A 111,126-nucleotide genomic window follows, 5' to 3' on the forward strand; every position below is an offset into this window, starting at 1 on the left:
GGTTCCGGCTGGAGCACAGTGATTGGCCGGGCGCTCTCCGCAGCTGTTGGCGGCAGCTCCTGGGATGCGGCCCGCGTCTATATCTATGGCGGCGACCGCGGCAGCCTGGGGCTTTTGGCCCGTGCCGTAAGCGCTGCCGATGAGGCCGGGGATCCCGAAGCGAGACGGATTTTTGTGGGGGCAGGACGGGAACTCGCCCGCCTCGCTCTGGCACTGCGTGGGCGTGTCGGCCTCAAGCCGGTGGCCCTGGCCGGCCGTGCGATCACGCTCTCGCCAGCCATTGCCGAAAGCTTCGCAGCCTCCGTCGCGCCACCCGTGCTTTTGGCCGATGCCAGCCCCGATGTGCCGGCAGTCGCGGCGCGACTGGCCGTCGAGCTTGCTGCGAATCCAGGTGAGGGAGAGCCGGGCACAGGGCGTTGAAACCGCGCTATGTGCCCGGTCATCGACAAGAGCCCGGTCGGATCCTCAGCGGGGACGAACCGGCGCAGAAGACGCTTCGAGTTGCTCGAAGACGAAGGCCGCAAGGTAGCCATAGATCGCGTGGCCAATCAGGCTCATGAGGGAGAGGCGCGGCACGTCGGTGAGAAGGAAGGCCTGACCGGCCAGGGGCGCGAAGAAGCCGAGCGCGATGAAGTAGGTGATCACCCCCCAGATCCAACCATCGGCGGGCATGCCGAAACTCTTCACGAAACGCGTCAGCGCGTAATAGCCGAGCGGGTAGAACAGGAAGCCTGTGAGGAAATGCAGCAGCTTCGCGACCGGCGTCGAAAGCGTCAGGCCGAGCTGGTGGGAAAACAGCGACTTCACCAACTCGGGCGGCTCCAGGGGGAATTCCGCGAACCACGCGGTCGGGACGGCCGAGAACAGTTCCCAGAAGCCAAGCCCGGCAAAGCCGCCAAGGGCCAGGTTCGCGATGGTGCGTGCTGATAGAAGGGGGGTGGTCCAGGGCAGGGTGGTGGTGATCATGGCTGTTATTCCTGTGGTGGCGTTTAGTGGGCGAGCGCGAGCGGGGTCGCCGCGACGGCCAACGCGGCGGTGTGTGCGGCCGGCCGGTTGCGCAGCAACGCCAGCCGGCGCGCGGCGAAGAGGTTGGAGCCGCCGCGTTTCGTGATGCGTTCGCTAAGAAGCGGGGCCGCGCGCTCATGGTTGCCCGAGCGGATCAGGCTTTCGATATAGGCCTGCTCGAAGAGGTCGCGTTGAGCGTGGCTGCCACCGATCGCGACCAGTCCGTCGCGCGCGGCGCCCAGCAGCCTCGCCGCCTCGCTGTAGTCGCCTTCATGGAAGGCGAGCAGGCCGAAGGCCGCGAGCGCACCATGATGGGCCGCCTGCCTGCGCTCGCTGCTGCGATGCGCCCGGCTATCCCCAACGAGCGTGCGGGCGATCGCCTCCGCGCCGCTTGAATGCCCGGCGCCGAGCAATGAGAGAGCATAGTGCAGGTCGGCAAAGACCAGGCGGCCATCATCGATCCGGCCCTCGGCGAGTGCGGCCAGTTCCTCCCAGCGCGTCCCGACATCGACGCCGGCATATTCGAGCCGGGCAAGCAGCGAGGCGCCATTGGCTATGTCGCGATAATCGTCGGTGGGCTCGCCCCGGATATCGTTGTCATAGAGGCGCAGCACCTCCGCGGTCTCTCCGTGCTCGAGCCGGAACAGGGCGAGGTGCCAGACGATGTGGAAGCGCAGGTTATTGGCATGGGACCAGTTCCGGGCATTCCCGAGCCAGGTGATCCCCTCGTCGGCGCGGCCGGTCATTTCCAGCACATGCGCGACGGCGTGGCGGCCCCAGGCATCGCGTGGCGCAAGGACGACGGCGCGGCGGCCCGCTCGCTCGGCCTCGGCATAGAAACCCTGTTCTTCGAGCGCGAAAGCGTGGCAGCCATGGACATATCCGGCAAGCGGATGGCTTTCGCCGAAAGCCGGCGCGGTGCGGCGCAGGCAGGCCAGCATCTCGTCCTGATCACCGAGCATGAAGCGCAGGCCGTGAGAGAGTTTTAGCGCCAGCACGTCGAGGGGGTGGGCCTCCAGAATCGCTTCCAGGCGCCCGGCGGCCAGTCGCGGTGCATCGGCCAGCCAGAACGCCAATGCCTCGACCAGCATGCGCTCACGCTGTGTGACGGGACGCAACGCGATGGCCGCCTTGGCCTTGACGAGGCAGTCGCGCGCCGCTCCGAGCAATTCTGACCTGGCAAGCGAAAGAAGCATCAGGCCTTTGGCCGCATGAACCAGTGCGAAATCCGGATCCGCTGCCAGCACGCGGGCGAGATGCTCAGGTGTCGCGGCAGCATGGGCCAGCACGGCTTCGAGCGTGTCGTTCCAGGCGAGGCGTGCAGCGTCGTTCGCGACAGTGACGCGCTCGCCTGAGAGATCGTGATACATGAGGCTACTCCGTTCGAGCCCTTGAAGGGGCGTCTCTCGGGGAGTTCGCTGGCGGCCGATCAAGCGGCGATCAACTCGCTTCACGGACCCGTGTTGACAGGCCGTGCTTGGGCGCTTCCGTCTCATCCATGCGTTGCGGTTCAGCCTTCGCTGGCGCGGCATGACCAGCCCAGGGTGCGCTCTTGAACCAGCCGACCACGACCGCGACGCCGAGGATCGCTGCAAAGCCGACGAGATTGAGCAGCGCCATGCTCAACTCGGTCCGGCCCAGCATATCGGCTGCGGTGGTGGCGAGCCGTGCCAGCACGACGCTGGCAAGAAATGCGGCGAGCGATTGCCGTCCGATCAAGATGAGCAAGTGGCCAACGCCCTGATCCAGATTCCGGCGCCAGGGCTCGACCAGGCTGAGAACGAGATAGGCCAATGCCAGGAAATGCAGCACGCGCAGGATGTGCAGATTGCTCTTCTCGCTGGCGGGCAGGATCAGGTCGCGTAGCGCCTGCGCCGCCGGCCAGTGCTCCAGGAAACCCCAGAAGGAGAACGGTACGGAAAGGAGCAGGAAGACGCCGGCAGCAAGCATCAGCCTGTGCTCGCCAAGCCGCGGTACCGGCAACCATTTCATACCGATGAAGAACCCGATGAAGAAGATGAGCTGCCAGGCGAAGGGGTTCAGGAACCAGCCGGCGCCGTTCCAGGGATTTCCGGGGAGATTGAGGTCGACAGCCCAGGCAAGCCCATAGAGCAGCGCCACCATCAGGAAGGGCAACCCAGCATTGATCCGGTGCAGCGCCATGGCCACCGGAACCAGGGCCAGGATCACCAGATACATCGGCAGGATATCGAGATAATCCGGCTGCCAGGTCAGCGTCGCGAGGCCGAGCAGTGCGGTGTCCGGGGAGCTCAGGAGCGGCGCGAACTGGGACGCGAGCATGCCAAGGCCGAAACTGTGATCGAGCAGCGCGGCGAGCGCGATCAGCGCCAGAACGAGTCCGAGTTGCGCCCAATAGACCTGCCAGATGCGCAGCATGATGCGCGCGGTTCCAAGCCACAGGCCGCGGCGAACAAAGACGCTGCCGAAGGCGAGTGCGCTGGCAATGCCGGAACAAAAGACGAAGAGTTCGGCGCCTGACGAGAAGCCGAAGCGAGCAGGGATGAAGGCGTTCCAGCTGTTCTGCGGCCAATGCGCGACGAAGATGATCAGCATCGTCAGGCCGCGGAAGAAGTCGAGCCGTTCATCGCGCGGGCGCTTGCCTGCCTTCTGTTGAAGCGTGCGCATCAGAAGGCTCCTTCGTAGCTGCCTGCATCGATCCTGCAGGCGAGCACCGTGAAACCACTGCGTTGGAATGCGGCGCGTGCCTCGCGCCTGAGGCTGTCCGGGTTTGAGATCGTGCTGCCGTGGCCGCCCATCGCGCCGGCAATCGCCGCGAAATCGGTGCCGCCAAAATCGACTGCTGCGCGGGCTAGGCCAAGCTGGCGCTGCTTCAGTGCGATCAGGCCAAGGCTCTCATCGACAAATACGACGAGGACAACCGGCAGCGCCAGATCGCGCAGGGTCGCGAGCTCGCCCAGGACCATTTCGAGGCCGGCATCGCCGACGAAGCAGAGTGTGGGCTGCCCCGTGCCGAGCGCCGCGCCAGTCGCCAGTGGGAGTGCGCAACCCATCGTGCAGAGCCCGGTCGACTGCAGCAGGCGGCGCGGCCCGTCGCTCCTCCACATCTGGCTGAGCAGAATCCGGTGCGCTCCGGAATCGGCCGTGACGATGGTTTTCACCGGCGCGACCTCGCGCAGGATGTCGATGACGGCATGGGGACCCCAGTCCGATGGCGGAGCGAAGGCCTCGCTGAGCGCCGCGCGAATGGCGGCGGGGCGCCCGTCCGGCCAGGTGCCGTCCAGCATTGCTTCTTCGCCGAGCCGCGACAGGATGGTGCCGACATGACCTTCGAGAAGCAGCGTCGCGCTATGCATGCCGTGGTGGACATCCTCGGCGACGATGTCGATTACGCGTTTGCCCGTCGGCCAGGGATTGCGCCAGCCCTGGCGCATCTCGATCGGGTCGTAGCCGGCGAGCACGACGAGGTCGGCCTCGTCCAGCAGCGGCCGTACCAGCGCATCGGCCCTCGGCGACAATCCGACTCCGCCGATCACGCGCGGATCGCTTTCCGGCACCAGGCCCTTGGCCTTGTAGGTGGTGAGCAGCGGGGCACCGGTCCGGGTGAGGAATAGGTCGAGTGCGGCGGCGGAGCCCTCATTCACCAGGTCGAGCCCGGCAATGACCAGCGGCCGCTTCGCAGTCGCGATCATCTCGCGTGCGAAACTGAGATCGGTGGGGGCGCTGTTGTCGGGAGGCTTCACGATCTGGACCGCGCGCTGGACAGTCTTCGCCTCGGCGACCGCGATCGGCAGATCGATATGGACCGGGCCGGGCCGGCCACTCCCGGCAATGGCGAGAGCCTTCTGCACCACCAGATCCTCGGTGCCCTGCGCGGCGCGAAAACTTGCCTTCACCAGCGGCCGCAGCACGGCCTGATGGTCGAAGATCTGATGCGTGTAGCTTTCAGCCAGGGCCTGATCGACGCAGCCGGTGATGAAGATCAGAGGGACGCGATCCTGCCGGGCATTGGCAACGACATTGACCGCATTGGCGACGCCGGGCCCGAGTGTCGCGACCAGAACCGGCAAGCCGCCTGTCGCATGCCACAGCCCTTCGGCCATGAAACCCGCCGCATTCTCGTGCTTGGCGAGGAGGAAGCGGATGCCGGCACGTTCAAGCGCATCGACCAGCGCCAGGACCTCGCCGCCGGGAATGCCAAAGGCATGTGTCGCGCCGGCGGCAGCCAGCTGCTGCGCCATCAGATCGGCGCCTCGGACGCATGCTGCTTCTGCCGCTTTCGGCGTCATCTCGGTTAGGCTTGTATCCTGGCGCATGGTGTCTCCCTCGGTATCGGCAGGAGAGATCGCGCGAGGCGAGCTGCTGGTTACGGCCTCACGGAAAAGTGAGCCTGGCGCCCGCCGCGGCTGTCGGCATCTTGGGAGGCATCGCAAGTTGCCAGGCCCGCTCGACCCAGGCCGGGTCGGCCATATGACCGCCGCCATGGAGGCACAGTTCCAGCCGCGCAGGCCCGGGACAGTCTGTTCCCAGCCGACAGGTCAGGGCCTCCGGCTGCGGCGCCTTCCGGACCTCATCCGCCCAGGATGAGGTGCAGCCGGGTGCCAGGACGGCGAGGCTCCTGAAGAGATCACCCTGCCTGTACCCGGACCGGAGTGGGCGCCCCGCCATCGGCACGGTTGTGTCGCTCGTGCCATGGACATGGATCAGATTGGGCCGGGGGGCGACGCAGTCCTGCGGAAATGGCTCCCAGAACGCACCGGCGATTGGCGCAAAGGCGGCAAAGCGCGATGGCATTCGGCAGGCCAGATTCCAGACCATGGACGCGCCTTGCGAGAAACCGCTGGCCAGAATCCTGCGGGGATCGACGGGGAAGCGTTGCGCGACGTCGTCGAGAACATGGCCGATGAAGGCGAATTCGTCGCGATGGTGTCCGGGAGAACCGGGATAGGACCAGGTCCGCCCCATCCCGTCAGGGGCGATCAGCGCAACGCCGAGGCGTTGCGCAACCGCGACGAGACCCTGATCGGCCATGATCTCCTCGGCCGAGCCTTGCCAGCCGTGAAAGTACATGATCGCGCCGCGCAGATGCCCGATCGCGGCCTGCGCAGGCAGCAGGATGCGATAGAATCCGCCCTCGACCGGGCAGCCTCCCTCGGCCGGGCAAGGCGTGAGGCGCGCTTCCGTCCTGGCATGTTCCTGTGCGATGGCGGCGGATGTCAGCGTCGTGGTCAGCGCCATTGCGAGCGCTATGATCGCCAGGCCGAAGCGCGCTTCTGTCGCCATGTTCGTCGCTTTCCCGCGAAAGGCCCGGAAGGCCGCGCTCTGCGCGTATGCGAGCGTATCGGGGCGGGGCGAGGTCAGCATCTGCCAGTCACGGGCTTGTGAGCCCTGCATCATCATGCGACGGATTGGACACCCGCCTGCACGGCCCCGGAGAATCGCCGCTTCCCGTGTCTCTCGCCGATCTTGAAACGCAGCTGCGTCCCGTCTTTCTCTCCGCACTTGCCGGCGATGCGTCGGCCTATCGCACGTTCCTCGAGGCGATCAGCGTGCGCCTGCGCGGCTATTTGCGTCACCATCTGGCGCGAGCGGGGCGCAGCGAGCCGAGCGAGACGGAGGATGTCTTGCAGGAGACCTTGCTCGCCCTGCATCTCTCCCGGCACAGCTATGATCCGGCGAGCCCCGTAACCGCCTGGGCCCATGCGATCGCGCGCTATAAACTCGTTGATCATTTGCGCCGCTCCGGGCGGCACGCGTCCAACCTGCCGATCGATGACGAGGCCTATCAATTGGCGGCGCCAGACACGCCTGCCTCCGATGCCCGGTTGGACTTGACGCGAGCCCTGCAATCCTTGCCTGAACGGACGCGAACGCTGATCGACCAGGTCAAGGTCCAGGGCTGTTCGGTCGCTGAAGCCGCAAGCGCTGCCGGCATGACCGAGACGGCAGCGAAGGTCGCAATCCATCGCGGCCTGCGGGCCATGGCGCGCCTCCTGACCATGCGCAGGGCACCGTGACCGCGATGCGCGTGCTGCGGCAGCGTGAGCGCACCCGACGCTGTAACCTTTCGCCTGTTTGCTGCGAAATCCCGTCCATCACAGTACAATGACCGATCCGACATGCAGACAGACGAGCTGATTTCCCTCATGGCCACGAGCAGCCAGCCGGTTGATACCGGGTGGCTGCGCCGTATCACCTGGCTTGCTGCGTTCCTCGCCATGATCGGGGCGACGCTTGCCGTGCTCCTGACGCTCGGCGCGCGCCGGGACCTGGCGGGGGCCTGGGCCAGCGCGCCGGTGCTGGGCAAGGTCCTGCTCGGAGCGAGTGTGGCCGGGATCGCCGTGGCGGTTTTCCAGCGCAGCCTGCGGCCCGGTCTCAGTCCGCGAGGACATCTGTCCTTCATCCTGCTCCCGATCACCGCCGTGATGCTGTGGGCTCTCGTCGTTCTGGCTCGGGCGCCTGCCGGAGAATGGGCCAATTTGACCTTTGGCAGGAGCTGGCAGGCCTGCCTGATCTCCGTTGTGCTCTACGGGCTGATCCCGTTCGCTGCCATGATCGCGGTCGCCCGGCGCGGCGCGCCGGTCGATTTGCGCCTCACTGGCGCTGCCGCCGGAGTTGCATCCGCGGCCTTGGCGACCATCGCCTACAGCGTGCATTGCCCTGAGGATACGATCCCCTTCATCGCAAGCTGGTATCCGCTGGCGATGGGCCTGATGGCTGTCGTCGGAGCCCTCGCTTTTCCGCGATTCGTGCGCTGGTAGTGGAGCCTGAGGCAGTCAGCGGCTGTCATCAGGCCGGCAGCCTGGCGAGGTCCGGCTTGCCTGCCCGCCCTCTGAGCCAACCAAGGTTCGGCGCGATCAGGCGAATGAAGTCGTCGATGATCTGCTCATAATCCTCCGCTTCGAAATTATAGGGCAACTCAAGACGCAACTCGTCGACCGCGCGCAGCACTGGGTCTTGCAACAATGCGATCAGGATCTGCTCCGATGTGCCGATGAGATCCGGAGCGAACTGGGTTCGGCGTTCGCCCTGCGGTTTCAGGGTGCGCTCATGCCGGCTGGCGGCGTAATCGCGATAGCGACTGCGGGTCTTTGCATCGGCCCCGTCGAGCGGGACGATAACACGGCCAACGGCAATGCGTGGCTGATGCTGGGCCTGCCAGCTGCTGCGATAGAGAGCGAGCTGACGCAGTTGGGCCTCGAAGAAATTGTCGGTCTCCTCGCCGATATTGATGTTGCCGACGAGAAGGTTGAAGCCGTTCTCCCCGGCCCAACGGGCTGAACGCAGCGATCCTCCGCCATACCAAAGCCGTTCACGCAGCCCCGGTGCGTGCGGTTGGATACGCGGCCGCAACCGCCCTGCCGCCGATGTGATGAAAGTCTCGTCGTCGCCGAGATAGGCGCCGTCGAGATTGGCTGCGAGGCGGGCGACACGCTGATGCGAATAGTCTGAATCTGTCCGGTCTCCGTCGAGGAAGCGCTGACCCAACAGCTCGGCATACGACGGTGGCCCGGCGCTGAGGCCGACATTGAGGCGCCCATGTGCGAGTACGTCGACAAGCGACAGGTCCTCGGCCAGCCGGAACGGGTTCTCGTAACCGATCTGGATCACGGCGGAGCCGATCTCGATGCGTCGAGTCCGCTGGCTTGCAGCGGCCAGAAAGACACTGGCCGAGGAGACGCCGGGTTCGAGATGGCGTTGGCGCACCCAGGCGCTGTCGAAGCCGAGCCGTTCGCCGAATTCGAAGAGCTGGAGGGTGTCCTCCAATCCAACCAGTGGAGCGTCGTCGCGGTAATTGCCGGGCGTCAGGAAGCCGATCCGGCTAATCGTGAGCGGAGTGGCGGGCATGATGAACTCACAAGGCATTGGGGGCGTCGGCTTCAGGACTTGGGCAAGCCTGGCGGATTGGTCTCGGAGCGCTCCAGAGCCTCTTCCTCAAGTCCCCAGCGCGCGAGCGCCTGGCGGTACTTGTCGGTGGCGATCAGGCCATTGGTGGCGGCAGTCAGCGCGTCGACGAGACCGCTGCCTTTGCGCGTCGTAATCGCGACATCCGATTTGAGAGGCCAGCCGGCGCTGAGAGTGCCGGCTCGCCGGATGTTGCGGTCGCGTGCGGCGATGAAGACCAGTTGAGCATGCGGCTGGACGATGACGTCGGCGCGGCCGGCGAGCAGTGCGATCAGTTTGGTCGGCTCGTCGTCGTAATAGTGCAGGTCGAGTGGCTTGAGCCCGGCTGCGACATTCAACTTGCTCCATGCGAGCAGGATGCGCTCCTGGTTAGTGCCGGCGCCGACGATGATGCGCAGGCCTGCCGCGTCCTTGGGTTCCCTAATGGACGTCACCGGGCTCTCGGCCTTCACATAGAAGCCGTGCAGGCCTTGCCGATAGGTGGAGAAGTCGAATTTCTCCTTGCGCTGCTCGGTGACGCCGACATTCGAGATCACCGCATCGTATTTGCCCGAGGCCAGGCCGAGCGGCCAGTCGGCCCAGGCGATCGGCAGAAGATTGAGCTTCAGGCCGAGGCTGTCGGCGATGAGCTGGGCAAAGTCTGGATCGGCACCGACGACGGTCCTGGCGTCGGTCGCATAGGTGGCGAGCGGCGGGCCGCTCGGGCTTATCGCGACGGTGAGCGAGCCCGGCTCGACGAAGACAAAGCCCTTGGGGATGGCCTTGATTGCCTCGGGGTTCCGTTCGGCGCGAAGCCTGCCCGGCTGCTCCGGGCCGAGATCGAAGGGCTGCGCGAGGGCGGGGGCAGAATTCCAGTAGGTGGTCGCCGCCCCAAGCAGCAGCGAGAGAATGGCTCGTCGCCCGATCATGATCGTCCTTCCAGTTCCAGAATTGGCCGCTTCGCTAAAGGACGTCAGCGCCGCCGCTGTCGCGCGGCGGCGCAAGGGCCTCAGCTCTTGGGCAGGCCGGGCGGGTTGGTGGTGGATTTCTCGACCGCCTCTGGGCCGAGATTCCAGCGGGTCAGCGCCTTGCCGTAATTGCCGTTTGCGATCTGGGTGTTGAGGGCATGGGTGATCGCTTCCGCCAGCCCGTTCCCCTTGCGGGTCGTCACCGCGATCTCGGCCAGCAGCGGCCAGCCGCCGCTGAAATTGCCCGCGAGTCTGGTCTTGCCTTCGCGGGCGGCCTTGAAGCTGAGCAGGGCGTTGGGGCCGAGATAGACGTCGGCCCGGCCTGTCTCGAGTGCGAGATAGAGCACGACGTCGTCGTCGTAATACTGCACCTCGACCGGTTTCAGGCCTTGTTTGAGGTTCTGCTCGTTCCAGCGCAGCAGGATTTGCTCCTGGTTGGTGCCGGAACCGACGATGACCTTGAGTCCGGCAACATCCTTGGGCTCCGTGATGGTGATCGGGTTGCTGGCTTTGACGTAGAAGCCGAGCAGGTCCTTGCGATAGGTGGAGAAGTCGAACTTCTCCTTGCGCTGTTCGGTGACGGTCACATTGCTGATTGCGGCGTCGTATTTGCCGGAGGCGACACCAAGCGGCCAGTCGGCCCAGGCGACGCTGACGATCTCGAGCTTCCGGCCAAGACTGTCGGCGACGAGCTGGGCGATGTCGGGCTCGGAGCCGACCAGCGTCCTTGTGTCGGTGCCATAGGCGCCGAAGGGAAGGCGCTGCGAGGCGATGGCGACGGTGAAGACGCCATCCCTGGCGAATTTGGCGTCCTTGGCGACCAGCTTGAGTGCCTCCTCGTTCCTCTCCGCACGGGGGCGGCCGGGTTGTTCCGGGCTGAGATCGAAGACCTGCTGGGCTATGGCAGGGACGGTGAGGAAGGCGGCTGCTGCGGCGAGCGCGCCGAAGCCGAGCGAAAGGGATCTGGTCCTTGCGGCCATGCTGAAAACTCCATGCGAGGGATCGGGACAGGCTCGGATCATCGGGGGAAGCGCAGGTCCCGCTGCGCTCGCCGGTTCTGGCCAGGCGCTAGAGAACCTTGGCGAGGAACTCGCGGGTCCGCGGGTGGTCGGGAGCCCCAAAAACCTTCTCGGGCGAGCCGGTTTCGAGAATGCGGCCCTGCTCCATGAAGACGACCCGGTCGGCGACCTCCCGGGCGAAGCCGATCTCATGCGTGACCACGATCAGCGTGGTGCCGGAGCTGGCGAGTTCCTTGATGACGTCGAGCACCTCGCCGACCAGTTCTGGATCGAGCGCCGAGGTCGGCTCGTCGAAGAGCAGGACCTTCGGCCGAAGTGCGAGGGCGCGGGCAATAGCCACGCGCTGCTGCTGACCGCCGGAAAGCTGGCGCGGATAGGCTTCGGCCTTCTCGGAGAGGCCGACGCGGGCCAGCAGTTCGCGCGCCTGGGCGACAGCCTCGTCACGGCCGATGTTCCGCACCGTGATCGGTGCCTCGATGACGTTCTCGAGCGCGGTCAGATGCGGGAAGAGGTTGAAATTCTGGAACACCATGCCGACATCGACGCGGCGCTTCAGGATATCCTTTTCCTTGAGCTCATAGAGCGTGTCGCCATCCTGGCGGTAACCGATCAGCTCGCCGTCGATCGAGATGAAGCCATCATCGACGCGCTCGAGATGGTTGATCGCACGCAGGAGGGTCGACTTGCCCGAGCCGGACTGGCCGAGGATGACGGTGACGCTGCCGCGCGGGATGGTCAGGCTGACATCGTCCAGCACCTTGAGCGGGCCAAAACTCTTGCTGACGGCCTGGATGCGAACCTCGCCGCCGCTGCGGGCGAATGAGGCCCAACTCACCGGCGTGCCCGCTTCTCGCAGAAGGAGCGGGGCCGATGTCGCGACCGGCACCTGCGCCACGGCCGGGCTTGCCGAGCGACGCAGTTTTGCAAGGGCATTGCCGATCAGGGAGGGCGGCGGATTGCGCAGCGCGCCCTTCGAGTAATAGCGCTCGATATGATGCTGGATGAAGGACAGGACGCTGAGGATAACCAGATACCAGACGGTCGCGACCATCAGCAGCGGGATCACCTCCAGATTGCGGCGATAGATGATCTGGATCGTGTAGAACAGCTCCGGCAGCGCCAGGATGTAGACCATCGAGGTGCCCTTGGCCAAACCGATGATCTCGTTGAAGCCGGTCGGCAGGATGGTGCGCATCGCCTGCGGCAGGATGATGCGCGAGGCCTGGCGTGAGCGCGGCAGGCCGAGTGCGGCTGCGGCTTCCAACTGACCCTGATCGACGGAGAGAATTCCGCCGCGAATGATCTCGGAGCAGAAGGCCGCCTGGTTGAGCGCCAGCCCGAGCACCGCTGCCGCGAATGGCGTAAGCAACTGGGTGGTCTGGTAGCTGAAGAAGGAAATCTCGGTGAACGGTACGCCGAGCGTGATCGTCTCGTAGAGATAGCCCAGATTGTTCAGCACCAGCAGCAGCACGATGAGCGGGATCGAGCGGAAGAGCCAGACATAACCCCAGGAGAGCGAGCCCAGCAGGGGCGAACCGGAGACCCGCGCCAGCGCCAGCGCCGTGCCGAGCAGGAAGCCAAAAGTGGCGCCGAGCAAGGTCAGCAGCAGGGTGCGTCCGAGGCCGGCCAGGACCGGCTCGGCAAAGAACCATTCGGCGAAAACGTCCCAGCCCCAACGTGGGTTCGAGAGGACCGAGTTCAGGATCGCGAAGATCACGATCACCGAGAAGACGGTTCCGACGGTCCGCGCCGGGTATTTCGCCGGCACGATACGATAATGCGCGTTGTCGCTCTTTCGCGCGGGTTGCGGCGGCGGCGCATCAAGCGCGCGAAAATCAGTGGTCAGGGTCATGTCAGGTCTCGTCGGGAGTCTGGGGGCGGTCTGACCCGCGCTCTGTCGGATTGGAGGCGCTCAGGCCGCGCTGGCGGCACCCGGCCGTTCGCTGGCCGACGCATGCGGCAGATGCCCGGCGAGCGGGCCGAGCTCCTTTTCAAAGGGGAGCTTAAGATGGACCTCGGGATCGACCGTGATGTCGAAGAGTGGGCGATAGCCGGTCTGCAGGTAGAGTTCCTTGGCTTCGGGCTGCCGGAAGCCGGTCGTCAGGTAGATCCTGCTGTAGCCCTGGCGCTGGGCCTGCGCTTCAAGTTCCTCGACCACCTTGCGGGCCAAGCCCTGGCGACGGAAATCGGCGTGGGTCCAGATCCGCTTCAGCTCGGCCGTGTGCCGGTCGTGGCGCATGAAGGCCCCGCCGCCGATCGTGCGCCCATCGCGAACGAGCAGGACGAAATTGCCATCCGGCGGCGCAAACAGCTCGGCCGGATAGCGGCTCATCTCGGCACCAGGCGGCTCTCCGAAAATGCTGCCATAACGGGTCGCGTATTCCCAGGTCAGCGCTTCGATCAGGGGCTGCGAGCGCGCGTCGAGCGGCGTGGTGTAAATGAAGCTGTCGGCCATGATGGGCTGCCTTTCCGGCGGGTTCAGGAGAGGTAGGCCTGCGCCAGCGCGACCCAGTAGGTCGCCGCGGGCGCCAGGGTGGCGTCGTTGAAGTCGTAGTGAGGGCTGTGCAGGGGTGCGCTGTCGCCGTTGCCGACGAAGAGGTAGCTGCCGGGGCGAGCCTCCGAGATGAAGGCGAAATCCTCGCTGGCAGTGCGTGGCCTGAAATTCCGTTCGATCCGTTCTTCGCCGAAGGCCGCCACCGCAACCTCGCGTGCGAAGGCGGTTTCCGCATCGTGGTTGACCAGCGCGGGGAAGCCGAGCCGGTAGCGGACCTCGGCCCTTGCACCAAAACTCTCGGCCTGGGCACGCACCAGCGCCGGAATGCGCTGCTGCAACTGCTCGCGGACCGTGCTGCTGAAGGAGCGGATCGTCAGCCTGAGCTCGACGCTGTCGGGGATGACATTCGAGGCGGTGCCGCCATGGATCGAGCCGACTGTGACGACGGCGGCCTCCAGCGGGTCGATGTTGCGGGAGACCACGCTCTGCAGCGTCGTGATCACCGCGGCGGCGGCAACGACCGGGTCGACCGTCTCATGGGGAGCGGCTCCGTGTCCCCCCTTGCCGAGCACAGTGATATGGGCCTGATCGACCGAGGCCATCGCCGGACCGGCAATGAAGCCGAATTGTCCGGCCGGAACGCCCGGCCAATTGTGCAGGCCGAAGACGGCGTCGCAGGGGAAACGCTCGAACAGCCCCTCCTCGATGAGCTTGCGGGCGCCGGCGCCGATCTCCTCGGCGGGCTGGAAGATCAGGGTCAGTGTGCCTGAGAAGCGCCCGCTTTCTGCGAGATAGCGCGCTGCCGCAAGCAGGATCGCCGTATGCCCGTCATGGCCGCAGGCATGCATCGCGCCGGCATGGATGCTGGCATGGGCCAGGCCCGTTGCTTCCTGGATCGGCAGAGCATCCATATCGGCACGGATGCCCAGTCGACGCTCGCCGTTGCCGCGCCGGAGCGTCGCCACGATGCCGGTGCCGGCGAGCCCTGTCGTGACCTCGTAGCCCCATCCGGCGAGGTGCTCCGCGACGAGTGCGCTGGTCCGCTTTTCCGCGAAGGCGAGCTCGGGGTGGCGATGAAGATCGCGGCGCAATGCGATGAACGCGTCGGCGAAGGCTGCGACGCCTCGGGCCGCGTCTTCGCGCTCTTGCTGGCCGATGCCGGGTGTGTGAAAGGTCATGTCCTTGCCCCGGCTCAGCCGGCCGAGCGCGCCAGCGCGGCCTGCTGTGGCGCAGGTTCGCCAACTTGGCGGCTTTCCCGGCGCGGCAGACCGAGATGGTCGCGTAGCGTGGTGCCGGGCAGGCTGCGGTCATAGACGCCGCGCTCTTCGAGCACCGGGATGACGAGTCGGGCGAAGTCGTCGAAACCCTCGGCAATCACGGGAAAGCCCAGGATGAAGCCATCTGCCGCCTGCTGTTCGACGCGGTCGATGATCCGTTCGGCGACGGCCCCGGCGGTGCCGATGAAATCGGTCCGCGGTGTGGTGGCTTCGAGAGCGACCTCGCGCAGGCTCAGGCCCTTCAGGGCCGCATTGCGCTTGATGCGGTCCGTGGTCGAGCGGAAGCTGTTCTTGCCGATCTCGCCCAGCTCGGGGAATGGCTGATCGAGCGGGTAGGTGCTGAAATCGTGTTGGTCGAAGAAGCGGCCAAGATAGAGCAGGGCCTCGTCGATCGAGACGAGGTCGCGGATGGCGCGGTATTTCTCCTCGGCTTCCCGCTCGGTCGCTCCCACGATCGGGCCGATGCCCGGGAAGACCTTGATGTCGCTCGCGCTGCGGCCATGGGCGATGGCGCTGTTCTTGATGCTGCGATAGAAGCCCTGGGCCTCCTCGAGTGCGACATTGTTGCTGAAGACGGCATCCGCGTGCTTGCCGGCAAGCCCGATCCCAGCGTCGGAGGCGCCTGCCTGGAAGACGACCGGCTGCCCTTGCGCGGAGCGGGAAATGTTCAGCGGCCCCTCGACCTGGAAGAAGCGGCCCTTGTGCCCCAGCGTGTGGAGCTTGGCCTTGTCGAAGAAGACGCCGTTCTCGCGGTCCCGCGGGAAGGCATCGTCGTCYCAGGAATCCCAAAGGCCCTTGATGACATCGAGATATTCGGTGGCGATCTCATAGCGGAGGGCATGCTCCGGATGCGGCCGGCTATAGTTGCGGCCCGAGCCTTCGAGCGGCGAGGTCACCGCATTCCAGCCGGCGCGCCCGCCCGAGATCAGATCAAGCGAGGCGAACTGGCGCGCGATGGTGAAGGGATCGCTGTAGGAGGTCGAGACGGTGCCGACGAGGCCGAGCTTGCTGGTCGAAGCAGCCAGCGCCGACAGGATCGTCAGCGGCTCGAAGCGGTTCAGGAAATGCGGGATCGACTTGTCGTTGATGTAGAGCCCGTCGGCGACAAAGGCGAAGGCGATGCCGGCACTCTCCGCCTTGCGCGCGGTGCGGACGAAGAAGTCGAAATTGACGCTGGCATCGGCAGGGCTGCTGGGATGGCGCCAGGAGTTCATATGGCTGCCCGGGCCCTGCAGCATGATGCCGAAAGTGATGGGTTTCTTGCTCATGGAACGTGCTCCGGTGGAGAAAGTGGTCAGGCCGCGGCCGTCAGGACTTCGTCGGCGAGCAGCGCGATCGACGCGAGCCGCTGCTGCCGGGCGGCTGCCGGCGTATCGAGGATGAATTCAGCGATGCCGAAGCGCCGGTGCAGCGCATCGAGCTCGCGCCGGACCCGGCCCGGCGTGCCGGCGACGATGCTCGGGCGGCGCAACTCCGTGCGGTAGGAGGTCACGCCCGCTTGCCGGGCGTATTCCGCGGCCTGCGCTTCGCTGCCGACATTGAGAGCCTGACCATCGTTGAGGTAGAGACGCACGATCTGCAGCCCGTCCGCGATCCGTTCGGCTTCCACGTTGCTCTCGGCGGCCAGCGCGGTCACCGCGAGGAGCGGCGTGCCAGGGCCTCCTGCATTGGCGAAGGCCTCGATGCTTGCCTCGATCGCTGCGTGATCGCCATTGAGCTGACCGGCAAAGACGAACTGCCAGCCCTGTTCGGCGGCAAGTCGCGCGCTTTCCGGGCTGCCGCCGAGCAGGAAGCGCTGCGGCACCTCGGGCGGGATTGGCGCTACAAGGGGCCGGTCGAGGGCCTGGCCAGCGTCCGTTCCGTGATCGAGATAGGCGCCGAGTTGGCGCAACTGCGTGCCGAACTCGCGCCGGACGGCGGGATCATGTCCCCATTGCAGCGCGCGCGTGGCCAGTGGCAGTCCGCCCGGCGCCTTGCCGATGCCGAGATCGACCCGGCCCGGTGCGAGTGAGGCGAGGACGTGGAAGTTCTCCGCCACCTTGTAGGGGCTGTAATGCTGGAGAAGGACGCCGCCCGACCCGACCCGAATGCGCGAGGTGCTGGCCAGGATATAGGCCGCCAGCACTTCCGGAGAGGAACTGGCGACGCCCGCCATGCCATGATGCTCGGCGAGCCAGAAACGGTGATAGCCCCAGCGCTCCGCATTCTGAGCAAGTGCGACCGAGCGGGCGAGGGCGATGCTGCCGGTCTCGTCGTCGAAGACGGGGCTCTTTTCGAGCAGGCTGAGGCGATAGGTCATTGGAGCGGCCTTCGTGAATGCAGGTCTGCGTGCGGGTTTGGGGCGGGTGGAATCAGAGCGCCCGCAGGCCGAGCGCCGCCGCGGCCTCGTCCGCCATCCAGCCGAGGCGCTCGTAGTCGCCCCGCCAGTAGACGAGGGCCGCTTCGTCGGCGCCGAATCTGACGGCCCGCACGCGGCCGATGACGATGCTGTGGGAATGGCGCTCGATCAGTTCCTCGACTTCGCAGTCGAGGGAGGCGAGCGTGCCCACCAGGAGTGGGGCGCCGGTTGCGGCGGTGGTCCATTCGGCGTGCCGGAAGCGCTCGACGCCCTTCTCGCCGTTCCGTCCGGCGAAGCGATCCGCGATCTGCTTCTGCGCCGCATTCAGGAAGTTGATGCCGAAGGTGCGATACCGCTGCAGGGTCGGATAGCTCGACGATGTGCGGTTGAGTCCGAACATGACGGTCGGAGGCTCGGCCGAGAGCGAGGCGACCGAGGTCGCCGTGAGGCCGGTCCGATCCTCGCCTGCGCCGGTCGTGATGACACTGACCCCGCCAGCGAGGTGGCGGAAAGCGGCACGGAATGCTGCTGCTTCGTCGCGAATCGTGGGCGAAGCTGTTGGCAAGCGCGTGACGATGCTCATGGGGAATCCTTCAAGCCATGCGGGCGGGTTTGGACGCAGCGATCTCGCAACGGCTGTCGATCAAGCCGTGCGTTCGCCGACCGAGCCGGCCAGCGGCCGAGCCGAAAAGAGGGGTGGTGGGACGTTCCGAGCGGGCCAGAACACTGTCTGACCCAAATCCGAGGCGTCGACGGTGTTCGGCATGGCTCCGCCCCGGCCGAGCTGAGCGGCGTTACCCACGCGGGATCAGGAGGAGCGGGGCGCGGTGCCGTTCAGGCCCGGCACGCAGGAGCGTTCAACATCGATGCGCCCGATCAGACGCAGTTTTATGAATATAAAGTGGAATTCTCTTCGATGTTGATTCAGTCATGAACGTGTCTCCAGCAATCGGGAGCCCACGAATGCATTCGTGGTGCTTTTAGCTTTGGTGACGCGGTGCAAGCTGCTCCAGCAAATCCCGCGATCGACACCGTCGATACTATGATCATTCTGCATCAGGTTGCTTCGGTCAATGAAACGTCTTTTCAAAGATCGCTCTCGAACCGGGATAAACGCCTCTGGACGGCGAGGTGCTCGAAAGGCTTTGCCTCATGCGCTGGACGTACGTGACCTGCGGGGCATCCCGCCTTCGTCAGCGCGCAACTCCGACATTGCTGGCGCACCGGCAGCGCGCTGGGCAGAGACGCAAGGTCACCATTCCAGCTTGGCGAACACTCGCAAGATGGCTGCCCTGGCTTTCATCCAACAGTCATCCCGGCGTCATCCAGGCGACCTAGGCAGGCGGCCTCACAGCTGGATTGCCGAGAATGAAACGCCAGAATGTTCTCCTGATCGTCGTCGACCAATGGCGCGCCGATTTCATACCGCATCTGATGCGGGCCGAGGGGCGCGATCCCTTCCTGAAGACGCCGAATCTCGATCGCCTTTGCGCGGAGGGCGTGACCTTCCGCAACCATGTCACGGCCTGCGTGCCTTGCGGTCCGGCCCGGGCCAGCCTGCTCACCGGCCTCTACCTGATGAACCACCGCGCCGTGCAGAACACGGTGCCGCTCGACCAGCGCCATTTCAATCTCGGCAAGGCGCTGCGCGCCATCGGCTATGATCCTGCGCTGATCGGCTACACCACGACGACGCCCGACCCGCGTGCGACCTCGAAGAACGACCCGCGCTTCCTCGTGCTCGGCGACCTGATGGACGGTTTCCGTTCGGTCGGCGCCTTCGAGCCCAATATGGACGGCTATTTCGGCTGGGTGGCGCAGAACGGCTTCGAACTGCCGGAAAAGCGCGAGGATATCTGGCTGCCGGAGGGCGAGGACTCGGTGCCGGGCGCGACCGACAAGCCGTCGCGCATCCCCAAGGAATTCTCCGACTCGACCTTCTTCACCGAACGCGCGCTGACCTATCTGAAGGGGCGCGCCGGCCGGCCGTTCTTCCTGCATCTCGGCTATTATCGTCCGCATCCGCCCTTCGTTGCGCCGGCGCCCTATCACGCGATGTACCGCCCGGAGGATATGCCCGGGTTGGTGCGGGCGGAATCACCGGAAGCCGAGGCGGCTCAGCATCCGCTGACCAAGTTCTACATCGACTCGATCAAGCGCGGCTCCTTCTTCCACGGCGCAGAAGGCTCGGGCGCGACCTTGGACGAGGCTGAAATCCGCCAGATGCGGGCGACCTATTGCGGCCTGATCACCGAGATCGACGACTGCCTCGGCCGGGTTTTCGCCTATCTCGACGAGACCGGGCAGTGGGACGACACGTTCATCGTCTTCACCAGCGATCATGGCGAGCAGCTCGGCGACCACCACCTGCTCGGCAAGATCGGCTTCAACGACGAGAGCTTCCGCATTCCGTTGGTGGTGAAGGACCCGCGCGGAGCGGATGAGCGTCGCGGTGCGATCGAGGCCTCCTTCACCGAGAGTGTCGACGTGATGCCGACCATTCTCGACTGGCTCGGCGGCGAGGCGCCGCGCGCCTGCGACGGGCGCTCGGTGATGCCGTTCCTCAGCGAGGGACGGCCGGCGGATTGGCGCAGCGAGCTGCACTACGAATACGATTTCCGCGACGTGCACTACTCCCAGCCGGAGCAGGTGCTGGGCCTCCACATGGATCAGTCCAGCCTCTGCGTGATCCAGGACGAGCACTACAAATACGTCCATTTCGCCGCGCTGCCGCCGCTCTTCTTCGACCTCGCCAAGGATCCGCACCAGTTCGTCAATCTGGCCGAGGACCCGGCCTATGACGCCCTGGTGCGCGACTATGCCCAGAAGGCGCTGTCCTGGCGGCTGATCCATGCCGACCGGACCCTGACCCATTTCCGCTCCGGCCCGCGCGGGCTCGAGGAGCGCGCTCCCAACGCCACCCCCTCAGGAGATGAACAATGGTCGGTTCCTTCACGCGTCGCGGCGCAATAGCGCTCGGCGGCTCGGCCCTCATTCTGCCGCGCTTTGCGATCGCGCAGGCCGATAACCGGCCCTCGATCACCATCGCAGTGCAGAAGATCGCCAATTCCAACACGCTCGACGTGCTGCGCGAGCAGTCCAATGTCGGTGAGCGTGTCTTCTTCTCGTCGATCTGGGAGGGGCTGATCGGCCGCAACTGGCTCGGCAATCTCGAGACGGTTCCCGGTCTTGCCACCGAGTGGAAGCGCATCGACGACAAGACCGTCGAGCTCAAGCTGCGCCGCGGCGTGAAGTTCCATAACGGCGATGAGCTGACGGCGGAGGACGTCGCGTTCTCCTTCAGCAAACAGCGCATGTTCGGCGACACGCAGCCGTCGCAAGGCAAGACGATCTCGGTCGACTTCGTCGTGGGTGGTGGCCGCGCCAACAAGGAACTGCCGGCGGAAGTGCCGGCGGTGGCGCGCCGCTCCTGGCCGGCTCTGCTCGGCATCGAGATCGTCGACAAATACACGGTGCGCTTCGTCAACGGCACGCCCGACGTGACGATGGAGGGCCGCATCTCGCGCTATGGCAGCGAGATCATGAATCGTCGCGCCTTCGAAGAGGCGAAGACCTATAGCGACTGGGCGACCAGGCCGGTCACGACAGGCCCCTACCGGATCGCCGAGTATCGCCCGGACGTCTCGCTGTTGCTCGAGGCCCATGACGAGTACTGGGGTGGCCGCCCGCCGCTGAAGTCGATCCGTTTTGTCGAGGTGCCGGAGACGGCGTCCCGCATCAACGGGCTGCTCTCCGGCCAGTACCAGTTCGCCTGCGACATCCCGCCGGACCAGATCTCGCAGATCGAGAAGAATCCCGCCTTCGAGGTACAGGGCGGGACCATCCTCAATCACCGCCTGACGGTGTTCGACAAGAACCATGCGCAGCTGCAAAATCCGCTGGTTCGCCGCGCCATGACACATTCGATCGACCGGCAGGCGATCGTCGAATCGCTTTGGGCCGGCCGTACCGTCGTGCCGAAGGGGCTGCAATGGCCCTATTATGGCGAGATGTACCACGCCGATTGGGCGGTGCCGGCCTTCGATCTGAAGCTGGCGCGCGAGCTGGTCAAGCAGTCCGGCTACAAGGGCGATCCGATCCCCTATCGGCTGCTCAACAACTACTACACCAACCAGACTGCCACGGCGCAGGTCCTGGTCGAGATGTGGAAAGAGGCGGGGCTCAACGTCGAAATCCAGGTCAAGGAGAACTGGCAGCAGATTCTCGAGCGCACGCCGACCCGGGCGGTACGCGACTGGTCGAATTCGGCGCCCTTCAACGATCCCGTCTCCTCGATCGTCGCCCAGCACGGTCCAAACGGCCAGCAGCAGCAGGCCGGCGAATGGCGCAATGACGAGATGAACACGCTCTCGGTCGAACTCGAAACCTCGACCGACCGCGCCCGCCGCAAGGCTGCGTTCCGCCGCATGCTGGAAATCGCGGAGCGCGAGGACCCGGCCTATACGGTGCTGCACCAGAACGCGACCTTCACGGCCAAGCCCAAGGCACTGGCCTGGAAGGCCTCGCCGGCCTTCGCCATGGATTTCCGCGCCGAGAACTGGGGCGGCCGGAGCTGAACGCAGTCTTATCGCGGCGCGCCCCGAAAGGGCGCGCCGTTTTCTGTTTCCGATGACTTCTGGAGGGTTCCTTGACCCATCTGACACGCCGCCATGCGCTTGGCCTCGGCGCGGCCTCGACTGGTGCCCTGATCCTGCCGCGCTTCGCGATCGCGCAGGCCGATAACCGGCCCTCGATCACCATCGCGGTCCAGAAGATCGCCAATTCCAACACGTTGGAAACGCTGCGCGAGCAGTCCAATGTCGGCACTCGCACCTTCTACAGCTATGCCGAGAGCCTGATCGATACCGACTGGGCCGGCGACCTGTCGCTCCGGCCGGGCCTCGCCACGGCCTGGCGCCGCATCGACGACCGCACCGTCGAGCTGACGCTACGCCAGGGCGTGACGTTTCATAATGGCGAGACCATGACTGCCGAGGACGTCGCCTTCTCCTTCGGCTCCGAACGGATGTGGGGCGGAGCGGGGCAGGCGGGCTCGGCCGGGCTATTCGGTTCGGTGACTGCCGGCGCCGCCGGCAAGCAGCCGCCCGCCGAGGTGGTGGCGGTGGCGAGGCGAGCCTTCCCGGGCTTCGAGAAAATCGAGATCGTCGATCCGCAGACCGTTCGCTTCGTCAACAAGACACCCGACGTGACGCTCGAAGGCCGTATCTCGCGCAATGTCGGCATCATCGTCTCGCGCAAGGCCTTTGCCGAGGCTGGAAGCTGGCTCGACTGGGCGCGCAAGCCCGTCGGCACAGGGCCCTATGGGATCGCCGAGTTCAAGCCGGACCAGTCGCTGACGCTCGTCGCGCATGACGCCTACTGGGGCGGCCGGCCGCCGCTTAGGCAGATCCGGTTTGTCGAGGTGCCGGAAACGGCGTCCCGCATCAACGGTCTGCGTTCGGGCGAGTATGACTTTGCCTGCGATATCCCGCCTGACCAGATCAGCGAGATCGAGAAGAACCCGCGTCATGAGGTGCTCGGCGGCCTGATCGCCAATCACCGCCTGACGACCTTCGACAAGACGCACCCGCAGCTCGAGAACCCGCTGGTGCGTCGGGCCATGACCCATGCCATCGACCGCCAGACCATCGTCGATGCGCTCTGGGGCGGGCGCACCCGCGTGCCCAAGGGCCTGCAATGGGAGTTCTACGGCGACATGTTCATCGCCGATTGGGCGGTCCCGGCCTTCGATCCCAAACTCGCCCGCGAACTGGTGAAGCAGTCGGGCTACAAGGGCGACACGATTCCTTACCGGCTGCTCAACAATTACTATACCGGCCAGGTTTCAACGGCGCAGGTGCTGATCGAGAGCTGGCGCGAGATCGGCCTGAACGTCGAAATCGAAAGCAAGGAGAACTTCCCGCAGGTTCTGGCAAAGGGGCCGACGCGGGCGGTACGCGACTGGTCGAACAGCGCCGCCTTCAACGATCCTGTCGCCTCGATCACCGCCCAGCACGGCCCGACCGGCCAGCAATGGCAGATTGGCGAATGGCGCAACGACGAGATGGGCAAGCTGTCCGACGAGCTTGAAACTTCGACCGACCGTGCCAGGCGCAAGGCGATGTTCCGCCGCATCCTGGAAATCTGCGAGCGTGAGGACCCCGCCTATACCGTGCTGCACCAGACAGCGAATTTCACGGCGAAGCGCCGGGATATCCAGTGGAAGGCGGCACAGGCCTTCGTCATGGATTTCAGGGCGCGCAATTGGGGCGGGATCCGCTCGTGAGCACGATGTTGGACAGGTTCGGCAGCGTCGCTGACCCGCTGGTCGAGATCAATGGACTGACGGTCGCCTTCGACGGCGTGAAGGTGTTGCACGGCATCGATCTCTCGGTCGCACGCGGCGAGGCGGTCGGCCTGGTCGGCGAGTCCGGCTGCGGCAAATCGGTGACCTGGCTGGCAGCCCTCGGCCTGCTGCCGAAGAAGGCGAGCGTCTCCGGCAATGTCAGGCTGGGCAGCACGGAACTGATCGACGCCGAACCGGACGTGCTGGACACGGTGCGTGGTGGGCGCATTGCCATGATCTTCCAGGATCCGGCGAGCGCGCTCAACCCGGTCCTTCGCCTCGGCAAGCAGGTGGGCGAGGCCCTGGCGCTGCATGGCGGCCTCTCGGGTGCGGCGATCAGGGCGGAGGCGAAACGCCTGTTCGATCTCGTCGGGATTCCAGACGCGGCGCGCCGCCTCGACGCGTTCCCGCATGAGCTCTCGGGTGGCCAGAACCAGCGCGTAATGATCGCCATGGCGCTCGCCGGCAAACCCGACCTGCTCGTGGCCGACGAACCGACCACGGCGCTCGATGCCACCATCCAGGCGCAGATCCTCGAGCTGTTGACCAAGATCCGGCGCGAGACCGACATGGCGCTCGTGCTGATCAGCCATGATCTCGGCGTGATATCGCAGACCTGCGACCGGGTCTGCGTGATGTATGCCGGGCGGATCATCGAGACCGCCGAGGCTCAGTCGCTGTTCGACGAGCCGCTGCATCCCTACACGCAGGGCTTGATCGCGGCGCTGCCGCCGCTGGAAGGCGTGCGCCGCAGGCTCGACCCGATCGAGGGCAATGTGCCCGAGCCTTGGAACCTGCCACCCGGCTGCGCCTTCGCGCCACGTTGCCCACGGCGGGGCGAGGCCTGCGACGCAGGCGTGCCACCGCTGGCCTGGAAGGCGCCGGGACGCTTTGCGGCCTGCATCAAGGCGCTTCAAGCGGAACCTGTCCGTCCGCGGAAGCCGGTCTACGCATGAGCGCTCCCTTGCTTCAGACGAGAAATGTCGCGCGCTGCTACGGCATGCGCAAAGGCCTGCTGGGCCGATCTATCGAGGTGCGCGCCGTCGACGGCGTCTCGCTGACGGTCGAGCGTGGCCGGACGCTTGGCCTCGTCGGTGAATCCGGCTCCGGCAAATCGACCACGGGCCGGCTCGCGCTCGGGCTCGAGAAGCCCGACGCGGGGGATGTTCTGTTCAACGGCGCTCCGATGCCGGCCACGGACACCTTGGCCTGGCGCCAGATGCGCGCGCGCATGCAGATGATCTACCAGGACCCGCTGGGCGCGCTCGACCGGCGTCTCCAGATCGTCGAACAGGTGCGCGAGCCCTTCGACGTGCATGGGCTCGGCGAGCCGAAGGAGCGTGAGGCGCTGGCCTTCGCGTTGCTGCAATCGGTCGGCCTGCGCGCCGACCAGGGCCGGCGCTACCCGCATGAACTCTCCGGAGGGCAGCGCCAGCGCGCTGTCATCGCCCGCGCGCTTGCCACCAAGCCGGACCTCCTGGTCTGCGACGAGCCGGTCTCGGCGCTCGACGTCTCCATCCAGGCCCAGGTGATCAATCTCCTGGTCGATATCCAGCAGGAACTCGGCCTCGGTCTGCTCTTCATCAGTCACGATCTCAAAGTGGTCAGGCAGGTCAGCCATCGCGTCGCGGTGATGTATCTCGGCCGGATCGTCGAAGAGGGCGAGGCCGATCTGCTGCTCTCCAATCCGGCACATCCCTATACCGAGGCCCTGGTCTCGGCCGCGCCGGTGCCCGGCCGCCGCACGCGCCCCCGAATCGTGCTGCAGGGCGACCCGCCGAATCCTGCGGCGCGCCCCTCGGGATGCGCCTTCCACCCACGCTGCCATGCGGCGCGCGAGCGCTGCAAGGTCGAGAGCCCGTTGCTGAAGCCGATGCCGGACGGCCGGCTTGCTGCCTGCCATGTCGCGCATGACCAGGCCAACTTCCTGAAGGCGGCGAGCTGATGCTGCGTTTCTTCTTTCTGCGTCTCGGGCGCGCGGCGCTGACCGTTGCCCTCGTCGTTACTTTCGCCTTTGTCGTGCTCAGGCTTTCGGGCGATCCGGCGCTGATCATCATGAGCGTGGATGCGCCGCCCGAGGCCATTGCCGCCTTCCGCAAGGCCTGGGGCCTCGATGATCCGATCTGGCTGCAATATCTGCGCTATTTCTCGGCGATTGGGCAGGGTGAGCTTGGCCAGTCGATGCGCGACGGCCGGCCGGCTCTCGAACTCGTCGCCGAGCGCATTCCGGCCACGCTGGCGCTGACCCTGCCGGCGCTTGCGCTCAAGCTCGGCATCGGCATCCCCGCCGGCATCTATGCCTCCCTGCATCGCGACAGCCTGATCGACCGCATCGTCATGGTCACGGCGGTCGCGGGCTTCACGGTGCCGAGCTTCGTGCTCGGCCTGGTTCTGGTGCTGATCTTCTCGGTCCAGCTCGGATGGCTGCCCTCCGGCGGCCAGGAGAGCTGGCGCCACGCCATCCTGCCGGTGTTGACGCTCGGCATTGGCGGCGCCGCAGTGCTTGCCCGCTTCACCCGCAGCGCCATGCTCGAGGTGCTCGGCCAGTCCTATATCCGCACGGCCAGCGCCAAGGGCGTGCCGTGGCCTGCCGTAGTGCGCGGCCACGCGCTGCCCAACGCCGCAGTCCCGACCGTCACCATCGTCGGCTTCATGGTCGGCAGCCTGATCGCCGGCGCAGTGGTGGTCGAGAGCGTGTTCTCATGGCCGGGCGTCGGGCGGCTGCTGGTGGTGTCGGTCGCCAACCGCGATCTTGCCATCGTGCAGTGCATCCTCCTGCTGGTCGCGATCACCATGGTCAGCGCCAATCTGATCGTCGATCTGCTCTACGGTGTGCTCGATCCACGCCTGCGCAGCGGCGCCAAGGCGGGAGGGCATTGAGATGGCCGATATCACAGCCACCGGCGCCACCCCTACCTCCGTCGACAAGACTGCCCCGCAACCGAAGAACCGCATCCCGCTGCTGGTCTGGTTCGGGCTGATCTGGATCGGCTTCATCCTGATCGTGGCGCTGACGGCGGACTGGATCACGCCCTATCGTTTCACGGCCTACGATCTGCGCAATCGGCTTTCGCCGCCCGGCCATGTGCTGCACTGGCTCGGCACGGACGAACTCGGCCGCGACGTGCTCTCGCGCCTGATCATTTCGATCCGCATCTCGCTGCTGGTCGCCTTCGGGGCGACCGTGATCTCGGCGGTGTTCGGCACGGTGATGGGCTTTCTCGCCGCGCATTTCCGCGGCTGGGTCGAGCAGTTCGTGCTGATGCTGGCCGATTTCCAGGCGGCGATGCCCTTCCTGATCCTTGCGTTGTCGGTGCTTGCCTTTTTCGGCAATGCGCTGCCGCTCTTCATCGGGCTGATGGGGCTCTACGGCTGGGAGCGCTATGCCCGCATCTCGCGCGGCCTGGCGATCTCGGCAGGGGCGCAGGGCTATGCCGGGGCTGTGCGCCAGATCGGGGCAAGCCCGGCACGCGTCTACCTGCGCCATATCCTGCCGAATATCGCCTCGACGCTGATCGTCTCGATGACGCTGACCTTTCCTGAAGTCATCCTGCTCGAGAGCGGGCTCTCCTTCCTAGGGCTCGGCGTGCAGCCTCCGATGACCAGCCTCGGCAATATGGTCGGCTATGGTCGCGAATATCTGACCCGTGCCCCCTGGATCATGCTCGCGCCAGCCTGCACCATCGTGCTGACGACGCTGGCGGTGAGTCTCGTCGGCGACTGGCTGCGCGACCGGCTCGATCCGACCCTGCGCTGATCCTGGAGAGACAACATGCATCCCAATGGCGTCCGCGGTTTCGGCATCACGGCTCCGCGCCCCAAGAGCGACCTCTCCGATTTCGCGGCGATCCTCGACAAGGTCGAGACGCTCGGGGTCGAGTCCACGGAATTGCCGATCTTCGACATGGACCTGATCATCGGGGGGCGCATCCGCCGTCCGCATCTCGATCTGCTCAAGCGAGCCTGTGCCGGGCGCAAGCTCGCCTATTCCGCGCATGGTCCGCTGGCGATCAATTTCTTCGATGATCCGGCCCGCCTGCCGCGCCATTTCGAGGTGCTGAAAGCCTCGCTGGAGATCGCGGCCGAGGTCGGCGCCGTGCATTACGTCATGCATTCCGGGGTCATGCCGGCCCAGCCCGGCGAGGTGGTCGAGGCTGCCTATGACCGCCAGCGCGAATGGCTGTCGAGGGCCGGGGATGTGGCGCGCGAGCTCGAGCTCCTGCTTTGCGTCGAGACCATGTTCGGTGGCCACCACGGCAGGATGCACGCCTCGATGCCGTCGCGGCTCGCCGAGGAACTCGTCGAGATCGGCCACTCCCATGTCTGGGCGACGCTCGATTTCAGCCATTCCTACCTGCGCACAGGCTATTTCGGCGGCGACTATCTCAGCGAGATCAAGGCGCTTGCCCCTCTCGCCAAGCATCTGCATGTGCACGATTCCTTCGGCCGGGCTGATGCGATCGAGACCTACAGCCTGAGCGAGAAGCTTGCCTTCGGACACGGCGACCTGCATCTGCYGGTCGGCTGGGGCGACATTCCCTGGCAGGAGCTCATGGAGGCCTGTGTCTTCCCGGACGGTGTCCTCTTCAACATCGAGCTCAATCCGCGTTTCTGGTACGCCGCCGATGAGTGCGTGGCTGCAACACGGGCGCTTGCGATGCAGGCGCTGACCAGCGGCCTGAGGAAGAGCGCATGAGCAAACCCGCCAAGGCTGCAGCCGCCCGCGTCGTCATCGGCGTCTTCGATGGCCTGCGCCCGGACTTCATCACGCCCGAGCTGATGCCGAACCTGGCGCGTTTCACAGGGCAGGGCACCTGGTTCCGCGAGGCGCGCAGCGTCTTTCCGTCGATGACGCGCGTGGCCACCACGTCGATCGCAACGGGTGCGCCGCCAAAGGTGCACGGCGTCGTCGGCAACGCCTTCCTGTTCCCTGAGGTGACCCGCGAGCACGCGCTCGACATGAGCCGCGCCGACGATATCGCACTGGCGGAGGCTGCGACCGGTGGAGGCCTGGTCGAGGCCGAGAGCTTCGGCGATGTGCTGGCGAAGGCCGGCAAACGGCTCGCCGTGGTCCATACCGGTTCGGCCGGCTCTGCCTATCTGATCAATCCGCGTGCCAGGGCCAACGGCCACTGGACCTTCTCGATCCTCGGGCGCGAGCACAGCCAGACGCCGGACGCGGTGGACGAAGTCGTCGCGCGCTTCGGGGCGCTGCCGCCGCGCAGCCTGCCCCGCTTCGAGGAAATCGATTACGCGGAACGGGTGCTGCGCGAGCATGTGCTGGCCGAGATGAAACCCGACGTCGCGCTGATCTGGTTCAATGAGCCCGACACCTCCTTCCATTACCGCTTTCTCGGCTCGCCCGAGACGCTTGCGGTACTCAGACATGTCGATGCCGCCTTCGGCAGGCTGCTTGAATGGATCGAGGGGCAGCCCGATGCCGAGCGCTATGCCGTCGTCGCGGCCTCGGATCACGGCCAGATCTCGACCAAGGGCGAGCTCGCTCTCTCCGAGTTGCTGCGTGGGCAAGGCCATGCCGGTCGCCGTGCCGCCGAGCGCACGCTGGCCGGCGCCTGCTTCTCGATGACGGGCGGCAATATGGGGGAAATCCGCATCCTCGAGGGAGGAGCGGCCCGGCGCGACGCGATTGCCGCCTGGCTCCGGGAGCAGGACTTCCTGGGCATGCTCTTCGCGAAGGCCCGCAACGAGGTCGAGGGCGAGGTCGAGGGAAGTTTTGCGCTCTCGCTGGTCGATCTCGATCACGCGCGCCAGCCCGATCTCATCTATGTCCTGCGCTCCGGCGACGAGCCCGACAGCTATGGCAATCCCGGGCTCGGGCTCCTGACCAAGTTCGATGTGCCGGTTGGCGGCGGCATGCATGGCGGGCTCAACCGGCACGAACTCAACACCGTCCTGGCCGTCCGCGGTGGCGGCTTTGAGTCCGGGACGAAGGATGACCGCGCCTGCGGCATCATCGATATCGGCCCCACCGTGCTCGGCCTGCTCGGCCTTTCACCGGCTCAGACGATGCTGGGCCGGAATCTGGCGCAGCCGGCGACGGAGCAGCGGACCCGTTCGTTCGAGACCGGCACCGGCGGGTTCCGTCAGCGCCTCGAACGCGTCGACCGCGAGGGATCGCGCATCATCCTCTCCGGCGCGCGAGGCTGACCTCGGGGGCGGGAGCACGTTCCGCTCCTGTCCGAAGCGCATCGAAGCGAGGCGCCCGGCCCCTTCGACATGCTTGCCGTCGTGCCGGTCATCCCAGCCACCGGGATGAGCGGGCAGCTAGAGTTCGCGCTCCGTCTCACTCTCCTCCCGCACCGGAGCGACCAGGAGATTGGGGCCGAGGGGGCGCCCGGCTGAGGGATGCTTCGGCCCCTCAGTTCGCATGGCCTTAGGCATCGGCGGCGTCGTCCGCGCCAGGATCATCCGCCCCAGCATCATCCACACGCCGCTCATCATGAGCGGAGATCCAGGCGGAGAGCCCGGGCAGGCGCTCGCCGGACGCCGCGAGTTGGCGCAATGTCGCCCGCACGGCGTGACGCGCAAACCGATCCTGTGGGGCGGGAACGGTGGAGGGGGCGGCTCCTGCGGCAATGGCCGCGAGCACGCTCTCCTTCAACCGGACCAGTTCGACATCGCCATAGCGCATCAGCAGGTCCTGGAACTGCTTCTGGGCCGTCGCATAGAACGGTGTCGGCCGGCCCATCGCATCCTTGACCGGATGCGCCGGCACGAGATGAGCACAGGGCACGAGGCCTGCCGGTACGAGCTCGGTGGCGGCATGCGTCCGGCCGGAGCGCATCAGCTTGGGCAGGACATGGGTATGCGGCCCCTCGGGGCTCTTGCCGTCTGCCGGGGGGATTGGCTGGTAGACTTCACAACGGCCGAAACGGGTGATGAAGACGCGATGCGGCCCGGCTGCGACGATGGCGGCCATGGTGGTGTTGCCGGCCTCGAAAAGCGGGCGGCCGCATGCGGCGCGCAAGGCTGCGATCAGCCCCGGGGTGCTGGTTCGGATGCAGATGTCGACCTGCAGGGTATCGAGGCCCATGTCGAAGAGAAGGCCCTCGCGATCCTGCTCGCGCAGCGCGTCGCCGTCGGGGCCGAGCTCGGTCAGAACCGTGCGCCGGCTCATCGCGCAGGCGGTCTCGGGCAGGCAGAGCGCGAGGCGGTGGCTCCAGCCCTGGCCGGTCGCGGATTCCGATGCGAAGGGCGTCACGCCGGTCAGATTGCGAAAGCCAATGCCGCCGCGCGCAGTCGTGGCCGCAAGGAGATGAGTCTTATCAGTCAGCTGAACGGGTTCGTTCGAATCGCGCATGAACTCGGCGATGGCGCCAAAGGTGCCGAGATTCCATTGCGAGGCTGGATCGGCGAGATGAGCGCGCAGGAGCGCACGAATGTCGTCAGGGGCTGTCATGTCACGACTGTTCCGATGTAAGGCGCCGCCAAGGCAGCAGGTAGGGTGCGCCGGCTTCCGAACCGCGGGCCGCGGTAATGCCGAAGACGGCAGCAAGGTTGGCGTCGTTGAGGACGATTCCGGGCGAGCCATCGGCAATGAGCCTGCCGCGATCGAGCAGGATCAGGCGATCGCAGAAACGCGCGRCCAGCGTCAGATCATGCAGGATGACCGCTACCCCGGTGCCGCCGGCAGCCGTCCGGTGCAGAAGCTCCATGACCTCGAGCTGGTGTAGCGGGTCGAGCGCCGCGAGAGGTTCGTCGGCGAGCAGGATCGGCGCCTCGACGGCGAGCGCACGCGCCAGCAGCACGCGCATGCGCTCGCCGCCCGAGAGCGTCTCGACTGTCCTGTCGGCGAACGCCGTGGCGTCGGCCGCTGCGATGGCGCGCGTGATTGCGGCGCGATCGGCCTCGTTCTCGCCGGCAAAGGGCTGGCGATGCGGCAGCCGCCCAAGCCCAACGAGGGCCTCCGCGCGCATCGACCAGTGTACCGCGCCGCCCTGCGCAAGGAAGGCGATGCGCCGCGCCAATTCCTTGCGCCCGAGCGACTTGGCGGTCAGCCCGTCGTAGCGCACCTGGCCGGAATCGGGCGTGACCAGGTCGGAGAGCACGCGCAGCAAGGTCGTCTTGCCAGCACCGTTGGGGCCGATCAGCCCGACCATTTCGCCTGCCGAAAGCGCGATATCGATGTCGCGCAGGATCGGCTTCCCGCCGAGCGTGAGCGAAACTCCCGAGGCTTCGATCTTCATCAGACCTCCCGCCGCAGGCGATGGATCAGGTGGAACAGGAAGGGGGCTCCGATCAGCGCCGTGACCACACCGAGCTTCAGCTCGGGCCGGATCGGGGCGAGGCGCAGAGCGGTATCGGCTGCGAGCGTCAGGATCGCTCCGCCAAAACCGCTGACGAGCAGCAGCCGGCCCGGTCGGTTGCCGACCAGCGGGCGCAACAGATGCGGCACGACGAGGCCGACGAAGCCGATCGCGCCGGTGACCGCGACCGCGCTGCCGACGGCGAGTGCAGCTCCGCCGATTAGTCGGGCGCGCAGCCAGGTCAGGTCGAAGCCGAGACTCTTGGCCGTGTCCTCGCCCAGGGTGAGAGCGTCGAGGGCAGGTGCGGTCGAAAGCAGCAGCAGCCAGCCGAGGAGCATCGGCGGCAGCACGAGCCAGACATGGAGCAGGCTGCGATCCGCGAGCGAACCCATCAGCCAGAATACGATTTCCAGCGCGGCGTAGGGATTTGGCGCGAGGCTGAGCGCAAGCGCGGTCATCGCACCGGCGAAGCTGTTGATCGCAACGCCCGCGAGGATCAACGTCATCGTTCCGGCGCCGCGCCCCATGAAGGCGTAGAGCAGAAGCGTTGCCAGTGCGGCGCCGGCCATGCCGCCCAAGGGGAGGGCGAGCGCCATCGTCGCCGACAAGCCGCTGTAGAAGACCACGACCGCGCCGAAGGCGGCGGCGCTTGAAATTCCGAGGATTCCGGGTTCGGCAAGCGGATTGCGCAGCAGGCCCTGCATGGCGGCGCCGGCAAGCCCGAGACTGAAACCGACGAGCGCGCCCAGCAGCGCGCGCGGCAAGCGCAGCTCGACAAGGACGAGCGCCGGCAGGGTCTTCCGTCCGGCGAGGGCGTCGGCGAGGGCCGCCTTGATGTCGAGTGGGGCATACCCCACCGCCATGGAAACGAGCATCATGGCCAGCATCAATAGGGCCAGCATGACAATGAGCCGCGCCAGCTTCGGCGTCGTCGCTCGTACCGTTTCCTGAACCGCCAATGTCATGAGCGCGATCCTTGCGTACGGGAGGCGGCAAGCAGCTCGATCGCATCGAGCACGGCCGGTCCGGCGCAGGTCCAGAGTTTCGAGGGGAGGGCGACGAGCCTGACCCGCTCGCCGAGCTTCGTCAGGAGCGGATGATGAAGGATCTCATGGGCGAGCGAGGGCGGCCCGCCCGGCGTGGTGTTGAGGATCAGCATGTCGGCCTGTCCGAGCGCGACGGTCTCCAGCGCGATCTGGCCGTAATTGTCGATGCCGAGTTCGGCGGCGAGATTGGTCAGGCCGGCGCGGGTCAGGATCTCGTCCACCAGCGAGCCGCGCCCGACCGTGAACCCGTTCGGCCGCAGGACCAGCGCCCTGGGATGGCCCGCGCTTTGGTTGGCGGCGAGCGTGTCGAGGCGCCGGTCGATCGCTGCGATCAGGGCCGCGCCGCGTTCTGGCTCGCCGAGCAGGGCCGCCATCTCGGCGATCTGGGCACGCATTTCAGCGAGATTGCGCGGCACCCCGAATTCGCGGACGGGAACACCGGCCTTCTTCAGCAGCGCGACCGTGCTGCGCGTCGTGTAGGCGCCAGCGATGATCAGATCGGGCTTGTAACTCAGCACCTCCTCCACCAGACCGTGATTGGCCGGGATGGTCTTGGCAATCTCGGCCATGTTGGCGTTGCGCGGGTCCTGCGAGAGCCAGGTGACCGAGGCGATGCGCTCGCGCTCGGCGAGCCGCAGCACCAGTTCGTCCGAGCACATGTTGAGCGAGACGATGCGGGATGGCTTGGCCGGCGTTTCGGCGGCCGTCAGGCCGCCGAAACCGAGCAAGAGGCCAAGCGCCAGAACGGCGCCGCGAGTCATCGCGCGGGCCGCCCAAGGCTTCACAGCGTTACCTTCAGGCCGCCATAGGCGCTCAGACCCGGCACCAGGAAGCCGACGGGGTTCTCGTAGCGCTTGTCCAGCAGGTTATCGATGCGGCCGAAGACACTGAGCCTGTCCGTCGCCTTGTACTCGGCGGCGAGATTGACGATGGCCGCACCCGGCGCCCGCATGCGCGAGATCGAGAAGTCACGGTTTCCGTCGACGCGCTCACCCACATAGATCAGCGTCGCCGAAAGGGTGAGCTTGTCAACCGGGGTCCAGCTCGCCGTCACGCTGGCCTTGTGACGGGGACGGCGCAGCAGTTCCTGCCGGGCGATGTCGTCCTTGGCGATGGTGAAGGTGTAGTCGGCCCGCACCTTGAACTGCGGCGAGATTTCGAGCGCGGTAAAGGCCTCCACCCCCTTGGTCGTGGCCTTGCCGATATTGGCATAGGAGTTCCGCGCCACGTTGGTGACGATCAGGTTCTCGATGTCGTTGTGGAAATAGGTGGCGCCGAACCGGACCTTGTCATCGAGGAGAGGCTGCTCGAAGCCAAGATCCCAGCCGCGGCTTTCTTCCGGCTTCAGGTTGGGATTGCCGAAGAAGTTGAAGGCCGGGCGAGAATCGCTGAAACGCTCGCTCAGGGTCGGGGCCTTGAACCCCGTGCCATAGCTCCCCTTCAGCTTGGTTTCGATTTCCGGCACGATATAGGCTGGCGCGAAGCGGTAGGTCGTGTGGCCGCCAAAGGTCTCGTCATCGTCGTAGCGGATGTTCGAGACCATGAAGAGCCGGTCGCCGAAATTCGACTGGAGTTCGGCAAAGGCGCCCGTATTGCCGTTGGATGCCGTGAGCGCGCGGGTTTCCAGCCGTTCGCGCTCGTATTGCAGACCCATCACCAGGGTCTGCCCCTTCATCAGCTCAAGGTCGCCGCGCCAGTCGACCTTGGTGCGCTCGCCGAGATTCTCCGTCGGCAGGCCGAGGATACCAATCGCATTCGGCGTGCGGCCGGTGCGGTCCTGATTGCTGTAGGACAGGCCGAAGCGATTGACGAAGCGCCCACCAAGCGGATCCCAGACGACCTCTCCGCGGGTGAAGGCCTGCTTGTAGTCCTGGCTGCTGCGGAAGCTGCTGGGCGTGCTCGGAAAGCCGGAATCGCCGGTGAAGAGCAGGTAGCCGTCAGTGTGGCGGCCGACCCAGTTCAGCGACAGCGTATCGGACAGCGCGACGCCGAACCGGGCCGAATAGGTCCAATTGTCGTAGGAATTCGGGTTGACGCGGCGCCCCGACGGCACGAGCCCGGGAGGCGTCACCGGGGTCGAATCCGATTTGAAATGGGCGATGCTGAGGGCGTAGTTGAAGCGGTCATCGCCGCCGCTGAGGCCGACCGACTGGTTGAAGGTGCCGTATGAGCCGGCCTCGGCTCGGGCCGTGAGCTTCGGCGGACCCTCGCCACGCTTGGTGGTGATCGAGATGACGCCGCCCAGCGCGTTGGCGCCGTAGAGGCCGCTTTGCGGTCCGCGTAGCACTTCGATGCGCTCGATGTCGTCGGTCAGCATCGAGCCGAAATCGAAGGAGCGGTTCGGGGTCGACGGGTCGTTGGCCTCGATGCCGTCGATCAATACCTTGACGTGGTTGGAGTTGGTGCCGCGGATGAAGACCGAGGTCAGCCCGCCCGGCCCGCCGGTCTGCACGATATTGAGGCCGGGAACGGCGGCGAGCGCCTGCGGCAGGGTCCGGCGCTGCTCGCGCTCGATATCACCGGCAGTGATGACGGTCACGGAATTGGCGATCTCGCGCGCTGGCGTGGGTCGCGTCGTCGCGCTGACGACGATTTCGTCGAGGGCAATCGATTCGGTGGCTGACTGGGCGGATGCCTGGTTGGCGGGGAGGGAGCCGGCGGAGACAAGGAGCGACAGGGTGATGAGCAGCCGGCTGCGCCGGGCAACCTTGGGAGGACGGATCACGATGGAACCTCGGGCGTTGACGTCTGTGGCACGTCACCGCGAACGCGAGGCCCCGTCCGCTGCCCTTAGCCAGCGTGCAGTTCAACAAGCGATCGAAACACCCCGTCCGAACGTGTTCGCGTGTGACCACGGCTGACGGCAGGTCTCCTGGCTCGCGGGTCGGTGCCTTGTCGCCGCCTTCCCAGGTCCGAGGGCCCCAGTGGCGTGTGGCGAAAGGCTCGCCGCTTACAGTTGCGGGGGCAGCCACGGCATTGAATGGCGAACCATCCGCACCGCATTCCCTTTTGATCCCCTAAGGGAACCGTCGCTGGCGAGGTAAGGCCGGAACGGCCGCTGCGTCAATGATCGTTGGTGCGGGTGTCCCCAGGCGAACGCAGGTCGTCATCCCTCAAAATGCGCCAGCTCGGTCCCTCGAGATCGCTGAACTGGCCGGTGCGCATGCACCAGAAGAAGGCCGCCAACCCCAGCAGTCCGAGACCGAGTGCCAGGGGGAACAGGATCACCAGGATATTCATGACGCCACTCCCGTATTCTGCCGCGGCAGGCCGCGTCCCGCGCGCAGCGCGTTGAGCGTGACCACCAGTGACGAGCCCGACATCGCGACGGCTGCGACGAGCGGCGTCGCGAAGCCCGCGACGGCAATCGGCACCGCGACGGCATTGTACAGCACCGCAAACCAGAGGTTTTCCAGCATGAGGTTGCGCGCCCTGCGGGCGATGCGCAGGCTGTCGGCGACCGGCATCAAGCTGTCGCCGATGAAGACAATGTCGGCCGAGGCCTGCGCCAGGTCGGTCGCGCTGATCGGCGAGATCGAAACATGGGCCTTGGCAAGGGCCGGAGCGTCGTTGAGCCCGTCGCCGATCATCAGCACCTTGCGCCCCTTGGCGCTGAGCCGGTCGAGCGCCTTGAGCTTCTCGTCGGGACGCAGGCCGGCTTCGGCCTCCGTGATACCGAGGGCCGAGGCGACCGGCGCGACAGCTTCGCTTCGGTCGCCGGAGAGAATGCGGATCTCGAGGCCGAGACCGCGTAGCGCGGCGATACAGTCGCGCGCCTCCGGCCGGATCTTCTGATCGACCGCGAAGATGGCGCATTCAGTGCCATGGCGCCAGGCGATCAGGGAGGCTGAGGGATGGCGCGCGGCGACGATGGCGGCTTCCGCCCCGGCCTCGCAATAAGCGACGCTGCCGAGACGGGTCTCGATCCCATCCACAATCGCGCTCAGGCCTGCGCCGTGATTTTCGCTGACATCGCTCGCAGGAGCAGGATGGCCGGCGGCACGGGCGATGGCGCGGGCGAGAGGGTGGCGGCTCGCGGCTGCCAGCCTGCCCGCCGCCTGCAAGGTTGCGGTATCGATCTCAGCGCCATTGACCAGATCGGGGTCCGGCAGGGTGAGGGTGCCGGTCTTGTCGAAGACAGCGACATCGGCTTCGGCCAGGCGCTCCAGCGCATCGCCCTGTTTCAGCATGACCTTGCGCTTGAACAGGGCAGACGCAGCAACGACCTGCACGGCCGGAATCGCCAGCCCCAGCGCGCAGGGGCAGGTGATGATCAGGACGGTGATGGCGATGATCAGTGCTTCGGGCCAGGGCAGGCCGAAGGCCATCCAGCCCAGCAGGGTCGCGAGCGCCGTGGCGTGGACGAGAGGGGCGTAGACCCTTGCCGCCCGATCGGAAAGCTTGACATAGCGGGAGCGGCTTTCGACCGCGCGCGCCATCAGGGCATCGATCTCGTCGAGCAGGGTGCCGCTGGCTGCGGCTTCGACCTTGACGGTCAGGGCCCCGGAGAGGTTCACGGTGCCGGCATAGACCTGCGCGCCGGCCATGACGGCATGCGGCAGGGTTTCACCGGTGACGAGGCTCTGGTCGATTTCGGAGGAGCCGGTCTCGATGATGCCATCGACACTGACGCGCTCGCCCGGCTGGATCAGGACGCGGTCGCCGGGCACGATGGCCGCGATCGGCGTCACCATCGCCTCGCCATTCGGCATCAGCCGGGTCGCGGTTTCGGCCTTCAACGCGGCAAGATTGCCAGCGAGGTCGCGCGTGCGGCGGCGCATCAGCTGGTCGAGATAGCGCCCGATCAGCAGGAAGAAGATCAGCATCACCGCGCCGTCGAAATAGGCATGCTCGGCGTGGTTCCAGGTCACCACCACCGACATGCCGAGCGCGAGCACGATGCCGAGCGTGATCGGCACGTCCATGTTGACGGCGCGGGCGCGCAGAGCCCGGAGCGCACTCTCGAAGAAGGGGCGGCCGGCATAGGCGGCGGTTGGCAGGGCAATCAGCGCCGAGAGCCAGTGAAAGAAGTCGCGCGTGACCGGATTGATGTCGCTGCTATTGCCCGACCAGACCGAGACGGAGAGCAGCATGATGTTCATCGAGGCGAAGCCGGCGACGCCGAGATAGCGCAGCAGCCGCCTTTCCTCGCTTGTGTCGTCCTCACGGCCGGAGGCGGGCAGGAAAGGGTAGGCCTTGAAGCCGAGCCGGGAGAGGCGCTCGATCACGGCCTCTGGGCGCAGTACGCCTTCCGTCCATTCCACCGTGACGCGCTTCAGCGCGAGATTGACCCGGGCGCTGAGGATACCGGTCTCATGGGCAAGGCCGTTCTCGATCGCGTGCATGCAGCCGGCGCAGCGGATGTTCTCCACCGCGAGTTCCATGCCCGCGACGCCGCTTTCGCGATGGCGGATGAAGACGGAGAGATCCTGCTGCGCGGCCATGAGCCTCACTCCTTCAGCATCATGCGGCTGCGGGAGGAGAAGGCCGGGTCCCGATCGCGCTTTGCCTCGACCACCAGGGTCCAGGCGCCGGCATGCAGCCCCGGCACCGTCGCGGAATAGTGGCCCGGGGCAGTTTCGGTCAGCGTCACCTCGCGGTCCTGCTGCCGCGTCGCCGGGTGCTGGAGCTTCGCCTCGACTGCGAGCCCTGTGACAGCTGCGCCCGCCTTGTCCTTCAGCAAGAGCGAAACGACCGCGTCGGCGCCGGCACGCACGACCTCGCTCTGGGCCAGCCAGCCGCGTGCGGCCTGGGCCTGCATGCGCGCGATCTCGCCGTTGAAGCGCTGGCTGGTCTCGTAGGCGCTCTTCACATCGGCGCCGGGCATCGTCCGGATGGCCGAGACCATCATCACGCCATTGACGCCCGCGACCACGATGAAGAAGCCGATCATGCCGAAGAGCACGGCACGCCCGCTGAGCTCGAAGGGCCGGCGCCGAGTTGGCGCCGGTGGGGCTGGAAAATCGATCGGCATGATGAAGCCTCCGCAACAGTTCATGATGCGTTCTCTAGGGAGCGATGAAATGATCCCCGGCGGTCACGACCTCTCCGGCGAACAGGTCGGATGCGGTGAAGGTGATCGTCTGGGATTTGTCGAGAGGAATGCCGGCCGGCACTGTCACCAGCGCGCGGATCTCGCGCGAGGAATCGGGGTCGACCGTGATGATCGGGCGAAGATCGGCCGTCGCCTGGGTTCCGACGGTCTCGACCCGGATACCGGGCAGGCCGGAGACGGTGAGCGCGAAGGGACGGGAATCCGGGCGTTTGTTCAGCAGGCGGATGGTGTAGGCGTTGCGGATCGAGCCGTCGCTGAGCGTCACGAAGAGCGGGGTGCGCTCGTGCAGCACGGAGATTCCCGCCGTGCTGCGGGTTGCGAGCTGGTAGATCATGGCTCCGCCGACGAGCCCGATCAGCGCGGTGTAGATCAGGGTGCGGGCGCGGATCAGGCGATAGACCGGCTTCTGGCCAGCGATACGCCGCTTGACGTTGTCGTCGGTGTCATAGGCGATCAACCCGGCCGGGCGGTTGATCTTGAGCATGACCGTATCGCAGGCATCGATGCACAGGCCGCACTGGATGCAGTCCATCTGCGAGCCATCGCGGATGTCGATACCCGTCGGGCAGACCGCGACGCACTGGTAGCAGTCGATGCAATCGCCAGCCGGCTCGTTGGCGGCACGCAGGCGCGTGGCCTGCTTGACCGAGACGCGCGGATCGCCGCGATCGTAGCGATAGGTGACGTTGAGGGCGTCGTCGTCGGTCAGCGCTGCCTGGATGCGCGGCCAGGGACACATGAAGGTGCAGACCTGCTCGCGCATGATCCCGGCGAGCGCATAGGTGGTGAAGGTCAGGATGCCGATCCAGACATAGGCCGAGAGCGGAGCCGTGAAGGTCGCGAGTTCCCGCACCAGGGTTGGCGCATCCGCGAAATAGAGCACCCAGGCGCCGCCGGTCCACCAGGCGATCACGAGCCAGACCAGGTGCTTGCCGGTCTTCCGGGCGAGTTTGTCGGCGGTCCAGGGCCCCTCGTCGCGCTTCATCCGCTCGCGCCGGTCGCCCTCGAAGGCGCGCTCGACGGCGAGGAAGAGGTCGGTCCAGACGGTCTGCGGGCAGAGATAGCCGCACCAGACCCGGCCAGCGACGGCATTCATCAGGAACAGCATGAAGGCGGCCAGGATCAGCAGGCCGGTGAAGTAGTAGACCTCCTGCGGCCAGATCTCGATGAAGAAGAAATAGAAGCGGTTATTGGCGATGTCGGCGAGCACTGCCTGGTTCGGCAGGTTGGGGCCGCGGTCCCAACGCAGGAAGGGCAGGAGATAGTAGATGCCGAGGCAGAGGACGAGGATGAGCCACTTGGCGCGCCGGAACGGGCCCGACACGCTCTGTGGGTAAACTTTCTTCGACGGCGCGAAGAGCGGAGCGTCTTCGCTTTCCGCGAGTGCCATGTCATTGGCCTCCGCCGAGCGAGTGGACATAGACGGTCAGCGCCTTGATCGTGGTCGGGTCGAGACGCTGGCCCCAGGCGGGCATGACGCCGTTGCGGCTGTTGGTGATGGTCTCGGTCAGGGACGCGAGATCCATGCCGTAGAGCGAGATGGCGTCGGTCAGGTTCGGCGCGCCGAGCTCTTGATTGCCCTTGCCGGCAGGCCCATGGCAGGCCGCGCAATTATCGGCGAAGAGCTTGCGGCCGAGTGCGAGGTCAGCCTTGGGGGCAGTCGACAGTCCGGCCAGTTCGCGCACATGGTTGGCGACCGCGCTGATCTCGTCCCTCTTCAGCATGCCGTCGCGCCCGAAGGCCGGCATCTGGCTGACGCGGGTGTCGTTGTTGCCGGCGACGCGGATGCCGTGCTGCAGCGTGGTCTGAATCGCGGCAAGCGAGCCGCCCCAGAGCCACTCGTCGTCATTCAGGTTGGGATAGCCCTTGGCGCCGCTGCCGCCGACGCCGTGGCAGGCGGCGCAATTGTCGCCGAAGGCGGCCTTGCCCTGTGCCATGGCGACGCGAAACAGGGCGGGGTCGGCCTTGATCTGCTCGAGCGAGGCGTCGGCGAGGCCGCTGGCCAGCGCGGCGCGATCCTTGCGCATGACCGCGAGATCGTCCTCGATCTCCTGTCGCGAGGCGTAGCCGATGACGCCCCTGGTCGCGTCGGTCAGCAGCGGCCAGGCCGGGTAGATGACCCAGTAGCCGACCGACCAGATGATCGTGGCGTAGAAGATGCCGAGCCACCAGCGTGGCAGCGGGGTGTTGAGCTCGCGGATGCCGTCCCACTCGTGACCGGTGGTCGACTGGCCGGTGGCGGCATCGAATTCCGAGGCAGGGTCGTGATGCTTGTTCATGGCTCAGTCCTCCCGCAGGGGAGTGCGGGCGGCCTCGTCGAAGCGCGCGCGGTTGCTCGGCCAGAGCGCGTAGAGGCAAATGGCCAGAAAGGTGCCGACGAAGTAGAGTAGGCCGGCGGATTGGGCGAAGCCCGCGAGCCAATGGTAGGTCGAATCCATGGTGCCCTCGCTCAACGGATGTTGGCCTTGGTGTCGTAGAGCTTGAAGTCGACGAGCGTGCCGAGGACCTGCAGGTAGGCAATCAGCGCATCGGCTTCGGTGACCCGCTTGGGATCGCCGTCGAAATCGCGAATCTGGACCTTGGGGTAGCGCGCTTCGAGTTCGGCCGCCTTGGGGTGGTCGGGCGTGGCCTGGGCCTCGAGGTCGCTCGCGGCTTGCGCGATCATCTCGTCGGTATAGGGCACGCCGCCGCCGCGATTGGCGCGCAGGTGATCGGCGATGTCACCGAAACGAAGCTCGGTTTTCGCCAGGAAGGGGTAGCCCGGCATGATCGACTGCGGCACCAGCGCGCGCGGCTGGTTGAGGTGGCCGAGATGCCATTCGTCGGAATACTTGCCGCCGACGCGGGCGAGATCCGGACCGGTCCGCTTCGAGCCCCACTGGAAGGGCTTGTCGTACATGCTCTCGGCTGCCAGCGAGTAGGGTCCATAGCGCTCGATCTCGTCGCGCAGCGGCCGGATCATCTGGCTATGGCAGTTGTAGCAGCCCTCGCGGACATAGATGTCGCGGCCGGCGAGCTCCAGCGGCGTATAGGGCCGCATGCCTTCGACCTTCTCGATCGTGTTGCGGAGGTAGAAGAGCGGCGCGATCTCGACGAGACCGCCGACCGAGATGACCAGCAGCACGCCGATCACCAGGATGATCGAGTTGGTCTCGAAGATCTTATGCTTGAGCCAGAGCGACTTGCGCGGAGCCGGGTTTTCAATGCTCGACATCTGAGCGTTCCTTACTGCGCGGGGACGAGCTGCGGCTGCAGTGCATGGTCATCGCTCGGGGCGTCGACCGTGCCGTGCCTGACCGTCATCCAGAGATTGAAGGCCATGATCAGCGCCCCGGTCAGGAAGAGCCCGCCACCGAGCGCCCTGATGACGTAGTAGGGCTTCATCGCAGCCACGGTTTCGATGAAGGAGTATTCGAGGAAGCCGAGCGAGGTGTAGGCGCGCCACATCAGGCCCTGCATGATCCCGGAGACCCACATCGCCGAGATGTAGAAGACGATCCCTAGCGTCGAGATCCAGAAGTGCCAGTTGACGAGCTTCAGCGAATACAGCTCACGCCGGTTCCAGAGCCACGGCACGAGGCAGTAGATCGCGCCGAAGGAAATATAGGCGACCCAGCCAAGCGCGCCGGAGTGGACATGCCCGATCGTCCAGTCGGTGTAGTGCGAGAGCGAGTTCACTGCCTTGATCGACATCAGCGGACCTTCGAAGGTCGACATGCCGTAGAAGGCGAGCGAGACCACCATCATGCGCAGCACGGGGTCGGTGCGCAGCTTGTCCCAGGCGCCTGACAGCGTCATCAGCCCGTTGATCATGCCGCCCCAGGAGGGCATCCAGAGCATGATCGAGAAGGTCATGCCGAGGGTCTGCGCCCAGTCGGGCAGGGCGGTGTAGTGCAGGTGGTGCGGCCCGGCCCAGATGTAGAGGAAGATCAGCGCCCAGAAATGGATGATCGAGAGACGGTAGCTGTAGACCGGGCGACCGGCACGCTTCGGCACGAAATAGTACATGATCGCGAGGAAGCCGGCGGTGAGGAAGAAGCCGACCGCGTTATGGCCGTACCACCACTGGAACATCGCATCCTGGACGCCGGACCAGACGACATAGGATTTCGGTGAGAGGATCGAGACCGGCAGCGCCAGATTATTGCCGATATGCAGGACGGCGATGGTCAGGATGAAGCCAAGATAGAACCAGTTCGCCACGTAGATGTGCGGCTCTTTGCGTTTGGCCAAGGTCGCGAGGAATACCAGCAGATAGACCACCCAGACGATGGTCAGCCAGAGATCGGCATACCATTCGGGCTCGGCGTATTCCTTGCCCTGAGTGATGCCGAGCAGATAGCCGGTGCCGGCGAGCACAATGAAGAAGTTGTAGCCGAGGACGACGAACCACGGCGCGATGTCACCGGCCAGACGCGCACGCGAGGTGCGCTGCACGACATAGAAGGACGTGCCGATCAGCACATTGCCGCCGAAGGCGAAGATCACCGCCGAGGTGTGAAGCGGGCGCATCCGGCCGAAATTCGTCCATGGCAGGTCGAAATTCAGGTCGGGGAAGGCGAGCTGAAGCGCGATGATCAGGCCGACTGTGAACCCGGCGATGCCCCAGACCATCGCGGCCACGGTCGCGAACTTGACCGGGTCCATATTGTAGTTCGGCTTGCCGTCGATCTCCTGTGGCGCGGGGCTCGGCGCCGGACTGAAGCAGCGATTGCCGATCAGGAACACCGCGACGAGCGAGGCGACCGCCGCAAGGCTGATATGGAAGGCATAGGCCGGATCGGGCGTCAGGGCGGCGATGATGAGCAGCGGCAACACGCAGCCCGCCGCCAATACGAGGCCTCCCATTTCTCCCGTCGTCGCGCGCCTGATCGGATACCCTGTCGCCGCCATGGCCAGCCCTCGTTTGCTGCAGCGCATCAATGCTGCCAATCGAGAGCGTTAGCGAAGCGGAGCGGGACGGGCCTTGATGCAGATCAACGCAACCTGAGGAGGGTTCCTTTGTTGCGCTGCGGAATCAGCAAGGGCGCCGTCCAACCGGCGCCCTTCAAGCTGCGGGAACTGCGATCAGGCCGCTGCGACCAGTTCCATATGGTCGGTGTTGAGCAGGCGCACGCCATCCGGCACGATCAGGATCGTCTTGTCCTTGGCGAGCTTGGTGAAGGTGCGGCTCACCGTTTCGATCGTCAGGCCGAGGAAATCAGCGATGTCCTGGCGGCTCATCGGCAGCGGCACGGTCACGGACGGCTTGCCGAGCTTGGCCCAGCGGTCGCGCATGGTGAGCAGGAAGCAGATCACCCGCTCTTCTGCGCTGCGGCGGCCGAGCAGCATCATCTGCTCCTGGGCCAGCGTGAGTTCATGGGTGGCGAACTCATGCAGGCGACGCAGCAGATGCGGCTTGGCATTGACCAGCGAGGCATAGGCCGAACGCGAGAAGGCGCAGGCCGAGACCGAGTCGACCGCATCGGCGGAAAAGCCGAAGGCATCGCGCATCGCCAATCCAAGGAAATCGCCCGGCAGCGCAAAGCYGATGATCTGTCGGCGTCCGTCCGGCAGCAGCTTGTAGAGCCGCACCATGCCTTCGACGATGTTGTAGACCGAATGCGCGGGATGGTCCTGAACGAAGACCGTTTCCTTGGCATCGAACGAGGTGTGATGGGAGAGAGCGTTGAGCTCTTCGAGCTCCTCGACGGATAGCGACGCGCACACGCTCGCGAGGCGGACCTTGCAGGCAAGGCATCCGCTGTCCCGTCTTGAATCGTTGCCGCAAGCGGCCTGCTGGCAGTCCACGCGTTCGTACCTCCGTGAACAAGGGAGCATCACACCTTGTTCCCAGTCATTCAAACCCTAGCCGGGACGGCGAGGGCGCTCCTTGATCTGCATCAATGCAGACGATTGGGTGTTCAACTCTGCTGACATATCTCCGCTCAGCAGTTCGGCAATCGTAATGGAAGATATTTTCGAGGCGGTACGCGTCACATCGCAGCAGGCACAGGCAGCCTATGCATTGATGGCGATGGCGAATCCGGGCCTCAGTATCAGTGACTGGGCGGCTTACTTACGCCGCTACGACAAGGAGACAGGCCAGGAGCGCGGCCTGATTGCTCTGTATGACCGGCGTCGCTGCATCCACGGGATCTTCGCTTATGAGATCGCCCAGCCGCTTTCCCGGGAGGCGACGCTCAATGTCTCCGAACTGGCCTCGGTGCGCCTGCCCGGGACCGTCCTGATCGATGCCCTGATGCGTTTCGCCAATACTCTCGCCGGAGAGCTCAATCTTCCGGCCATCGCGCTCGAACTCGAGCCCTCTGCCGTCTGGGCGCAGGACCAGGTGGCCATGGAGCAGCGGGGCTTTGCACTCGAACGGGTCAGGATGCGGGGACGGACCTGGTAACAGCTCACGAAATCGTCGCAGTGACACCAGGGGAATCTGGGTAGGGTCGCGCAGTGCCGCGGGAATCCGTTCACCGGGCGCCTGATTCGAGCCTATGGAGCCCCGGATGTCCGATCTTTCTGCCTTCCCGATAACCCAGCGCTGGCCGGCCCAGCATCCCGACCGCATCCAGCTCTATTCGTTGCCGACGCCGAATGGCGTGAAGGTGTCGATCATGCTGGAGGAGACCGGGCTGCCCTATGAGCCGCATACGATCAATATCGGGCAGAACGAGACCTGGACTGCGGAATTCCTGTCCCTCAATCCGAATGGCAAGATCCCCGCGATCATCGATCCCAATGGCCCGGGCGGCAAGCCGATCGGCCTGTTCGAGTCAGGGGCGATCCTGATCTATCTCGCGGAGAAAGCAGGCAAGTTCCTGCCGTCCGATCTGGCGGAGCGCTACGAGACCATCCAGTGGGTGTTCTTCCAGATGGCTGCGGTCGGGCCGATGTTCGGTCAACTCGGATTCTTCCATAAGTTCGCCGGGCGCGAATACGAGGACAAGCGTCCGCGTGACCGCTACGCGGCCGAGAGCAAGCGTTTGCTCGGCGTGATCGAGACGCGTCTCGCCGGTCGCGACTGGATCATGGGYGATGMCTACACCATCGCCGACATCTCSCTGCTSGGSTGGGTSCGCAACCTCGTTGGATTCTATGGTGCGGGCGAACTCGTCGACTATTCCAGCCTGAAGCATGTGCCGGCCTGGCTGGAGCGTGGGCTCGCACGCCCTGCCGTTCAGCGCGGACTCGAGATCCCGAAACGGCCCTGAGGGCTTCGATGCAGCCGCAATCGCTGCGGCTTCATCCTGCTCTGATTCGTCAGATTTCCCTGAATCTTACGCCGGCTCCCTCATGTCGACTTGGAGCACTCGCCTGGTGATGTGGAGATGGGCGCGGACCAGGAAACGCTCAGCCAAGACGGAGAGCGCCAGCGGAGAAGCCACGGGAGCTCGCTCGATTATTGTCGACAGTATTTCATTATTTGGCGGCTGAAGCTTGCCTTCCAGTCGACTGCATGAAACATATGTCGACAATAATTCTCCGGCGGCGCTAGGCGACCAGCCGGATCGGCGTGAGGAAATGCCCGTCCATGGCTCGATTCAACAACAATGAACGCCCCGCTCCGGATGGCGTGCTCGTCGATATCGCCGATTACGTCCTGAACTATCGTGTCGACAGTTCGCTGGCATACGAGACCGCCCGCAACTGCCTGCTCGACACGCTCGGCTGCGGGCTCGAGGCCTTGGAATACCCTGCCTGCACCAAGCTGCTCGGCCCGGTCGTGCCGGGGACCGTGGTCCCGAACGGCGCGCGCGTGCCCGGCACGCCCTATCAGCTCGATCCGGTCCAGGCCGCGTTCAATATCGGCACGATGATCCGCTGGCTCGATTTCAATGATTGCTGGCTCGCGGCGGAATGGGGCCATCCGTCGGATAATCTCGGCGGCATCCTGGCTGTGGCCGACTGGCTGTCACGGACCGCGGTTGCCTCCGGACGGCCGCCGCTGACCATGCGCGACGTGCTGACCGCGATGATCAAGGCCCATGAGATCCAGGGCTGTCTCGCGCTGGAAAATGCGTTCAACAAGGTGGGGATCGACCATGTCATTCTGGTCAAGGTCGCTTCGACGGCAGTGGTCGCAGGGCTGCTCCGCCTGAACCGCGACGAGATCGTCAATGCGCTGTCGCTTGCCTTCGTCGATGGACAGGCCCTGCGAACTTATCGCCACGCACCGAATGCCGGCTCGCGCAAGAGCTGGGCGGCCGGTGATGCGACGAGCCGGGCAGTGAGGCTCGCCCTGATCGCCCGGACCGGCGAGATGGGCTATCCCTCGGTCCTGACGGCGAAGACCTGGGGCTTCTACGACGCCTCGTTCCGCGGCCAGGAATTCAAGTTCCAGCGGCCTTACGGCTCCTATGTCATGGAGCATGTGCTGTTCAAGATTTCCTATCCGGCCGAGTTTCATGCGCAGACGGCAGTCGAAGCGGCGATGACGCTGCAGGCTCATCTCCAAAAGATCGGGCGCAGCAGCGACGACATCGCTTCGATCCGCGTCCGCACGCACGAGGCCTGCATCCGGATCATCGACAAACGCGGGCCGCTGCATAACCCGGCCGACCGCGACCACACTCTCCAATACATGGTCGCCGTGCCGCTGATCTTCGGGCGTCTCACCGCAGGCGATTACGAAGACGATATTGCCGCCGATCCGCGCATCGACGCGCTCCGGGACAAGATCGAATGCGTCGAGGATCCTGCTTTCACCCGCGATTATCATGATCCGGAAAAGCGCTCGATCGCCAACGCGATGACCATCACGCTGAAGGACGGCACGGTGTTGCCCGAACTGGTGGTGGAATACCCGATCGGCCACAAGCGCCGCCGCTCCGACGGCATCCCGCTGCTCGAGGCCAAGTTCCGCACCAATCTCGCACGCCGCTTTGTCGAGAAACGCCAGCGCCAGATTCTCGATGTCTCGCTCGATCAGGCGCGGCTCGAAGCCATGCCGGTTCACGACTACGTCGACCTCTACGCGAACTGAGGCCCCATGCCCTATCTCGTTGCCTCCGATTGTCCTTCGCAGCCGGCCGGCGAGCGCTTTCGCGCGCTGGTCGGGCAGGGTGGCATCCTCCGGTTGCCGGGCAGCCATAACGGCATGGCGGCCCTGCAGGCGAAGGCCGCCGGTTTCGAGGCGCTCTATCTCTCGGGCGCGGCAATGACGGCTTCGATGGGGCTGCCCGATCTCGGCATCATCACCGTCGACGAGGTTGCCTTCTTCATCCGGCAGGTGGCGCGAGCCAGCGGTTTGCCGGTGCTGGTCGACGGCGACACCGGCTATGGCGAGGCCCTCAACGTCATGAACATGGTTCGCGCCTTCGAGGACGCGGGCGCGGGCGCGGTCCATATCGAAGACCAGTTACTGCCGAAGAAATGCGGCCATCTCAACGACAAGAAGCTCGCCGACGCCCATGACATGGCGGCAAAGGTCGCGGCTGCGGTGAAGGCCCGCCGGCATCTTTACGTCATCGCCCGCACCGATGCCGCGGCGAGCGAGGGCATGGAGGGCGCGGTCGCACGCGCAAAGCTCTATCTCGAGGCCGGTGCCGACGCGATTTTCCCGGAGGCGCTGACCACCGCCGAGATGTTCAGGGAGTTCGCGCGCCGTGTGCCGGGCGTGCCGCTGCTCGCCAACATGACCGAGTTCGGACGCACGCCGTTCTTCACCGCCTCCGAGTTCGAGGCGATGGGCTACCGCATGGTGATCTGGCCCGTCTCCTCGCTGCGGGTCGCCAACAAGGCGCAGGAGCGGCTCTACGCCGCGCTGGCTCGCGATGGCGGCACTCATGGCATGGTCGAGCAGATGCAGACCCGCGCCGAACTCTACGCGACCATCGGGCTCCATGACTACGAGGCGCTGGATGCCTCGATCGTGGCGACCATCACGCCGGAAGCCATGCCGCAGCACGAGCGGAGCGCCTGACGACCAGCATGCGAGCCGGCGCGGGGCCGGCGACCAAGTTCCGCGCGTCGCGCGGCAAGACACGACCAGCCAGACAAGGCGGCGGCAACCCACGGGAGGAAACGAGATGTTGAGGCGTCTGATGACGACTGGCGCGCTGGCGCTGGTCCTGAGCACGGGCATGGCCACTGCCGAGCCGGCCAAGGTGATGATCCCGGCCAATCCGGGTGGAGGCTGGGATGGTGCCGGCCGCCACACGATGGCAGCTTTCGCGCAGTCGAAGATCTTCACCGATGGCGCGTCCTTCACCAACAAGGGCGGCGCTGCCGGCACGATCGGGCTTGCCGAATTCGTCCGCACCTCAAAGGGCGACGACAACGCGCTCCTGGTGACGGGCGTCATCATGGTCGGCGGCGTCATCACCAATCAGACGCCTGTGTCCCTGAAGGACACCACTCCACTGCTGCGCCTGACCAATGAGTACAACGCGATCGCCGTCCCCGCGAATTCGCCGATCAAGACGCCTCAGGATTTCATCGCCGCGATGAAGGCTGATCCCGGCGCGCTCTCGGTCGGCGGCGGTTCGGCCGGTGGCGCGGACCATGTCATGCTGGCGCTGCTCGCCAAGCATGCCGGGGCTCCCGTTGCGAAGATCAATTTCGTATCCTTCTCGGGCGGAGAGATCCTGGCGGCTCTCGGTGGCGGCAAGATCAAGGCAGCGATTTCCGGCGCCTCGGAATTCCGTCAGTTTGCGGAGACCGGTCGTATCCGCATCATCGCGGTCTCGGGCCCGACGCGGGTCGACGGGCTCAATGCGCCGACGCTGAAGGAATCCGGCATTCCGGTCGAGATCGGCAACTGGCGTGGTTTCGTCGGCGCGCCGGGCATGAGCGAGGCAGCCAAGAAGACCTGGCTCGAGCGCTTCGCCAAGCTGCACCAGACCCCGGTCTGGAAGGAAACCCTGAAGACCCAGGGCTGGGAAGACGCCTATCTCCCGGGTGACCAGTTCGCTGCCTTCCTCAAGGCAGAGGATGCGAGCTGGTCGAGCGCGCTCAAGGAAGTCGGCATCCTGAAATGACGGCCTGCCGGACCGGCGCGTGACCGATGGTTGCGCGCCGGTCCCGACGCGTGTTCTCGAGGAGCCCGAACGATGTCGGTCAATCCAAGCAGACAGGATGCGCCCCGCAAGCCGCGGCCATGGTGGCTGGGGCTCTGCGTGCTCGCGATGGGGGCACTGTGGCTCAACGGTGCACGCGGCATTGCCTCGACCACGAACTATATCGGAGTCGGGCCGGCGGCCATCATCCTGGCGGTCGGAATCGGGCTGACCGTCCTTGGCGTGGTCCTGATCGCCCAGGCGAGACGTGGGGATCTCGTCGCGTCGCCAGACGGGGAGGAGGAGGCGCCCCCTTCGCGTTCGGCCTTCCTGCTCGCGCTGGCAGGGGTGAGCATCCCGCTCCTGACGATCCGCTGGCTCGGCTTCCCGTTGACCGCGATGCTTGCCTTCACCCTGGTGACCCATGCCTTCGGCTCGCGCCGGACCGGGCTCGACCTCGCGGTCGGAGCGACGCTCGGCAGCGTCGCGTGGTTCGGCTTCTCCCGCCTCGGCATCAGCCTTGGCCCCTTCCTGCCATTGCTTGGGTGAAGTCATGGAAATCCTGAGCCAGCTGATCGGCGGATTTGCCGTCGCGCTGCAGCCGATGAACCTGTTCTGGGCGCTGATCGGTTGCGCGCTCGGTACCGCCGTCGGCGTGCTTCCCGGGATCGGGCCGGCGCTGACCATCGCGCTGCTGATGCCGGTCACGACGCAGGTCGCGCCCGCCTCGGCCTTCATCATGTTCGCCGGCATCCTCTACGGCGCCCTCTATGGTGGTTCGACGACCTCGATCCTGCTCAACACGCCCGGCGAGAGTGGGGCGGTGATGACTGCGCTCGAAGGCAACCGCATGGCTCGCAATGGGCGCGGCGCAGCTGCGCTCGCGACGGCGGCGATCGGCTCCTTCGTCGCGGGTACGATCGGCACGCTGGCCTTGACCTTTCTTGCGCCGGCAATCGCGGAACTCGCCTTCGTCTTCGGGCCGGAGGACTATTTCGCCCTGATGGTCTTGTCCTTCACCTCGGTGGCCGTGGTGATGGGCCGGTCGATGGTGCGTGGCTTCACCGCTCTGTTCTTCGGCCTGGCGCTGGGCACGATCGGCATCGACACCCAGACCGGGCAGACACGCATGGTCTTCGGAACGCTCGAACTGCTCGATGGCGTCTCCTTCACCGTCGTGCTCGTGTCGCTTTTTGCGATCGGCGAGGCGCTCTATGTGGCTAGCCGCAGCGGCTCCGTGCCGGAGGCGATCAACCCGCTATCGGGCGGGAGCTGGATGACCCGGCAGGACTGGGCACGTTCCTGGAAACCGTGGCTGCGGGGCAGCGTCATCGGCTTTCCGATCGGCGCATTGCCGGCAGGCGGCACGGAGATCCCGACCTTCCTGTCCTATGCACTGGAGCGCCGCCTGAGCAAGCATCCGAAGGAGTTCGGACATGGTGCGATCGAGGGTGTCGCCGGCCCGGAAGCCGCCAATAATGCGGCCGCAGCCGGCATTCTCGTGCCGTTGCTGACGCTCGGCCTGCCTTCGACGGCGACGGCCGCGGTGCTGCTCGCCGCCTTCCAGAACTACGGGCTGCAGCCCGGACCGATGCTGTTTGCGACCAATCCCGATCTGCTCTGGGGCCTGATTGCGTCTCTCTATATCGGCAATCTGATCCTGCTCGTGCTCAACCTGCCGCTGGTCGGCATCTGGGTGCGCCTACTGCTGATCCCACGGCACTATATCTATGGCGGCATCGTCGTCTTCGCGCTGGTCGGCGTCTGGGGGCTGTCGACCTCCTGGATGGACCTGCTGCTGATGTGCGGCCTCGGACTCATCGGTTATGTGGCGCGGGTCTATGATTTCCCGATCGCGCCCGTGCTGATCGGTCTGATCCTCGGGCCGCAGGCCGAAATCCAGCTGCGGCGTGCGCTTGCGGTCAGCCAAGGTGACTGGGGCGTGCTGGTCAGCACGCCAATCGCCACGACGCTGCTCTCCATCGCGCTTCTCGTGCTGGTCGTACCGCCGATCCTGGTCCGGCTTCGGTCGCGGCCGAAGACCGAGCCCGCGATTTCCACCGGCTGAGCGCTAGTCGCTGGCTCCGGCGCGGCGCTTTGCCGGCCGGATCGCCTCGGCCGCGGACAGCGCCGCCTGCAGGGCAGTCCTGGCGGCGCGGATGTGTCGCCGCATCAGGATCTCGGCCAGCTCGCCGTCGCGATGGCTGATAGCTTCGGTGATGCGCACATGTTCGCGCCAGGCCTCGCGCCCACGCCCCCGAACGGTCGAATGCAGACGCCGGCACAGGCGCAGCCGCGGATAGAACTGCTCGCACAGCAATTCGGCGAGGATCGGATTGCCGCTGCCGTTGGCTATGCGCCGATGGAAATCCGCCTCGGGCTCGTCCTGCAGATAGGCGCCGAGCGGATTGCGCTCGATCTCGTCGCGATGGCCGGCCACGAGTTCTTCGAGTGCCCTGATCTCCGCATCGCTCATATTCTCGGCGGCGAGGCGGGCGGCCATACCCTCGGTGGCCTCGCGCACATCGAGCAGCGCGAGGAACTCCGCGGCGCTGGGCTCGGCGACGCGCACGCCTTGATTGGCGACATAGGTGACGAGCCCGCGCTCCTGGAGGCGGCGGATCGCTTCGCGCACAGGCGCCCGGCTGGCGCCGTAGCGCCGCGCGATGACGGGTTCGCTCAGCTTCTCGCCGGGCGCAAGTTCACCGGCGACGATGGCCTGTGAAAGCGCATCGTAAAGCCGGACGGTCAGGCCCGTCGTAATGACGCTGTCCTGGCTGTCGCTGTCTGACATGGTCGCTGGCGCTTTCCCGGAATCGGAACGATGGCAGCATAGCGCAAGGGGCCGGGATTTTCCTTGATGATCCGGCTCTTGACCACGCGCCTTCCGCGCATGGATTAGCCGAGGACCCGCCTGATCTTGGCGAGCGAGGTGGCTTCGTCCTCATGATAGTCGATCATGGTCTTGAACCGGCCTTGCGTGTCCATCAGGTAGACTGACGCGGTGTGGTCCATGGTGTAGCTGCTCTCGGTCGGGATGCGCTTGGCATAGGCCTTGTAAGCGCCGATCGCGGCATCGACCTGCTCGCGACTGCCGGAGAGGCCGACGATCCGGGGATCGAAGGACTGCAGGTAGAGCGCCATCTGCTCCGGTGTGTCGCGTTCCGGATCGACCGTGATGAACAGGATCTGCAGCTTGTCCGCGTCGGGGCCGAGCCTGGAAAGCCAGTTGGTCATATCGAGCAGCGTCGTCGGGCAGACCTCCGGGCAGTGGGTGAAGCCGAAGAACACCGCCATGGGCTTGCCGCGGAAATCGGCGTCGGTGACGGATTTTCCCCTGTGGTCGATCAGCGAGAAGGAGCCACCGACCTGAGGGACACCCTGGCCCGTCGCCAACTCCGTTGATGGGCGCCCTGGACCGTCAACCTGCCACCACCCCAACAGAATTGCGGCGCTGACGAAGGTGATGACGCCGACCAGGAGCCAGGCGCCATAGCGAATGAACTTGAGAGCTTGCATGCTTGATGTCGGGTCTGTGGGCGTTCGCCGGATTATCGCTTGGCAAGAGAGGCCGTGGTCTCGACCTCGGCGGCTTGGTCGCCGCCGTACGGGTCGGCCAGCGCAGCTTCCGGCCGGCTGATCTCGATCTTGCCGGCGACCATGGTCTGCATCCGTTCCGGCCCGAGTTTCTGCAGGAGGCTGCGAAAGCTCTTGTGCATGCCGCCATCGAGATAGGCGTAGCTCATCGCTGGGACGCCATGGCCGACCAGTTCGGCAAAGCGCTGCTCGTCGCGGGCCTGGCGCTGCGCCACGACCGCGGCGATGGTCGGCTCGACCTCATAGGCAGGGCAGGGCGCATCGGGGCTGAAGGGCCGAGATCCCGCGCCGGGATTGAAGACATAGCGGCGGCCACAGGCGGCGAGCGCCGGCGGCTGCCGTGTCGCCTCGAAATGGTCGGAGCCTTCCTTGAGATTGCGCCAGAAGGCGATGTTCGGGTTGCTGCGATGCCGGGCCATGTTCTGCGGCGTCATGCGGAAGGGCAGTGCCTGGACCTGGAAGCTGCGCTGTCCGCCTGCAAAGGCCTCGCGCGCCAGGCCGTAGATTTCGGTGACGCCCTCATCCGTCATCGCGTAGCAGCCGGCCGAGGTGCAGGCGCCATGCACCATCAGGGCCGAGCCGGTATAGCCCTGCGCCTGCTCGAGAGCGTTGGGGTAGCCGAGATTGAAGGACAGGTAGAACTGCGAACGCGGATTCATCAGGTCCGGGGTGACGGTGTAGAACCCTTCCGGAGCCTGCCGGTCGCCTTCGCGCTTCTTGGGGCCGAGCTGCCCTGACCAGCGGCACATCGGATAGGTCTTGAGCAACGCGTACTGGCCGCTGCGATCCCGCTTCCAGACTTCGAGTTCGCTTTCCTGCTTGAAGAGGCGCACCAGGATCGGGTCGGTCTGCGTCATGCCCTTGCCCGACATCTCGGCCACGAGACGGGCCGGCAGAGGCTGGAGATGGCGTGTGTCGCCTTCGCCGCTGACACAGCCGCTCAGCGCAACGGCACCGAGCGCCAATGCGAGGGCGAGACCGAGGAGCGGGCGAGGTTGACGTGCGGACATGCGGGGAAGCGTGGATGATCAAGGCTGACAGGAGGTGAAGAAGCGAGGTTAACGCTTTCCTACAGGCTGACCCCGGAGCAGGATCAAGCCCCGATCACGCTTACGTGCGCGGCTTCGGCGCCGGCTGAGCGCTCGGAAGGGCGGCGAGCAGCATCAGTCCGACCCCTGCCGAAATGGCGATATCGGCTCCGTTGAAGGTCGGCCAGTGCCAGCCCTGGTAATGCAGGTCGATGAAATCCGTGACGGCGCCCTGCCGCCAGCGATCGAGTGCATTGCCGAGTGCGCCTCCGGCCAGCAAATCCGGCCAGGCCTCGAGCGTGTCGCGGAAACAGCCCGAAGCTGACGCCGTAATTGAAGCCAAGGCGCAGATTCAGGAACGGGGCGATCTCGATCGGGCGTGGGGGCACCATGACGAAATCGAGGATCAGCCATTTCGTGACCTGATCGAGAGCGAAGGCCAGCGCTGCCCAAAGCAGGGCTCGTCCGAGATGACGATGCATCACGGCTGTCCGAGCGTGACGACGCGGATTCGTTTGAATGAGACCATCTCTGCCTCCGGCTGGTTATTTCAGAGGCAAGGCTTGTAGGACCTGGAGTGGCTGCAGGTTCAAGCGGATAATGTCGATCTGCCTGCTATCTCGCGATCAGGACATTCATGCAGGGCCTGAATCGGGTCGGCCCATCCGAGAAGAAGCGAGCCCGGCTCAGGATGCAACCTGAACCGGGCTCGCATGTACTCTCGAAGCTAGGCGCCGAAACGGCGCCTAACGGCTCTCCGCCCCCTCGACGAGGGGCGCCTTGCCGCGCTCGCGCCACATCCGCCAGGCCGGAGTCAGCAGGATGGCGGCGCTCAGCAGGGCGAGCGTCACGGCGATCGGGGTCGAGAGCAGCGCCGTCGTCTTGCCGCCGGAGATGGTCAAGGCGAGCCGGAGCTGGCTCTCGATCATCGGGCCGAGCAGCAGGCCGAGCACGATCGGGGCGCTCGGATAGTCCAGCCGCTCCAGCACATAGCCGATCAGCCCGACGCCGAGCAGCACCCAGAGGTCGAACAGCGAGTTGTTGACCGAATAGACGCCGACGGTGACGAAGAGCAGGATCACCGGCGCGAGCACGATGCGCGGCAGCCGCAGCACCTGGCCGAAGATCCGCGTTGCAGCCAGGCCGCCGACGATGGCGAGCAGGAACGACGTCACCAGGAATTGCAGCATGAAGCCGTAGACGATGTCCGGATGCTCGCGGAAGAGCTGCGGGCCGGGCCTGAGGCCGTGCACGAGCAGGCCGCCGAGGATGACGGCGGCGACGCCGGAGCCCGGAATGCCGAGCGCCAGCGCCGGGATCAGCGAGGCGGCGTTGTCGGCACCATTGCCGCATTCGGAGGCTGCGACGCCTTCCGGATTGCCATGGCCAAAGGTTTCCGGATTGCGGGCGACACGCTTGGCCTCGTTATAGGCGAGGAAGGACGACATGCTGCCGCCCGCGCCCGGCAGGATGCCGATGATGATGCCGATGATCGAGCTGCGGATCCAGACCGGCGTGAAGAAGCGCCATTGGCTGAGGGCCGAACCCTGGCGATGCAGCTTGAGCTTGTCGCCGCTCATGCCGGTCTTCACCGCCTCCTCGATGATCTGCAGCACGGGCGGCACCGCAAATAGCCCGGTGAGCAGCACGATGGCGCTGAAGCCGTCGAGCAGGTCGAGCTGGCCGAAGGTGAAACGTTCGGTGCCGTTCGAGATATCCTGGCCGACGGCGCCGATCAGCAGGCCGATGCCGCAGGCGATCAGCCCCTTTGGCAGATCGTCGCCGAGCAGCGACGAGACTGTCGCAAGACCAAGAATGCCGAGCCAGAAATACTCGATCGGCCCGAACATGAGGCTGAAGGAAACCAGCGGCGGCGAGAGCAGGATGAGCGAGATCGAGGACAGGACGCTGCCGATGACGCCGGACAGGAGCGCCACCTGAAGCGCGTAGGCTGCCTGACCCTTCTGGGTCATCTTGTAGCCGTCCAGTACGGTCGCAACCGAAGCCGGGGTGCCCGGCACCCGCATCAGGATGGCCGGAATGGCGCCGCCATAGGAACCGCCATTGTACATACCGGCCATCATGCCGAGTGCAAACATCGGATCGAGCCCGAAGGTGAGCGGGATCAGCACGGCAAGGCCGGTCACCACGGTCAGGCCCGGCAGGCAGCCGACGATCAGACCGGCGATCAGGCCGATGAACATCGCAAGGATGTTCATCGGGGCGAAGACAAGCGGAAGGGCGTGGAGGAGCGCGTCGATCATCTCAGCCGTCCCAGAAATGGGGAAAGGACATCCGGCGGGATCGGACGTTCAAGCGCATAGACGAAGATCGCCAGGATCGAGACCACGCAGACCACGGCGACGATGGCCGAGAGGCGCCAGCGCTGGAAACCGACGGCGGCTGGCAGCAGCACGCAGAGCGCGAGGCTCGGCAGGATGAAGCCGATGAGGCTGACCGCCGCGAAATAGGCGACAAGCGCCGCGATACCGACGGCGAGGCGAGGGGCGTGCTCGGCGAAACTGCCTTGCATCGGATTGCCCCGCTGCCGCCGGAGGAGTTCGCGCAGGGCGATCCAGCAGCCGATCACGGCCATGCCGATGCCGATCGCAACCGGATAGGCCGCGCTCTCGGCAGGATAGGTCGAGGCCGTGGCGATCACCGTGACGGAGGTCGCCACCAGAATGGTGGCGAATCCGATTTCTGCGAGGCTTCGCGACCGGCCCTGCGGGGCAGATGCCTCGGGCGTCACTTCCATGGGGTTGCCTTCCAGGTGGCCTCGAGATCGGTCGAGGCGCGGTCGAGGAAAGCTTTGAAGTCTGACGAGGCGAGATATTGCAGCGGAATCTCGGCCTTCTTGGCGGCATCGAGATATTCGGGGTCCTTCAGCGCCTGGTCGATCGCCTTTTCCAGCTTGGCGATGACATCGGCCGGGATGCCCTTCGGGGCCGCGATGCCGCGCGAGGCGCCGACGACGACGTCATAGCCGCCTTCGCGGAAAGTCGGTGCATCAGGCAAATACGACGAGCGCTCGGCGCTCATCACGCCGATGACCTTGATGGTGCCTTCGCGCGCGATCTGCAGGGCCTCGCTGAGATTCATCGTCGCGGCCGGGACATGGCCGCCGAGCACGGCCTGGCGCACCGGTGCCGTGCCGCCGAAGAAGGCGGGGGTGAATTTGGTATCGGCGAGGCGCTGGAAGTTCAGGAGCGCGATATGCTCCGAGGAGCCGCTGGCGCCTGAGGTGCCGATGACGACGGCGCCCGAGGCCTTCTTGGCTGCGTCGACCAGGTCCTTCAATGAGGAATAGGGGCTGTTCTTCGGAACGACCAGGACACCGGGATCGTAGACGAGATTGGCGACGGGCTGGAAGTCGCTCATCTTGAACTTCGACTTGCCCTCGACCACCAGCGCGTTGATCGCCGGCGCGTTGATGAAGCCGATCGTGTAGCCATCCGCCTTGCCCTGGGCGACCGAAGTCCAGCCGATCTCACCGCCGGCACCGGGCTTGTTGACGACGCCGATACGGGCGCCCGGACCGAGATATTTCTCCATGTAGCGGGCGATCGAGCGGGCGGCGACGTCTGTCCCGCCGCCTGGCGCGAAGGCAACGATCATCTCGATCGGTTTGTCCGGATAGTCGGCACGGGCCGGAGCGCCCGCTGCGGTGAAGAGGAGCGCGGTTCCTAGTGCGGCAACGATCGACAACGACTTCATGGTCGACTCCTTCAAGGGGCTGGGGCAGGCGTTGGAGAGGTGGTCAGCAATGCGCGTTCGACGAACCCGAGCCTGTCCTGGCCCCAGAACAGTTCCCCGTTCACGGCGTAGGTGGGAGTGCCGAAGATGCCGAGACGCTCGGCTTCAGCGAGATTGTCGTTCCAGGCCGCGATAATCGTCGGCTGCTGGGGATTGGCGACGAGCGGTACCGCGACTTCGCCAAGCGTTTCGCGGGCGATCGCCTTCAGCGTATCGAGATCGGCAATATCCTGGTCTTCCGCCCAGAGCGCGCGCTGGATGGCAAAGGAGAAGCTGCGCGCATCGAGGCCGGCGCGGTCGATGGTGATCACGGCCTGTGCCGCCAGTTCGATCGTCCGGCACGGGTAAAAGCGCGGCTTCAGGTTGAGTTTCATGCCGAGATGGCGGCGCCAGCGGTCGAGTTCGACCGCATGATAGGCCTGACGTGGATCGGGGCGGGTCCTGAGCGGAATGCCACCATTCGCTTCGATGATCCGGATCGGCCGTAGCCGGAGACGCGCGCCTGTGCGTTCGACGATGTCGTAGAGCCTGGGCGCGCCGAAATAGGCCCAGGGCGAGGAGATGCCGTAGAAGGCCTCGACCAGCGGGCGCTCACCTGCCGGCATGGCTGGCCTCCAGCTCGGTGTCCGCATCCTGCCATTCGTCGCCGAGCAGTTCGGGCGTGTCGTAGGCCATCAAGGCCCGGTAATGCGTCTCGCGATCGGCGACGAAGAGTGCGCGGGCGATGCCGCGGGCCAGCCGCTCGGCGCCGTCGCTGACCGCCGGAATGTCGCCCGAGAGCTTTCCGTGGCTCAGCATCGCGGGATAGTTGAAGCAGTGTATGCGCGAGAGGGCCGGGCAGGTGCCCGGCACTTTCTCCTGAAATTCGAAGGCGGGGCCGAGATCGGGCGCGTGCAGCAACTCGGCGCTGTCGCTCCCTGGCGGCGGCGTATAGCGATCCTTCCAGAAGCGGATGAAGGGCGCGACCGCTGAGAGTTCCGGCCGCTGCGCGGGATCGACCGAGAAGCCGGTCGCGAAGATCAGGAAGTCGAGATGATGCACGCCCTTCGACGTGGTCAGCACGATATGGCCATCCTGCTCCGCGAGATCGAGCAGCGGGCTGCCGAGATGGAAGCGGGAATTGGCATGGCGCGAGACCCGCAAGGTGCTGTCGCGCGGCGGCGGGGTCTGCGCCTTCAGCGCGTAGTCGAGGAAGCGCCATTTCCAGTCGTCCGGCAGCCCCGCGAAGCCATGCACCACGCCCTGGCTGCCGATGCCGGTGAACTTGTTGATCCGCGGCAGATCCTTGCGACGCACGATAAGATCGAGACTGGCAACGCCATGCTCCAGCGCGGTCGCCGCATTGTCCATGGCCGAGGCGCCGGCGCCGATCACGCCGACCCGCAGGCCTTTCAATGCCGCAAAGTCGATATCGTCCGCGCTATGGGCCCAGAATTTGCGGTCGATGCCATGTGCGATCGGTGGCACCCAGGGGCCGCCCAGCCCATCGCGTCCGGTGGCAAGCACCAGATGCCGCGTGAAGATGGTGCGTGTTCCCTCAGCATCCGAGATGTCGAGGGCCAGGATGTCGTCGGCCAGCGGCGTCACCGCGTCGAGCGAGGTCGCGTTCGCGATCGGGAGGCTCAGCACGCGCCGGTACCAGACGAGGTAGTCCATCCACAGGCCGCGCGGGATCTTGCCGAGGGCGTCCCACGTCGTGCGGCCGAACTGCGCCTCATACCAGGCGCGGAAGGTCAGTGCGGGCAGGCCGAGTGCGGGGCCGGTGAGCTGCTTGGGCGAACGCAGCGTTTCCATACGTGCATAGGTCACCCAGGGGCCTTCCTGGCCGGCGGGGGCGCGGTCGATAACGGTCACGTTGGAGAGGCCGAGCCCCTTGAGCGCGGCCGAGGCTGCCAAGCCGCACATGCCGGCTCCGATCACGACGACGTCGCGAACACGCTGGCCGTTGAACGCGCGCTGCGGCACCCAGTCCTTCGCCGGCCATTCCAGCCATTCAAGGTCCTGACGGAGGCGTTGCTCCAATGCGGGGAGGCCCATCGGGGCCGGCAATGCGGCATTCATGCCGTTCTTCCGATTGCTCTGGCTGCGACTGGGGCCGGGCCGAAGATATCGGCCAGGAGTCGGTCACGTGCCGTGGGAGGGTGTTTGACGAAGCCGGGCAGCGTCTCGCGGGCGAGGGCCTCCAGCGCGCCGACGAGACCTTCGACGAGGGGCGTCAACGGACGGCCATAGGGCGTGACCACGCCCCAGAAGAAGGAGATGGGCACGTCGAGCTTGCGGATCGCGACGCCCTCGAGCGGCATGCCATAGGCGATCACCGGTTCGAGGATCGCGATGCCGAGGCCGGCGCGCGCGGCCATCAGCGCCGTGTTGGAGGTATTGGCATCGAGGACCGAGGCCGGCCTGACGCCAACCTGCTCGAGGGCGACGTCGACACGTCTGCGCCAGCGGAATGGGTTGGCCATCGTGATCAGGCGCCGCCCCTCGATCGAGGCGAGCGGAATCGTGCCGGACGCGGCAAGAGGGTCGTCGGCGCGGATAGCGGCCACGCAAGGTGCTTCGCCGATCCAGTGGATTTCGAGGGCGGGGTGATCGACCGGCAGGCTGGTCACGCCGATCTCGGCGACATGGGTCGCGACCGACTGGACGACCTGCTCGGCCAGCGCCGCACGAATATGGACCTGTTCCGGCAAGGCATCCTGGCCGAGCCGCGCCAGGGCTGCGGGCAGCATGCCGGCGGCGAAGGAGGCGATCGCCGCGATCTCGAGCGAGCGCGGCTTGTCGGCGGCGATGGCCTCCGCACGCTCGCGCAGCTGCCGAAGCCAGGTGATGACGGGCTCGACTTCCTGGTGAAAGCGCAGTCCGCGCTCGGTGGGGGTGACGCGCGGGCCGCTGCGGTGAAGCACGCTGAAACCCAGCGTCTCCTCGAGCTCCTGGATCAGCCGGGTCAGGGCTGGCTGCGAGCGGCCGAGCAGCCGCGCCGCGCCGGTGATGCTCCCGGCGGATATGACGGCGGCGAACGCTTCAAGCTGGCGCAGATCCATTGGATGGTACCATTCCCATTTTGAATGCTAACTATGTCATGATGCGCGTCAAGCATGAAAGCGTGCATGAGAATGCGATCCCCAGCTTGAGTGAGCCGTAGGCTCCGTCCGGTGGATCTTCAGAAATGGATGCCGTCGAAGACCCGTTCCTGGGCATTGCGGATATGGGCCTGCATCGCCTCGCGCGCCCTGACGCCGTCGCCGTCGCGGATGGCCTCGAAGACGGCCGCATGCTCGCGCTGAACCATGGCGAGATGCTCGGCCGATTGCAGAACGGAGAAGCTGCGGGCGAGGTCGATGACGAAATCGACCTGAGACCTCACAGCGGCCAGAGCGGCCTCGAAATAGGGGTTCTGGGTTGCCCGTGCGATCGCTGCGTGAAAATCGCTGTCCTGCTGGACGCCGATCCGGCCCGTCTTGATCGCGAGGTGGATCGCGTCGAGTTCCTTCTGGATCGCGGCGATATCGGCCTCGCTGCGATGCAGCGCGGCCGCATAGGCAACCTCGCCTTCGAGTGCGATCCGGAACTGATAGACGCGTCTGACATTCGAGATCGTGCGAATGCCTTCGTCCTTGCTCAGGGGAGCGCGGGGCGGCGGCGCAGTCAGCTGCGGTTGCACTGCCGCGATGAAGCTGCCGGCGCCTTGCCGGGAATGGATCAGGCCGTCATCGCGCAGGCGCCGCAATGCCTCGCGCACCGTCGGCCGCGAGACGCCAAACTCCTGGCTCAGTTCGTTCTCCGAGGGCAGCTTTCCATCGGCGAAGACTTCGCCGCGCCGGAGGCGCTCAAGCATGTCTGCATAGAGTACGTCGCTCAGTTTCGGGCGGTGAGACACGGGCGCCTTCTGTTCCAGGTCATCACGAACTTGGCAAGTTCACTTGTAAACAGATTTACATACTTTGCTGCACCTGCAAAGCGACCTGGCTCTACGACTATCGAATCGCGCTATTTTTGAGCGTGCAGGGGCGCATAATCACGCAAGGCGTGCGTTGACAGACAAGTTTTCAACTCGCTACTTGTAAAGGGACCGGCGACCTTCGAGGCCCGGTGCGGGGAGATCGTTTCATGACCACGACGCGTCGTGCCATCCTCCAGGCCGGGCTTGCCCTGCCGTTCATGTCGATGCCGGGGCGCGCGCAGCGTGCGAGCGGTATCCTGCGCTACGGGCTTTCCGCCTTTCCGCCCAATCTTCAGCCCTGGGTCAGCACCGGGGCGTCGGCCGGCACGGTGAAGATGCTCACGCATCGCAGCCTCGTGTCCTATGACAGCAAGGGCGAGTTGCGAGGCGAGTTGGCCGAGTCCTGGTCGCGCGACAGCGATGGCGCCTGGGTCTTCAAGCTGCGGCAGGGCTGCGTCTTTCATAATGGCGAACCGGTCACGGCCGAGGACGTGAAGTGGTCGATCGAGCAGATCGCCGGCGAGAAGTCGACCGCCTATATGCGCACCCAGTTTCAGGGGATCGAGCGCATCGAGATTCCCGACCCGAAGACCATCCGGCTTGTCACCACGCTGCCGCAGGCGACGTTGCCGAGCTGGTTCGGCAACTACAACACTTTCGTGATCTGGCGGAAATCGGCGCCGAACGAGCCGGTCGGAGCAGGCCCCTTCAAACTGGCCGGACAGGAGCGCGGGACCTCGCTCGATCTCGTCGCCTTCGACAAGTTCTACAAGCCGGGTTTTCCGAAGGTGAAGGGCATCAAGTTCGTCGTCTATGCCGACGAGAACCTGCGCTTCGCCGCGCTGCAGTCCGGCGATGTCGACATGATCGAGTATGTGCCGTGGCAGTCGATGTCCGCGGTCGAGGCCGACTCCAGGCTGAAGCTCGATTCGGTCGAGGGGCCGTTCATGGACATCCTCTTCAACGGCACCAAGCCGCCCTTCAACGATCCCCGCGTGCGCCGGGCCATCGCCCATGCCGTGAAGCGCGACGATATCGTCAAGGCCGCCTTCTTCGGGCGCGGCAAGCCGCTCGAGGGCCTGCCGATCGTCGAAGGCACGCCCTGGTATGACAAGGAACTGGCGCATGGCTGGAATTATGATCCGGCCCGGGCAAAGGCGCTGCTCGCCGAGGCCGGGTTCGCCAACGGCTTCCAGTCGACGCTGCTCGCCACCTCGCAGTTCGGCATGCACAAGGATACGGCCGAGGTRGTGCAGCAGCATCTGGCCGCCGTCGGCATCCAGTGCGAGCTGCAGCTGCCGGATTGGTCGACCCGGGTGAGCCGCGGCACGCGCGGCCAGTACGACATGGCGATCCACGGCGTCTCGTCGGACAACAACGACCCTGATGGCCTTACCGTGGTCCTCGACACTTCGTTGTCGCCGACCCATGGCCGCTCTTTCAAGGTCGATGCTCCGCGCACGATTGCGGCACTCGCCAAGGGGCGTTCCGAGTTCGATCAGGCCAAGCGGGTCGAGATCTACAAGGAGATGCAGCGCGCGGCGCTCGAGGAGGTACCCCTGGTCGGCCTCGCCTGGCGCTCGCAAGGCTATGGCATGGACAAGAGCGTGATGGGCTTCACCAACCTGCCCGGCGCGCTCACCACCTCATCGGGCGCGACGCTCGAAGAGACCTATTTCGGATGAGCGTGACCTGGTTCGCGCGCCGCCTTGCGGTTTCGCTCGGCCTCGCCTGGGTCGTTGCAACGATCGTCTTTCTCGCCCTGCACATGGTGCCGGGCGACCCCGCCGAATTGCTGCTTTCGACGGGAGGGATCTCACCCGATCCAGCGGCTGTCGCGGAGTTGCGTGAAAAGCTTGGGCTCGAGCGGCCGCTGCTTGCGCAGTATGGCGCGTTCCTCGCCGGCCTCATGCAAGGCAATCTCGGGCATTCCCTGGTCGATGATTATCCGGTGCTGAGCGAGATCGCGCTGCGCCTGCCGCGCACGCTGGAGCTCATTCTTGCCGGCACCTTGATCGGTATCGCGGTCGGCGTGCCCTCCGGCGTCTATGCGGCCCTTCATCGGGGCGGGCGCTTCGATCGCATCGCTTCTGGCGTCACAGCGCTCCTGCTGGCCGTGCCGGTTTTCGTGGTGGGCACATTGCTCGTGCTGCTGATGGCGCAGACCCTGCGGCTGATGCCGGCCGGCGGGTTCGTGCCCTTCACACAGGACCCGGTCCAGCATCTCAAACTGCTTACGCTTCCGGCCATCGCAGTCGGCAAGGGGCTGGCCGCCATCCTGTTCCGGATGACGCGCGCCTCGATGCTGGATGCACTCGCCAATGACTATGTCCGCACCGCTCGCGCAAAGGGCCTCTCGCAGGCGCGCATCCTGGTCGTCCATGTGCTGCGCAATGCGCTCAACCCGGTGCTGACCGTACTCGGCCTGCAAATGGGAACCCTGCTGGGCGGCACCGTGCTCGTCGAATACGTCTTCAACTGGCCGGGCCTGTCGACGCCGCTGCTGCGGGCCGTCGAGGCGCGCGACTATCCGATGGTGGTCGGTATCATTCTTACCATCTCGGTTCTGTTCCTGTTGATCAACCTTGTGGTCGAGATTCTTCACGCGATCGTTGATCCGAGGGTGCAGGCGGGATGAAACGGCTCTGGCTTCCCGGCGCCTTTGTCGCGCTGATTATCTTCATCGCTCTCGCCGCTCCGTTTCTCGGCCTGCCGGATCCGGTCAGGCAGGACATTGCCCGGCGGCTCGCTGCGCCGAGCGCAGGCTCCTGGCTCGGCCGTGACGAATTCGGCCGCGATGTGCTGTCGCGCTTAATCTGGGGCGCGCGCACAAGTCTGGGCGTCGCCTTCGTCGCTGCCTTGGTTGCGGGAACAGTCGGCACCGCGATCGGCCTGATCGGGGGCTGGGGCAAGGGGCTTGGCGCGTTCCTGACGGTGCGCAGCGTCGAGATCATCATGTGCTTTCCGCCGGTGCTGCTCGCCCTGCTGGTCGTCACCTTGCTCGGGCCGGGCGCGGCGACGCTGGTCCTGGTCCTGTCGGTTCTCTATCTGCCGGGCTTCGCACGCGTGGCCTATGCCGAAGTGCTCGCGGTGCGGTCGCGCGAATATGTCGAGGCGGCGCGGGCGTTCGGCGCCACGCCCCGACGTATCCTGCTCCGCACCGTGCTTCCCAATATTGCCGGCCCGCTCCTGGTGCAGCTGTCCCTGACAGTGGCGGCCGCTGTCGTCATCGAAAGCGGCCTGTCGTTTCTCGGACTTGGCGTCGTTCCGCCGGCGCCCTCCTGGGGACTGATGATCAGGGGCGCGCGCGCTACGATGGAGCAGGCGCCGCTGCTGCTGCTCTGGCCCTGCGCGGCGCTGACGCTGACCATCCTCGCCATCAACCTGCTCTGCGATGCCCTGCGCGACGCGGTCGATCCCCGAACCGCCGACCGCTGAGAGGCAGAGCCTTCCCATGACGATCCTCACCGCGAACTCCCTCGCATATCCAGGATGAAGCCAATGGCCACCAAGACTACTCCCCTCGTTCACATGGGCACGATCACCGGCGGAGAGGCACGGGAGATCCTCGAAGAGAACCCCGTCATCCTGCTGCCGATGGGCAGCCATGAGGATCAGGGCCCGCACGCACCGATGGGCGACTATCTTCTCGCCGAGAAGATCGCCGAGCTCGCGGCCATCCGCGCCTCGGAGCGCGGCGTGCGCACGCTGGTTGCTCCCGTCCTGCCCTTCGGCGGCGCCGACTGGTTCGGTCCGATGGTCGGTGGCATTGCCATTTCGCAATCGACCTTGACGGCGGTGATCGCCGAGATGGTGGATTCACTGCATCGCAATGGCCTGACGCGCATCATCGTGATCAACGGCCATGGCGGCAATGTCGGCCCGATCTCCGACGTGGCGCGCGAGCTTTACCAGCGCGAGCAGATCGTCCTGCCGAGCCTTTATCTCTGGCGCATCGCCTACGGGCTGCTGCCGGGCATTCTCGGCGCGGAGAAGGCGGCTGCGGTCGCTGGACATGGTGCCGATCCGCTGACCAGCCTCGGGCTGCACCTGTTCCCGGAGCTGATGCGCAAGGACCTGATCCCGGCTGGCCAGCCGCTGAAGCGCGATCCCGTGCTCGACCTGCAGTTCACCGGGCTTGGCACGGCGAGCTTCGAGGGCGCCGAGGTGGCGATGCCCAATGAGTATGACGAGGTCTACAATCTTGGCGTCGCCAAGGGGGATCCGAAGCTGTGCTCGGCTGAAACGGGGGCTGCGCTCTCCGAGAAGCTCACCGAGATCTGCGCCCGTTTCGTGGCCCATTTCGCCAGCAAGGTCGACGGCTGAGCCTGCCCCGCTGATATCCCTACGGCGGCGCATGGGTCTCCAGCGCCGCCGCGCCATGACAAGCCGGTGGGCGCTGGCTACGACATTGCGGCTGCCTCGCATGCGGCCATGACAAGAGGGGAAGCTTCCATGCCGACACGTCGTCTTGTTCTTCAGACCGGGCTTGCGACCATCGCCGCTCCGGCTCTCGTCAGGGCCCAGGGGCTCAGCGGCTCGATCACGCTGATGTCCTATTCCGGGATCTTCCAGGACAACTACGTGAAGGCGGTGGTCGAGCCGTTCCAGCAGGCCTTTCCCGGCGTGAAGGTGAACTATGTGCCGGGCGGCACCTCGGCCCAGATGGTCGGCAGCGTCCGAGCCCAGAAGGCTGATCCGCAGGTCGATGTGGCAATCATGGATGTCACCACCTCCAGCATCGGCAATATCGAGGGACTGTTCGAGAAGCTGACGCCCTCCGAAGTTCCGTCGCTGAACGAACTCCATCCGGAGGCCCGCGCGGCCGGAGGCGATTACGGCCCGGCCGTGACCTTCGACCATCTCGTGCTCGTCTATGACACGCAGAATCTGAAGCCGCCGATCGAGAAGCTCGCCGATCTCTGGCGGCCGGACCTCAAGGGGCAGGTCGCGCTTGCGGCGCCGCCGAACATCCAGGGGCTCGCGCTCACCGCAATGGTCGAGAAGATGGAGGGCGGCGACTACCGCAAGTCGATCGATGCGGCGATCAAGAAGCTGCGCGCTCTCGCCCCTTCGGTGAATACGTTCGAGCCCAATCCCGATGGCTATTCGCTGATCCTGAACGGAGTGGTGAAAGTCGCGACCGGCTGGAACGCCCGTGCGCAGCTCTATGGCGACCAGACCGGCGGCAAGATCGCCGCGTTGCTGCCGCCTGAAGGATCGGTCTTCCAGATCAACACCATCAACCTCACTGCCGGCTCGAAGAACAGGGCCGCCGCGGTTGCCTTCGTCAATTTTGCGCTGGCGCAAGCTGCGCAGAAGGCTTTCACCGAGCGGATGTTCTATGCGCCGACAAACGCCAAGGCAGCGATCGACGCCAAGGCGCTGGCGCGCACCGCTGCCGCCCCGGAAAGCCGGGGCCGGATGATCGGCGTCGACTGGAACGAGGTTCTGAAGATGCGCGACCAGTGGAACAATCGCTGGCGGCGCGAAGTCATCGCTGCGGCAGGTCGCTGAGCCGGGATCGCAGCCTGCCATGAGCTATCTCGAACTCGCCGGCCTGCAGAAGCGCTACCGCGATTCCGTCGCCGTCGATGACGTCGCGCTTTCGGTCGAGAAGGGCGAGGCCGTCGCTCTCCTCGGCCCCTCCGGCTGCGGCAAAACCACGACGCTGCGCATGCTTGCCGGCCTGATCGATCCCGACGCGGGCTCGATCCGCCTCGACGGTGCCGAGATCACGCGCCAGCCGGCTCATAAGCGCAACATGGGCTATGTCTTCCAGTCCTATGCGCTGTTTCCGCATCTGAGCGTTGCCCGCAATGTGGGCTTCGGTCTCGAGGAAAGGCGCGTGCCGCGCCCTGAGACGTCGCGGCGCGTCGAAGAGGCGCTCGGCATGGTGCGCCTTGCCGGCCTCGAGGGCAGGCGCCCCCGCGAATTGTCAGGCGGTCAACAGCAGCGCGTGGCGCTGGCGCGGGCGCTCGTCATTCGCCCGTCCGTGCTGCTGCTCGACGAATCCCTGTCCAATCTCGACGCCAAGCTGCGTGACGCGATGCGCCACGAGATTCGCGACATCCAGCGTTCGCTCGGCATCACCACGCTCTTCGTCACGCACGATCAGGTCGAGGCGCTGACGATGTGCGATCGGATCGCGGTGATGAAGCGCGGGCGGATCGAACAGATCGGCACGCCGGAGGATATCTACGAGCGGCCCGCGACCCGCTTCGTCGCCGACTTCGTCGGGCGCGCCAATGTGCTGCCGGCCTTGCGAAATGAGGCGGGCGCCATCAGCGTCTGGGGAGTGACCTTGCCGGCCACCGCTCCGGCCGGCGGCGAGATCGACGTCTTCGTGCGGCCGCAGCGCATCCGGCTCGCCTCAACCGGTGAACCGTCCGGCGAGGGCATGGTTCGGCTGACCGGCCGGGTTCTGCGCAGCGTCTTCGTCGGAGATCATGTCGAGGTCATCGTCGAGGGGGCAGGGGGGCAGCTCAGCGTCGAGATGCAATCCGGCACGAAGCCGCCAGCGGCCGGGACCGAGGTCGCCGTGCTCTGGCAGGCCGGAGACACGCTGCTCTTCCCGCGCGAGGCAACATGACCGCCGGCTCGCGCCTGCCTTGGCTGGTCGTCCCGGCGGCGCTCCTTCTTCTCGCCGTCTATGTCTGGCCGACCATTGGCCTGTTTCGCACCGCCTTCAACGAGGTCGGGCCGACGGGGGCGATGATCGAGGCCTGGTCGCTCAAGACGACCAGCGAAGTCCTCGCTGATTCCTTCACGATCGAGCTGACGCTCAACTCGCTCTGGCTCTCTCTGAGCGCGACACTGATCGCGCTGTGCATGGCCTATCCGGTCTCGCTGTTCCTGTTCCGGACGCAGTCGCGCTTTCGTGGCCTGCTGGCCGTGATCGCGATCATGCCGATGCTGGTCTCCGGCGTGGTGCGTGTTTTCGGCTGGCTCGCCATCCTGGGCGATCGTGGGCTCGTCAATTCCCTTGCTCAGTGGCTTGGGCTGATCTCGACGCCGATGCGCCTCGTCTTCAACTGGACGGGCGTCACCATCGGCCTCGCCGAGAGCATCATGCCCTACATGATCCTCGCGCTGCTCGCCGGTTTCGGCCGGCTTGACCGCACGCTGGAGGAGGCGGCGCGCAGCCTGGGCTGCACGCCGCTGCGCACGTTCCTGCGGGTGACCTTGCCGCTGAGCCTGCCGGCGCTCGCGCTCGCGGCGGGCCTGGGCTTCGTGCTCTCGATGTCGGCCTATATCACGCCAAAACTGCTCGGCGGCGGTCGGGTCTTCGTGCTGGCGACGGAGATCTTCGAGCAAGCGACGACGAACACCAATTGGCCGGTCGCCGCCGTACTGGCGATCTATACGCTCGTGCTGCTGCTGGCGCTGCTGGTGCTCTCCAATGTCGCGGCGCGGAGGCTGCAACGATGAATGGCGCCGGACCCGTCCTCTCGACGCTCGCAGGTATCGTCTACGCCCTGATCCTGGCGCCCATCGTTGTCGTCGTGGCACTCGCCTTCTCGGCGGACAATTTCATCCTGTTCCCTCCGTCCGGCTATTCGCTGCGCTGGTTCCAGCAACTCGCCGGCAACACACCGCTGCTGAATGCCGTCGTCCTCAGCGCTCAGATCGCCTGCGTGGTCACGGCGCTGTCGCTGCTGCTTGGCGTGCCGGCGGCGCTGGCGCTCGACAAGGGGCGGTTTCGCGGCCAGGAGGCGCTGAAGAACTTCTTTCTCGCACCGTTGCTGCTGCCCACCTTGATTGTCGGCCTCGCGCTTCTGCTGTTCTTCACCCCGCTCAGGCTGACTGCGACCTTGCCCGGGCTTGTGCTCGGCCACATGACCGTGACCCTGCCTTTCGTGATCCGGATGATGACGACGGCGTTCTCGACGCTGCCGGATGATATCGAAGCGGCTGCCGCGACGCTGGGCGCGAAGCCCTGGCGGGTGATCTGGCGCGTGACGCTGCCGCTTGCCACGCCCGGCCTGATTGCCTGCGGTGCCCTGTCCTTCCTGCTGTCCTTCGACGAGACCGTGATCTCGCTCTTCCTCTCCGGTCCGCGCGCTTCGACGCTGCCGGTCGAGATGGTGCGCTATGTCGAAGGACGCACCGATCCGCTCGTCGCGGCCCTGTCGGTGATCCTGATCGTCGCGACCCTCATCATCGTCGTTCTGGTCGAACGTCTCGTCGGCGTCGCGCGCGCCGTCGGCCAATAGGAGAGAACCATGCCCGACTACCGCATCGAACCCATGCCGCAGCAGATCTCGCCGGCCCTTGCCGAGAAGCTCAGCCGCGTCGAAACCGCCACCATCGGCCATTCCCAGCACTGGGGATTCATGGACCGCGGCATCCAGCCCTTGCTGCGCAACAAGCGTATCGCCGGCGCAGCCGTGACGCTTGCCATTCCCGGGCAGGATTCGACGCTGCTGCACCACGCGCTCGGGCTTCTGCGCCCCGGCGACATCCTCGTGGTCGATCGACTCGGCGATGACAAGCATGCCTGCTGGGGCGGCGGCGTCACCGTGGCGGCCAAGGCGGCCGGCGCGATGGGCGGCATCGTCGATGGCCCCTGCACGGATCTGACCGAGATCGAAGACAGCGATTTCCCGATGTGGTGCCGCGGCATGTCGCCGATCACGACCCGGCTCTACAATCTCGGCGGCACGCTGAACCTGCCGATCTCCTGCGGCAATGTCGCGGTAAGGGCCGGGGACATCATCCTCGCGGACGAGTCCGGCGTGCTGGTGCTGCCGGCAGGAGAGGCCGAGGCGATTGCCGACGCGGCGCTGGCCCGGCAGGAGCGTGGCGAGCGCACTCAGGCGCGCGTCAAGGCCGGCGAGAAGCTTGGCGACATCTCCGGCGCCACCAAGATGGTGCTCGAGGCGCTGAAGCAGAACGGCTGAGGACAGACACGATGAACGCCCAGCTGCGCGGCCCGCGCGTCGCCAATTTCACCTGCGAGAAGCTGTCGGCCACCGGCTCGCGCGGCATGGTCGTCACCAATCATCCGCTCGCCTCGGCCGCGGGATCGCACATGCTGCTCGCGGGCGGCAATGCCATCGATGCGGCCATCGCCTCGCTGTTCGCGCTCACCGTCGTCGAACCGATGATGGTCGGCGTGCTCGGCGGCGGCGTTGCCCATATCCGGCTGGCTGACGGTCGTCATCTCGTGCTTGACGGTTTGTCGACCGCGCCGGGCAAGGCCAGTGCCGACATGTATGAGGCGCTGTCGCACGAGGTCGGCAAGGCGCGAGATACGCGTGACCGCGAGAACCTCGTCGGCCCCAAGGCCGTCGCGGTTCCCGGTGCGCTCGTCGGCTGGTGCGAGGCATTGGCGCGCTTCGGCACGCTGCCGCTCGCCGATGTGCTCCAACCTGCGATCCGGCTGGCCGAACGCGGGTTCGTGGTCAGCCCCTATCTCTCCGATTGCATCGCGGATTGCGCGCCGGATCTCGCACGCGATCCGGGCCTTGCAAAACTGTTCCTGCCCGGCGGAAAGGCGCTGCCGGCGGGGGAGCGGCTGGTTCAGGGCGATTATGCCGCGAGCCTGCGGCTGATCGCCGAAACCGGCCCCTCGGCGCTCTATGATGGCCCGCTCGGCGCGGCGCTAACCTCCTTCATGGCGGCCAATGGCGGGCTGATCGACCAGGCCGACCTCGCCGCCTTCAAGGTAATCGAGCGCGAGCCGGTTCGGGGTCGCTATCGCGGCTTCGAGATCCTCGGTCCGCCGCCGCCATCCTCGTCCGGCGTCCATATCGTGCAGATGCTGAACATCCTCGAGGGCTACGATATCGGTGCGCTCGGCTTCGGCTCGAGCGATGCCGTGCATCTCGTTGCCGAGGCCCTGAAGATCGCCTTCGCCGACCGGGCGGTGGCGACTGCGGACCCGGCCTTCGTCAAGGTGCCGATCGAGCGTCTGACGGCCAAGTCCTACGCCGATGAGCGCCGCGCCGATATCGACATGGCCCATACCAAGGCCTGGGCGGCCGGTCTCAGCGCCGGGGAATCCGCGAACACCACTCATGTCACCGTAGCGGATGCGGCTGGCAATGTGGTTGCGACCACCCAGACGATCAACGGCCTGTTCGGCGCCTGCACCCAGATCCCCGGCACCGGGATGCTGACCAACAACTATATGTATAATTTCGATCCACATCCCGGCCGCGCGCTCTCGATCGCGCCAGGCAAGCGGGTCTTCACTTCGATGGCGCCGATGATGGTCCTGCGCGATGGCAAGCTTGCCTTCGCGCTCGGCCTGCCCGGCGGCCTGCGCATCTTCCCCTCGGCACTGCAGGCGATCGTCAACCTGATCGACCACGGCATGAGCCTGCAGGAGGCCGTCGAGGCGCCGCGTGTCTGGACGGAGGGTGGAGCCCTCGAACTCGAGAGCGCGATCCCGGATTCGGTCGCCAGCGAACTGACTGCGCGCGGCCATCAGATCGCACGCGTGCAGCGTGTCGCCGGCGGCATGAATGCCATCGGCTTCAATTCCGACGGAACGCTCACCGGCGCCGCCTGCTGGCGCGCCGATGGCACGCCCGTCGCGATCTCCGGCGGGCTGGCGCGCGCCGGCGTCCGCTTCACCATTGCCTGATTTCGTTCAAGCCAATCGGACCATCATCATGTCAGAAACCATCGTCGTCCTCGATCCCATGGCGCCTGAACGCGCCGACAAGCTCAGGGCGCTCCTGCCGCCGGGTTTCGTCCTCACGCATGGCACGGCGCGCGGCGACGACCACATGAAGGAAATCATCGCGGAGGCCGAATACGCGATCGCGGGACAGGTCGGCGTCAATGCCGAGGTGCTGAAGGCGGCGAAGAAGCTCAAGCTGCTCCACAAATGGGGCGTCGGGGTCGATAATCTCGACACCCAGACCGCCAAGCAGCTTGGCATCAAGGTTGCCCGCACCACGGGCAGCAATGCCGTGCCGGTCGCCGAGTTCACGCTCGGGCTGATGCTTTCGGCCCTGCGTCATATTTCCTTCGGCCATGCCGAGTTGAAGAAGGGGGACTGGCGTGGCGGGCGCTTGCCGGGCGACACCTTCACCCTGTCCGGCAAGACGGTTGGCATCGTCGGCTTTGGCGCCATCGGCCAGAATGTCGCGAAGCTGCTGAAGGGCTTTGGCTGTACGATCCTGTATTCGAAGCGCCAGCCGCTCTCCGCCGCAGAGGAAGTCGAGCTTGGCGCGAAGCACGCTTCGCTGGCAGAACTGCTGGCGAAGTCCGACGTCGTCTCGCTGCATTGCCCCCTGACGCCGGAGACGGCGAACATGATCGACAAGTCTGCCTTCGCTGCGATGAAGAAGACGGCGGTGCTTATCAACGTGGCGCGCGGCGGCGTCGTCGCCGAGAACGACCTGATCGAGGCCTTGCGCGCGAAGGAGATTGCCGGCGCCGCGATGGACGTCTTCGAGATCGAGCCGCTGCCGGCTGACAGCCCCCTGCTCGGGCTCGACAATCTGGTGGTGACGCCGCATCTGGCGGCGATCGCATCCGACAATTTCGCCCCGACGGTGAAGCGGATGTTCGACAACATCGCCCGTGTCTCGCGCGGCGAGCCCGTGCCCGAGCGCGACAGCGTCGTCTGAGCCCGCGCGGGGCTGGAACAGGGAAGGCGGACATGACGAAACGCCTCGGCATCGGCTTGATCGCCCATGACCGCAAGAAGCCCGATCTTGCGGCCTGGGTGACGCGAAACATCCAGGTTCTGAGCGCGCATCGGCTTGTGGCCACGGCGACGACGGGTTCTGTGCTGAAGCAGAGCCACCCCGATGTCAGTGTCGAGACAGTGAAGAGTGGCCCGCTCGGCGGCGATCAGCAGATCGGAGCGATGATCGCCGAGGGGAAGATCGACGTGCTGATCTTCTTCCCCGATCCGCTTGCCGCCATGCCCCATGACGTGGACGTCAAGGCGCTGCTTCGCCTCGTTCTGGTCTACGATATCCCGGCCGCGTTCAGCCCAAGCACGGCCGACGCATTGATCATGTCGGACGTGTTCTCTCCCGCACGGCGGCGGTAGTCGGCTTCGGGTTCGCCCATCTCGCGATGGTCAGCGCCTTCGACACGCGCTCCATGTAGAGAAACAGCACCGGCGTGATGAAGAGCGTCAGCACCTGCGAGATCAGCAGTCCGCCGACCACCGCGATGCCGAGAGGTTGACGCAGCTCGGCGCTGGCGCCGGCGCCGAGTGCGATCGGCAAGGTGCCCATCAGCGCCGCCAGCGTCGTCATCAGGATCGGGCGGAAGCGCATCAGACAGGCGCGGTGGATCGCATCCTGAGAGGGCACGCCCTCGCGTTGCAGCACGAGCGCGACATCGATCATCATGATCGCGTTCTTCTTGACGATGCCGATCAGCATCAGCATGCCGATGATCGCGATCACCGACAGGTCGAGGCCGAAGAGACGCAGCGCGGCCAGGGCGCCGATGGCCGCCGATGGCAGGCCGGTCAGGATCGTCAGCGGATGGATGAAGCTCTCATAGAGGATGCCGAGCACGATATAGATCGTCAGGATCGCGCCGGCGATCAGCAGGCCCTGGTTGGCGAGCGAATCCTGGAAGGTCTTGGCGGTGCCGGCAAGCGTCGTCGAGAGCGTCGTCGGTAACCCAAGCTCCGTCTTGATGGTGTTGATCCTGGTCACGCTGTCGCCGAGCGCGACGCCCGCAGGGAGGTTGTAGGAAATGGTCACCGCCGGAAGCTGGCCGAGCTGGTTCACCGTCAGCTGCCCCGCCGTGCGCTCGACGCGGGTGAAGGAGCCGAGCGGGACAAGCAGGCCATTGCTGGCGCGCACGCGGATCGCGTCGAGCTTGTCGGCCGTCCAGCCAAGAGCGGGGTCGAACTCGACAACCACCTCATAGCTGTCTCCGGTGGTGAAGATGGTCGAGACCTGACGAACGCCAAAGCCGGAATACAGCGTCGAGCGCAGGGTGTCGGCGCCGATCTGCAGTGAGTTTGCCTTGTCGCGGTCGATGACCAGGGTCGCTTGCAGGGCGTTGTTCTGGAGATCGGTGGTGACGTCGGTGAAGGTCGCGCGATCCTGGCTCATCGCATCGGCGAGCTTCAGCGCCCAATCGTTCATCTGCGTCTGGTCGAGGCCTTGCACCACGAGCTGATATTGGCTCTTGGAGGCGCGCGCGCCGATATTGAGGTTCTGAACCGGTGTCATGAAGGCGTTGATGCCGGCGACCTGTGCGAGCGGCCTGCGCAGGTCGGAGAGCACGGTCTGCAGCGCAGGACGTTCGGTTCTCGGCTTCAACTCGACGAAGAGGCGCCCGGCATTGAGCGCGCCGCTGCCGCCACCGCCGCCTCCGCCTCCGACTGAGGACGCGACATGGCTGACATAGGGCGAGTTGCGGAAGACGTCGGCAACCTCCTTCTGCAGCCTTTGCATCGCGGGGAATGAGATATCCTGCCTCGCTTCCGTCGCGACCTGGAGCTGACCTATATCCTCTTGCGGGAAGAAACCTTTGGGCGCGGTCTGGAAGAGCCAGACCGTGCCGATCACTGTTGCGAAGAAGGCAGCAAGCATCAGCGGCTGCACACGCAGACAGAGAGTCAGCGCGCGGTCATAGCCGCGGAGCACGCTCTCAAAGCCGCGTTCGAGCACATGGCCAAGGCCGTGCTCGGGAGCGTGCTGGTCGGCGTTGGTCAACAGCCGCGAGCAGAGCATCGGCGTCAGTGTCAGGGACACGAAGGCCGAGGCGAGGATCGCGACGGTGACGACCACCGCGAACTCGTTGAAGATCCGGCCAATGACACCACCCATCAACAGCACGGGGATGAAGACCGCGACAAGCGAGAGCGAGATCGAGATGATGGTGAAGCCGATTTCGCGCGAGCCCTTGAGAGCTGCGTCAAAGGCTGAGAGCCCATCCTCTTCCATGTGCCGCACGATGTTCTCGAGCATGACGATGGCGTCGTCGACGACGAGGCCGACCGAGAGCGTCAGGCCAAGCAGCGAGATGTTGTCGATGGAGAAGCCGAGCACATACATCGCCGCGAGCGTTGATATGATCGAGATCGGCACGGCAACTGCCGGGATCAGGGTCGCGGTGAGCCTTCTCAGGAAGACGAAGATCACCATGATGACCAGAACGATGGTCAGCCCCAGCGTGAACTGAACATCCTCGACCGCGGCGCGGATCGAGGTCGAGCGGTCATTGAGCTGCGCCAGTTGCGCTGCCGCCGGCAACTGCTCGCGGAACGCCGGCAGCATGGCCTTGACCCTGTCGACGACGTCGACGGTGTTGGCATCGGGCTGGCGCTGCACTGCGAGCACGACGGCCGGCATGCCGTCATAGGTGCTGGCTGTCTGCGTATTCTCGACCGAGTCGATCACCTTCGCGACATCGCCGAGGCGCACGGGCTTGCCGTTGCGCGTGGCGATGATGACATCGGCGAACTGGGCTGCATTTGCGAGCTGTGTGCTGGCCTGGATCGTCAGCTGCTGCCGGTCGTTCTGCACCGTGCCGACCGGAGAATTGTCGTTGGCGGAGGTGATCGCATTCTGCAAGGTGTCGACGCCGATGCCGCGAGCCGCCAGCGCGGTCGGGTCGATGCGGATGCGCACCGCATATTTCTGGCTGCCGAAGATCAGGACCTGCGCAACGCCGTCGACAGTCGACAGGGCAGGCGAGATCACCTGCTGTGCGAAAGCATCGAGTTGCGAGAGCGGGATGATATCGCTCTTCAGCGCGAGCAGGATGATCGGCGCGTCGGCCGGGTTCACCTTGCGATAGCTCGGCGGCGCGGTCATCTCGATCGGCAGCTGCTTCTGGGCGCGCGCAATCGCGGCCTGCACATCGGCGGCGGCGGCATCGATGTTGCGATTGAGTACGAACTGGATGGCAATCGAGGTTGCGCCCTGGGAATTTGTCGTCGCAATGCTGTCGATGCCGGCGATCGTGGCGAACTGTTTGATCAAGGGCGTCGCGACCGAGGTCGCCATGGTGTCGGGAGAGGCGCCGGGCAGTTGCGCCGAGACGTTCACCACCGGGAATTCGGCGCGGGGCAGGGCCGCGACCGGCAGGAAGCGATAGGCGAAGAGCCCTGCGAGGACCAGCGAGACCGACATCAGGATGGTCGCCACGGGGTGGCGGATGCAGAAGCCAGAGATGCTCATGACCGACCTCCGTCGGCGATGGTCTCCTTGCCTGCCGCGGGCTTGGTATCCGCTCCGGGGGGAGCGCGCTCGCGGACGCGGGTTCCGGGCTTGAGCCGCATCTGGCCGTCGACGACCACGCGCTCGCCTGCCGCAACACCGTCCGTGATCACCGTCCTGTCGCCATCGACGAGGGCGATGCTGACCTGCCTCAGGTCGGTCGTGTCGTCCGGCTTGATGACATAGACATAGGAGCCCTTCTGCCCCACCTGCACGGCGACCGTCGGAATGATCGTGGCATTGTCGAGCCTGTCGGCCTCGACTGCGACATCGACATACTGGCCTGGCCAGAGCGAGAGGTCGGCATTGGCGAAAGCAGCCTTGGCCGCGATGGTGCCGGAAGCGATGTCCACACTGGAATCGACGAAGGTGAGGGTTCCTTCTGCCGGCGGGCGCGGCGAGTCGGCGGGTTTCGCGGTGACCTTGAGAACCTTGCCGGCCGTGAGCGCCGCTTGCAGCATGGGTACCTCGCGTTCGGGCAAGGTGAAGGCGACGCGGATCGGCTTGACCTGCGTGATCGTGACGAGGCCCGGGCCCGCGCTGTTGGCGCTGACGAGATTGCCCGGCGTGACCAGCACGGCGCCCGCTCGTCCATCGATCGGTGAGGTGATCTTGCTATAGCTCAGCTTGAGCATGTCTGACTCAAGCGCTGCCTTGTCCGCCAGGATCGTCGCGGCTGCCGTCTTCTCATCGGCAATACCCTGGTCCACGGATTGCTGCGTGCCGGCGTTCTTCGCCAGCAATTGCTGGAAGCGGGCAAGGTCGGCCTGGGCACGGTCATGGGTCGCCTGGTCGCGGGCGAGAGCAGCCTGATCCCTGGCAATCTGAGTGCGCAGATCGCGGTCGTCGAGTGTGAAGAGCAGGTCGCCGGCCCTAACGAATTGCCCGTCCTTGACGTGCTGCTCCATGATCTGGCTGTCGAGCCGCGATTTGACGGTGACGATCGCAGGGGATTCGACGAAGCCGATAGCCCGCTTATGTACGGGGACGTCGTCCGTTGTCGCCTTGGCGGTCACGACCGAAACGGGTGCTTCGCTGCGCGTCGTGGTGGCGCGGGAGCCGCCGTCCTTGCCCTGGTTTGCGCTTGGGAGCTTCAGCCACAGGCCGGCGCCGACGGCGCCCACGGCGAGAATGGCGATCACCCAGAGTGATTTTGAGCCTTTCATCGAGCCTACTCCGCGCAACTCAAAGGGCGCTGCCAGCAGGCACGCGACGCGCGGCTGGCTTCGTCTCGGCGCGCTCCGGGGCTCCGTGCCTCAGCCTGTCCCGGACAGATGCGAGTGTCGCGAGGGTCGTCGAGAGAGAAGGTTCGTCGATACTGTCGAGTACCTCGCCGGCGATCTCTGCGCGCAGCGCATCGAGATCGTCAACGAGCTTTCGACCCGCAGAGGTCAGGTGCAGGAGCCGTGCGCGTCGGTCCTGGGGATCAAGGCGGCGCTCGACGAGTTCCTGGCCTTCCAGCCGGTCAAGCAGGCGCGTCAACGAGATCGGTTGCAGCTCGAGCATCTCGGCGAGCGTGGCCTGATTGAGACCTTCCGCGCGGCGCAGACGAGCCAGCACGCTCCATTGCGCGCGGGTCGTGCCATTTTCCCGTGCGCGCTGGTCGACATAGCTGCGCAGTTGTCGGGAGGTCTCGAGAAGCTGGAAAACGAGTTCGCGCTTGAGTGGGCGCCGCATGCTCAGGCCTCCATATCATAAGCTAGCTCATGGTATGGAGGCGATTGCGGCATTTCGGCGTTGCGGTGGTGGAGATTTGAAGTCGAAGCCGATGTCAGGATGCAGGGTGAGGAGGCTGCGGCACCCGGGCCGGCTTCGACTGCCCGACATGACACGCCAGTTCCGAGAAGGAGAGCGGGGAGTCCCCGGTATTCCTCAAGGCGGCGCTCAGAAAGCGCACGGGGAATGTGACGGCGTCGGCATTGCTCTCCCGGAGTTGGCCCATGCGTCTGTGGTCGGAGCGGAGGCTCGTTTCCGCACGGTCCAGCGCCCACTCGACCTCGGCTTCCTCGACAAGTCCCTTGCGAACCAGCAGGCGCGTGAGTTCGGCTACGGCGACAAGCAGGCCTTCTAGCTGCAGGTTGGCTGTATTCATCGCGAACTCCCATCTGGACCGTGGGCTGCGAGGCCGGCGGCGGCCGCCACCTCAAGTCTGGTCAAAACCCGCCTATGCCTGGTGGCAAGGCTCGGACAGCGCAGACGATCCTACGCTCAACTCTGGCCGGGGCGAAGCAGCAAGCAGGATGCAGCGCGAGCCTTCGTAACGAAGGGCGCCTTTCACACCAAAGAGCAGACAAGAATTCAGCTCGAGGCTTCGATGCCTGCGATGGTGATCAGCCCAGCCAAGGCTAGCCCTGACCAGACAAACTCAGCGAAAAATCCGTGGGTGGGAATACTCCCGGTGAGGACCGAAACGATGCCTCCGCAAAGGACGACTGCCGAGGCGAACACCACGCCATTCATGACCGCAACCTCCCGCATTTCGCCGCAAACGCCGCAGCGACGCAAAGGTTCCGCCTGCTGTCGGAATTTTTCTCGCGGCGGCCGGAGAAGAACCCGGGCGGAGCGTCAGAGGAAGGAAGGGCAAGTTCACGTTCGTTCGGCATGACGGATTCTTGTGCGGTGATCGTGCGGCAGATTTGGGTTTTTGGKCTGCATTCCCCAACGGCAAACGGCAATGGAGAATTGGTTGCTCGTATCTAGAGGCTGTTCGTAAAGAATCTTCCAAATCGATCGTTCGTTTAAACAGACAATTCTATTGACCGGGGCCGGTCCAAGCTCGATGCTTTCTGCACGATATCAGGCGGTCTTCGTAAGCGGCGAAGGCTCGCTCGGCCAGTCGTGAGAGCGTTATCGCGGACGTTCCCTGCCCGAACGTTCGCAATTCTGCGGCGAACCTGCCTCAGTGCTTTGGTGTCATACTTCTCAATACTGCCTCACGGACATCCGGATCATGCCGACGACTGCCAATGACCGCGCCGCTGACCATGCGATCGATCCACTCTTTCTCGAACGCTGGTCGCCTCGTGCATTCAGTGACGATGAGATCAGCGAAGCCGAGTTGCTCTCTCTGTTCGAAGCCGCGCGCTGGGCGCCATCCTCGTACAATTCCCAGCCCTGGCGTTTCATCTATGCCCGGCGTGCCTCCGCCCATTGGCATCGGCTGCTAGGCCTGCTGAATGCGTTCAATGCGTCATGGGCCAAGGACTCGGCGGCACTCGTCGTGATCGTCTCGAAGTCGACGCTTGCCGTTCCGGGCAAGGTCGAGGAAATCGCCTCCCACACTCATTCCTTCGATGCCGGTGCGGCCTGGGCCCATCTCGCATTGCAGGCGACCCGCTCGGGTTGGCAGGCGCATGGCATGGCGGGGCTCGATCTTGAGCGGGCTGCGGTGGAGTTGAATGTTCCCGGCGGCTATCGGGTCGAGGCGGCCGTCGCCATCGGCAAGGTGGGCGACAAGGCGCAATTGCCCGAGGCACTGCAGGCCCGCGAGGTTCCGAGCCAGCGCAATCCGCTTTCGGCCAGTGTCTTCGAAGGCGCCTTCCCGGCTGGCTGAGGGGACGAGATGAGCGGTCTTCATTCGCCTGGCCGCCTTCGCGTCGGGGTCCATGCCAACAACCTGCATCTGCGCCTTGCGCGGCTGCTCGCGGAGAGGGAGGGCGATCAGCGCTGGGCGTTCGTCGACTATGCCGATGGCCGCGCGACCGGAGAACTGCTCGCCGGCGGCGAGATCGAACTCGGCGGCACCGGCTCGACGCCCCCGCTGACCGCGCAGGATCTGGGGCTCGAGGTGGTCTATCTCGCGGCCTCTCAACCGCGCCCGGCCAATGGTGCCATCCTGAGGCGGAAGGACGAGGCTGAGGTCGCATTGGCAGGCCTCAAAGGCTGCCGGATCGCCCTCGTCGAGGGCTCGTTCCATACCTATCTGCTGGCGCATCTCGCCGAACGGGCTGGCCTGGGCCTTGCGGATTTCAACCGCATCGATCTTTCGCCAGTGGCTTCGGCAAGGGCTCTGCGGCAGGGCGAGGTCGCGGCCTGGATCGCGATGGATCCTCACCTGCCTGTGGAGCTGGATCGAGGCGGGCTTGTCGCCATGGCGGATACGCGAGGCGTCATCCCAAATCGCTCTCTGTTCTGGACGCATCGTCCGGTCCTCGATCGGCGGCCGAACCAGATCGCCGCCTTCCACAAGCACATCGCGCGCATCGCGAGCTTCGTTGAGGACCATGCAGAAGCGGCTGCTCGCCAGCTCTCGGCATCGGGGGATGTCGATGAAGCGCAATGGCTCGCCGTTCTGCGCTCGCGCGATTGGCGCATCTCTGCGATCGACGCCGCCGTTCTGGCCGAACAGGAGCAGGAGGCCGCCTGCCTCGTCCGCCATGGCATTCTTCGGCGAGCGCTCGGCCTCTCCCGGTTCGAAGACGCCGCCGCTTCGGCTTAAGCATCACTGCAAATCATGAGACAAAGCCTATGAATGTGCTCTGGTATCTGACCGCCCCTGACGGCCGCTATCCCTGGAAGAAGGACGGCGCCCGCAAGATGGATCATGCCTATCTGCAGCAATTGGCGCGGGCCTATGATCATCTCGGCTTCACTGGCGCGCTGCTGGCGACCGGTGCGCATGACGTCTGGGTTCTCGGCGCATCGTTGCTGCCCTTCACCGAGCGAATGCGCTTCCTGACGGCGATCCACCCCGGGCTGATCCCGCCGGTGCTGCTGGCCAAGATGGCCGCGACCTTCCAGGAATTCTCCAAGGGGCGGTTGCTGCTCAACATCGTCTCGGGCGACGCCAAGATGCTCGGCGCCTATGGCATGCTGCTGCCCCATGACGAGCGCTACGTGATGGCCGACGAATATCTCACTGTGTTCCGGCGCATCCTCGCCGGCGAAACGGTGACCTTCAAGGGACGCCATGTCGAGACGATCGAGGCCAAGCTCGCTCTCTCGGGTGCTGATCCGATCGTGCAGCCCGATCTCTGGTTCGGGGGCTCTTCCGAGGCTGCGATCGAGGTCGCTGCCAAGCATGTCGATACCTATCTGTCCTGGGGCGAAACCCCGGACGAGATGGCTGCAAAGGTCGGGCATGTGCGGGCGCGCGCCGCGGCCCATGGCCGCGAGTTGAACTATGGCATCCGGCTCTATGTGGTCGTCCGCGAGACCGACGAGGAGGCCTGGGCGGCGGCTCAGGATCTCCATGATCAGATGGACGACGCCGCCATCGCGGCCAATGCCCGTTTCGTGGCCGGCACGGATTCAGTCGGGCAACAGAAGATGACGGCACTGCATGGCGGGTTGAAGCCCAAATTCGCGCGTGACCTCGAGATTGCGCCAGGACTTTGGGCTGGGTTGGGGCTCGTGCGTCCCGGGCCCGGCACTGCAATCGTCGGCTCGCCCGAGACCGTGATCCGGACGTTGCGCGCCTATCAGGCGGCGGGCATCGAGACCTTCATTCTGTCCGGCATGCCGCTGCTCGAGGAAGCCTACCGCTTCGCCGAACTGGTCTTGCCGCATCTCGACGTGGCAAGAACTCCCCGGGCGGGCTCGGCCTTCACCTGGTCCAACCTGTTCGACCGCGACCTCTCAGCGAAAGCCGCAGGCTAAGTCATGATCCTCGACGAACGCACCTATGCCATCAAGCCCGCCCATGTGCGCGATTATCTCGACCTCTATGTCCGCGAAGGCATGGAACTGCAGGTCTCGCATCTCGGCCATCTGATCGGCTGGTTCACCACCGATACCGGCGTGGTCAACGAGGTCGTGCATATGTGGCGCTTCGAGGATGCCGGCGACCGCGAACGTCGGCGTGCCGCAATGGAAGCCGACCCTGCCTGGCAGGCCTTTCGCGCCAAGGCTGCGCCCTATGTTCTCGAGATGCGAAGCCGTATCCTGCGGCCGACCGCCTTTTCGCCCCTGCGCTAAGCTCCTGGCGAACGCGTGATGACAACCTTGGCTGATGTGAGGGCGGAAACGCCCGGGCTTTTGCGTCGCCCTGCCGCGCGCGCGCTGTCGCGCCTCGTCTCGGTCCTCGAGATTGCGGGCGCGGCGTTGCTCGCGATCCTGTTCAGCGTGGTCATTGCGGATGTCATTCGTCGGTATGTCTTCGGCGGCGGCTTCGTCTGGTCGGACGAGTTGGCGATCTGGCTTCATGCCGCGCTGATCGCCATCGGAGCGCCGCTTGCCGCGACCAGCGCGCTTGCCATGCGGCTCGATGTCATCGTCAGGCTGTTGCCGGCCTCGGGACAGCGAGGGGCGGCGATCCTGGCCGATGGTTTTGCCGTGCATGGCTCACTCGTGCTCGCGCTTGGCGGCGCCGGGGTCGCGGCGCAGGTCGGCGGCGTCTCGACCGTGCTGGGCTTGCCGGAGTCGCTGCGCTTCGGCGTCTTCGCGATCGGGGGCGGACTGACGCTGCTGGTCGTTCTGGCTCGCGCTGCTTTGGACCGCTCCTGGCTCTCGGCAGCGCTTTCGCTTGCGGTCGGGACCGGCTCCTACCTGCTGGCGCAGCAGGTCACCGGGCTCTTCGTCGAGCCACCGAGCCTCATCGCCGCCGGATTTGCCGGGCTTGGCCTGATCCTGGGCGCGCCTCTGCCATTCGCGCTGCTGGCCGGCGTCTCGCTGACAGGGGCCTTTGGCGGGCTGCTTCCCGAGCCAGCGATCGTGCAGAACACGGTCTCCGGGATCAGCAAGTTCCTGCTGCTCGCGGTGCCCTTTTTCCTGTTAGCGGGCGAGTTGCTGACCGAAGGCGGCCTTGCGGAACGGCTCGTGCGCTTTGCCGGCGCGCTCGTCGGGCACCTGCGGGCGGGCCTCGCCCAGACGGCGCTCGTCGCGAGCGTCCTGTTCTCAGGGGCGTCGGGTTCTTCGGTGGCGAATGCCGCCTTCGGGGCCAAGGTGATGGCGCCGACGCTGATCGCCCGTGGTTATCCGCCGGCGCAGGCTGGCGCGATCGTCGCCGGCGTCTCGATGCTGGACAATATCATCCCGCCCTCGATCGCGTTCCTGCTGCTGGCGACTGCGACAAACCTTTCGGTCGGCTCGCTTCTGGTTGGCGGTTTTATCGCTGGTGGGGTGTTGGCGCTGGCTCTCGCCATCGGCATTCATCTCAGCGTGCGCAATGTCGTCGACGCTGCGCCGAAGGCGACCGGTGTCGAGCGCGTGCGAAGCTTTGTCGGGGCGCTGCCCGCGATCGGACTCGGGATCGTCGTGGTGGTCGGCATCCGCTTCGGCGTGGTGACCGTGACGGAAGCGTCTGCGCTCGCGGTGGCCTATTCGTTGGTGACCTGCCTCGCGCTACGGAGCTTGAATGGTCGCACCGTCTTCGCCGCCTTGCGGAAATCGGCGACGGAGGCAGCGGCCGTCGGCCTGCTCATCGGAGCCTCCGCGCCGTTTGCCTTCATGCTCGCGGTCGACCGGGTCTCGGACCAGATGGCAGCCCTGGTGACCGCTCTCGGCGCCGGTCCCTATGCGGTGATCCTGCTCGCCAATCTCGTGCTGCTGGCGGCGGGGCTCTTCCTCGATATCGGCGCTGCGATCCTGCTGCTCGGTCCGCTGCTGTTGCCGGTCGCCGTCGCGGCCGGACTGGACCCGATCCAGTTCGGCGTCATCCTCGTCGTCAACCTGATGATCCACGGGCTGACGCCGCCGCTCGGCATCCTCGTCTATGTCGTCAGCGGCATCTTGCGCATTCCCGCGGGCTCGGTCTTCCGCGCTGTGCTGCCCTTGCTCGGCTCGCTGCTGGTGGCGCTCGCCGTTCTCTCGCTCGGTGCAGCCGTCTGGCCGTCGCTCCCGCTTTCCATCAAGGAGTTCTTCTGATGTCGTTGACCCGCCGCCAAGTCGCCGCAGGCCTGCTTGCCGCGCCCGCGCTCCTCTCGGCTCGTGCGGTCCATGCCGCTGGCCGGCCGGTGACCGTCGCCTCGCTCTTCGGCGAGGACAAGCCAGAGACGAAGATCTGGCGCAGGATCGCGGAGACGCTGAACAGGACCGCGCCCGGCCGCTTCGATCTGCGCATCGTCGGCAACGCGGCACTCGGCGGCGAGAAGGAGGTCGCGGAAGGGATCAGGCTCGGTTCGGTCCAGGCCTCGCTTTCGACGATCTCGGCGCTCTCCTCCTGGGTGCCGGACGGCCAGATCCTCGATCTGCCCTTCCTGTTCCGCGATCGTGGCCATCTCAAGCGCGTGCTTGATGGTGCGCTTGGCGCCGAACTCAAGGCGAAATACGAGGCGCAGGGTTTTGTCGTGCTCGGCTTCATCAATTACGGCGCGCGCCACCTGTTGGCGAAGGAGCCGTTGACGACGCCTGAATCGGTCAAGGGCAAGCGCATCCGCGTAATCCAGAGCCCGCTTCATACCGAGCTCTGGTCGGGACTCGGCGCCTATCCGACGCCGATTCCGATCCCCGAAACCTATAACGCGCTGAAAACCGGCGTCGTCGATGCCATGGACCTCACCAAATCGGCCTATGTCGGCTTCAAGCTGCACGAGGTCGTGCCCTATCTGATCGAGACCGGGCATATCTGGGCGAGCGGCGTCGTCTATGTCTCGGCGTCCTTCTGGAAGGGGCTTACGGCGGAGGATCGCAAGGCGCTGTCCGAGGCGGCAGCCGAAGGCACGTCCTATTTCGATGACCTCATCCTTGCCGACGAGGAGGCATCGATGGCCAAGGCGCAATCCGAGGGGGGCAAGCTCGTCCAACCGGAGGATCGTCCAGGCTGGGAGGCCGGTGCCCGCAAGGTCTGGATCTCATTCGCCCCGAAGCTCGGCGGCATCGAGAAGATCGAAGCGATCRCCAAGGTGGAGTGATCGCGCCCGCCTCGCTTTCTCAGGGATACTGGCGGGCCGTGCTGCTGAGGCTGCGTGAGGGATAGCGCAGCGAAACATCGAACGGATTGAGGCTCGCGCCGAGCGTCGCGGCCTCCCGCTGGAGAATCCGCGCGACATTCGGGCCCCGCTCGTCGCTGAGGCGCTCCGCCAGAGTGCCGATGCTGAGCGCCGCGACGGCGCGGCCTTCTGCATCGAAGACCGGCACGCCGAGGCCGGCCATGCCCGGGATCAGCCCGGTATTGAGGCTGACCCAGCCCAGCTCGCGTGCCTCGGCCAGCGCGATGCGCAGGCCGGCCTCGTCCAGAAAGCCGCGATCGAGCAGACGCGGGATATTGAAGCGGATCACGGCCTCGCGTTCGTCCTCGGGAAGATGCGCGAGAATGGCGAGGCTGCCCTGTCCAATGCCGAGCGGCACCTTGCCGCCGATATCGCCCGTGAAGGACCGGATCGGGAAGGGGCCTTCGACCCGATCGAGGCAGACAGCATCGTAGCCGTTGCGGACCAGCAGGAAGATGGTGTCGTGCAGCGTCGCCGAGAGGCGCAGCAGTACCGGCCGTGCAAGATCGCGCAATCCGCTGGCCTGGCCGGCGCGGGCCGCCAGCACGAAGAAGTCCAGGGCCAGCCGGTAACGCTTCCCACCGGTGACCTGCTCGGCGAAACCTTCCGCGATCAGGTCCTGCAAGGCGCGATGCGCCGTCGGCTGGCTGCAGCCTGCCGCCTCGGAGAGGTCCTTCAGGCGTATACCGGCCGGATCCGCTGCCGCGAGGATGCGCAGGAGACCGAGCGCGCGACGCAGGCTCGATGTCGCTTCGGCTGAATCGTTCATTCGGTTGTCCGAATTTGCATTTCGATGTCCTTTAGAAAATTCCATATGTCGAAATTAAGTCAAATGAAATTCTCTTCTATGAAATTATAAATTGACGAATTCGTGCCCCTGCCGCCTCCTTGCGCCGTTGCAGATCGGCGCCCCGTTCGATGCTCCCGGGGTGTCTACCAGGCGAGGTGGAGATGGGCTTCCTGACGCTGGCGTCGCTGAGCAAGGTCTATGGCGATCACGCCGCGGTGCGCGATGTCGACCTCAGCGTCGCCAAGGGCGAGTTCGTTTCGCTGCTCGGTCCGTCCGGCTGCGGCAAGACCACGACGCTTCAGATGATCGCCGGCCTCGTCGAACCGACAGGCGGAAAGATCGCTCTCGACGGGCGCGACATCACCCGTGAGAAGCCGAACACGCGCGGTCTCGGCATCGTCTTCCAGAGCTATGCACTGTTTCCGCACATGACCGTGGCGCAGAACGTCGCCTTCGGCCTGGAGATGCGCAAGGTCGCCCGCGCCGAGCGCGACGAGCGCGTCAAGACGATGCTCGGGCTGGTGCATCTGGCCCAGCTTGCCGACCGATATCCGCGCCAGCTTTCGGGCGGCCAGCGCCAGCGCGTCGCGATCGCGCGTGCACTGGTGATCGTGCCCCCGGTGCTGCTGCTCGACGAGCCGCTTTCCAATCTCGACGCCAAGCTGCGCGAGGAAATGCAGTTCGAACTGCGCCGGATCCAGCAGAGCGTCGGCACGACGACGATCATGGTCACGCATGACCAGGCGGAAGCCTTGTCGATCAGCGATCGGGTGGTCGTGATGGAGCAGGGTCGCATGACCCAGATCGATGCGCCCTACCGGCTCTATGAGCGCCCGGCTACGGCTTTCATCTCCTCCTTCGTCGGCAAGATGAACCGGCTGGACGGCATCTGGCGAGGGCACGGCCCCGCCGGAACACCGCAGATCAACGGCGTGTCCCTGCCTTGCGAGCAGGCGAGCTTCCCGGACGGCCAGACGGTCGCGCTCTCGCTGCGTCCTGAAAAGATCCTGCTGCGGTCGCAGGGCCAGGGCCGGCTCGACGGTACCATCGTCAATCGCTTCTTCCTCGGTAGCTACTGGCTCTTCACCGTCGAGACGCCGGTTGGAGCGCTCTCTGTCTCGGTTCCCAACCATGGCGAAGAGCCGGCAGGCGAGGGCGATGCCGTTGCACTGGACTGGACGCCTGCGAGCCTGCGGGTCGAGGCCGTTACCGCTACGACCGGAGCCGCGGCATGAGTCGGGCCCGCTCGGCGCTGACGCCCTGGCTGCTGGTCTCGCCCGGCGCCCTGCTGTTCCTGGCTCTGGTCATCGTCCCGCTGGTGCTGACGGTGATTTTGTCATTCCACGTCTATGACCACGGCACGGGCATCAAGAACGAATTCACGTTCGCCCACTACCTCGCGGTGGTCACGGACGATTATTATCTCGGTATCTTCTTGCGGACGCTGCGCGTGGCTGCTCTGACGACACTGCTCTGCGCGCTGATCGGTGTGCCCGAGGCCTATATCCTGGCGCGGATGCGCGATCCCTGGCGCTCCGTCTTCCTGCTGGTGATCATCGGGCCGCTGCTCGTCTCGGTGGTGGTGCGTGCCTTTGGCTGGAGCATGCTGCTTGGCTCGACCGGACTGGTGAACCAGGCACTCCAGGCGCTTGGGCTTGGCACCGTGAAGCTGCTCTACACCGAGACGGCGATCGTGATCGCGCTTGTCCACGTCATGCTGCCCTTCATGGTCATCCCGGTCTGGACTTCGCTGCAGAAGCTCGATCCTTCCGTCGAGGCTGCCGCCTGGACGCTTGGCGCCTCGCGTTTCACCGCGCTGCGCCGGGTGGTGATGCCGCAGGTCAGCATGGGCATGCTATCTGGCAGCCTGATCGTCTTCGGGCTCTCGGCCAGCGCCTTCGCGATCCCCGGCCTGCTTGGTGGCCGCCGGCTCAAGATGGCGGCGACGCTCGTCTATGACGAGTTCATGCATGAGCTGAACTGGCCGCTCGGCGCCACGATCGCGATCATCGTGCTCGTCGCGAACCTCATCATCATGCTGGCCTATAACCGCATGGTCGAAGCCCGCGCCCGCCGGACCCTGGGATAAGCGCCATGCAGAAAAATGGTCCGATCGCGCTCGCCTTCCACACGCTCGTCGTCGCCTTCGTGCTGGCGCCGCTGCTGGTCATCTGCCTCGTCGCTTTCACGCCCGAGAACACGCTCTCGATCCCGACCACCAGCTTCTCGCTGCGCTGGTTCCGCGAGATCTTCGTGCACCCGGATTTCGTCGCCTCCTTCGTCAACAGCCTGTGGCTCGCGACACTGTCGGCAACGATCGCGATCGCACTCGCCGTGCCGGCCGGGCTCGCCATCGACCGCTACGACTTTCCCGGCCGTGATGGGCTGAACGCGCTCTTCCTGTCGCCGCTGATCATCCCGCATCTCGTCCTGGGCGTGGCCTTCCTGCGGCTCTTCGCCCTGATCGGCGCGACCGGAAGCTTCACCTGGCTGGTGGTCAGCCATGTCATCATCGTCACGCCCTATGTGCTGCGGCTGGTCCTTGCGGCGCTCTCGGGCATGGATCGCAGTGCCGAGCAGGCGGCGATGACGCTCGGCGCCTCGCACTGGACGGTATTCCGCCGCGTCACCGCGCCGATGATCCTGCCGGGCATCACCGGCGGCTGGCTGCTCGCCTTCATCAACAGCTTCGACGAGCTGACGATGTCGATCTTCGTCACCTCGCCGGCGACCGTGACCTTGCCGGTCCGTATGTACATGTACGCGACCGAATCCATCGACCCGATGATGGCGGCGGTCTCGGCGCTGATGATCGCGCTGACGGCCGGCGCGATGCTGGTGCTCGACCGCGCGTTCGGGCTCGACAAGATCCTCGTCGGACAGAAGTGAGCGCGGACCGATGCCATTGCTTCACCGCATCGCACGCAAAAGCCACCCGGTCATCGCCTTCATTCTCGACGGCGAGCCTTGCGAGGGGCGGGCCGGAGACACCGTGCTGACCGCCATCCTCAATCGCAGCGAGGTGCTGCGGGTGAGCGAGTTCTCGGCTTCGCCGCGCGCCGGCTTCTGCCAGATGGGCGCCTGCCAGGATTGCTGGGTCCGTCTCGAAGGCGGGGCACGCCTGCGCGCCTGCACCACGGCGCTCGCCGCCGGCATGCGGATCGTGACAGCCAAGGGGAGGGTGGCGTGACGGCGCGTGCGCAACCGCTGATCGTTGGCGCCGGGCCCGCCGGCGTCCGGGCCGCCGAGGCACTGGTCAAGGCTGGCCTGCGACCGCTCGTCGTCGACGAGGCGCCCGCCTGCGGCGGTCAGATCTATCGCCAGAGGCTGGTTGCCGACGAACGCAGCAGCGCGGCGCTCTATGGCTCCGAAGCGTCGAAGGCCGAGCGGCTGCACAGCGATTTCGCCGCCCTTGCCGGACGGCTCGACTACTGGCCGCAGGCGCTGCTCTGGAACCTGCGGGACGGCCAGGCCGATATCGCAGTGGCAGGAACCAACCGGCAGATCGCCTATGATGGGTTGATCCTGGCAACCGGGGCGACCGATCGCATCCTGCCGATTCCGGGCTGGACCCTGCCGGGCGTCTTCACCCTCGGTGGTGCCCAGATCGCACTGAAGGCGCAAGGCTGCGCCATTGGCTCGCGCGTCGTCTTCCTCGGCTCCGGGCCGCTGCTCTATCTCGTCGCCTGGCAGTATCTGAAGGCTGGCGTCGACGTCGCCGCGGTGCTGGATACCGCTCCCTTCAACGCGAAGCTCAACCTGCTGCGCGGCCTTGCGCTCGAACCTGCGGTCATCTTGCGCGGCATGCGGATGACGGCCGAACTCAGGCTGCGCGGCGTCGCGCTGCATTATGGCGTGGAGGATGTCCGCGTCGAAGGGGACAGGCGCGTCGAGGCGATCCTGTGGCGCCAGGGCACGCGCTCGCGGAGGCTCTCCTGCGATGGCATCGGCTACGGCCTGGCGCTGCGCTCGGAAACCCAGCTCGCCGATCTCGCCGGTTGCCGCTTCGGGTTCGACGAGCGTGACCGTGCCTGGCTCCCTGAACGCGATGCGGCCGGTCGTGGCAGCGTGCCAGGCGTCTATCTCGCGGGTGACGGGGCTGCCATTGCGGGTGCCGATGCGGCGGAACTCGCGGGCGAGCGCGCCGGGCTAGCCCTGCTCGAGGATCGCGGCTTGCCGCATGACCCGGAGCGCGCCGAGGCCATTGGGCGCGCGCTTTCCCGCATCGGCCGCTTCCGCAATGTCCTCGAAGCCGCGTTCCCGTTCCCGGCGCATTGGGCGAAGGACATTGCCGACGAGACCCCCGTCTGCCGCTGCGAAGAGATCAGCGCTGGCGAGGTTCGCCGCGCGGTCGGTCATTTCGAGATCAGCGAGCTCAATCGGCTGAAGGCCGTCAGCCGGATCGGCATGGGCCGTTGCCAGGGGCGGATCTGCGGCAGCGTGGCGGCCGAGCTTCTCGCCGGAGAGACGGGCCGGGGAATCGACGCTGTCGGCCGGCTGCGGAGCCAGGCGCCGGTCAAGCCGATCCCCCTCGCGTTGACGATGGCCGAGACCGGTGCGGAGGCCGCGGAATGAGCCGGCGTCTTGATGTCGATGTCGCCATCATTGGCGGCGGCCTGGTCGGCAGTTCGGCGGCTCTTGCGCTGCGCGGCATGGGCATGTCGGTGGCGCTGCTCGACAAGGGCTTTTGTGGCGCGCAGGCGAGCGGCGTAAACTATGGCGGTGTGCGTCGCCAGGGACGGCCGCTCGAGCAGTTGCCGCTGTCTCAGCGCGCGCATGCCATCTGGCCGCGGCTGCAGGCGTTGATCGGCATCGATGGCGAGTTCCTGCGCTCCGGCCACCTCAAGCTCGCGCGCGACGAGGCCGACATGGCTGCACTTGAAGCCTATGCCGAGACAGTTGCCGGACAGGGGCTCGGCCTCGAGCTGATTGGCCATAACGGCCTGCGCGAGCGCTTCGGCTGGGTCGGCGGCGACGTGTTCGGCGCCTCCTTCTGCGCCGGCGACGGCCATGCCAATCCGCGACTGGTCTCGACCGGCTTTGCCAGCGCAGCGCGCCGTGTCGGTGTCCATGTGCTGGAGAACACGCCGGTGAAGGGCGTAACGCGCAACGGTGCGGGCTTCGCGCTGGAAGCGGGCGATGATCTCTCGCTGAGCGCGCGTTTCGTCATCAACAGCGCGGGCGCCTGGGCTGACAGCTTCGCTGCGGCATTTGGCGAGCCTGTGCCGCTTGCGCGCATCTATCCCTCGATGGTGGTGACCGAGCCGCTCGAGGCGATCATGACCGCCAATATCGGCATGGAGGGCGGCGGCATCTATGCCCGGCAGGTCGAGCGCGGCAATTGCGTCGTCGGCGGCGAACGCGCCTTGCCCCTGGACGATCCCGATTTCTCGCGCCCACGCGGCGAGGGCGCGCTTGCCATCATGAACCGCGCGGCCGAACTCTTCCCGGGCCTGCGCCACGCCCATGCCATCCGCTTCTGGAGCGGCACCGAGGGAGCGATACCCGATCGCAACCCGGTGATCGGGCCGAGCCTGACGACACCCGGCCTGATCCACGCCTTCGGCTTCACCGGGGCCGGCTTTCAGATCGCTCCCGGCGTCGGCGAGGTCCTCGCCGAACTTGTCCGCGACGGGCGCAGCACGACGCCCATCGACGCGTTCACGATCGGACGCTTCGCGCCCGTTCCGATTTCGACCCGCACAGACCGAGGCTCGGGTGCGGGAGAAGCATCAGAGCCACCACACACAAGGGAGACACGTTCATGATCAACCGCCGTACCGCTCTGGCGAGCACTGTCGCCGCATTTGCCGTCGTCGCCTCCGGCGCCGCCATGGCGCAGTCCAAGACGCTCTATGTCGGCATGAATGGCGGCAATTTCGAGCGCACCTTCACGCAGGCTGTCTTCCCCGAGTTCGAGAAGGCCAATGACGTCAAGATCGTCGTCGTGCCGGGCACTTCCTCGGACATCCTGGCCAAGGCGACTGCGGCCAAGGACAAGCCGCAGATGCATGTGATGTTCCTCGATGACGGCGTCATGGTGCGCGCGATCGGCGCCGGCCTCTGCGAAAAGCTGAAGCCCGGTCCGGAGCTGGCCGAGCTTGCTCAGGGCACCCGGATGAAGGACGACATGGCAGTCGGTATCGACCTCGGCATGACCGGGCTCGCCTATAACAAGAAGATGTTCGACGAGAAGGGCTGGGCTGCGCCGACTTCGTGGATGGATCTCGCCGACCCGAAGTTCAAGGGCAAGGTCGTGTTCCAGTCGGCCTCGGCGTCGTCCTTCGGTCTGCACGCCTTCCTGATGTTCAACCGTATCCAGGGCGGCAACGAGACCAATGTCGAGCCGGGCTTCAGCAAGTTCCGCGACCTGATCGGCAAGAACGTGCTCGAGTTCATCCCGAGCTCGGCCAAGATCTCGGAAATGGTCCAGACCGGCGAAGCAGCGATCTTCCCGCTGACGCCGACGGCGGTCGCGACCTTGAAGGAAAAGGGCATTGCGGCGGAATATGCCCAGCCGAAGGAAGGGTCCGTCGTGCTGATGGTGGCGCAATGCGTCATCGCCAATAACTCGGAGCCGGAGCTGGCACAGAAGCTGGCGGCCTATCTGCTTTCGGCCGATGCGCAGAGCAAGGCGCTGGCTGCCGGCAATGTCGTGCCTTCCAACACCAAGGCAAAGGCCACGACGCCGGAGGCCGAGGAGAAGCTCAAGGCCTTCCACGCCAACATGAAGACCGCAGTGACGCTGGACTGGGATGCGATCAACGCCAAGCGCCCGGAATGGAACAGCCGCTGGAACAAGATGATCGAACGCTGAGCCTGAGGCCCGGCTTCCACGGCGCGCGGTCGGTTCGACCGTGCGCCGTTCTCGTTTCAGGACTTGCCGATCAGGACTTGCCGCCCCGCTCGTCGACGAGCCCGCGCAGGGCTTCGATATGAAGATTGCCCGCCTTCAGTGCCTTGCTCTCGACAGCGCGGTAATGCGCCACGACCTCGCGTCCGAGCGGCGTCAGATGCGCTCCACCGCCCTTGCTGCCGCCGGGCTGGGCTTCCACAAGCGGTTGCCGGAACATCCTGTTGAGTTCGTCGACCAATAGCCAGGCTCGCCTGTAGGACATGGTCATCGCCCGTCCCGCTGCAGAAATCGAGCCCGTCTGCTCGACAGCTTCGAGCAACTCGACCTTGCCCGGGCCGAGTCGGCCGCCGGGCGAGAAGTCGAGCCTGAGGCTGAGTTCGACGGCGGGGGGCGGCGGCGTTTCGGGCATTCAGGCGTCCTTGTTGCGCAACCAGTCTAGCCGGCTTCGGTCAGGCCCGCATCGTCGTTTCCCGCCGCATAGCCATATATGCCGAACTACAGCGCAATGGCACCGCCAGTCTCCATTGCATGCGGCAGGACATCGTCAGGGCGCATCGACCGAGACGCTTTTGATGACCGCATAGATCGGGCTGCCCGGTTTCAGCCCAAGCTGAGACACCGATTTCGTGGTCAGCCGGGCAACGAGCATGGCGCCATTGCAATCGATGCGCAGGTCGACGGCGGCTCCCTCCGTTCCGCGCCCCATGCCGACCTCGGCAATGGTACCCGGCAGCACATTGAGTGCACTGATGCCTTCCAGCGGGTTGAGGCTGAGGAGAACGTCGCTGGCGAGGATGCGGACGCGCAGCCGCGCTCCCGCGCGCAGACCGGGACGCGCGACAAAGAGCCGGCCTGCCTGGGTCGACAGCGTCGCCAGGTGATGGACAGGGTCAAGACCCGTGACTTCGGCGTCGAGGACGGCGCTCGCTTCCGGCGCCCCGGGCAGCATCGCGACATCGAGCCGCGACATCACCTCGGCCGTCGGGCCCGACGCCTTGACCGCGCCCTGGTCGACGATGACCAGATTCGTCGCAAGGCGTGCGACCTCGGCCGCCGAATGCGAGACATAGACGATCGGCAGGCCCATCTCGTCGCGCAATCGCTCGATATAGGGCAGAATCTCGGCCTTGCGTGCTTCGTCAAGCGAAGCGAGCGGCTCGTCCATCAAGAGCAGGCGCGGCCTTGCCAGCAGGGCTCGGCCGATCGCCACGCGCTGCTTCTCGCCGCCGGAGAGCCCCGCGGGGCGGCGCTCCAGCAAATGGCCGATGCCGAGCAGTTCGAGTACGCTTGCAATCTCGGTGCCGTCATGGCCGTGGTGCCGGGCGAACCAGCGTCCGAAGAGCAGGTTCTGGCGGACGGTGAGATGCGGGAACAGCCGCGCTTCCTGGAAGACATAGCCGATCCGGCGGCGATGTTTGGGGACGAAGATGCCGCGGTCGGTATCGACCAGGGTTTCGCCGGCGACGACGATCCGGCCACGTGTCGGGCGGATCAGGCCGCCGATGACATTGACCAGCGAGGTCTTGCCCGAGCCGGAGCGCCCGAAGAGAGCCGTCAGACCGCCATCCGCAGTGAAGCGGGCGTCGAGCAGGAAGTTCCCGAGCCGATGCTCAACCGCGACATCGAGAGCCGGTGTCATTCGATCGCGATCCGGCGCCCGACAAACCGCGCCATCGCCTCGGAGGCAAACAGTGCGATGACGGATATGGCAATCGAGATCAGCGTCAGCCGCATGGCTCCGGCCTCGCCTCCCGGCACCTGGGTGAAGGTGTAGATCGCCGAGGGCAGAGTCTGGGTCTCGCCGGGGATGTTCGAGACGAAGGTGATGGTTGCGCCGAACTCGCCCATCGCCTTGGCGAAGCTCAGGATCATGCCAACGACGATGCCGGGCAGGCACAGCGGCAGGGTCACGGCGAGGAAGACCCAGAGCGGACTGGCGCCAAGGGTGCCGGCGGCATCCTCCAACTTGCGATCGACGGCCTCGATCGAGAGCCGGATCGCCCGCACCATAAGCGGAAAGCCCATCACCCCGGCGGCAAGCGCGGCACCGGTCCAGCGGAAGGACAGGACGATGCCGAACCAGTCATAGAGGAACTGCCCGATCGGGCCGCGCCGTCCGAAGCCGATCAGCAGCAGGTAGCCGGTCACGACAGGCGGCATGATCAGCGGCAGATGCACGAGGGCGTCCAGGAGCGACTTGCCCCAGAAACGGCCTCGCGCCAGCAGGAACGCGATCGCGATGCCGATCGGCAGGCTCGCGATCGTGGCCGTCGTTGCGACAAGCAGGCTGAGCCTGACCGCCGTCCACTCCTCAGGGGACAGCCAGTCGCTCACGAAGAGCTGGCAGCCTTGTTCAGCACCGTGAAGCCCTGCTTCTCGAAGGCGCCCTTTGCCGCGGGACCGCGCAGATAGGTCAGGAAGGCCTGGGCGTCAGCATTGGCCGAGTCCTTGGTCACCGCGACCGGATAGATGATCGGCGGGTGCGAGTCCTCGGGGAAAGTGGCGACAACCTTGACCTGCGGGTCCGCGGCGGCATCGGTGGTGTAGACGATGCCGAGCGGCGCCTCGCCGCGCGAGACCAGCAGCAGGGCGGCACGAACGTTGTCGGCCTGTGCCACCTTGTCCTTGATCTTGTCCCAGCCGCCGAGCTTCTCGAGCGCAGCCTTGCCGTATTTGCCGGCGGGCACGGAATCGACATTGCCCATGGCGAGCCGGCCGGAGCCGAGCACGGTGGCCAGATCGACGCCTGGCTTCAGTTCGACCTTGGCAGCCGAATCCTTGGCGGCGATGAGCGCGATCCGGTTGGCCAGCAGACTGACGCGGGTGTCAGACTTGATCAGGTTCTTCGAGGCCGCGTAATCCATCCAGTCGAGATCCGCCGACATGAAGATATCGGCTGGTGCGCCCTGTTCGATCTGCTTGGCCAGCGCGTTGCTCGCCGCGTAGGAGATCTTTGGCGCCGGCTTGCCGCTTTCCTTGACCCAGCTGGCCGCGGCCTCGTCGAGCGCATTCTTGAGGCTCGCAGCCGCGAAAATGACGAGCTCCTTGCTCTGTGCCTGGGCCTTGCCAGAGACAGTGGCCATTCCGAAAAGGAAGGCTGCGGCAAGGCCGAGTACGTGGCGGCGGGTTGTCATGGTCGCGTTCCCTCGAAATCGCAATCGCTGTGCATCGTGGAATATAGCGATCGTTGCGTGGCGTCGAGAGCCGTGTCAATCACCATGAGTGAGGGGATGGCCCTCCGGACATGCTGAGGAGAAAGCTCGTGAAGATCAGCGCCCGCAATCAGCTCAAGGGAAAGATCGTCGAGATCACGAAGGGCGCGACGACCGCCCATGTCCGCATCGACATCGGCGGAGCGATCGTGACCTCGGCCATCACCAACGCAGCGGTCGACGAGCTCAAGCTCACGGTCGGGCAGCAGGCCTACGCCGTGGTGAAGGCCTCCGACGTGATGGTCGCGATCGACTGACGGCGATGGTGCGCGAGAACGAGATCCGCGACCACGAGGTTGCGGTCGCGCCGCCCGTGGCGAGCGATGCCGGACTGGTCTTCATTGGCAGAATCCGGACGCCGTGGAGTTCTCGGTTGACCTGCCCGCGCCAGGGGCGGATCGATGGGCCGCTCTGTCGGATCGAGCTGTTCGAGCCCTGGGATGCGGCGCTTGCCGGGATCGAGCGCTTCGAGCGCCTGGAGGTGCTGTACTGGCTGCACCGGTCCCGACGCGACCTCGTGCTTCAGAGTCCTGCAAGTGACGGGCAGACCCACGGCACTTTCGCGCTTCGCTCCCCCGTCAGGCCCAATCCGATCGGCACCTCGATCGTCACGCTGGCCGCCCGGGAGGGGCCGGTGCTGCTGGTCCGTGGGCTCGATTGTCTCGACGGGACGCCGCTGCTCGACCTCAAGCCCGACCGCACGCTGTTCACGGCGATCGCGCCCGCTCAGCCGGGCGATTTCGAGGTCGGCGGTTAGTCTCGGGAGCCGCCGCCCGGTGGGTGCTTGTGGATCGGGTCGATCCAATAGACCTCTTCAGGCGCCTCGACCGGGTCGACATCGGTGATGTTGACCACTACGGCCTCGTTGTCGGAACGCACCAGCACGCATTCGAGAGGCTCGTCCGGATTGGCGTTGATCTCCTGGTGCGGCACGAAGGGCGGCACGTAGATGAAGTCGCCCGGCCCGGCCTCCGCGACGAATTCGAGCCTCTCCCCCCAACGCATGCGGGCCTTGCCGCGCACGACATAGATCACGCTTTCCAGCTCGCCATGATGATGCACACCGGTCTTGGCATTGGGCTGGATCGAGACCGTGCCGGCCCAGATCTTTTGCGCACCGACCCGGGCGTGGTTGATCGCAGCCTGCCGGAACATGCCAGGCGTCTGGGCGGTGTTGGGATCGAGCTTGTCGCCGGTGATGACGCGCACGCCGTCATGTTTCCAGCGTGGCTCGTCATGGTCGTGCGAATGCGGGTGATCGTGCTCGGCCATCGCAGGCTCCTTCCATCCGGGAAGGCTAGTCCGATGGGCGCTGCTGGCAAGCCTCAATACCGGATCACGCCAAAACGCCTGAAGGCGTCGTGGATGCGGTCGGCATAGGCGTTGAAGCTCGGGTAGTCGCCGAGATGGGCGGGGCGTAGCCGCGGCAGCTCGATCGCGATTTCGTCGACGATGCGCCCGGGTGTCGGCGACATCACCAGCACGCGGTCGGAAAGGCCGATCGCCTCGTCGATGCTGTGGGTGATGAACACGACCGTCTTGCCGGTCTCCAGCCAGAGCATTTCGAGATCGTGCCGGATCTGCGTGCGGGTGATGGCGTCGAGGGCGCCGAAGGGCTCGTCCATCATCAGCACCGACGGATTGTGGATCAGGGCCCGGGCGAGCGAGACGCGCTGGCGCATGCCGCCCGAGAGCTGCTTCGGATAGCGATCGACCGCATGCGAGATGCCGAGCTTGGCGAAGAGATCGAGCGCACGGGCGCGTGCCGGCGCCAAGGGCAGGCCACGGATCTCGGCCTGGAGCATGACGTTCTCCAGAGCGGTCCGGAACTCCAGCAGCAGATGGTCCTGGAAGACGATGCCGATATCGGTGAGCGGTTCGGTCAGTGTCCGGCCGTCGACCAGCAATTCGCCGGCGCTGACCGGCATCAGCCCGGCCGCCATGAGCATGAAGGTGCTCTTGCCACAGCCGGAAGGGCCGATCAGGCTGACGAATTCGCCGCTCCGGATATCGAGGGTGAGACCGTCGACGGCGGTGAAGCTGCCGAAGGTCTTGATGACGCCGCGTCCCTGGATGGAGGCGGCGCCGGAGCTCGGGGCTTTAGTCGCGAGGCTCATGGAATCCTCAGGAACAGGCTGGTGCCGAGGCGGGCAGCAGCTCGGTCGAGTAATAGTCTGTGATCGGCTTGTCCTTGGGCAGACCGAGATATTGCGTCAGCAGGTCGAAGCTGACGGTCCAGTTCTTTTCCGGAACCTTGCCGAGTGACGTCGCGCCCGGTGCGCAGAGCAGCTTGTTGACGACGTCGAACTGCGCCAGCACCTGGGCCTTCTTCACCGAAGGAAATTGCGCCACCACTGCATCGGCCGCAGCGTCGGGGTTCTTGCGGGCGGCGTCCCAGCCCTGGAGGCTCGCCTCGACGAATTTCTTGAACAGATCGGCATCGGCCTTGATCCGGTCGTCGCGGGCGATCATCGAGAGGCCGACGGTCGGCACGCCGACATCGCGATAGAAGATGTCGCGCACCTTGAAGCCGCGCTCGCGAATCTGGATCGAATGGAAATCGGCACCGCCGAGGATGGCGTCGACCTTCTTTTCCAGCAGCGCGCCGACAAAGGCGCCGGGATCGATATTGATGATGTCGAGCTTGGTCTTGTCGATCTGGTTGCTGGCCAGGATCGCATCGAGCAGCGTCGTCTGGGCCGTGCCGGGCTGGACCGCGACCTTCTTGCCGATCAGGTCCTTGGGGGAGGCGATGTGGCTCTCTTCGAGCGAGATTATGGCAAAGCCGTTGGTCTGCAGAACCGGGGCGATGATCTTCACCGGCGCGCCCTTAGTGCGCAGCTGCATCGCGGCAGGCGCGTCGGCGAAGCCGATATCGGTCTGGCCGGTCGCGACCATCTGCGCAGTGGTGCCTGAGCCTTTGCCTTCCTCGATGGTCAGGTTGATGCCGGCCTTCTCGTAGAGACCGAGTTGCTTGGCCATCATGAAGCCGGCATTGGGCGCTGCGGCGAGGAAGTTCAGCGTGATCTTCATCGGCTTGCCGGCGCCCTGAGCGAAGGCGGTCGTGGCGCTGAGCGCGATCAGTGTTGCTGCGGCGATGAGACTGCGGCGGTTCATGTTGGTTCCTCCCATGATCATTGTCCGGTGCCCCGGTTCGAGCCGGGTATTTCTTGGTCTTGGATAGGTCAGCCCTTTCGCTGCCAGGGCATCAGCAGCACTTCGAGCCCGTCGACGAGATAGCTGAAGACGATGCCGACGAGGCTGAGCGCAACGAGGCAGGCGAAGATCAGCGGCATGTCGAGGAAGCTGGTGCCGCGCAGCAGCAGATACCCGAGGCCGGCATTGGCGCCGACGAACTCGCCGACGATGGCGCCGGTGGCAGCGAAGACGGCGGAGACCTTCAGGCCGGAGAAGATATAGGTCAGCGCTGCCGGCACCCGGACATAGCGGAAGGTCTGCCAGGCTGAGGCGCCCATCGAGCGCGTCAGGTAGAGCACCCGCTCGTCCAGCGCCCTGAAGCCGGTCATGCTGGCGACCAGTGTTGGGAAGAAGCAGAGCAGGAAGGTCAGCAGCACCTTCGGGAACAAGCCGAAGCCGAACCAGACCACGAAGAGCGGGGCGATCGCGATCTTGGGCACAAGCTGGAAGAAGACGATGACCGGGTAGATCGCCTTCTCCAGGATCTTCACGGAGACGATGATGTAGCCGAGCGGGATCGAGATCACCGCCGCCATCAGGAAGCCGAGCACGATCTCATTGGCGGTCACCAGCGTGTGCTGGGCGATCAGGGCCCGGTCGATCCAGAGCCGCTCGAAGAAGGCGCTCGGCACGGGCAGGATGTATTCCGGGATGCCGGCCATCGGCACGAACCACTGCCAGGCGAGCAGCAGCACGGCAAAGCTGGCAAGAGGCCAGGCAATCGCGGAGACCCAGGCGTGGGCAGGGCCGGTGGCCGGAACAGGTGTCGCGGAGGATGCCGCGGCAGGCGCGATGGCACCATCGTTGCTCATGCCTGGATTCCTGTCTGGAGGAGAGGGCTCGGCCGGCCATTCAGCGAAGGGCTCTGCAGCGATGAACTCTGGCGACGGCGCAACGGCCAGATCTCGGCCATCTCGACTGCGGCCCTGTGCAGAGCGTCGGCAATCGAGCCATGGCGCGCGACCTGCATCCGGGCCGCAGGGCCGGCGACGCTCAATGTGCCGGCGATCGGCGCCTCGGCTCCAGGCGCGGAGCGAAAGGTCGTCGCCATCGCCACAGTGCCGATCTCGCCTTCCTCCACGGCGAGTGCAAAGCCGCGCTGCCGCGTCTCGGCGAGATGGCTGCGCAAGGCCTCGACGCCGGTGACGGCATTGGGACCCGTGCGCCCCTCCGCCTGAAAGCCGCGCGCGCAAACGATGCGAAGCGCCTGGTCTTCGGGCAGGGAGGCGAGCCAGGCCTTGCCGGTCGCCGTGGCATGCAGGACGATTTCCGAGCCCATTGGCGGCTCGTAGCGCAGGCCGGCGGTCGCGCCCTGCGACCGCGCGATCCAGACCAGATTCTCCCCCTCGACCACGGCCAGGCGACAATATTCGCCCGTCGCCTGGGCGAGCCGGTCGAGCACGATCTGACCGGCATCGGGCAGATGACGCAGGTCGAGATTGCGGAAGGCGAGGAGCGAGAGCTTCAGGGTCAGCGCATAGGCGCCGCTAGCGGGATCCTGCGCGACAAAGCCGCGCTCGGCGAAGGTGGTCAGCAGGCGGTGGGTCGCACTGGCAGGCAGGTCGAGCCGCTCGGCGAGGGCGCCGAGATCGATGCCGGCGGGTTCGCCCGACAGCATTTCCAGCATCTTCAGCGCGCGGTCCACCGCTGCGATCGTCACCGTTCCACCCTCATATCTTCTTTTTGGAATAGCATTCCATTTCGGAATTTGATTTCGTATATGAGCGAGGACAGGCCGAGTCAACGGCCCTGCGATGGCTGGAGAGGGGAGCGACCATGAGTTTGGCAGGCGAGGGGGCGGTCGCAATCTGGCACGACATCGCGCCGGAAGGACGCGAGGTCTTCTATGCCTGGCATGGTCAGGAGCACATGCCGGAACGGGTCGGCATTCCTGGATTCCTGCGCGGCCGGCGCTATGTCGCCATTGAGGCCGATCTCGAATTCTTCAATCTCTACGAGGCGCTGAGCGTCGAGGTTCTGAAGGGACAGGATTACACGGCACGCGTGAACGCGCCGACACCCTGGACCCTTGCCGCGGTCAAGCATTTCCGCTCGGTCGCCCGCTCGATCTGCCGGGTGGCGCATAGCGCCGGGCCGGCGCAGGGTGGGCTGATCGCGACGCTGCGCTATGATGTGCCGGACGTGCAGGCGGCGGAACACAAGGCTGCCTTGCTTCGGCAGCTGGTTCCCGATCTGCTGGGGCGACCGGGCGTCGCCGGCGTGCATGTGCTCACCGCCGATGCCGAGGCGAGCGGCGTCGCCACGGCCGAGCAGAAGGCGCGTGGCGTCGCCAATGCCGTCCCACGCTGGGTGTTGCTGCTCGAAGGCTGGGGAGACGAGGCGGAATTCGTGAGCTTGGCCAAGGTGGAGCTCGCGGCTGAGAAACTCACGGCGCTTGGCGGCGAGGGGCCATTCGATCTAGGGCTCTATCGTCACCAGATCACCCGAACCAAGACTGCCTGGAGTGCGGGCTAATGACTGCGACCTACGAATTCGGCGGGCGCCGCGCGATCATCACCGGTGGGGCTGGCGGGCTCGGGCGTGGCATGGCCAAGGCGCTGATGGATGCCGGCGCCGAAGTCGAGCTCTGGGACATGAGCGCGTCGGCGCTGGCGCAGGCGCGGTCGGAACTCGGCCCGGCCATCAGCGTCCGGGAGGTCGACATCACGAATGTGGCGGCGGTCGAACATGCCGCCGATACCGTCTTTACCGGTGGCCGGGTCGATATCCTCGTCAACAATGCCGGTGTGCTCGGCGAGGTCAAACCGGTCTGGGAAACCTCGCCGGAGAATTTTCAGCGCGTGCTGCAGGTGAACCTGTTCGGAGCCTATCTCGTGACGCGTGCGGTCGTCGGGCGCATGCGGGCACAAGCAGCGCGCCACACCGCACAGAACCCGCACCCGTTGCGCGGCCATGTCGTCAACATTGCTTCGATCCAGGGCAAGGAAGGCATGGCGATGGCGGCTGCCTACAGCGCCTCCAAGGCAGGATTGATCGCGCTGACTAAGAGCGTCGCCAAGGAAACCGCACGCGACGGCATTATCGTGACGGCGATCACGCCGGCCGCTGCCGAAACCGCGATGGCCAAGGAAATCTCGGCCGAGCGCCGCGCAGACATCCTTGGCCGTATCCCGATGGGCCGCTTCGTCGAGATCGAGGAGGTGGCCAGAATGGTGCTCTGGCTCTCCTCCGACGAGTGCTCCTTCTCGACCGGGGGCATTTTCGATCTGTCAGGCGGCAGAGCGACTTACTGAGTCAAACTCCAGCGCTTTCTTAGATCGTCGGATCGGATCTGGTGTCCGGTCCGACGACCCAGCCTTCTGCGTTTGGATCGGCTTTCCCGAAAGCCGCAATCCAGTTTTCGAGCCGGTGCTTTAGCTCTTCCTGGCCGGCCCCGTTGCGATCGCCCGGTCGCTCGCGCCCCATTCGGCCCAGGAGCCGTCATAGATGGCGCGCGCCGGTTTGCCGATGGTCTCGAGCGCGGTCGAGAGGATCGCGGCCGAGACGCCCGAGCCGCAACTGGTGATCATCGGCTTGTCCAGATCGACGCCAGCCTCGGTGAAGGCGGCAGCGATCGCCTCCGGCGAACGGAGCCTGCCATCGGCGATGATTGCCGGGAAGGGCAGGTTGAGCGAACCCGGCATATGGCCCGAGCGCACGCCGGCGCGCGGCTCCGGCGCCTCGCCGCGGAAGCGGTCGGCCGGACGGGCGTCGACGACCTGGATCGCAGCGCCATTCAGCGCACGCTCGACATCGCCGGCATCGGCCACGGCGGAGTGGTCGAGACGGGCGGTGAAGGTGCGGGCGGCGCGGGTACGGGGCGGGCCTTCCTCGATCGGGCGACCTTCGGCCTGCCATTTCGGGAAGCCGCCTTCGAGGATGACGACGTCCTTCGCCCCGAAGGTCTTGAAGGTCCAGCGGACGCGCGCGGCCGAGAACAGGCCGAGCCCGTCATAGACCACAATGCGCATGCCGTCGCCGATTCCCATGGCGCCGACAGCGGCCGCGAAGGCATCCGGCCGCGGCAGCATGTGCGGCAGATCGGACTTGGCGTCCTTCACCGTATCGATGTCGAAGCGCACCGCACCAGGAATGCGCCGTGCCGCGTATTCGGCGGCGGGATCGCGGGCATGCACGGGGAGATACCAGGAGCCGTCGACCACCACGATATCGGGCGCGTTCAGGCGCTCGGCGAGCCATTCGGTGGAGACGAAAACATCGTTGCTGGCCATGGTCGGCGTTTCCTGCTGATGAGGCGAAGTCTGGCGGGCTCAGGCAAGCGCGATGCGCACGCGCCTGTTCTGCTTGCCCTTCTTCTCGATATCGGTGATCGCAACAACACCGATCTCGGAGGTGTTGCGGACATGGGTTCCGCCGCAGGGCTGGAGATCGATGCCTTCGATCGAAACCAGCCGGACGCGACCGGACCCGCGCGGTGGCTTCACCGACATGGTCTTGACCAGGCCGGGATTGGCGTCGAGCTCCTCGTCGGTAATCCAGCGCTCGCTGACGGCGGCATTGCGGGCGATCAGCGCGTTCAGCTTCTCGCCGATCTCCGCCTTGTCGAGCCCGCCTTCCGGAATGTCGAAATCGAGACGGCCGTCGCCATCGCCGATCGAGCCGCCGGTGACGGGGAAGGGCAGCACGACGCTGAGCAGGTGCAGGGCCGTGTGGATTCGCATGCGCTTCAGGCGGCGCTCCCAGTCGAGCAACAGGGTGACAGTGTCGCCGGGCTGAGGTGCGGCCTGGCCCTCGAGCGGCACATGGATGACGCGGCTCTTGTCCTCGGGGTCGTATATCGTGGTGCCGATGGCGATCTCGCTGCCGTCGGCGAGGCGGATCCGCCCGGCATCGCCCGGCTGGCCGCCGCCGGTGGCGTAAAACACCGTGCGATCGAGAACGATGCCGCCGCGCTCGTTCAGCGCCTCTACCTTGGCCGGGGTCTCGGCGAGGTAGGAGTCCTGGCGGAAGAGCAATTCTGTCGGCATCGGTCGTGGTCCTGATTCATCTGCGGCTGGCGCTGCGGCCGGCAGACTGCACCGATTGCGTGGCGTGCGCCACATGCCATGACGCCGTGTGGGGATTGCGGCGATCGAGGCGCTGCAGAAGCGGGACGGGCAGGGCGGCAAGGTTGCGCCGATCACTTGTGGGGCTGTATGTCCGGGAGGCCTCTCGTCCGGAGAAACCATGTCATTGCCGCGCATGCAGCCGCAGGACGGCGTCGCCTGGGTCACCGGCGCGAGTTCCGGCATCGGCGAGGCCGTCGCACTCGAACTGGCCGCTCGCGGGTGGACGGTGGCGATCACGGCGCGACGGCTGGAACAACTCGAAGAACTCGCACGACGCGCGACCGGATTGCCCGGTCGTATCGTTGCCCATGCCGGCGACGTGACGGATGCCGCAGCCATGCGCGTGGTGGTCGATGCCATCGAGAGCGTGCATGGGCCGATCGCGCTGGCCTTCCTGAATGCCGGCGTCGCGCCAGTCACCCGACCCGGCGTGTTTGACATCGCGGCTCTCGAGGCTGCTCTGGCGGTCAACACCCTTGGAGCAGCCAAGGGGCTGGCCGCCGTGCTGGAGCGGATGAAGCCGCGGGGCCGTGGCCATATTGCGGTCAACGCCTCGATCGCCGGTTTCGGCGGCCTGCCGAGAGCCGCCGCCTATGGCGCTTCCAAGGCGGCGACGATCTACATGTGCGAGGCGCTGAAATTCGACTGCGACAGGCTCGGCATTCGTCTTCAGGTCGTCAATCCGGGCTTCGTCGATACGCCCCTGACGCGCCAGCACGATTTCTCGATGCCGCTCCTGATGACCGAGGCGGTTGCAGCAAAACGCATCGTCGACGGCTTCGCGCGCGGCGGCTTCGAGATCAGCTTTCCACGCCGGCTGTCATGGGCGGTGAAGCTGATCAACCTGTTGCCCTACCCGGTCTATTTCCGGGCGATCGGGTGGTTTACCGGCCGGGCGAAGCGAGAGCAGGCGTAAGCTGCCCGCCGAAGCGGCTCTCCAGCCAAGCGACGCCGAAATGGGTGATCGCCGCAGCGTCGACGAGGATGCTTGCTGCGGCGCCGATCTGTCCCTGCCGACCCTGTCCGGAGGCAAGGAATGCACCGACGATCTCGGCAAAGTAATCCTCATCGAGCCCGGCGACGATGGGATCGCCCGTGTCGAATTCCTCGATCATCCGCCACAGCGTGCCGGATGCGGTCGCGAACGGGACTTCCCGGCGCAGGATGCGCTTGCCCGGGATCTGCGCGAGGTGTTCGGCGTGATGCAGCAGGGTCAGCGTGTCGCGGGGGGCGCCGACCATGAGAACCTTGCCGCCGATGGAGACGAGCTTCGCCAGCGGAGAACCTTCGCCATAGCCATAGTCGAGCGGGTGATCCTGCGTGATCCAGTCCGCCCTGGCACCGAGTGCTGCAACCGAAGCGCCGGGATTGCCACTGCGTTTCGCGCCGGGGGTGGTGCGCAGGAATTCCGGCAGCACGCCATTGTCGCGAATGGCACGTGACGACGCCGGATCGAAGGGCGGGAGATGCGCGCGCCAGGTTTCGGGAACGCGGCCCTCATCGTCGAGCAGGTCGTCATAGGCGCCGTCCCAGTCGGTATAGGCCAGCAGCGTTCCCTGAGCGCCGATTGTGTCGAGCAGGGCGCCGATCAAGGCATCGGGACCGTTCAGCAAGCGTCCGACGCGGCTCATCGCGGCATGGACCATCACGGTGTCGCCGGGCTGCAGGCCGAGGCGCTGGAGGTCCGCACGCAGGGCCGCGCGGGTGAGGAAGGCGGGGAGTGTGTCCGACATGCGAAATTGATCCGGCGCTGACTCAACGTCATGGCCGTGACGGACGATTGTGGCGCGTTTCAGATTGTCCGGCAGGTTTTGACGATGAGATCGACGAACCATTGCATCGCCGGGTTCGACGTTGCGCGCAGTCCATGCACGAGGTCGATCGCGAAAGCCGGAACCTCGTAGGGTAGGGGAAGGATCGCCACGCCTGCCACGTCGGCAAAGCGCAGGGCGATTCGCTCCGCCATGGTCGCCACGAGATCAGTCCCTGCCAGTACAAAGGGCACCGCCACGACATGCGGAAGCGTGACCGCGACCCTGCGCTTGTGTCCGTGTTCCGACAGAATGGCATCGACGGCACTCGGTGAGCCATCGCCTCCCATCGACGAGAACAGGACATGGGGGAGGCGCACGAAATCAGCACGGTCGAGCGAGATGCCCGGAGCTGCGCGGGATGCATCGCGAACGCAGGTGAAGCGCTCCATCAGCAGGAACTGCCGGGTTGTGCGGGAGGAGGCGGGCAGATGGCCGCCGATCAGGGCATCGACCTCGCCGCGTTCCAGCCGCGCCAGGCTCTCGACCGCATCGGTGATGGGACGCACGGTGAGATCGACCCCGGGCGCGTCGCGCCGCAGCGCTTCGACAAGGGCCGGCACGATGACGAGGTCGCCGTAATCCGTCACTGCGATGGTGAAATGCCTCCGTGCCGAGCCTGGATCGAAGCCCGGCCCGGAATCCAGCGTTCTGCGAATCTGTTCCAGCGCCTCGCTGACCGGTCGGGCCAGGGCAAGCGCCCTGGCGGTCGGCTGCATGCCCTCGGCCGTCCTGACCAGCAGGTCGTCGTCGAACAGGGCTCGCAGGCGCGCCAGCGCGCTGCTCATCGAGGGTTGTGCCAACCCGATGCGCTGCCCTGCGCGGGTCACATGGCGCTCCTCCATCAGGGCCTCGAAGGCGACGAGGAGATTGAGATCGATCGCAGCCAAATTCATGGCGACGATTATGGTCATGCCGATAATCGATTTCCAAGATGGCGATATGCCTGCCTATCGTCTGCGCCCCAGGCAAACGGGCGTGTCTCATGCGATCCAATCTTCCGCGCCTGATCCCGCGCGGGCCGACATTGCTGGCGCTCGGCGTCATGCTCGGGCTGATTTTTCCCACGCTGGCCGAGCTGGCGCGCCCGCTGATGCCGGCGGCGATCTTCCTGATCGTGCTCGGGACGCTGCTGCGGATCGACATGATCGCGGTGGTCGCCGTGATCCGGCGTCCTTCGCTGTCGGTCTTCCTACCCTGCGTCGCGATGATCGCATGTCCGATCCTCGCAGGCATCGCCGCGCATCTGATCGGCCTTGCCCCTGAGCTCGCACTGGCGCTGGTTCTGGCCAGCTCAGTGCCACCGTCGAGTGGCACCGCGGCGGTCGCAAGAATGCTGGGGCTGGATGGTGCGGTGCCGCTGGTCGTCACGCTCCTGTCCATGGCGCTGGCGCCCCTCACCATACCGTTGCTGGCAAGCTGGTCCGGCGGGCTCTCCGTCGCGCCTCTTGACCTCGCGCTGAGGCTTGCGCTGCTGATCGGAGGGGCTGAGGGCGTCGCGCTCATCCTGAGGCGGCACGCCGCAGCCGCGCTGGCTGCCCATGGCGCCGCGGTCGATGGCATCACTGTCGCAGCATTGCTGGTCTTCGCTCTGGCGACCATGGCCGGCATGCGCAGCCAGATCGAGAATGATCCTCAGGCGGCCATCATCTGCCTGGCGCTTGCCTTCGCCTGCAATCTCGGCATGCAGCTTGGCGGGGTCCTGGTGCTGCCGGGTTCCTTGCGCGAACGCCTGGCGGTCGGCCTGATTCTCGGGAACCGCAATGTCGGTCTGGTCTGGTCGGCGCTTGGTACTGCTGCAACCCCGCGGATGGCACTTTACTTCGCAGCGACTCAGCTGCCGATCTACATCATGCCGCGCCTGCTCGAGGCGCTGCTCGCAAGGTCACGCAAGGATTGTCCGGTCACCGGAATCTCCGGTCGTGCCATGTCAATCGAAGGGAATGCCGATGACACGATCTGATCTTACGCCGGAACTGGCGGCTCGCTTCGCCGCCATTGCGCTGGGGCACGTCCGGCGCGAATACCCCAACAAGCCTGATCATGTCCTGGCCGGCCCCGAAGACGCCCGAACGCCGCGTGAACTCCATCCGGTCTTCTATGGCAGCTATGACTGGCATTCCTGCGTTCACAGCTACTGGATGCTGGCGCGCCTGCTGCGCCGCTTTCCGGACCTTCCGAATGCCGGAGATATCTGCGCCCTGTTCGACGAACAGTTCGTCGCGGACAAGGTCGCCGTCGAGTGCGCCTATCTTGCGGCGCCGACGGCGCGCGGCTTCAAGCGGCCCTATGGCTGGGCTTGGCTTTTGAAACTGGCCGAGGAACTGCACCTGCATGACGACCAGCGCTGGTCGCAGATGCTCGCGCCGCTGGCGGACGCATTCGCTCAGCGCTTTCGCGACTTTCTGCCGCTCGCGACCTATCCGGTCCGCGTGGGCACGCATTTCAACACGGCCTTCGGCCTCAGGATGGCGGCAGACTATGCTGCGGTGACGCGGGACGACGCCTTCATGGCGCTGCTGCGAGACACCGGCAGGCGCTGGTACGGCGGGGATGCGGATTGCCCGGCCTGGGGCGAGCCGAGCGGCGACGACTTCCTGTCCTCGGCGCTGATCGAGGCGGAATGCATGAGGCGTCTCCTGCCAGGGGAGGAATTTCTGCCCTGGTTCGACGTCTTCCTGCCCAGGCTTGCCGACAGCGGACCGGAAACCCTGTTCCGGCCGGCGACTGTCAGCGATCGCACGGATGGCAAGATCGCCCATCTCGATGGTCTGAATCTCAGCCGGGCGTGGTGCTGGCGCGCGCTCTCCGCGGCGCTGCCGCCGGGCGATCCGCGCCGAACCCTGGCAGAGGACGCTGCCGCACGGCACCTGGCGGCCGGGCTTCCCCATATCGCCGGCGACTATATGGGCGAACACTGGCTCGCGAGCTTTGCCGTGCTCGCGCTCGAAGGATGAGGGCACGAAGCACGGCAGGCAGGCTATGCGCGACCCAGGGACGCAAGGGCATCGAGCGCCCGCTGCCGGCCAAAACCGAGATCGATGATCGGGCGTGGATAGGTTTCTCCGAGCCGGACGCCAGCGGCCGCGAGCTTGCCAGGCGAAAGCGTCCAGGGACTGTGGATCTCCGGGGCTGGAAGCTGACCGAGTTCCGGAATCCAGCGTCGGACATAGGTGCCGTCGGGGTCGAATTTCTCGCCCTGCGTCACTGGGTTGAAGATGCGGAAATAGGGAGCGGCATCGGCGCCCGATCCCGCAACCCATTGCCAACTCGTGGGATTATTGGCGGGGTCGGCGTCAACCAGAGTGTCCCAGAACCAGCGCTCGCCTTCGCGCCAGTCTATGAGCAGGTGCTTGATCAGGAAGGACGCGACGATCATCCGCACGCGATTATGCATCCAGCCGGTCGTCCAGAGTTCGCGCATGCCGGCATCGACGATCGGATAGCCTGTCAGCCCGCGTTGCCAGGCGTGCAGCGCGGCATCGTCCTGTCGCCATGGAAAAGCGTCGAAACGCGCGTTGAAGTTCTGCGTCGCCAGGTCAGGGTGATGGAAGAGCAGGTGGTAGGAGAATTCACGCCAGCCGATTTCGGAGAGAAATTTCTCTGCATCGCCGGCGCTGCCCGGGATTTCTCCTGCATGCCGGGCTGCCAGCGTGGCGTGCCAGAGCTGGCGGGGCCCGATTTCACCGAAGCGCAGATGCGGAGAGAGGCGCGAGGTCGAGACCTTGTCGGGACGATTGCGACCCTCGCTGTAGCCTGCGATCGCCTCGCCGAGGAAAGAGGAGACGGCGCCCGTCGCGCCAGCCTCGCCCGGAATCCAGGCCTCGCGCATGCCTCCAGCCCAATCGGGCGCGGTCGGTTCCAGCATCAGCCTCTCATGATCGAGGGCAAGCGGTTTCAGCGATTCGGGGAGAGGCAGCGGTCTCAGCTGTGTGGGGGCTGGGGCAGGAGCTGCCGGCTCGCCGCGCGCCCGGACTGCGCGCCAATAGGGCGTGAAGACCTTGAAGGGCGTGCCGGAGCCCGTTGCGATCTGCCAGGGTTCGTTGAGCAGGCTGGCATTGTAGCTCGCGACGGTCGTGCCGGCCTGGGTCAGTTCGCGCTTCACCTCAGAATCAAGCGCAATGGCGGCGGCCTCGTAGCGACGATTCCAGGTGACGAGGTCGACGCCT

Annotated in this window: 110 protein-coding genes, 1 pseudogene and 1 riboswitch (2 of these 112 running past the window's edge); of the genes and pseudogenes, 51 read left to right on the forward strand and 60 right to left on the reverse strand. The window is 65.8% G+C overall.

Annotated features, from left to right (window positions below; genetic code table 11):
• On the forward strand, nt 1–420 hold the final stretch of the coding sequence (locus tag AC1DW9_RS11250; protein WP_476776323.1) for an N-acetylglucosamine kinase. It extends 534 nt beyond the left edge of the window; the window shows 420 of its 954 coding nt (coding positions 535–954); the start codon falls outside the window, past its left edge; it ends in the stop codon at nt 418–420.
• A gap of 45 nt (nt 421–465) precedes the next feature.
• Here the strand turns inward: AC1DW9_RS11250 and AC1DW9_RS11255 are convergent, their stop codons facing one another.
• The 5 genes from AC1DW9_RS11255 to AC1DW9_RS11275 form a co-directional block, all read right to left on the reverse strand.
• The gene (locus tag AC1DW9_RS11255; protein WP_441505905.1) at nt 466–966 is read right to left on the reverse strand and encodes a hypothetical protein; all 501 of its coding nucleotides are present in this window, start codon (nt 964–966) and stop codon (nt 466–468) included.
• A 23-nt stretch (nt 967–989) separates the two neighbouring features.
• Entirely contained in the window at nt 990–2,375 is a 1,386-nt protein-coding gene (locus AC1DW9_RS11260) for a tetratricopeptide repeat protein (RefSeq protein ID WP_441505904.1), read from the reverse strand.
• A 70-nt stretch (nt 2,376–2,445) separates the two neighbouring features.
• A complete protein-coding gene (locus AC1DW9_RS11265; protein WP_441489790.1) occupies nt 2,446–3,651 on the reverse strand; it encodes an OpgC family protein in 1,206 nt (401 codons plus the stop codon).
• A complete protein-coding gene (locus tag AC1DW9_RS11270; protein ID WP_441505903.1) occupies nt 3,651–5,300 on the reverse strand; it encodes a thiamine pyrophosphate-binding protein in 1,650 nt (549 codons plus the stop codon). The genes AC1DW9_RS11265 and AC1DW9_RS11270 overlap by 1 nt, the downstream gene beginning before the upstream one ends.
• A gap of 58 nt (nt 5,301–5,358) precedes the next feature.
• The gene (locus tag AC1DW9_RS11275; protein WP_476776325.1) at nt 5,359–6,348 is read right to left on the reverse strand and encodes a CE1 family esterase; all 990 of its coding nucleotides are present in this window, start codon (nt 6,346–6,348) and stop codon (nt 5,359–5,361) included.
• Between the two features lie 86 nt (nt 6,349–6,434).
• Here AC1DW9_RS11275 and AC1DW9_RS11280 point away from each other — a divergent pair, with 86 nt between their 5' ends.
• Both AC1DW9_RS11280 and AC1DW9_RS11285 read left to right on the forward strand, forming a co-directional pair.
• A complete protein-coding gene (locus tag AC1DW9_RS11280; protein ID WP_441489793.1) occupies nt 6,435–7,001 on the forward strand; it encodes a sigma-70 family RNA polymerase sigma factor in 567 nt (188 codons plus the stop codon).
• Nucleotides 7,002–7,130: 129 nt separating this feature from the next.
• Nucleotides 7,131–7,745, forward strand: a complete 615-nt coding sequence (locus AC1DW9_RS11285; protein WP_441489794.1) for a DUF1109 domain-containing protein — start codon at nt 7,131–7,133, stop codon at nt 7,743–7,745.
• A gap of 28 nt (nt 7,746–7,773) precedes the next feature.
• On the opposite strand, the gene AC1DW9_RS11290 is transcribed toward AC1DW9_RS11285, so the two are convergent.
• The 9 genes from AC1DW9_RS11290 to AC1DW9_RS11330 all read right to left on the reverse strand — a co-directional run bounded on the left by AC1DW9_RS11290 (nt 7,774) and on the right by AC1DW9_RS11330 (nt 17,547).
• Nucleotides 7,774–8,832, reverse strand: coding sequence for an LLM class flavin-dependent oxidoreductase (locus tag AC1DW9_RS11290; RefSeq protein ID WP_441489795.1), 1,059 nt, complete (start codon nt 8,830–8,832; stop codon nt 7,774–7,776).
• Between the two features lie 32 nt (nt 8,833–8,864).
• Entirely contained in the window at nt 8,865–9,797 is a 933-nt protein-coding gene (locus tag AC1DW9_RS11295; RefSeq protein ID WP_441489796.1) for an ABC transporter substrate-binding protein, read from the reverse strand.
• 80 nt (nt 9,798–9,877) lie between these two features.
• Complete coding sequence (locus AC1DW9_RS11300) at nt 9,878–10,816, reverse strand: ABC transporter substrate-binding protein (RefSeq protein ID WP_441505901.1); 939 nt, start codon at nt 10,814–10,816, stop codon at nt 9,878–9,880.
• An 88-nt stretch (nt 10,817–10,904) separates the two neighbouring features.
• The gene (locus AC1DW9_RS11305; RefSeq protein ID WP_441489798.1) at nt 10,905–12,707 is read right to left on the reverse strand and encodes an amino acid ABC transporter permease/ATP-binding protein; all 1,803 of its coding nucleotides are present in this window, start codon (nt 12,705–12,707) and stop codon (nt 10,905–10,907) included.
• Nucleotides 12,708–12,767: 60 nt separating this feature from the next.
• On the reverse strand, nt 12,768–13,310 hold the full coding sequence (locus AC1DW9_RS11310; protein ID WP_441505900.1) for a GNAT family N-acetyltransferase: 543 nt from the start codon (nt 13,308–13,310) through the stop codon (nt 12,768–12,770).
• A gap of 23 nt (nt 13,311–13,333) precedes the next feature.
• Nucleotides 13,334–14,527 carry a M20 aminoacylase family protein gene (locus tag AC1DW9_RS11315; protein WP_441489800.1) on the reverse strand — a complete coding sequence of 398 codons (1,194 nt, stop codon included), beginning with the start codon at nt 14,525–14,527 and terminating at the stop codon, nt 13,334–13,336.
• A gap of 14 nt (nt 14,528–14,541) precedes the next feature.
• A complete protein-coding gene (locus AC1DW9_RS11320) occupies nt 14,542–15,894 on the reverse strand; it encodes an LLM class flavin-dependent oxidoreductase (protein ID WP_476855088.1) in 1,353 nt (450 codons plus the stop codon).
• A gap of 26 nt (nt 15,895–15,920) precedes the next feature.
• Complete coding sequence (locus tag AC1DW9_RS11325; RefSeq protein WP_441505898.1) at nt 15,921–16,925, reverse strand: LLM class flavin-dependent oxidoreductase; 1,005 nt, start codon at nt 16,923–16,925, stop codon at nt 15,921–15,923.
• Between the two features lie 52 nt (nt 16,926–16,977).
• A complete protein-coding gene (locus AC1DW9_RS11330) occupies nt 16,978–17,547 on the reverse strand; it encodes a flavin reductase family protein (protein WP_441489803.1) in 570 nt (189 codons plus the stop codon).
• A gap of 785 nt (nt 17,548–18,332) precedes the next feature.
• Between AC1DW9_RS11330 and pehA the strand changes: the two genes are divergently transcribed.
• From pehA to AC1DW9_RS11375, 9 genes are all read left to right on the forward strand, one after another.
• Entirely contained in the window at nt 18,333–19,937 is a 1,605-nt protein-coding gene (gene pehA, locus AC1DW9_RS11335) for a phosphoric/sulfuric ester hydrolase PehA (RefSeq protein ID WP_476776327.1), read from the forward strand.
• Nucleotides 19,904–21,541, forward strand: a complete 1,638-nt coding sequence (locus AC1DW9_RS11340; protein ID WP_441505897.1) for an ABC transporter substrate-binding protein — start codon at nt 19,904–19,906, stop codon at nt 21,539–21,541. The genes pehA and AC1DW9_RS11340 overlap by 34 nt, the downstream gene beginning before the upstream one ends.
• 71 nt (nt 21,542–21,612) lie before the next feature.
• A complete protein-coding gene (locus AC1DW9_RS11345) occupies nt 21,613–23,250 on the forward strand; it encodes an ABC transporter substrate-binding protein (RefSeq protein WP_441505896.1) in 1,638 nt (545 codons plus the stop codon).
• Between the two features lie 5 nt (nt 23,251–23,255).
• Nucleotides 23,256–24,266, forward strand: coding sequence for an ABC transporter ATP-binding protein (locus AC1DW9_RS11350; RefSeq protein WP_441506008.1), 1,011 nt, complete (start codon nt 23,256–23,258; stop codon nt 24,264–24,266).
• Nucleotides 24,263–25,255, forward strand: a complete 993-nt coding sequence (locus AC1DW9_RS11355) for an ABC transporter ATP-binding protein (protein ID WP_441505895.1) — start codon at nt 24,263–24,265, stop codon at nt 25,253–25,255. Before AC1DW9_RS11350 ends, AC1DW9_RS11355 begins: the two co-directional genes overlap by 4 nt.
• On the forward strand, nt 25,255–26,190 hold the full coding sequence (locus AC1DW9_RS11360) for an ABC transporter permease (RefSeq protein ID WP_441505894.1): 936 nt from the start codon (nt 25,255–25,257) through the stop codon (nt 26,188–26,190). Before AC1DW9_RS11355 ends, AC1DW9_RS11360 begins: the two co-directional genes overlap by 1 nt.
• Entirely contained in the window at nt 26,186–27,067 is an 882-nt protein-coding gene (locus AC1DW9_RS11365) for an ABC transporter permease (RefSeq protein WP_476776344.1), read from the forward strand. The genes AC1DW9_RS11360 and AC1DW9_RS11365 overlap by 5 nt, the downstream gene beginning before the upstream one ends.
• A 15-nt stretch (nt 27,068–27,082) precedes the next feature.
• On the forward strand, nt 27,083–28,006 hold the full coding sequence (locus tag AC1DW9_RS11370) for a sugar phosphate isomerase/epimerase family protein (protein ID WP_476855089.1): 924 nt from the start codon (nt 27,083–27,085) through the stop codon (nt 28,004–28,006).
• Nucleotides 28,003–29,478 (forward strand): alkaline phosphatase family protein, encoded by a 1,476-nt coding sequence (locus AC1DW9_RS11375; RefSeq protein ID WP_441505890.1) that lies wholly within the window; start codon nt 28,003–28,005, stop codon nt 29,476–29,478. Before AC1DW9_RS11370 ends, AC1DW9_RS11375 begins: the two co-directional genes overlap by 4 nt.
• Nucleotides 29,479–29,704: 226 nt before the next feature.
• On the opposite strand, the gene AC1DW9_RS11380 is transcribed toward AC1DW9_RS11375, so the two are convergent.
• From AC1DW9_RS11380 to AC1DW9_RS11445, 14 genes are all read right to left on the reverse strand, one after another.
• Entirely contained in the window at nt 29,705–30,730 is a 1,026-nt protein-coding gene (locus tag AC1DW9_RS11380; protein ID WP_476776328.1) for a DUF6925 family protein, read from the reverse strand.
• Between the two features lies 1 nt (nt 30,731).
• Complete coding sequence (locus AC1DW9_RS11385) at nt 30,732–31,517, reverse strand: ABC transporter ATP-binding protein (RefSeq protein WP_476855090.1); 786 nt, start codon at nt 31,515–31,517, stop codon at nt 30,732–30,734.
• Nucleotides 31,517–32,542, reverse strand: coding sequence for a FecCD family ABC transporter permease (locus AC1DW9_RS11390; RefSeq protein WP_476776329.1), 1,026 nt, complete (start codon nt 32,540–32,542; stop codon nt 31,517–31,519). Before AC1DW9_RS11390 ends, AC1DW9_RS11385 begins: the two co-directional genes overlap by 1 nt.
• The gene (locus tag AC1DW9_RS11395; RefSeq protein ID WP_441505886.1) at nt 32,539–33,384 is read right to left on the reverse strand and encodes an ABC transporter substrate-binding protein; all 846 of its coding nucleotides are present in this window, start codon (nt 33,382–33,384) and stop codon (nt 32,539–32,541) included. The genes AC1DW9_RS11390 and AC1DW9_RS11395 overlap by 4 nt, the downstream gene beginning before the upstream one ends.
• Nucleotides 33,385–33,404: 20 nt before the next feature.
• Nucleotides 33,405–35,348, reverse strand: coding sequence for a TonB-dependent receptor plug domain-containing protein (locus AC1DW9_RS11400; protein WP_476776330.1), 1,944 nt, complete (start codon nt 35,346–35,348; stop codon nt 33,405–33,407).
• 120 nt (nt 35,349–35,468) lie between these two features.
• Nucleotides 35,469–35,669: riboswitch (cobalamin riboswitch) on the reverse strand.
• A 17-nt stretch (nt 35,670–35,686) separates the two neighbouring features.
• Nucleotides 35,687–35,863: a cbb3-type cytochrome oxidase assembly protein CcoS gene (ccoS, locus tag AC1DW9_RS11405; RefSeq protein ID WP_113515886.1), complete on the reverse strand. Its 177-nt coding sequence runs from the start codon at nt 35,861–35,863 to the stop codon at nt 35,687–35,689.
• Entirely contained in the window at nt 35,860–38,067 is a 2,208-nt protein-coding gene (locus tag AC1DW9_RS11410) for a heavy metal translocating P-type ATPase (protein ID WP_441505884.1), read from the reverse strand. The genes ccoS and AC1DW9_RS11410 overlap by 4 nt, the downstream gene beginning before the upstream one ends.
• Before the next feature lie 5 nt (nt 38,068–38,072).
• Complete coding sequence (locus tag AC1DW9_RS11415) at nt 38,073–38,597, reverse strand: FixH family protein (protein WP_441505883.1); 525 nt, start codon at nt 38,595–38,597, stop codon at nt 38,073–38,075.
• A 34-nt stretch (nt 38,598–38,631) separates the two neighbouring features.
• Nucleotides 38,632–40,068 carry a cytochrome c oxidase accessory protein CcoG gene (ccoG, locus tag AC1DW9_RS11420; protein ID WP_441505882.1) on the reverse strand — a complete coding sequence of 479 codons (1,437 nt, stop codon included), beginning with the start codon at nt 40,066–40,068 and terminating at the stop codon, nt 38,632–38,634.
• A 1-nt stretch (nt 40,069) separates the two neighbouring features.
• The gene (gene ccoP / locus AC1DW9_RS11425; RefSeq protein WP_441505881.1) at nt 40,070–40,957 is read right to left on the reverse strand and encodes a cytochrome-c oxidase, cbb3-type subunit III; all 888 of its coding nucleotides are present in this window, start codon (nt 40,955–40,957) and stop codon (nt 40,070–40,072) included.
• 3 nt (nt 40,958–40,960) lie between these two features.
• A complete protein-coding gene (locus AC1DW9_RS11430) occupies nt 40,961–41,116 on the reverse strand; it encodes a cbb3-type cytochrome c oxidase subunit 3 (protein WP_043235436.1) in 156 nt (51 codons plus the stop codon).
• Between the two features lie 11 nt (nt 41,117–41,127).
• The gene (ccoO, locus tag AC1DW9_RS11435) at nt 41,128–41,892 is read right to left on the reverse strand and encodes a cytochrome-c oxidase, cbb3-type subunit II (protein WP_441505880.1); all 765 of its coding nucleotides are present in this window, start codon (nt 41,890–41,892) and stop codon (nt 41,128–41,130) included.
• A gap of 11 nt (nt 41,893–41,903) precedes the next feature.
• The gene (gene ccoN / locus AC1DW9_RS11440; protein ID WP_441505879.1) at nt 41,904–43,571 is read right to left on the reverse strand and encodes a cytochrome-c oxidase, cbb3-type subunit I; all 1,668 of its coding nucleotides are present in this window, start codon (nt 43,569–43,571) and stop codon (nt 41,904–41,906) included.
• 174 nt (nt 43,572–43,745) lie between these two features.
• A complete protein-coding gene (locus tag AC1DW9_RS11445; RefSeq protein WP_476855091.1) occupies nt 43,746–44,498 on the reverse strand; it encodes a helix-turn-helix domain-containing protein in 753 nt (250 codons plus the stop codon).
• A gap of 52 nt (nt 44,499–44,550) precedes the next feature.
• Between AC1DW9_RS11445 and AC1DW9_RS11450 the strand changes: the two genes are divergently transcribed.
• The 7 genes from AC1DW9_RS11450 to AC1DW9_RS11480 all read left to right on the forward strand — a co-directional run bounded on the left by AC1DW9_RS11450 (nt 44,551) and on the right by AC1DW9_RS11480 (nt 51,737).
• The gene (locus AC1DW9_RS11450; RefSeq protein WP_441505877.1) at nt 44,551–45,072 is read left to right on the forward strand and encodes a hypothetical protein; all 522 of its coding nucleotides are present in this window, start codon (nt 44,551–44,553) and stop codon (nt 45,070–45,072) included.
• A 106-nt stretch (nt 45,073–45,178) separates the two neighbouring features.
• Nucleotides 45,179–45,883, forward strand: coding sequence for a glutathione S-transferase N-terminal domain-containing protein (locus AC1DW9_RS11455; RefSeq protein WP_476855092.1), 705 nt, complete (start codon nt 45,179–45,181; stop codon nt 45,881–45,883).
• 320 nt (nt 45,884–46,203) lie between these two features.
• Entirely contained in the window at nt 46,204–47,655 is a 1,452-nt protein-coding gene (locus AC1DW9_RS11460) for a bifunctional 2-methylcitrate dehydratase/aconitate hydratase (protein WP_441505875.1), read from the forward strand.
• A gap of 6 nt (nt 47,656–47,661) precedes the next feature.
• Nucleotides 47,662–48,594, forward strand: a complete 933-nt coding sequence (gene prpB / locus AC1DW9_RS11465) for a methylisocitrate lyase (protein ID WP_441505874.1) — start codon at nt 47,662–47,664, stop codon at nt 48,592–48,594.
• Nucleotides 48,595–48,700: 106 nt separating this feature from the next.
• The gene (locus AC1DW9_RS11470) at nt 48,701–49,651 is read left to right on the forward strand and encodes a Bug family tripartite tricarboxylate transporter substrate binding protein (RefSeq protein WP_441505873.1); all 951 of its coding nucleotides are present in this window, start codon (nt 48,701–48,703) and stop codon (nt 49,649–49,651) included.
• 72 nt (nt 49,652–49,723) lie between these two features.
• Nucleotides 49,724–50,218: a tripartite tricarboxylate transporter TctB family protein gene (locus tag AC1DW9_RS11475; RefSeq protein WP_441505872.1), complete on the forward strand. Its 495-nt coding sequence runs from the start codon at nt 49,724–49,726 to the stop codon at nt 50,216–50,218.
• 4 nt (nt 50,219–50,222) lie between these two features.
• Complete coding sequence (locus AC1DW9_RS11480) at nt 50,223–51,737, forward strand: tripartite tricarboxylate transporter permease (protein WP_441505871.1); 1,515 nt, start codon at nt 50,223–50,225, stop codon at nt 51,735–51,737.
• Nucleotides 51,738–51,740: 3 nt separating this feature from the next.
• Here AC1DW9_RS11480 and AC1DW9_RS11485 read toward each other — a convergent pair whose 3' ends face one another.
• The 12 genes and pseudogenes from AC1DW9_RS11485 to AC1DW9_RS11540 all read right to left on the reverse strand — a co-directional run bounded on the left by AC1DW9_RS11485 (nt 51,741) and on the right by AC1DW9_RS11540 (nt 61,930).
• Nucleotides 51,741–52,463, reverse strand: a complete 723-nt coding sequence (locus tag AC1DW9_RS11485) for a GntR family transcriptional regulator (RefSeq protein WP_441505870.1) — start codon at nt 52,461–52,463, stop codon at nt 51,741–51,743.
• Between the two features lie 104 nt (nt 52,464–52,567).
• A complete protein-coding gene (locus tag AC1DW9_RS11490; RefSeq protein ID WP_441505869.1) occupies nt 52,568–53,188 on the reverse strand; it encodes an SCO family protein in 621 nt (206 codons plus the stop codon).
• Between the two features lie 32 nt (nt 53,189–53,220).
• On the reverse strand, nt 53,221–54,276 hold the full coding sequence (locus AC1DW9_RS11495; protein WP_441505868.1) for a L,D-transpeptidase family protein: 1,056 nt from the start codon (nt 54,274–54,276) through the stop codon (nt 53,221–53,223).
• Nucleotides 54,277–54,376: 100 nt separating this feature from the next.
• Nucleotides 54,377–54,637, reverse strand: coding sequence for a signal peptidase II (locus tag AC1DW9_RS11500; RefSeq protein WP_441505867.1), 261 nt, complete (start codon nt 54,635–54,637; stop codon nt 54,377–54,379).
• Between the two features lie 19 nt (nt 54,638–54,656).
• Nucleotides 54,657–54,776, reverse strand: a pseudogene (locus tag AC1DW9_RS11505) (hypothetical protein); the annotation flags it as partial.
• A gap of 264 nt (nt 54,777–55,040) precedes the next feature.
• A complete protein-coding gene (locus AC1DW9_RS11510; protein ID WP_441505866.1) occupies nt 55,041–56,558 on the reverse strand; it encodes a tripartite tricarboxylate transporter permease in 1,518 nt (505 codons plus the stop codon).
• Complete coding sequence (locus AC1DW9_RS11515) at nt 56,555–57,052, reverse strand: tripartite tricarboxylate transporter TctB family protein (protein WP_441505865.1); 498 nt, start codon at nt 57,050–57,052, stop codon at nt 56,555–56,557. Before AC1DW9_RS11515 ends, AC1DW9_RS11510 begins: the two co-directional genes overlap by 4 nt.
• Nucleotides 57,043–58,011, reverse strand: coding sequence for a tripartite tricarboxylate transporter substrate binding protein (locus AC1DW9_RS11520; protein WP_441489837.1), 969 nt, complete (start codon nt 58,009–58,011; stop codon nt 57,043–57,045). Before AC1DW9_RS11520 ends, AC1DW9_RS11515 begins: the two co-directional genes overlap by 10 nt.
• 11 nt (nt 58,012–58,022) lie before the next feature.
• Nucleotides 58,023–58,655: a 2-hydroxychromene-2-carboxylate isomerase gene (locus AC1DW9_RS11525; protein ID WP_441489838.1), complete on the reverse strand. Its 633-nt coding sequence runs from the start codon at nt 58,653–58,655 to the stop codon at nt 58,023–58,025.
• The gene (locus AC1DW9_RS11530) at nt 58,642–60,111 is read right to left on the reverse strand and encodes an NAD(P)-binding domain-containing protein (protein ID WP_441505864.1); all 1,470 of its coding nucleotides are present in this window, start codon (nt 60,109–60,111) and stop codon (nt 58,642–58,644) included. Before AC1DW9_RS11530 ends, AC1DW9_RS11525 begins: the two co-directional genes overlap by 14 nt.
• Entirely contained in the window at nt 60,108–61,094 is a 987-nt protein-coding gene (locus AC1DW9_RS11535) for a LysR family transcriptional regulator (RefSeq protein ID WP_441505863.1), read from the reverse strand. Before AC1DW9_RS11535 ends, AC1DW9_RS11530 begins: the two co-directional genes overlap by 4 nt.
• A gap of 119 nt (nt 61,095–61,213) precedes the next feature.
• Nucleotides 61,214–61,930, reverse strand: a complete 717-nt coding sequence (locus AC1DW9_RS11540; protein ID WP_441505862.1) for a FadR/GntR family transcriptional regulator — start codon at nt 61,928–61,930, stop codon at nt 61,214–61,216.
• Nucleotides 61,931–62,160: 230 nt separating this feature from the next.
• Here AC1DW9_RS11540 and AC1DW9_RS11545 point away from each other — a divergent pair, with 230 nt between their 5' ends.
• The 12 genes from AC1DW9_RS11545 (at nt 62,161) to AC1DW9_RS11600 (ending at nt 74,012) form a co-directional block, all read left to right on the forward strand.
• Nucleotides 62,161–63,678: an ABC transporter substrate-binding protein gene (locus tag AC1DW9_RS11545; protein WP_441505861.1), complete on the forward strand. Its 1,518-nt coding sequence runs from the start codon at nt 62,161–62,163 to the stop codon at nt 63,676–63,678.
• Nucleotides 63,675–64,631 carry an ABC transporter permease gene (locus AC1DW9_RS11550; RefSeq protein ID WP_441489843.1) on the forward strand — a complete coding sequence of 319 codons (957 nt, stop codon included), beginning with the start codon at nt 63,675–63,677 and terminating at the stop codon, nt 64,629–64,631. Before AC1DW9_RS11545 ends, AC1DW9_RS11550 begins: the two co-directional genes overlap by 4 nt.
• Nucleotides 64,628–65,431: an ABC transporter permease gene (locus AC1DW9_RS11555; protein WP_441505860.1), complete on the forward strand. Its 804-nt coding sequence runs from the start codon at nt 64,628–64,630 to the stop codon at nt 65,429–65,431. Before AC1DW9_RS11550 ends, AC1DW9_RS11555 begins: the two co-directional genes overlap by 4 nt.
• A gap of 63 nt (nt 65,432–65,494) precedes the next feature.
• Entirely contained in the window at nt 65,495–66,319 is an 825-nt protein-coding gene (locus tag AC1DW9_RS11560; RefSeq protein WP_113515915.1) for a creatininase family protein, read from the forward strand.
• Between the two features lie 129 nt (nt 66,320–66,448).
• Nucleotides 66,449–67,510 carry an extracellular solute-binding protein gene (locus tag AC1DW9_RS11565; protein ID WP_441505859.1) on the forward strand — a complete coding sequence of 354 codons (1,062 nt, stop codon included), beginning with the start codon at nt 66,449–66,451 and terminating at the stop codon, nt 67,508–67,510.
• Nucleotides 67,511–67,529: 19 nt separating this feature from the next.
• Entirely contained in the window at nt 67,530–68,585 is a 1,056-nt protein-coding gene (locus AC1DW9_RS11570; protein WP_441505858.1) for an ABC transporter ATP-binding protein, read from the forward strand.
• Entirely contained in the window at nt 68,582–69,424 is an 843-nt protein-coding gene (locus AC1DW9_RS11575) for an ABC transporter permease (RefSeq protein WP_476776333.1), read from the forward strand. The genes AC1DW9_RS11570 and AC1DW9_RS11575 overlap by 4 nt, the downstream gene beginning before the upstream one ends.
• Nucleotides 69,421–70,209 carry an ABC transporter permease gene (locus tag AC1DW9_RS11580; protein WP_441505857.1) on the forward strand — a complete coding sequence of 263 codons (789 nt, stop codon included), beginning with the start codon at nt 69,421–69,423 and terminating at the stop codon, nt 70,207–70,209. The genes AC1DW9_RS11575 and AC1DW9_RS11580 overlap by 4 nt, the downstream gene beginning before the upstream one ends.
• Before the next feature lie 9 nt (nt 70,210–70,218).
• Nucleotides 70,219–70,896, forward strand: coding sequence for an RraA family protein (locus AC1DW9_RS11585; RefSeq protein WP_441505856.1), 678 nt, complete (start codon nt 70,219–70,221; stop codon nt 70,894–70,896).
• An 11-nt stretch (nt 70,897–70,907) separates the two neighbouring features.
• On the forward strand, nt 70,908–72,587 hold the full coding sequence (ggt, locus tag AC1DW9_RS11590) for a gamma-glutamyltransferase (RefSeq protein ID WP_441505855.1): 1,680 nt from the start codon (nt 70,908–70,910) through the stop codon (nt 72,585–72,587).
• 28 nt (nt 72,588–72,615) lie between these two features.
• The gene (locus AC1DW9_RS11595) at nt 72,616–73,581 is read left to right on the forward strand and encodes a 2-hydroxyacid dehydrogenase (protein WP_441505854.1); all 966 of its coding nucleotides are present in this window, start codon (nt 72,616–72,618) and stop codon (nt 73,579–73,581) included.
• 32 nt (nt 73,582–73,613) lie between these two features.
• Entirely contained in the window at nt 73,614–74,012 is a 399-nt protein-coding gene (locus AC1DW9_RS11600) for a methylglyoxal synthase (RefSeq protein ID WP_441505853.1), read from the forward strand.
• Here the strand turns inward: AC1DW9_RS11600 and AC1DW9_RS11605 are convergent.
• The 5 genes from AC1DW9_RS11605 to AC1DW9_RS11625 all read right to left on the reverse strand — a co-directional run bounded on the left by AC1DW9_RS11605 (nt 73,975) and on the right by AC1DW9_RS11625 (nt 79,614).
• On the reverse strand, nt 73,975–77,115 hold the full coding sequence (locus AC1DW9_RS11605) for an efflux RND transporter permease subunit (protein ID WP_476776334.1): 3,141 nt from the start codon (nt 77,113–77,115) through the stop codon (nt 73,975–73,977). The two genes, AC1DW9_RS11600 and AC1DW9_RS11605, sit on opposite strands and share 38 nt — an antisense overlap.
• Nucleotides 77,112–78,320 (reverse strand): efflux RND transporter periplasmic adaptor subunit, encoded by a 1,209-nt coding sequence (locus AC1DW9_RS11610; protein ID WP_476776335.1) that lies wholly within the window; start codon nt 78,318–78,320, stop codon nt 77,112–77,114. The genes AC1DW9_RS11605 and AC1DW9_RS11610 overlap by 4 nt, the downstream gene beginning before the upstream one ends.
• Nucleotides 78,321–78,339: 19 nt before the next feature.
• Nucleotides 78,340–78,831 (reverse strand): MarR family winged helix-turn-helix transcriptional regulator, encoded by a 492-nt coding sequence (locus AC1DW9_RS11615; protein WP_441505850.1) that lies wholly within the window; start codon nt 78,829–78,831, stop codon nt 78,340–78,342.
• 94 nt (nt 78,832–78,925) lie between these two features.
• Entirely contained in the window at nt 78,926–79,246 is a 321-nt protein-coding gene (locus tag AC1DW9_RS11620; protein ID WP_441505849.1) for a hypothetical protein, read from the reverse strand.
• A 206-nt stretch (nt 79,247–79,452) separates the two neighbouring features.
• On the reverse strand, nt 79,453–79,614 hold the full coding sequence (locus tag AC1DW9_RS11625; RefSeq protein WP_441479381.1) for a hypothetical protein: 162 nt from the start codon (nt 79,612–79,614) through the stop codon (nt 79,453–79,455).
• Between the two features lie 490 nt (nt 79,615–80,104).
• Here AC1DW9_RS11625 and AC1DW9_RS11630 point away from each other — a divergent pair, with 490 nt between their 5' ends.
• Genes AC1DW9_RS11630 through AC1DW9_RS11655 form a run of 6 tightly spaced genes read left to right on the forward strand, consistent with a single transcriptional unit; the run spans nt 80,105 to nt 85,943 of the window.
• Nucleotides 80,105–80,707 (forward strand): nitroreductase family protein, encoded by a 603-nt coding sequence (locus AC1DW9_RS11630; RefSeq protein WP_441489856.1) that lies wholly within the window; start codon nt 80,105–80,107, stop codon nt 80,705–80,707.
• Nucleotides 80,708–80,716: 9 nt separating this feature from the next.
• The gene (locus AC1DW9_RS11635) at nt 80,717–81,592 is read left to right on the forward strand and encodes an ABC transporter substrate-binding protein (RefSeq protein WP_441489857.1); all 876 of its coding nucleotides are present in this window, start codon (nt 80,717–80,719) and stop codon (nt 81,590–81,592) included.
• Between the two features lie 29 nt (nt 81,593–81,621).
• The gene (locus AC1DW9_RS11640; protein WP_441489858.1) at nt 81,622–82,752 is read left to right on the forward strand and encodes an LLM class flavin-dependent oxidoreductase; all 1,131 of its coding nucleotides are present in this window, start codon (nt 81,622–81,624) and stop codon (nt 82,750–82,752) included.
• A 3-nt stretch (nt 82,753–82,755) separates the two neighbouring features.
• Complete coding sequence (locus tag AC1DW9_RS11645; protein ID WP_043235378.1) at nt 82,756–83,070, forward strand: NIPSNAP family protein; 315 nt, start codon at nt 82,756–82,758, stop codon at nt 83,068–83,070.
• A gap of 18 nt (nt 83,071–83,088) precedes the next feature.
• Entirely contained in the window at nt 83,089–84,957 is a 1,869-nt protein-coding gene (locus AC1DW9_RS11650; RefSeq protein ID WP_476776336.1) for a TRAP transporter large permease, read from the forward strand.
• Nucleotides 84,957–85,943: a TRAP transporter substrate-binding protein gene (locus AC1DW9_RS11655; protein ID WP_476855093.1), complete on the forward strand. Its 987-nt coding sequence runs from the start codon at nt 84,957–84,959 to the stop codon at nt 85,941–85,943. The genes AC1DW9_RS11650 and AC1DW9_RS11655 overlap by 1 nt, the downstream gene beginning before the upstream one ends.
• 19 nt (nt 85,944–85,962) lie before the next feature.
• On the opposite strand, the gene AC1DW9_RS11660 is transcribed toward AC1DW9_RS11655, so the two are convergent.
• Nucleotides 85,963–86,790, reverse strand: coding sequence for an IclR family transcriptional regulator (locus AC1DW9_RS11660; RefSeq protein WP_441489861.1), 828 nt, complete (start codon nt 86,788–86,790; stop codon nt 85,963–85,965).
• Between the two features lie 182 nt (nt 86,791–86,972).
• On the opposite strand from AC1DW9_RS11660, the gene AC1DW9_RS11665 reads away from it, so the two are divergent.
• Genes AC1DW9_RS11665 through AC1DW9_RS11695 form a run of 7 tightly spaced genes read left to right on the forward strand, consistent with a single transcriptional unit; the run spans nt 86,973 to nt 93,628 of the window.
• On the forward strand, nt 86,973–88,046 hold the full coding sequence (locus AC1DW9_RS11665) for an ABC transporter ATP-binding protein (protein WP_441489862.1): 1,074 nt from the start codon (nt 86,973–86,975) through the stop codon (nt 88,044–88,046).
• Nucleotides 88,043–88,900, forward strand: coding sequence for an ABC transporter permease (locus tag AC1DW9_RS11670; protein ID WP_069880418.1), 858 nt, complete (start codon nt 88,043–88,045; stop codon nt 88,898–88,900). Before AC1DW9_RS11665 ends, AC1DW9_RS11670 begins: the two co-directional genes overlap by 4 nt.
• Before the next feature lie 5 nt (nt 88,901–88,905).
• A complete protein-coding gene (locus tag AC1DW9_RS11675; RefSeq protein WP_113519132.1) occupies nt 88,906–89,700 on the forward strand; it encodes an ABC transporter permease in 795 nt (264 codons plus the stop codon).
• A 10-nt stretch (nt 89,701–89,710) separates the two neighbouring features.
• Nucleotides 89,711–90,001 (forward strand): (2Fe-2S)-binding protein, encoded by a 291-nt coding sequence (locus AC1DW9_RS11680; protein ID WP_441505847.1) that lies wholly within the window; start codon nt 89,711–89,713, stop codon nt 89,999–90,001.
• On the forward strand, nt 89,998–91,386 hold the full coding sequence (locus AC1DW9_RS11685) for an FAD/NAD(P)-dependent oxidoreductase (RefSeq protein ID WP_441505846.1): 1,389 nt from the start codon (nt 89,998–90,000) through the stop codon (nt 91,384–91,386). Before AC1DW9_RS11680 ends, AC1DW9_RS11685 begins: the two co-directional genes overlap by 4 nt.
• Nucleotides 91,383–92,579: an NAD(P)/FAD-dependent oxidoreductase gene (locus AC1DW9_RS11690; protein ID WP_441505845.1), complete on the forward strand. Its 1,197-nt coding sequence runs from the start codon at nt 91,383–91,385 to the stop codon at nt 92,577–92,579. Before AC1DW9_RS11685 ends, AC1DW9_RS11690 begins: the two co-directional genes overlap by 4 nt.
• The gene (locus AC1DW9_RS11695; protein ID WP_069880423.1) at nt 92,576–93,628 is read left to right on the forward strand and encodes a polyamine ABC transporter substrate-binding protein; all 1,053 of its coding nucleotides are present in this window, start codon (nt 92,576–92,578) and stop codon (nt 93,626–93,628) included. Before AC1DW9_RS11690 ends, AC1DW9_RS11695 begins: the two co-directional genes overlap by 4 nt.
• A 70-nt stretch (nt 93,629–93,698) precedes the next feature.
• Here the strand turns inward: AC1DW9_RS11695 and AC1DW9_RS11700 are convergent, their stop codons facing one another.
• From AC1DW9_RS11700 to modA, 4 genes are all read right to left on the reverse strand, one after another.
• Nucleotides 93,699–94,076, reverse strand: a complete 378-nt coding sequence (locus AC1DW9_RS11700; protein WP_441489866.1) for a winged helix-turn-helix domain-containing protein — start codon at nt 94,074–94,076, stop codon at nt 93,699–93,701.
• Between the two features lie 135 nt (nt 94,077–94,211).
• Nucleotides 94,212–95,306, reverse strand: coding sequence for a molybdenum ABC transporter ATP-binding protein (gene modC, locus AC1DW9_RS11705; protein ID WP_441489867.1), 1,095 nt, complete (start codon nt 95,304–95,306; stop codon nt 94,212–94,214).
• On the reverse strand, nt 95,303–96,001 hold the full coding sequence (gene modB, locus AC1DW9_RS11710) for a molybdate ABC transporter permease subunit (RefSeq protein WP_441489868.1): 699 nt from the start codon (nt 95,999–96,001) through the stop codon (nt 95,303–95,305). The genes modC and modB overlap by 4 nt, the downstream gene beginning before the upstream one ends.
• Entirely contained in the window at nt 95,998–96,801 is an 804-nt protein-coding gene (modA, locus tag AC1DW9_RS11715; RefSeq protein WP_441489869.1) for a molybdate ABC transporter substrate-binding protein, read from the reverse strand. Before modA ends, modB begins: the two co-directional genes overlap by 4 nt.
• Nucleotides 96,802–96,929: 128 nt before the next feature.
• Here modA and AC1DW9_RS11720 point away from each other — a divergent pair, with 128 nt between their 5' ends.
• Entirely contained in the window at nt 96,930–97,136 is a 207-nt protein-coding gene (locus AC1DW9_RS11720) for a TOBE domain-containing protein (RefSeq protein ID WP_441479394.1), read from the forward strand.
• Nucleotides 97,137–97,141: 5 nt separating this feature from the next.
• Nucleotides 97,142–97,636 (forward strand): tRNA (N6-threonylcarbamoyladenosine(37)-N6)-methyltransferase TrmO, encoded by a 495-nt coding sequence (gene tsaA, locus AC1DW9_RS11725; RefSeq protein ID WP_441489870.1) that lies wholly within the window; start codon nt 97,142–97,144, stop codon nt 97,634–97,636.
• Here the strand turns inward: tsaA and AC1DW9_RS11730 are convergent.
• From AC1DW9_RS11730 to AC1DW9_RS11750, 5 genes are all read right to left on the reverse strand, one after another.
• Nucleotides 97,633–98,151, reverse strand: a complete 519-nt coding sequence (locus tag AC1DW9_RS11730) for a cupin domain-containing protein (protein WP_441489871.1) — start codon at nt 98,149–98,151, stop codon at nt 97,633–97,635. The two genes, tsaA and AC1DW9_RS11730, sit on opposite strands and share 4 nt — an antisense overlap.
• Before the next feature lie 53 nt (nt 98,152–98,204).
• Nucleotides 98,205–98,996 carry an ABC transporter ATP-binding protein gene (locus AC1DW9_RS11735; RefSeq protein ID WP_476776338.1) on the reverse strand — a complete coding sequence of 264 codons (792 nt, stop codon included), beginning with the start codon at nt 98,994–98,996 and terminating at the stop codon, nt 98,205–98,207.
• 7 nt (nt 98,997–99,003) lie between these two features.
• Nucleotides 99,004–99,996 carry an ABC transporter substrate-binding protein gene (locus AC1DW9_RS11740; protein ID WP_441505843.1) on the reverse strand — a complete coding sequence of 331 codons (993 nt, stop codon included), beginning with the start codon at nt 99,994–99,996 and terminating at the stop codon, nt 99,004–99,006.
• A 68-nt stretch (nt 99,997–100,064) separates the two neighbouring features.
• The gene (locus AC1DW9_RS11745) at nt 100,065–100,889 is read right to left on the reverse strand and encodes an ABC transporter permease (protein WP_441505842.1); all 825 of its coding nucleotides are present in this window, start codon (nt 100,887–100,889) and stop codon (nt 100,065–100,067) included.
• Nucleotides 100,886–101,737: an IclR family transcriptional regulator gene (locus tag AC1DW9_RS11750; RefSeq protein ID WP_441505841.1), complete on the reverse strand. Its 852-nt coding sequence runs from the start codon at nt 101,735–101,737 to the stop codon at nt 100,886–100,888. Before AC1DW9_RS11750 ends, AC1DW9_RS11745 begins: the two co-directional genes overlap by 4 nt.
• Nucleotides 101,738–101,853: 116 nt before the next feature.
• Between AC1DW9_RS11750 and AC1DW9_RS11755 the strand changes: the two genes are divergently transcribed.
• On the forward strand, nt 101,854–102,552 hold the full coding sequence (locus tag AC1DW9_RS11755; protein WP_441505840.1) for a hypothetical protein: 699 nt from the start codon (nt 101,854–101,856) through the stop codon (nt 102,550–102,552).
• A complete protein-coding gene (locus AC1DW9_RS11760; protein ID WP_441505839.1) occupies nt 102,552–103,331 on the forward strand; it encodes an SDR family NAD(P)-dependent oxidoreductase in 780 nt (259 codons plus the stop codon). The genes AC1DW9_RS11755 and AC1DW9_RS11760 overlap by 1 nt, the downstream gene beginning before the upstream one ends.
• Before the next feature lie 120 nt (nt 103,332–103,451).
• Here AC1DW9_RS11760 and sseA read toward each other — a convergent pair whose 3' ends face one another.
• Complete coding sequence (gene sseA, locus AC1DW9_RS11765; RefSeq protein WP_441505838.1) at nt 103,452–104,309, reverse strand: 3-mercaptopyruvate sulfurtransferase; 858 nt, start codon at nt 104,307–104,309, stop codon at nt 103,452–103,454.
• Nucleotides 104,310–104,348: 39 nt separating this feature from the next.
• The gene (locus tag AC1DW9_RS11770) at nt 104,349–105,065 is read right to left on the reverse strand and encodes an alanyl-tRNA editing protein (RefSeq protein WP_441505837.1); all 717 of its coding nucleotides are present in this window, start codon (nt 105,063–105,065) and stop codon (nt 104,349–104,351) included.
• Between the two features lie 199 nt (nt 105,066–105,264).
• On the opposite strand from AC1DW9_RS11770, the gene AC1DW9_RS11775 reads away from it, so the two are divergent.
• Nucleotides 105,265–106,062: an SDR family NAD(P)-dependent oxidoreductase gene (locus AC1DW9_RS11775; protein WP_441505836.1), complete on the forward strand. Its 798-nt coding sequence runs from the start codon at nt 105,265–105,267 to the stop codon at nt 106,060–106,062.
• Here the strand turns inward: AC1DW9_RS11775 and aac(3) are convergent.
• Complete coding sequence (gene aac(3), locus AC1DW9_RS11780; protein WP_476770036.1) at nt 106,031–106,879, reverse strand: aminoglycoside 3-N-acetyltransferase; 849 nt, start codon at nt 106,877–106,879, stop codon at nt 106,031–106,033. The two genes, AC1DW9_RS11775 and aac(3), sit on opposite strands and share 32 nt — an antisense overlap.
• Nucleotides 106,880–106,938: 59 nt before the next feature.
• Complete coding sequence (locus AC1DW9_RS11785) at nt 106,939–107,871, reverse strand: LysR family transcriptional regulator (protein ID WP_441505834.1); 933 nt, start codon at nt 107,869–107,871, stop codon at nt 106,939–106,941.
• Between the two features lie 71 nt (nt 107,872–107,942).
• Between AC1DW9_RS11785 and AC1DW9_RS11790 the strand changes: the two genes are divergently transcribed.
• Nucleotides 107,943–108,920, forward strand: a complete 978-nt coding sequence (locus AC1DW9_RS11790; RefSeq protein WP_441505833.1) for a hypothetical protein — start codon at nt 107,943–107,945, stop codon at nt 108,918–108,920.
• Nucleotides 108,907–109,914, forward strand: a complete 1,008-nt coding sequence (locus AC1DW9_RS11795) for a DUF2891 domain-containing protein (RefSeq protein ID WP_441505832.1) — start codon at nt 108,907–108,909, stop codon at nt 109,912–109,914. Before AC1DW9_RS11790 ends, AC1DW9_RS11795 begins: the two co-directional genes overlap by 14 nt.
• A gap of 23 nt (nt 109,915–109,937) precedes the next feature.
• Here AC1DW9_RS11795 and AC1DW9_RS11800 read toward each other — a convergent pair whose 3' ends face one another.
• Nucleotides 109,938–111,126, reverse strand: partial view of a cryptochrome/photolyase family protein gene (locus tag AC1DW9_RS11800; protein WP_441505831.1) — the 3' portion only. It continues 266 nt past the right edge of the window; 1,189 of the gene's 1,455 nt are visible here — the last part of the coding sequence; the start codon falls outside the window, past its right edge; it ends in the stop codon at nt 109,938–109,940.

This window comes from Allobosea sp. P4_E12 (assembly GCF_056401655.1).

Excerpts from the sequence above, each read along its gene's own strand:
- AC1DW9_RS11255 (WP_441505905.1), bottom strand. The coding sequence starts at position 966 with ATGATCACCACCACCCTGCCCTGGACCACCCCCCTTCTATCAGCACGC.
- AC1DW9_RS11260 (WP_441505904.1), bottom strand. The coding sequence starts at position 2,375 with ATGTATCACGATCTCTCAGGCGAGCGCGTCACTGTCGCGAACGACGCT.
- AC1DW9_RS11265 (WP_441489790.1), bottom strand. The coding sequence starts at position 3,651 with ATGCGCACGCTTCAACAGAAGGCAGGCAAGCGCCCGCGCGATGAACGG.
- AC1DW9_RS11270 (WP_441505903.1), bottom strand. The coding sequence starts at position 5,300 with ATGCGCCAGGATACAAGCCTAACCGAGATGACGCCGAAAGCGGCAGAA.
- AC1DW9_RS11275 (WP_476776325.1), bottom strand. The coding sequence starts at position 6,348 with ATGCTGACCTCGCCCCGCCCCGATACGCTCGCATACGCGCAGAGCGCG.
- AC1DW9_RS11285 (WP_441489794.1), top strand. The coding sequence starts at position 7,131 with ATGGCCACGAGCAGCCAGCCGGTTGATACCGGGTGGCTGCGCCGTATC.
- AC1DW9_RS11290 (WP_441489795.1), bottom strand. The coding sequence starts at position 8,832 with ATGCCCGCCACTCCGCTCACGATTAGCCGGATCGGCTTCCTGACGCCC.
- AC1DW9_RS11295 (WP_441489796.1), bottom strand. The coding sequence starts at position 9,797 with ATGATCGGGCGACGAGCCATTCTCTCGCTGCTGCTTGGGGCGGCGACC.
- AC1DW9_RS11300 (WP_441505901.1), bottom strand. The coding sequence starts at position 10,816 with ATGGCCGCAAGGACCAGATCCCTTTCGCTCGGCTTCGGCGCGCTCGCC.
- AC1DW9_RS11305 (WP_441489798.1), bottom strand. The coding sequence starts at position 12,707 with ATGACCCTGACCACTGATTTTCGCGCGCTTGATGCGCCGCCGCCGCAA.
- AC1DW9_RS11310 (WP_441505900.1), bottom strand. The coding sequence starts at position 13,310 with ATGGCCGACAGCTTCATTTACACCACGCCGCTCGACGCGCGCTCGCAG.
- AC1DW9_RS11315 (WP_441489800.1), bottom strand. The coding sequence starts at position 14,527 with ATGACCTTTCACACACCCGGCATCGGCCAGCAAGAGCGCGAAGACGCG.
- AC1DW9_RS11325 (WP_441505898.1), bottom strand. The coding sequence starts at position 16,925 with ATGACCTATCGCCTCAGCCTGCTCGAAAAGAGCCCCGTCTTCGACGAC.
- AC1DW9_RS11330 (WP_441489803.1), bottom strand. The coding sequence starts at position 17,547 with ATGAGCATCGTCACGCGCTTGCCAACAGCTTCGCCCACGATTCGCGAC.
- pehA (WP_476776327.1), top strand. The coding sequence starts at position 18,333 with ATGAAACGCCAGAATGTTCTCCTGATCGTCGTCGACCAATGGCGCGCC.
- AC1DW9_RS11340 (WP_441505897.1), top strand. The coding sequence starts at position 19,904 with ATGGTCGGTTCCTTCACGCGTCGCGGCGCAATAGCGCTCGGCGGCTCG.
- AC1DW9_RS11350 (WP_441506008.1), top strand. The coding sequence starts at position 23,256 with ATGTTGGACAGGTTCGGCAGCGTCGCTGACCCGCTGGTCGAGATCAAT.
- AC1DW9_RS11355 (WP_441505895.1), top strand. The coding sequence starts at position 24,263 with ATGAGCGCTCCCTTGCTTCAGACGAGAAATGTCGCGCGCTGCTACGGC.
- AC1DW9_RS11360 (WP_441505894.1), top strand. The coding sequence starts at position 25,255 with ATGCTGCGTTTCTTCTTTCTGCGTCTCGGGCGCGCGGCGCTGACCGTT.
- AC1DW9_RS11375 (WP_441505890.1), top strand. The coding sequence starts at position 28,003 with ATGAGCAAACCCGCCAAGGCTGCAGCCGCCCGCGTCGTCATCGGCGTC.
- AC1DW9_RS11380 (WP_476776328.1), bottom strand. The coding sequence starts at position 30,730 with ATGACAGCCCCTGACGACATTCGTGCGCTCCTGCGCGCTCATCTCGCC.
- AC1DW9_RS11390 (WP_476776329.1), bottom strand. The coding sequence starts at position 32,542 with ATGACATTGGCGGTTCAGGAAACGGTACGAGCGACGACGCCGAAGCTG.
- AC1DW9_RS11395 (WP_441505886.1), bottom strand. The coding sequence starts at position 33,384 with ATGACTCGCGGCGCCGTTCTGGCGCTTGGCCTCTTGCTCGGTTTCGGC.
- ccoS (WP_113515886.1), bottom strand. The coding sequence starts at position 35,863 with ATGAATATCCTGGTGATCCTGTTCCCCCTGGCACTCGGTCTCGGACTG.
- AC1DW9_RS11410 (WP_441505884.1), bottom strand. The coding sequence starts at position 38,067 with ATGGCCGCGCAGCAGGATCTCTCCGTCTTCATCCGCCATCGCGAAAGC.
- AC1DW9_RS11415 (WP_441505883.1), bottom strand. The coding sequence starts at position 38,597 with ATGCCGATCGATTTTCCAGCCCCACCGGCGCCAACTCGGCGCCGGCCC.
- ccoG (WP_441505882.1), bottom strand. The coding sequence starts at position 40,068 with ATGGCACTCGCGGAAAGCGAAGACGCTCCGCTCTTCGCGCCGTCGAAG.
- ccoP (WP_441505881.1), bottom strand. The coding sequence starts at position 40,957 with ATGAACAAGCATCACGACCCTGCCTCGGAATTCGATGCCGCCACCGGC.
- AC1DW9_RS11430 (WP_043235436.1), bottom strand. The coding sequence starts at position 41,116 with ATGGATTCGACCTACCATTGGCTCGCGGGCTTCGCCCAATCCGCCGGC.
- ccoO (WP_441505880.1), bottom strand. The coding sequence starts at position 41,892 with ATGTCGAGCATTGAAAACCCGGCTCCGCGCAAGTCGCTCTGGCTCAAG.
- ccoN (WP_441505879.1), bottom strand. The coding sequence starts at position 43,571 with ATGGCGGCGACAGGGTATCCGATCAGGCGCGCGACGACGGGAGAAATG.
- AC1DW9_RS11460 (WP_441505875.1), top strand. The coding sequence starts at position 46,204 with ATGGCTCGATTCAACAACAATGAACGCCCCGCTCCGGATGGCGTGCTC.
- prpB (WP_441505874.1), top strand. The coding sequence starts at position 47,662 with ATGCCCTATCTCGTTGCCTCCGATTGTCCTTCGCAGCCGGCCGGCGAG.
- AC1DW9_RS11470 (WP_441505873.1), top strand. The coding sequence starts at position 48,701 with ATGTTGAGGCGTCTGATGACGACTGGCGCGCTGGCGCTGGTCCTGAGC.
- AC1DW9_RS11475 (WP_441505872.1), top strand. The coding sequence starts at position 49,724 with ATGTCGGTCAATCCAAGCAGACAGGATGCGCCCCGCAAGCCGCGGCCA.
- AC1DW9_RS11480 (WP_441505871.1), top strand. The coding sequence starts at position 50,223 with ATGGAAATCCTGAGCCAGCTGATCGGCGGATTTGCCGTCGCGCTGCAG.
- AC1DW9_RS11485 (WP_441505870.1), bottom strand. The coding sequence starts at position 52,463 with ATGTCAGACAGCGACAGCCAGGACAGCGTCATTACGACGGGCCTGACC.
- AC1DW9_RS11490 (WP_441505869.1), bottom strand. The coding sequence starts at position 53,188 with ATGCAAGCTCTCAAGTTCATTCGCTATGGCGCCTGGCTCCTGGTCGGC.
- AC1DW9_RS11495 (WP_441505868.1), bottom strand. The coding sequence starts at position 54,276 with ATGTCCGCACGTCAACCTCGCCCGCTCCTCGGTCTCGCCCTCGCATTG.
- AC1DW9_RS11510 (WP_441505866.1), bottom strand. The coding sequence starts at position 56,558 with ATGATCGACGCGCTCCTCCACGCCCTTCCGCTTGTCTTCGCCCCGATG.
- AC1DW9_RS11515 (WP_441505865.1), bottom strand. The coding sequence starts at position 57,052 with ATGGAAGTGACGCCCGAGGCATCTGCCCCGCAGGGCCGGTCGCGAAGC.
- AC1DW9_RS11520 (WP_441489837.1), bottom strand. The coding sequence starts at position 58,011 with ATGAAGTCGTTGTCGATCGTTGCCGCACTAGGAACCGCGCTCCTCTTC.
- AC1DW9_RS11525 (WP_441489838.1), bottom strand. The coding sequence starts at position 58,655 with ATGCCGGCAGGTGAGCGCCCGCTGGTCGAGGCCTTCTACGGCATCTCC.
- AC1DW9_RS11530 (WP_441505864.1), bottom strand. The coding sequence starts at position 60,111 with ATGAATGCCGCATTGCCGGCCCCGATGGGCCTCCCCGCATTGGAGCAA.
- AC1DW9_RS11535 (WP_441505863.1), bottom strand. The coding sequence starts at position 61,094 with ATGGATCTGCGCCAGCTTGAAGCGTTCGCCGCCGTCATATCCGCCGGG.
- AC1DW9_RS11550 (WP_441489843.1), top strand. The coding sequence starts at position 63,675 with ATGAGCGTGACCTGGTTCGCGCGCCGCCTTGCGGTTTCGCTCGGCCTC.
- AC1DW9_RS11555 (WP_441505860.1), top strand. The coding sequence starts at position 64,628 with ATGAAACGGCTCTGGCTTCCCGGCGCCTTTGTCGCGCTGATTATCTTC.
- AC1DW9_RS11560 (WP_113515915.1), top strand. The coding sequence starts at position 65,495 with ATGGCCACCAAGACTACTCCCCTCGTTCACATGGGCACGATCACCGGC.
- AC1DW9_RS11565 (WP_441505859.1), top strand. The coding sequence starts at position 66,449 with ATGCCGACACGTCGTCTTGTTCTTCAGACCGGGCTTGCGACCATCGCC.
- AC1DW9_RS11570 (WP_441505858.1), top strand. The coding sequence starts at position 67,530 with ATGAGCTATCTCGAACTCGCCGGCCTGCAGAAGCGCTACCGCGATTCC.
- AC1DW9_RS11575 (WP_476776333.1), top strand. The coding sequence starts at position 68,582 with ATGACCGCCGGCTCGCGCCTGCCTTGGCTGGTCGTCCCGGCGGCGCTC.
- AC1DW9_RS11580 (WP_441505857.1), top strand. The coding sequence starts at position 69,421 with ATGAATGGCGCCGGACCCGTCCTCTCGACGCTCGCAGGTATCGTCTAC.
- AC1DW9_RS11585 (WP_441505856.1), top strand. The coding sequence starts at position 70,219 with ATGCCCGACTACCGCATCGAACCCATGCCGCAGCAGATCTCGCCGGCC.
- ggt (WP_441505855.1), top strand. The coding sequence starts at position 70,908 with ATGAACGCCCAGCTGCGCGGCCCGCGCGTCGCCAATTTCACCTGCGAG.
- AC1DW9_RS11595 (WP_441505854.1), top strand. The coding sequence starts at position 72,616 with ATGTCAGAAACCATCGTCGTCCTCGATCCCATGGCGCCTGAACGCGCC.
- AC1DW9_RS11600 (WP_441505853.1), top strand. The coding sequence starts at position 73,614 with ATGACGAAACGCCTCGGCATCGGCTTGATCGCCCATGACCGCAAGAAG.
- AC1DW9_RS11605 (WP_476776334.1), bottom strand. The coding sequence starts at position 77,115 with ATGAGCATCTCTGGCTTCTGCATCCGCCACCCCGTGGCGACCATCCTG.
- AC1DW9_RS11610 (WP_476776335.1), bottom strand. The coding sequence starts at position 78,320 with ATGAAAGGCTCAAAATCACTCTGGGTGATCGCCATTCTCGCCGTGGGC.
- AC1DW9_RS11615 (WP_441505850.1), bottom strand. The coding sequence starts at position 78,831 with ATGCGGCGCCCACTCAAGCGCGAACTCGTTTTCCAGCTTCTCGAGACC.
- AC1DW9_RS11620 (WP_441505849.1), bottom strand. The coding sequence starts at position 79,246 with ATGAATACAGCCAACCTGCAGCTAGAAGGCCTGCTTGTCGCCGTAGCC.
- AC1DW9_RS11625 (WP_441479381.1), bottom strand. The coding sequence starts at position 79,614 with ATGAATGGCGTGGTGTTCGCCTCGGCAGTCGTCCTTTGCGGAGGCATC.
- AC1DW9_RS11630 (WP_441489856.1), top strand. The coding sequence starts at position 80,105 with ATGCCGACGACTGCCAATGACCGCGCCGCTGACCATGCGATCGATCCA.
- AC1DW9_RS11635 (WP_441489857.1), top strand. The coding sequence starts at position 80,717 with ATGAGCGGTCTTCATTCGCCTGGCCGCCTTCGCGTCGGGGTCCATGCC.
- AC1DW9_RS11640 (WP_441489858.1), top strand. The coding sequence starts at position 81,622 with ATGAATGTGCTCTGGTATCTGACCGCCCCTGACGGCCGCTATCCCTGG.
- AC1DW9_RS11645 (WP_043235378.1), top strand. The coding sequence starts at position 82,756 with ATGATCCTCGACGAACGCACCTATGCCATCAAGCCCGCCCATGTGCGC.
- AC1DW9_RS11650 (WP_476776336.1), top strand. The coding sequence starts at position 83,089 with ATGACAACCTTGGCTGATGTGAGGGCGGAAACGCCCGGGCTTTTGCGT.
- AC1DW9_RS11660 (WP_441489861.1), bottom strand. The coding sequence starts at position 86,790 with ATGAACGATTCAGCCGAAGCGACATCGAGCCTGCGTCGCGCGCTCGGT.
- AC1DW9_RS11665 (WP_441489862.1), top strand. The coding sequence starts at position 86,973 with ATGGGCTTCCTGACGCTGGCGTCGCTGAGCAAGGTCTATGGCGATCAC.
- AC1DW9_RS11670 (WP_069880418.1), top strand. The coding sequence starts at position 88,043 with ATGAGTCGGGCCCGCTCGGCGCTGACGCCCTGGCTGCTGGTCTCGCCC.
- AC1DW9_RS11675 (WP_113519132.1), top strand. The coding sequence starts at position 88,906 with ATGCAGAAAAATGGTCCGATCGCGCTCGCCTTCCACACGCTCGTCGTC.
- AC1DW9_RS11680 (WP_441505847.1), top strand. The coding sequence starts at position 89,711 with ATGCCATTGCTTCACCGCATCGCACGCAAAAGCCACCCGGTCATCGCC.
- AC1DW9_RS11690 (WP_441505845.1), top strand. The coding sequence starts at position 91,383 with ATGAGCCGGCGTCTTGATGTCGATGTCGCCATCATTGGCGGCGGCCTG.
- AC1DW9_RS11695 (WP_069880423.1), top strand. The coding sequence starts at position 92,576 with ATGATCAACCGCCGTACCGCTCTGGCGAGCACTGTCGCCGCATTTGCC.
- AC1DW9_RS11700 (WP_441489866.1), bottom strand. The coding sequence starts at position 94,076 with ATGCCCGAAACGCCGCCGCCCCCCGCCGTCGAACTCAGCCTCAGGCTC.
- modC (WP_441489867.1), bottom strand. The coding sequence starts at position 95,306 with ATGACACCGGCTCTCGATGTCGCGGTTGAGCATCGGCTCGGGAACTTC.
- modA (WP_441489869.1), bottom strand. The coding sequence starts at position 96,801 with ATGACAACCCGCCGCCACGTACTCGGCCTTGCCGCAGCCTTCCTTTTC.
- tsaA (WP_441489870.1), top strand. The coding sequence starts at position 97,142 with ATGGTGCGCGAGAACGAGATCCGCGACCACGAGGTTGCGGTCGCGCCG.
- AC1DW9_RS11730 (WP_441489871.1), bottom strand. The coding sequence starts at position 98,151 with ATGGCCGAGCACGATCACCCGCATTCGCACGACCATGACGAGCCACGC.
- AC1DW9_RS11735 (WP_476776338.1), bottom strand. The coding sequence starts at position 98,996 with ATGAGCCTCGCGACTAAAGCCCCGAGCTCCGGCGCCGCCTCCATCCAG.
- AC1DW9_RS11740 (WP_441505843.1), bottom strand. The coding sequence starts at position 99,996 with ATGAACCGCCGCAGTCTCATCGCCGCAGCAACACTGATCGCGCTCAGC.
- AC1DW9_RS11745 (WP_441505842.1), bottom strand. The coding sequence starts at position 100,889 with ATGAGCAACGATGGTGCCATCGCGCCTGCCGCGGCATCCTCCGCGACA.
- AC1DW9_RS11755 (WP_441505840.1), top strand. The coding sequence starts at position 101,854 with ATGAGTTTGGCAGGCGAGGGGGCGGTCGCAATCTGGCACGACATCGCG.
- AC1DW9_RS11760 (WP_441505839.1), top strand. The coding sequence starts at position 102,552 with ATGACTGCGACCTACGAATTCGGCGGGCGCCGCGCGATCATCACCGGT.
- sseA (WP_441505838.1), bottom strand. The coding sequence starts at position 104,309 with ATGGCCAGCAACGATGTTTTCGTCTCCACCGAATGGCTCGCCGAGCGC.
- AC1DW9_RS11770 (WP_441505837.1), bottom strand. The coding sequence starts at position 105,065 with ATGCCGACAGAATTGCTCTTCCGCCAGGACTCCTACCTCGCCGAGACC.
- AC1DW9_RS11775 (WP_441505836.1), top strand. The coding sequence starts at position 105,265 with ATGTCATTGCCGCGCATGCAGCCGCAGGACGGCGTCGCCTGGGTCACC.
- AC1DW9_RS11785 (WP_441505834.1), bottom strand. The coding sequence starts at position 107,871 with ATGACCATAATCGTCGCCATGAATTTGGCTGCGATCGATCTCAATCTC.
- AC1DW9_RS11790 (WP_441505833.1), top strand. The coding sequence starts at position 107,943 with ATGCGATCCAATCTTCCGCGCCTGATCCCGCGCGGGCCGACATTGCTG.
- AC1DW9_RS11795 (WP_441505832.1), top strand. The coding sequence starts at position 108,907 with ATGACACGATCTGATCTTACGCCGGAACTGGCGGCTCGCTTCGCCGCC.